The organism is Pseudomonas sp. Y24-6, assembly GCF_020295325.1.
In the GTDB taxonomy this organism is placed as follows: Bacteria; Pseudomonadota; Gammaproteobacteria; order Pseudomonadales; family Pseudomonadaceae; genus Aquipseudomonas; species Aquipseudomonas gregormendelii.
In genome coordinates this window covers 172,279-262,990 of sequence record NZ_JACBXG010000011.1, presented here as the reverse complement: position 1 = coordinate 262,990, position 90,712 = coordinate 172,279, and the positions used below count along the sequence as shown (strand labels likewise).

The following is a 90,712-nucleotide window of genomic DNA, read 5'->3' as shown; positions in this document are numbered from 1 at the left end:
GAAAAACTTAACGTCGTGTCCGGGATTAGTTGACCACTACAGGTGCACTCTTGCCACTGGTTTTGAACATCTGAATCCCTATCCAAAGTAGATAGGCTGCTCCTGCATATTTGACGATATCAAAAGTCCAAGGTAGCACCTTAAACATTGTTGCCAATCCCATAGCGGTCAGAGCCACATGGCAGGCACGCGCCAACGCGAGCCCGAGCGCAGTCGCCAGCGCTGCGGTTCTACCTTGTTTCGCACCCGTTTGAAGTAGCAGGATCATGTCCGGACCGGGCATTAGAAAAATCATCGCGAGCGCGAGGAGGTACAGCGCTTTGTCTTCCATATTCGTGTGGCTCGGTAGGAGATGAGGGAGACAATTTTAGAGGGAAGGGGTAGGGCAGGTGGTTGCGTATTGAACTCCCAAATCTACGTTTTTTGGCAGAATCTGCGCTTTGATAATTAGAACAGGTGCCTGTATGCCAACTGATCGTTTTCCGCAAATCAGGTTTGGGCGGCTGGGCTCTTGCCAGGCTTATGCCAGGAAGGGACCGCCAGGGCGTGCCGCTACTTCCCTTTATCAGTTTCCATGGCGCTGAAGTGATCACTCAGCGTGCCTTGGAAATGTTCAATCAGGAAGTTTACGAAGACGCGTGTTTTAGCTGGCAGTTCTTTTCTGGCCGAGTAGTAGACGGAGATTGAGCCCAGATCGACATACCATTGCGGTAATAGCCGAATCAGCTCACCCCGCTGTAACCAGGGCCATGCTCGCTCCAGTGGCACCAATGCCACGCCCAGCCCCATCAGGGCGCACATGCACAAGGCTTGCGGATCATTCATGATGGCTGTTGGTTTCAGGCTCAGATCAAAGGTTTCGTCAGCCGAACTGCGCAACGTCCAGGTGCGTAATCGGTTAGTGTCGGTCGATCGCACGACAATGCCATCCTGGCCCTGCAAGTCCGCTGGCACAACGGGCAATGGCTTGCCTTGGAGCCACTCCGGAGCCGCTACAGCGACGAGGTGTAGCTTGGCCAGCTCGCGTGCCACGACGCCCGGGCTTAATTCCAGGCCGCCGCCAATCGCAACGTCAAAACCTTCACCTATCAAATCAACGCGTCGGATTTCGAGGTGCCAATCGGGCACAACGCAGGGATATCGTTGCTTGAACGTTTTCAGCAGAGGGAGCACATAGTCGTAGGCGAAGGACGGAGACATGTTGACCCGCAGCCGACCGGCGGGCACATCGCGTGAGTCGCCGAGTTGAGCCATTGCGCCTTGAATCGTTTCGACACTACCCGCCACCTGTTCATATAGCGCCTCACCGGCTTCGGTAAGGGACAGACTTCGCGTGCTGCGTTGAAACAGTCGGGTGCCTAATTTTGTTTCCAGGCGGGCAATGTTTTTGCTCACTGCCGCGGCGGAAATGCCCATCCGCCGAGCCGCTTCGGAAAAACTGCGAGCTTCGGCGGCTCTTACAAATGATTCCAGGTTGCCCAAACTGTCCACGCTTATCTCCAACTTTTGGTTGAAGCTGATTCTACTGATTGATGACTAATTTGGTGGTGAATATGAGCCCATAGTGGTGGCCGACTGAATTTCACACTCAAAACAGGTGGAGCGTAATGGGCAAAATGTTAATCACCGGCGCGACCGGTAAGCTGGGTAGCGCAGTAGTGCGCTCACTGGTCCGGAAGGTGCCTGCGTCGGATGTCGTCGCCTTGGTTCGAGAGGGGAGCAAAGCGCAGTGGTTGTCGGACCTGGGCGTCGAAGTGCGGCTGGGCGATTACACTGACGTCGAATCCCTGGTCAATGCCTTCGCCGGGGTGGAAAAAATCTACCTGGTGTCAGCCGTTGCTTTCAGCGATCGGGTGGGGCAACACAGGAACGTCATTCATGCGGCACGTATGGCGGGTGTTCGACATGTGTTCTACACCAGCATTCAGCGCGTTAGCGATGACTATTGTCCTATTGAGGGTGTCACTGCCAGCGACCTCGAAACAGAGGCGATGCTTAAATCATCCGGGCTGGATTACACCATCGTCCGGCATCCGCTGTATGCCGACGTGCTTGCGATGTACATCGGCAAAGATGCTCCGCAGAAGGGCTTCAGCGCACCCGCCGGTCAGGGGCGGGTGGCCCTGACGAACATTGATGAACTAGCTGAAGGCGGGGCAACCCTGCTCAGTCAGCCGGGTCACGAGCATCGAGCTTATCTGCTCAATAGCGGACAAACCTGGTCGTTCGCAGACATCGCCGCCGCGCTCTCGCGCATAACCGGTAAAGCCGTCCATTATCAGCCAATCTCGACCGGAACCTTCATCGCCGCCCGCGAAGCCGAAGGTTGGCCACCTCATGTCGCGACCTTCATTGGCGATTGGTATCGCGCTATCGAGAAAGGCGCATTTGATCAAACCAGTCGTACCCTTGAAGAACTGCTAGGTCGAAAGCCCAAAGATCTTGAGGACATCGTTAGAGATGCCTTCAAGTTCTGACGGTTCAGTTGGCTATCCTGCAGCGCGAACAAGTCGAGCATTGCGCTTGCATGAAAGAAGTATTACGTCATGCCAAGAGAGGCAGATGCAGAAGCGCTCCCGGTCTGAGCGTAAAAGCTCAGACTTTCTTTTTAGCGATCGAATCCGCCGACACAAGCTCACGGACGACGTTGACGAAAGCCCGCAGTCCCGCCGGCATATGGCGATTCGCAGGATAGTAAAGGCGCAGTCCCGGGTACGAAGGTGTCCAGTCCTCCAGCACTCGAATGAGCTTTCCGGACGCAATATGAGCAGAAGCAGCGAAATCATTAGTCCAGGCTATGCCGGCGCCTTGCAAAGCAGCCTCTAGCATCAAGTGGTGGCTGTCGAGCGTCAACGACCCGCTGACATCTATTGATTGCTGTTCACCGCGCTTCTCGAATTCCCATTTGTAGATTGAACCACTGGGAAAGCGCACGCGTATGCAGTTGTGTGCGAGCAGGTCTATCGGAACCTTTGGTTTTTTGCATTTCGCGAAGTACTGGGGGGAAGCGACCACCGCGAAACGGAGCGGGGGAGTGATCGCAATGGCGATCATGTCCTGCGGAACGCTTTCCGCCAACCGTATGCCGGCGTCGAATCCACCAGCAACGATGTCAACCAGACTTCTATCGGTAACGATGTCTACCCGCATGTCGGGATAACGCCTTAGGTACTCCAATACCACTGGCGTCAGCACCATTTGCGCAGCACCTTCGGAGGTGTTCAGGCGTAGGGTTCCGGCCGGTGTATCGCGGAACTCGCTTACCGCCTCCATGGCCGCGGATATATCACGCAGAGCGGGCTGCACACGAACCAGAAATTGCTCCCCGGCTTCAGACAGAGAAACGCTTCGCGTGGTTCTGTGGAACAACCTCACGCCAAGGCGTTTCTCCAGTGCAGCGATCGCATGGCTGAGTGCTGATGGCGACATTCCCAATTCCACGGCCGCGCGACGAAAGCTGCGGTGAGTAGAAACGGCGACTACGGCGTTCAGTTCGAGAAGGCCGGATTTCTGCATTGTGCTAATTCCTGCATCAGTTCATCCGATATTAGCCTGATTGTTTGCGACAGTGCTGAGGCTTATCTTGGTCCACAACAACTTTACGCAGGTCGGGCTTCATAGCGTGGACTGTGGCATCCCGGTCATCCGGTGATCCGGCAAGTCAGTTCGACTCAGCGGTCATTAAACATGTGAGGAATAATTCATGACGCGTATCACGACACCGTTCGGGTTTCATTCAACCGCACAAGAGGTCATGGAAGGGGTTGACCTCGCTGGTAAACGTGCAATCGTAACGGGCGGGGCCTCCGGTATCGGTATCGAGACAGCGCGCGCATTGGTCAATGCCGGCGCAAACGTGACGCTTGCAGTACGGCGTCCGGAGGCGGCGGCATCGGTAGCCGCCGAACTGCGCTCTGGGGGCAGGGGTACCATTGATATCCGCTCAATCGATTCGGCAGATCTGTCCTCTGTGAAATCGTTTGCTGAGTCGTGGTCAGAGCCACTTGATATCCTGGTCAATAACGCAGGGATCATGGCCGTTCCCCAGCGGGAGCTGACATCGCAGGGTTGGGAGATGCAGTTTGCAACCAACTTTCTTGGCCATTTTGCGCTTGTGCTTGGGTTGCAGGACGCCCTGATCAAAGCCGAAGGCGCCCGAATTGTTTCGTTGAGCTCAAACGCTAATCTTCTAGGGCCAGTCGTTTTCGACGACATCAATTTTGACTTCCGCACATACGATGCGTACGCATCATATGCCCAGGCAAAGTCAGCATGCGCGCTCATCGCCGTAGAGATCACCCGTCGCTGGGCGAAGCTAGGCATTTTCGCTAACGCTTTGAACCCTGGGGCAATCGCGACCAACCTTCAGAAACATACCGGTGGGCTTAAGACCCCAATTGAACGTCAGAAGAACGTGCAACAAGGTGCTGCGACATCGGTACTGCTTGCGGCGTCTCCGTTGTTGGAAGGCATTGGTGGTCGTTATTTCGAGGACTGTAATGAGGCCCTGATAGTCACCAAACGGCCTGCCGATTACATGGGCGTTGCAGCTTATGCCGTTGACCCTGATAACGCGCAGCGGTTGTGGGAAGTTGCCACGCGGATGACCGTCGGATTGTTCTATAGGTGAGACGATCAATCGCATTGTTGCTGACTAATCGGCTATTGGTTTCACCTGTAGGATTTACTCCATCAGATCGCCGGCTGGCGATCCTCACCTTGGAGATCCCTTATGAAACTGTTGCATATCGATTCGAGCATTCTGGGTGACAACTCGGCCTCCCGTCAGCTGAGCAGCGAAGTGGTCAAGGCCTGGCAGGGCGCTGAAGCAGGCACCGTGGTGACCTACCGTGACCTGGCCGCCGATGCCATCAGCCATTTTTCCGCCACCACCCTCGTTGCGGCCGGCACCACCGCCGAGTTGCGCAATGCCGCGCAACAGCACGAGGCCGACCTGAGCGCCACTACCCTGGCTGAATTCCTCGCGGCCGATGCGGTGGCGATTGCCGCGCCGATGTACAACTTCACGATTCCAACCCAGCTCAAGGCCTGGATCGACCGCATCGCGGTAGCTGGCCAGACCTTCCGCTATACCGAAGCCGGCCCTGAAGGCCTGTGCGGCGGCAAGAAAGTGGTGATCGTGTCGACCTCCGGCGGCCTGCATGCCGGCCAGGCCAGCGGCGTAGCCCATGAAGAGTACTTGAAGCTGCTGCTGGGTTTCCTCGGTATCACCGACATCGAGTTCGTGCGTGCCGAAGGCCTGGCCTACGGTGACGAAGTGCGTACCAAAGCCATGAATGACGCACACGTGCGCATCAGTGAGCAGTTGTTCGCCGCTGCGTAAGGCTTGCGTAAAGAGCTCAAACAGCTCAGGCAATCGCTAAAAAACTCTGTATTCTGGAAGCGCAAGCGCCAGGTACGGAGTTTTTTGTTTCTGGCTGTGTCACAAGTTGGCCCAGCTCGTGCAGTCAAGGGTCATCGTCGCCGCAAGCCAACAGGTAGGGCGTTCCATGGTACGTCTTTGTGCAGCATTACTCTTGGTCCTGCTCGGCAGCCTTAATTGGGTGCAGGCAGCACCTGCACTGCACCCGCGCTGGAGCGTCGGCTACCACGAGATGAGTTTTCTCGACCCTCTGGACTTGCAGCCGATGCGTGCCATCGCGTTCTACCCCTCAAGCGACAAGGAGCATTCCAGCCGCCTGGAGGGTTATACGGTCGAAGCGGGTGAGGATACCCGGGTGGCCATCGGGCGTTACCCGATGCTGATGCTGTCCCATGGCAACACTGGCACGCCGATGGCCTTGCACGACCTGATGACTTCGCTGGCGCGCAAGGGCTTTGTGGTGGTGGCGGTTATCCATCCGGGTGACAACTCAACCGACCACAGTCGTCTGGGTACCCTGAGCAATCTGTACGGCCGGCCGCTGCAGATTTCCGAAGCCATTACCGCAACCTTGGGCGATCCGATGCTGGCGCCATTCGTGAATGCCGGGCAGGTCGGGGTGATCGGCTATTCGGCGGGCGGTGAAACGGCCTTGATACTCTCCGGTGCAACCCCTGATCTGGATCGCCTGCGCCGTTATTGCCAGGAGCGCCCGGATGATCGTGACGCCTGCAATACCCAGGGCGAGCTGATCGTCGATCGCGATGACCTGCAACCGGTGGCCGACCCAAGAGTACACGCCTTGCTCCTGATGGCGCCGTTGAGCCTCAAGTTCGGCCGGCACACCCTGGCTGACGTGCATGTGCCAGTGCTGCTCTACAGCGGTGACGGAGACAAGCTGGTGGCCTTTGACAAAAATGCCGCCGCCCTGGCACGCAAACTGCCAATCGCACCGGATTTCAAGTTGCTGGCTGGCGCCGGGCATTTCGTGTTCATGGCCCCGTGCAACGATGAGCAGATTGCCGCCATGCCAGCACTGTGCACTGATGCAGATGGCGTTAACCGCGAGGACATTCATCGCAACCTGATTGGCGAGGCTGGCCGGTTCTTTTCCCGCACGCTGTCCAAGCCGAATCGGGCGGGTATGCAAACCGCTGATCAATGATACCTGCGCGATATAAGGCTTAAGCCATTGCCCGACGTTTGAGCAGCAGAGTGAGTCCCAGTCCTGTCGCTGACAGCAGGGCTGCGCAGAAGAAGATCCACGAATACCCCAGGTTCAATGCGATGGCACCCATCAATGGCCCGGCTATCGCCAGAGCGAGGTCGAAGAACACCGCGTAGGCACTCAAGCCCGCGCCGCGACTGGAGTTTGGTACCTGCTTGATCGCCTCCACCCCCAGCGCCGGGTACACCAGGGACAGGCCGAACCCCGTCAGCCCTGCGCCGAGCAAGGCATAGCCAGTGGAGGGCGCGAACCAGAGCAATACCAGCCCCACAACCTCAATGCACATGCAGGCGATAGCTGAATTGAAGCCGCCAAAACGGCTGATGCTGGAAATGAACAGCACCCGGGCCAGGATGAAGCACACGCCGAACACCGTCAGGCAATACGCCGCACCTGTCCAGCCACGGTTCACGTAGTACAGGGTGATGAAGGTGGTCAGCGTGCCATAGCCGATCGACGCCAGGCTCAGGCTGGCCCCGAACGGTGCAATCCGCCCGAACACCGCCCAGAATGGCAGGCGCTCGCCGCGGATCACTGGTACTGAAGGTTTGTTGCGAATCAGCAACAGCGCGCCCCCCGCCAGCAATGACAGGGCGATTCCCAGGCTGGCGAAACCCAGCTGGCCGACCATCACCACGCCCAGGGGCGCACCGATGGCGATTGCGCCATAGGAAGCGATGCCGTTCCAGGAAATGGAGCGCGCAGTGTGTTCAGCGCCCACCTGGCCCATGCACCAGCTGATGGTGCCGACGCCGATCAGGCCCTGGGCGATCCCCAGCAATAAACGCCCGGCAATCAGGATTAGCAGGCTCAGCAGCGGCGTGCTTTGCAGGAGTGTCGACAGCCAGGTCAGCAGGCCACTCAGGACAATGCCCGACAACCCGTAGACGATCGCCCGCTTGGTACCGACAGTGTCCGACATGCGCCCGGCCATCGGCCGGCTGAGCAGGGTAGCCAGGTACTGGCAGCCAATGGTAAGGCCCGCGACTATGGCGCTGAACCCCAGCTGGTCATGGACGTAGCCCGGCAGCACGGCGATCGGCAGGCCGATGCACAGGAAAGCGACGAAGGTGTAAAAGACGATGGAGACGATCTGCAGGGTGATCGCCATGGAGCTTTGCGGTGGCAGTTGCTGCACAGACATGAGGGCTCGTTCGCGGGCGGCGGAGGGAGAGATGCATCATGGCGCGGGCGAGAAATAAAAGGAAGCAGGCTAACGATCAGGATCAAAAGATCGCAGCCTCCGGCAGCTCCTACAGAGGGCGCATTCCAAGGTAGGAGCTGCCGAAGGCTGCGATCTTTTGATCTTCAAACAATAAAAAGCCCCGTCACCAGGACAGGGCTTTTACTTGCAACTTGCAGCTTGAAACTAATAGCTGCTCTTAAAACACCACGCCCTGACTGCGCAGGTAATCGTCATAGGTGCCGCTGAAGTCGATCACGCCGCTCGGGCTCAGCTCGATGATGCGGGTTGCCAGGGACGATACGAACTCGCGGTCGTGGCTGACGAAAATCAGCGTGCCCGGGTAGTTCTCCAGCGCCAGGTTCAGCGCCTCGATGGATTCCATGTCCAAGTGGTTGGTGGGTTCGTCCATGATCAGCACGTTCGGCTTTTGCAGGATCAGCTTGCCGAACAGCATGCGACCTTGCTCACCACCTGAGATCACCTTGACCGACTTGAGGATCTCGTCGTTGGAGAACAGCATGCGGCCGAGGGTGCCGCGAACGATTTGCTCGCCGCCCTGGGTCCACTGGCCCATCCAGTCGAACAGGTTGCAGTCGTCCTCGAAGTCGTGTGCGTGGTCCTGGGCGTAGTAGCCCAGTTCCGCGGCGTCGGTCCACTTCACGGTACCGGCATCCGGCGTCAGCTCGTTGACCAGGGTGCGCAGCAGGGTGGTTTTGCCGATGCCGTTCGGGCCGATAATCGCTACGCGCTCGCCGGCTTCAACCTGGAAGCTGAAGTCCTTGAACAGCGGCTTGCCGTCGAAGCCTTTGGCCATGCGCTCGACAATGACGGCCTGACGGTGCAGCTTCTTGGTTTGTTCGAAACGGATGAACGGGCTCACGCGGCTCGATGGCTTGACCTCGGCCAGCTGGATCTTGTCGATCGCCTTGGCGCGGGAAGTGGCCTGCTTGGCTTTCGAGGCGTTGGCCGAGAAGCGGCTGACGAACGACTGCAGTTCCGAAATTTGCGCTTTCTTCTTGGCGTTGTCCGACAGCAGCTGCTCGCGGGACTGGGTCGCCACGGTCATGTACTCGTCGTAGTTGCCCGGGAACAGGCGCAGCTCGCCGTAATCCAGGTCAGCCATGTGAGTACACACGCTGTTCAGGAAGTGACGGTCGTGAGAGATGATGATCATCAGGCTGGAGCGCTGGGTCAGCACGTTTTCCAGCCAGCGGATGGTGTTGATATCCAGGTGGTTGGTCGGTTCGTCGAGCAGCAGCACTTCAGGATCGGAGAACAGCGCCTGGGCGAGCAACACCCGCAGTTTCCAGCCCGGGGACACTTCACTCATCGGGCCGAAGTGCTGCTCGATACCGATACCCAGGCCCAGCAGCAGTTCACCGGCACGGGATTCGGCGGTGTAGCCGTCCATTTCCGCGAATTCGGTTTCCAGCTCAGCCACGGCCATGCCGTCTTCTTCGGTCATTTCCGGCAGCGAGTAGATGCGGTCGCGCTCGGCCTTGACCTTCCACAGCTCTTCGTGACCCATGATCACGGTGTCGATCACGGTGAATTCTTCGTAGGCGAACTGGTCCTGGCGCAATTTACCCAGGCGCACGTTCGGTTCCAGCATGACCTGGCCACCGGACGGTTCGAGGTCGCCACCGAGGATTTTCATGAACGTCGACTTGCCGCAGCCGTTGGCGCCGATCAGGCCGTAGCGGTTGCCCGCGCCGAACTTGACCGAAACGTTTTCGAATAGCGGCTTGGCGCCGAACTGCATCGTGATGTTAGCTGTAGAGATCAAAGGTTTTTCCTGCGAAGCATTCAGAGTAGCTAGGGTTGCGGCAGTACCGATTCAGTACCCGTTTCCGGTATTCAAACCACGGAAATGCATCCCGGTCAGAAGCGGAAGGTCCATCTGGCAATAAGTGGACAGCAGCATATGGAGCGCTTGGCCCGAGTCGAAGTGCGCTGAAACGGGGGGTATTCCCGTCATCAACCAAGGGGGGCGCGTAATGTTTGGCGGCGATTGTACTGGTCTGGCACCTTAAACGATAGGGCATTAAGGCCGCGCGGGTGCTTTGGCGGCGTCAGCGGACGGTTTTTCGCATTTGCAGGTTCACCAAGGGGCAGCAACTGTGGCTAAAATGCCACCTACTTGATGCCGACAGGCATGGATGCAGTTTGTTCACTCCTGACATGTGACGATTTCCGTGAAACTCATCATTGCCGCCGTTTATATAGTCTCGATCGCTTACGTCCACCTGCGCGGCCGCGTGCGCCATAAACCAGGCCGGCAACTGAGCGACCACTCGACGTTCCTCGCGCCCCTGAACTGTCTGCTGTACCTGTTCTCGAAATTGCCCAACAAGCCTTACCTCGATCCGGCAGACTTTCCGGACCTGCGGCCACTGCAGGAACACTGGCAGGAGATTCGCGCAGAAGGACAGAACCTGATTCGCGCTGGTGAAATCAAGCGTTCCAGCCAGTTTGACGATGTCGGCTTCAACTCCTTCTTCAAGACTGGCTGGAAACGTTTCTACCTCAAGTGGTATGGCGACAGCCATCCCTCGGCCATGAAGTTGTGCCCCCGCACCACCGAACTGGTACAGGGCATCGGCTCGATCAAAGCGGCGATGTTCGCCGAGTTGCCGCCGGGGGCCAGACTGGTGCGCCATCGTGATCCCTATGCCGGGTCCTACCGTTACCACCTTGGCCTGGAAACGCCCAATGATGCGGGCTGCTATATCAACGTCGACGGCGAGAATTACCACTGGCGCGACGGTGAAGCCGTAATGTTCGATGAGACCTTCATCCATTACGCGGAAAACACCACGAGTCACAATCGCATCATTCTGTTTTGCGATATCGAGCGGCCCATGAAGTATCGCTGGGCGGCAGCATTCAACGGCTGGTTCAGCCGCCATGTGATGTCCGCTGCCGGCGCACCGAACGATGCGGGCGACAAGACGGGCGGGATCAACCGGCTGTTTGGCAAGATCTACAAGATCCGCTTGCGCGGCAAGGCGCTGAAGAAGCGCAATCGCAAGCTTTATTACCTGGAAAAGTGGGCAATATTGGGCGGGTTGCTGACGGTTTTTGTGCTGATCTGATCAATGCCATCGTGAGCAGGCTCGCCCCCACGCGGGCATTGTGAACAACACAAAACCGCTGTGGGAGCGAGCCTGCTCGCGATCAGGACTGCACCTTAACAATCAATCATCCCGCCGAGCGCTTGGTCGCCTTTTTCGCCGGTGCAGCCTTCGCCGCCGACTTGGTTTTCGCCGCCGGCTTGGTAGCAGCTTTCCCTCCCAGGCTGCGCTTGAGCAACTCGGTCAAGTCAATGACATCCGCGGTCTTGCGCTCTTCCTCGCCGGTCGCCGTTTCCACATCTTCGATCTTGCCTTCATGGGCTTTCTTCTCGACCAGCGCCATGATCTTGTCCTCGAAACTGTCGCGATAGTCTTCAGGCGACCAGTCGCCGCTCATGTCCTGCACCAGGCGCTTGGCCATATCCAGCTCGCCCTTGGCCAATTTGGGCTCGGTCACTTCGCTGCCCAGTTCCAGGGTGTCGAGACTGCGAACCTCTTCCGGCCAGCGCAGCATCACCAGGACCATCGCCGACTCCAACGGCATCAGCGCTGCCAGGTGCTGGCGGGTATGCAGCACCACGTGGCACAGGGCGACTTTGTTGGTTTTGCTCAGGGTTTCACGCAGCAGCGCATAGACTTTGCCGCCGCGTTTATCCGGGGCCAGGTAATAAGGCGTATCGATGTTCTGCAGCGGAATCTGCTCGCTGTCGACAAAGGAAAAGATGTCGATTGTCTGGGTGGAGAGCGGGTGGGCTGATTTGATTTCCTCTTCACTGAGCACCACGTAGCGACCCTTTTCGTACTGCACACCCTTGACGATGTGTTCCTTGGTCACCTCCTTGCCGGTTACCTTGTTCACCCGTTTATACCCGACCGGATCCATGCTGCGACTGTCCAGCCAGTCAAAGTCCACGCCTTGGGAAGACGTCGCCGAAACCAGCGCTACAGGGATATGCACCAGCCCGAAACTGATTGCGCCTTTCCAGATTGCCCGTGCCATGGTCGACTACTCGCGAGTGATGATCAGGTGACCCGCATCCCCTGGCAAAAGTTTCAGCCGATTATGCCCCGGCCCGCCGGGGCGCGGGGCAGCCCTGGTCAACTGGTGTTACATCTTCGGCGCGAGGTTTTGATTAACAAAACAGAACCCCCGGCGTAGCGTGGTATCGAAGGCCCTATCCACGCCCACGTCGAGAGGTTCACCGATGAACAGGTTCGTGCTGGTCTGCACCGCACTGGCATGGGGTGCCGTGCTGAGCCATCAGGCCCACGCGGCAGCGGCCCCTGAGTCGATGCTGTTGGCGCAAAGCCCTACGGGTAGTACCAGCAATCCCTACAACAGCCCCATTCGCCGGGCCAACCCCAATAGCATGCAAGGCACACAACCCAGTGCGCCGGCCATACGCGGGCCCAATACCGTACCAGTGCCCCGGCCACCCACCCTGGACAACGGCGGCATTGGCAATCGTGCACCGCAGACTCGCCCTGTGCCCGACAGCCCACCCAGGTTCATCCCCAACCCACCCCCTAGAGACGGCGATAGCAACAATCGCTGACAGCCTGGCTGACTATTTTGACGACATAAGGAACTGTGCATGTTGAGAAAATCCCTCCTGGCCACCTTCTGCGCCAGTGTCATGTTCACCACTGCACCCGCCGCCGTTGCGGCATCTGTCCAGGAATTGAAGAGCGAGCAGGGCACGCTTGAAGTCACCACCCTCACTCAAGGTCTGGAGCATCCCTGGGCCCTGGCATTTCTGCCCGACCGCCAGGGCATGCTGGTAACCGAGCGCCCGGGCAACCTGCGGCTGGTCTCCCTCGACGGCAAGCTTTCGGCCCCTATCAGCGGCGTGCCAGACGTGTGGGCCAAAGGCCAGGGTGGCTTGCTGGATGTTGTGCTGTCCCCTGACTTCAAGCAGGACCGCACGGTGTACCTGTCGTACGCCGAGGGTGGCGGCAAGGGGGACAAGGCCGGTACCGCCGTAGGTCGCGGGCAACTGTCGGCAGATTTGAAGACTCTGGAGAACTTCAAGGTGATCTTCCGGCAGGAGCCCAAGCTTTCGGTCAGCAATCACTTCGGCTCGCGGCTGGTGTTCGACCGCGACGGCTATCTGTTCATCACCCTGGGTGAAAACAACGACCGGCCAACGGCCCAGGACCTCGACAAGTTGCAGGGCAAGGTGGTCAGGATCTATCCCGATGGCCGGGTACCGGATGACAACCCCTTTGTCGGGCAGAACGGTGTGCGCCCGGAAATCTGGTCTTACGGTCAGCGTAACCCCCAAGGCGCGGCGCTCAACCCCTGGACGGGCGTCCTCTGGGAAACCGAGCATGGCCCCCGCGGTGGCGATGAACTGAATGTGATCGAGCGCGGCAAGAACTACGGTTGGCCGCTGGCTACCCATGGCATCAATTATTCAGGCCAGTCCATTCCCGAAGCCACCGGCAAGACCGCCGAGGGCACGGTAGGGCCGCACCATGTCTGGGAGAAATCCCCGGGGCTGAGCGGTATGGCGTTCTACGATGCCGACCGGTTCAAGGTGTGGCAGCACAACGTGTTCATGGGGGCACTGGTCAGCCAGGAATTGATCCGCCTGCAGTTCAACGGGGACAAAGTGGTCCACGAGGAGCGCTTGATGGGCGAGCTCAACAAGCGCATTCGCGAGGTGCGGCAGGGGCCCGACGGTTATTTGTACGTGCTGACGGATGAGAGCGATGGAGTTTTGTACAAGGTTGGGTTGAAGTAACTGCATCCACCTTCCTTGGGTTGAGCGGCGAGTCTGCAGGGGTCGATTGTAATTGACCATTGACTTGCCATTAGCCGCCGGCTAGTTTCGACCCATGACTTCCAACGTATCGCGCTGCCAGCCAAGCATTATTACCGCCATTCCTTATTTGGCGGGTTAGCTCACGACTGCAGCACCCAACCCGCCCTCGAGGCGGGTTTTTACTTTCTGTCTCCTGGGTTAAAGCCGCTGAGGGACCGGCGTAGAAGCTGTTCGAAGGTCGCGATCTTGTCGCTATTGCAGAGCAAAAGATCGCAGCCTTCGGCAGCTCCTGCGTGGGTAATAAAGGAGACCGAGATGACCTACACCGCCAACCAGCAAGCCCTGCTTGCCCAATACGTAAAGAAAATACTCGCGGCGCCGGTTTACGAACTGGCCGTACGTACGCCATTGCAACCTGCACCCGCGTTGTCGGAAGCCCTGGGTAACCAGATCCTGCTGAAACGCGAGGACCTGCAGCCGACGTTTTCCTTCAAGATCCGCGGTGCTTATAACAAGCTGGTGCAACTGAGTGATGAGCAAAAAGCACGCGGAGTGATCACCGCGTCGGCCGGCAACCACGCACAAGGTGTGGCGTTGGCAGCGCGGGAACTGGGAATTGCTGCGACCATCGTCATGCCCGCCACGACGCCGGAACTGAAGGTGCTGGGGGTGCGAAGCCGTGGCGCCGAGGCCGTGCTGCACGGTGAAAGCTTTCCGTTTGCCCTGGCATACGCCCTGGACCTGGCCGCGCGCACAGGCCGTACCTTTGTTTCGCCATTCGACGACCCGGAGGTGATCGCGGGGCAGGGCACTGTCGCCATGGAGATCCTGCGTCAGCACCCCGCAGGCCTCGACGCGATCTTTGTGCCGGTGGGGGGGGGTGGACTGATCGCAGGCATCGCCGCATACGTCAAATACCTGCGACCGCAAGTGCGCATCATCGGTGTGGAGTCCGAACACTCAGCTTGCCTGGGCGCAGCGCTGCAAGCCGATGAGCGCGTGGTGCTGCCGTACGTCGGCACCTTTGCCGACGGCGTTGCGGTGGCGCAAATAGGCGCCTATGGGTTTGAAGTATGTCGATTCTGCGTGGACGAAATGCTGACCGTGAGCAATGACGAGTTGTGCGCCGCGATCAAGAATATCTACGACGATACCCGTTCGATCACCGAACCTTCCGGTGCACTGGCCGTGGCCGGTATCAAAAAGTATGTCGCCCGCACCCAAGCCCGTGGCCAGACCCTGGTGGCCATCGACTCGGGCGCCAACATCAACTTCGACAGCCTGCGCCACGTGGCTGAACGTGCCGCCTCATGCGCCGCGCCGGCCTGAGACTGGACACATTGCCGCATTCTTGCCGCCGTGTCCGGTTCGTGCAACCGGCCGGGGCAGGATTGCATTTTGCAGTGGCCCAGGCGCGGCTTCTTGCAGTTTGCATGATCACTTGCTCGCTCACCTTCGCTAACCTATTGATTTCCCGATGAGCTGCACAGCGAAATCAGAGGCATGATTTATGCTGTAGATGTCCTTAAGCTGACCGCGAATTTCTTGAGTCAGCGCCTGTTTATCGTTGGCAATCTGACAATAAGGAGAGGGTCGCCATGTTTCTTTCTGCCTTGGAACTTCGCAACATCATTGAAAGCAGTTTCCTGCCTAAACGCTGTTTATGTACGTTATCGCCTGACCTTTCCATGACCGTCAAAGTGTTTTCCGACGGCGTGACGGATCAGGTTGACCTGGTTAAATCCGGTATAGACGCCAGTCATCTTAACGGCAGGCGAGAGATCAACGAGCTCATTTCGGGGCTACGCTCCGATATCGATCTCCATGCACACAAGCAAACGCTGCACCCGGACCGCAAGGCGCTTTAAGATCTGACGATAACCGCCGGCGATCTGACTATTACTCAAGGGTCTGGCCTGACAACAGGCCAGACCCTTTGTCGTCAGTTCTGCAAGCTGCAAGCATCCGACAATTTGCGATAGCTGATTTGCGCAGGTTGCCCGGCGTTGTCGATGTATTTCATTTCAGCCGTCACCACTTTGCAGTCCATGGTCGAAGGCTCCGTCAGGGCCACCACCTTGGCGACGTGCAGGGGCATCCCGTAATGGTAGGGCACCGCTTGGCTGGTACCTGCGTCATTGGCATGGGCGATGCCGCCCCAGGAAATACTGGCAAGGGTGGTGGCGAGCAATATCGTTTGCATTTTCATGAGCGTACTCCAGCGCAGACAAAGGTCAGCTCGACCATCAGGATCGAGCGGTCCGCACTGGGCTGTCAGGCAAGCTGCAGGCGTGCGGTCCAGTCAATTATTGGACCGCACAGTTAAGCGATGGTTAACCTCGCCGTATGCCACCTGTCGGCTGGAGGCTGCTATTACAGGTTTATTGCAGCTGATGGCGATACGGCAAGTCCGGCCCGGTCCTGGTGCACGTCAGCGCCGCTGCGCTCACCGCAAACCTGAGCATTGCATCAGTCTGCTCGCGTTCTAATTGCTGCAAACCCTGCACCGAATCCAGTTGCCGCTCCGTCAGCCAGGCGATCAACGCCGCCTGGAAGGTATCGCCGGCCCCGACGGTGTCGGCAATCTCCACGGCGCAGGCCGGTACCGACCAGGCGCCGTGTCGACGACTGAACACCGTCGCACCTTCGCCACCGCGAGTCAGGAACACCAGCTGACAGCGATGCTCCAGCCAGCCCTCGATCACCCGCTGCGGGTCCTGTTCGGGATATAACAGGCTCAGGTCCTCGTCGCTGACCTTGATCAGGTCGGCATGCTCGACCAGCATCGCCACTCGCGAGCGCCACAATTCGATGTTCGGCTCTGGATTGAGCCGCACATTCGGATCCAGGCTGATCAAGCGCTTACCGCTTTCCCTGCGCACCAATGCCAGGAGGGTATCGGCAACCGGCTGTACCACCAGCGAGTAGGAACCGACATGCAGGCCGCGTATGTCGGCTGGCAGCAGCGGAAGATGGTCGAGGCGCAGCTGCCGGTCAGCGCAACCTTCGCCCCGAAAGCTGTAATGCGGCGAGCCATTGGCGCCCACGGCGACCATCGCCAGGGTAGTGGGCGCCGCGAATTCCACCACGAAGTCGGTAGCCACACCTTCGTCCTGCAACACCTGCTGCAAACGCTTGCCCAGGTAATCGCTGGACAGCCCGGCAAACAGCGCGGCCTTTACGCCCAGCCGGCGCAAACCCACGGCCACATTGAACGGCGAACCACCAGCAATGGCCTTGAAATTTACTTTGGACGCCAGGCCACTGACGTCTTCTTCACTGAAAAAATCGAACAGCGCTTCGCCACACACCAGATACATGATTATTCACTCTTCAAAGGGTTGCGACATGCTGTCGGTAACGTTTGTACAGCGGCTCATACGCGGCGACATTGGCGGCGACCGGCAGGGTTTCGCTGCTCGGGTCGAGTTGCACGCAGCGCTCGCACAAGACTTTGAGGCTGACGGCTGCTCCATCTGCCAGTGACACGCACCAGGCCGCCTGAATCGCCGCGCCCAGTGCTGCCGCCTCGCTCTGATGGGTGCAGATCACGGGGGTGTCCATGATGTCTGCCACCATCTGCCTCCACACCGGGCTTTTCGAGCCACCACCCGTCAGGCAGATGCGCAGGCTTTGTAAGCCATCGTGGCGCAGCAGGTCCAGTCCGAAGCGCAATCCGAACGTCGTGCCCTCGACCACTGCGCGGCAGACATTGGCTTGTGTCAGGTTGGTCAGGCTCAACCCCAGCAGGCTGCCTGTGGCATGGGGCAGGGCGGGCACCCGCTCGCCGTTGAAGAAAGGCAGCAGGCACACGCCTTCGGCCCCTATTGGTGCCTGCGCCACCCGTTGGTTGAAACACGAGACATCCAGTTCGAACAGTTCGCGTATTGCCGAGGTGGCGTTGGTCAGGTTCATGGTGCAGATCAGTGGCAACCAGCCACCGCTGGACGAACAGAAAGTGGCCACCGACCCATCGAAGCTGACCCGTGGCTGGTCGGCATAGGCATACACCGTTCCCGACGAGCCCAGGCTCATGGTGATGGCGCCGGGCTGAATGTTGCCAGTGCCAATCGCACCCATCATGTTGTCACCGCCGCCGCTGGCAACGCGTGCCTGCGGGTTGACCCCCAGGAGTGCCGCGATGTCCGGCCTGATGGTGCCGACTGGCTGGTCGGCGCCGACCAGTTCGGGCAGCGCCGCTTCCAGCCTCCCGGAGGGATCGACCTCGCGCAGCAACTGCGTATCCCACTGGCGCGTGCGAACATCGAAGTAACCCGTGCCGGAGGCATCGCCATATTCACTGCAGCAACGGCCTGTGAGCCAATAATTGAGGTAATCGTGGGGCAACAGGATATGGGCGATGCGGGCAAACACTTGCGGGTGATGTTCCCGAGTCCAGAGCAGTTTGGACAGGGTATAGCCTGGGGCGATTACCACGCCCAGTCGCTCCAGAGAACCCTTTTCCCCGCCCAGCAACGCCAGCAGGCGATCGTTCTGCGGGGTGGACTCGGTGTCGCACCATAACTTGGCCGGGCGCAGTACCTGACCCTGGTGGTCCAGCAGCACCAGGCCATGTTGCTGCCCGGAGACGGCGATACCCCGGATGCCCTGACCGTCGACATTAGCCGCCAGCAATGCGCGGCGTGTCGCCAGGGCAAATGCATCGAGCCACTGACGGGTGTCTTGCTCGCGTCGGCCGTTGGCCCCACTGATCAGGCTGTGCTCCGCGGCGCCCTGACCCAGCACCTGACCGCTGTGGGCGTCGAGGATCAGGGCCTTGGTGCCCTGGGTGCCACAGTCGATGCCCAGGTATAGCTGTTGATGTGCCATGGTTGATCCTTGGTGTTTCATCTGAACCTCGGTGAGGCTGATCGCGAGCAGGCTCGCTCCCACAGAGCTGAGGCTACGCCAGGACCCGCTCCAACGTGCGTGTCACCCCCACCTCGCGCAAGCTGTTGCAGCACCATTCGAACGCCGCGACAAACTCGGGCGACTGCGCGATGGCCGTACCGAAAATCTCCTCAACCCCCAGCAAGCGCTGAGTCACCAGCGCATCATCGGCCACCAATGCCTGGCAGAACATCGCCCGCGGATCTGGGATCGTGTAGGTATCGCCATTTTCGTCGACCCCTTTCAAGTAAAGGGCCCACGCCGCCACCACCAACGCGGCCCGCCGGGTGTCGCGGCCATCGGCAATGAGGCGGTTGATGGTCGGCACGGTGAATTTGGGAAACTTCGACGACCCGTCCGAACACACCCGCTCCAGTTGATCGGCTATCGCCTGATTGGAGAAGCGCGCCACCAGCGTGTCCTGGTAATCCGCCAGGTCGATGCCTGGTACGGGCGCCAGTTGCGGGGTGACGTCCAACTGCATGTAGGCGCGCATGTAACGCACGAACAACGGATCGTTCATCGTCTCGTGGACGTAGCGATAACCTTTGAGGAAGCCCAGATACGTCAACGCCAGGTGGCTGCCGTTGAGCAATTTGATCTTCATCTCTTCGTAGGGCGTCACGTCGTCGGTGAACTGCACGCCCACCTTTTCCCAGGCCGGGCGTCCGTTGACGAAATTGTCCTCCAGGACCCATTGCACAAACGGCTCGCAGACCACCGGCCAGGCATCGTCCACGCCATGCCGGTCGGCCAGTTGCAGGCGATGGGCGGTGCTGGTCATGGGCGTGATGCGGTCGACCATGGCGTTAGGGAAACTTACGTTGGCGGCGATCCACTCGCCCAGGTCAGCGTCGTGCAGGGCGGCAAAGGCCAGCAGGGCCTTGCGGGTGACGGCGCCGTTGTGGGGCAGGTTATCGCAGGACATCAAGGTGAACGCCGCAATACCCGCTGCGCGGCGGCGGGCCAGCGCTGCGCAGAGGAAACCGAACACGGTCTGCGGCGCCTGCGGGTGCGCCAGGTCGTGCTGGATCTGTGGCAACTGCGCCATGAACTCGCCGCTGCTGTCATCTATGCAGTAGCCGCCTTCGGTGATGGTCAGCGAGACGATGCGAATCTGCGGGTCCGCCAGCCGGTCGATCAAGGCTTGCGCACCGTCCTCGGCCAGCAGCATGTCGCGGATGGCACCGACAACCCGGATTTCGGTGTCGTCGGTATCGCCCAGTTCGTACAGGGTGAACAGGTAATCCTGGCCCTTGAGGTCATCCCGGGCGCGGCGGTCTTCGCCGCGCAGGCCGACGCCGCAAATGGCCCAGTCCAGGTCAATGCCCAGGTTCATCAGCGCATCGGTGTAATACGCCTGGTGCGCCCGGTGGAAACCGCCGACGCCAATGTGCGCGATACCCTGGCGGGTGTCGCTTAAGGTGTAGGCCGGCAGGCGCACTTCGGCAGCAAGGTGAGGCAAATTCTGTTTGTTGAGTTTCATCACTGGCTCTCGCAAATCAGGCGGCGGCGGCGCGCAGCGGGCGGGTCAGCGCCACGCCGTCGGCATCGAATAAATGGCAGTGCTCGGCATCCAGGTGCAGGCTCAGGGCCTCACCGTAACGGCTGGCCAGATCGCCGCGAACCCGCATGGTCAGTGCCTCACCGGATGTGGTCAGCACGTGGCAGAACGTATCGCTGCCAAGGCGCTCGCTGACATCGGCAGTGACCTGCAAGGTGCAATCGCCGGTGCGCGCCAGGTTCAGGTGCTCGGGGCGGATGCCCAATGTCACCGCGCCGCCGACGCTCAGGCTGGCGCCGCTCAGCGGCAGGCTGATGCGAGTGCCGGCTTCCAGCAGCACTTCGCAGCTTTGGCTGTCGACCCGGGTGACCTTGCCCTTGAGGAAGCCCATTTTGGGCGTGCCGAGAAAACCGGCGACAAACAGATTGGCCGGCTGGTGATACAGGTCCAGAGGCGAGCCGACCTGTTCGATCTTGCCGCCATTGAGCACCACGACCTTATCGGCCATGGTCATGGCTTCGACCTGGTCGTGGGTCACATAGATCATCGTGGCTTGCAGATCCTTGTGCAGGCGCAACAGCTCCAGGCGCATTTGCACCCGCAGCGCGGCGTCGAGGTTGGACAAGGGTTCGTCGAACAGGAAGATCTTCGGGTTGCGCACGATCGCCCGGCCGATAGCCACCCTTTGACGCTGGCCGCCGGACAGTTGCTTGGGCTTGCGCTCCAGCATCGGTCCGAGCTCGAGAATGCGCGCCGCTTCGCCGACTTTTTTCTCGACCTCGGCTTTGGGAACGCCGGCCAGGTCGAGGGCGAAGGACATGTTCTTGCGCACGCTCATGTGCGGGTACAGGGCGTAGGTCTGGAACACCATGGCCAGGTCACGCTTGGCCGGGCTGACTTCGGTAATGTCGCGGCCATCGAGCTCGATGGTGCCGCCGCTGACTTCTTCCAGCCCGGCAATCAGGCGCAGCAGGGTGGATTTGCCACAGCCCGAGGGGCCGACGAAGACCACGAATTCCTTGTCGTTCACTTCCAGGTCGATGCCCTTGATGATGGAGAAGCCTTCGAAACCCTTTTGCAGATTCTTGATTCTAAGGTTGGCCATGATGATGGGCCTCCACGTGTTTTATGCGTTAACCCGGACTGTTCCGCAGGAGCGAGCTTGCGCGCGAAAAACGTCCGGACAATGAGTGCTTTGAGGCAGCGCGCGTTATCGTTCACGTCCATCGCGAGCAAGCTCGCTCCTACAGGGGAACGCGTGGTGGGCGATCGTCATTTCACCGCACCAAATGACAGGCCGCGCACCAGCTGTTTCTGGCTGATCCAGCCAAAAATCAGGATCGGCGCGCAGGCCAGGGTCGAGACTGCCGACAACTTGGCCCAAAACAGTCCCTCGGGGCTGGAGTACGAAGCGATCAAGGCGGTCAGCGGCGCGGCTTTCGACGAGGTCAGGTTCAGCGACCAGAACGCTTCGTTCCAGCACAGGATCAGCGACAGCAGCACGGTAGAAGCCAGGCCACCCTTGGCGATAGGCAGCAGCACGCGCACCATCTCCTGCCACAGCGTTGCGCCGTCCAGGCGCGCCGCTTCGAGGATGTCCTTGGGAATGTCCTTGAAGTAGGTGTAAATCATCCAGACCACGATCGGCAGGTTGATCAGCGTGTAGATCACAATCAGAGCGATGCGCGTATCGAGCAGGCCGAAGCTCTTGGCCAGCAGGTAGATCGGCATCAGTACGCCCACCGGTGGCAGCATCTTGGTCGACAGCATCCACAGCAGCGTGCCTTTGGTGCGCGGGGTTTCATAGAACGCCATCGAGTAGGCCGCCGGTACCGCGATCAGCAGGCTCAAGGCGGTGGCGCTGAAGGAAATCACCACCGAATTCCAGGCGAAGCTGAAGTAATCGCTGCGCTCATTGATGTGCAGGTAATTCTCCAGGGTGGGGCTGAAAATGAACTGCGGCGGCGTGGCGAACGCATCGATCTCAGTCTTGAAGCTGGTCAGCACCATCCAGAAAATCGGAAAGAAGATCAGGATCGCGATAGCCCAGGCCAGGGTGCCAAGCAGCAGGCTTTGCAGGCGACGGGATTGTTGAAGGGTCATGGCGCAGGCCTCAGGCTTTGTCTGTCAGGTTTTTGCCGATCATGCGCACCAGCACGATGGCGGCGATGTTGGCGATCACCACCGCAATCAAGCCACCGGCGGACGCCATGCCGACGTCGAACTGCACCAGCGCCTGGTTGTAGATCAGGTAGGCGAGGTTGGTCGAGGCATAACCGGGGCCGCCATTGGTGGTGGTGAATATTTCGGCAAACACCGAGAGCAGGAAGATGGTTTCGATCATCACCACGACGGCAATGGGACGTGCCAGGTGCGGCAGTGTCAGGTGCCAGAAAATCGCGACCGGCCCGGCACCGTCCAGGCGAGCTGCTTCTTTCTGTTCCTGGTCGAGGGACTGCATGGCGGTCATCAGGATCAGAATCGCGAAGGGCAGCCATTGCCACGAGACAATGATGATGATCGACAGCAGCGGGTAGTGCGCCAGCCAGTCCACCGGTTGCGCGCCGAACAGTTTCCACACGTAGGCAAGAATCCCCGACACCGGGTGGAAAATCAGGTTCTTCCAGATCAGCGCACCGACGGTGGGCATGATGAAGAATGGCGAGATCAGCATCACCCGCACGATGCCGCGCCCGAGAAACTCACTGGCCTCGAGCAAGGCACTGATCAGCACCCCAAGCACTACGCTGATCAGCAGCACGCTGCCGACCAGCAACAGCGTGTTGGTGGCGCCCGGCATGAACCCGGAGTCCGTCAGGAAGTAGGTAAAGTTTTCCAGCCCGATAAATTCGTTTTCACCCGGGTTAAGCAGGTTGTAGCGAATCATCGAAAAGTAAACCGTCATGCCCAGGGGTACGATCATCCACAGCAGCAACAACGCCACCGAGGGGCTGACCAGAAACCAGCCAGGGTTGGCCAACCGGCTCTTACGCACCGGTTGGGGAATATCCATGTGAGCTTTGGCAGTTGAAGTATTCATGGCGATAGAACCGATTAGGAACAGGCAGATAAAGATCTGTAGGCGCGAGCTTGCTCGTGATGGTGGGTCAGATAAATGGGTGTCGCCTGACACACCATCGCGAGCCGGCTCGCTCCTACAAGGGGACGCGGGTTACTTCGGATAACCCGCGCGCTTCATCTCTCGCTCGGTGGTTTGCTGCGCCGCCGTCAGCGCCTGGTCGACCGAGGTCTGGCCAATCAGCGCCGCCGAGAACGATTTGCCGACCTGGGTGCCAATGCCCTGGAACTCGGGAATGGTCACCAACTGGATGCCGATGTAGGGCACCGGCTTGAGGGTCGGTTTGCTCGGGTCCGCAGCCTTGAGGGATTCAAGCGTGACCTTGGCGAATGGCGCGGCGCTCATGTAAGCGTCGCTGTAAGTCGAGACCCGGGTGCCAGGTGGTACGTTGGCAATGCCATCTTTTTCGGCAACCAGTACGCCGTATTCCCTGGAAGTGGCCCAGGCGCTGAAGGTTTTCGCCGCCTCCTTGGCCTTGGAGCTGGTGGGTATCGCCAGTGCCCAGGAGTACAGCCAGGCCGAACCCTTGTCGGTGACCTCATGCGGCGCGAAGGTAAAGCCCACGTGCTCGCTCACTTTGCTCTGGGTCTTGTCCGTGACGAACGAGCCAGCCACGCTGGCATCGACCCAGATCGCACATTTGCCGCTGTTGAACAGTGCCAGGTTTTCGTTGAAGCCGTTGCTGGAGGCGCCCGGTGGCCCGGACTTTTTCATGGTGTCGACGTAGAAATTCAGCGCATTTTTCCACTCCGGCCCGCTAAATTCAGGCCGCCATTGCTCATCGAACCAGCGAGCACCGTAGGCATTGGCGAGGGTGGTGACCAGCGCCATGTTTTCCCCCCAGCCGGCTTTGCCGCGCAGGCAGATGCCGTACTGCTCTTTATCCTTGTTGGTGAGTTTGCTGGCGAATTCACCAATTTGCGTCCAGGTAGGGCGCTCGGGCATGGTCAGCCCGGCTTCCTTGAACAAATCGGTGCGGTAATAGGTGATCGAGCTTTCCGCGTAAAACGGCAGGGCATAGAGCGACCCTTTGACCGACAGGCCTTCACGGACCGAAGGAAAGACGTCTTCCAGGGCATAGTTGGCCGGCAGATCCTTCATTGGCTCCAGCCAACCCTTGGCGCCCCAGAGTGCGGCTTCGTACATGCCAATGGTCAGAACGTCGAACTGACCGCCCTGGGTGGCGATGTCCGTTGTCAGCCTTTGACGCAGGACATTTTCTTCCAGTACCACCCAATTGAGCTTGATCTCCGGATGCTCGGCCTCGAACGTTTTCGAGAGTTTTTGCATGCGGATCATGTCGCTGTTGTTGACGGTGGCGATGGTCAGGGTCTGGGCAGCCAGGCTGACGCTACTGAGGGTCATGCAGGTGAGGGCAAGCAGAGCTTTTACAGAAGGTTGCATCGTGCACTCCTTTTCTGCAGCCAGAGGACGGCAGACGGATGGTTATTGTTTTTGTGTCTTCCGGTGCTGGGAAGACTGTGCACTGATTACAGCCTTCTATCGATGGCGTGACAAATCATCCATCGCACTTGCATCGATACTATTTTGCACTGGCGCTCAACCAGAATTCTGCTCGGTCAGGCGCTGCACCGCCAACCGCCGGTAATGCGAGGGGGTCATGCCCTTGAGTTGCTGGAAGCGCCGATTGAAATTGGAGATGTTGTTGAACCCGGACTCGAAGCACACATCGGTCACCGGCTTGTCGCCATCGGCCAGCAGCTCGCAGGACTTACTGATGCGCAGGCGGTTGACGAATTCGATGAAGCAGCGCCCCGTGGATTGCTTGAACACTCGACTGAAGTACGTCGGCTTCATGCCCAGATGCTCGGCAACCTCCTCCAGCGGAAGCTCCCGGGCGTAGTGCGCAAAAATGTAATCAACCGCGCGGTTAGTGCGGTCGACGTTGTGCTCGTCGGCCAACTGCGGCGAGGTGGCGCCGGACAGCAACTGAAAGTCGTCAGAGGCTGCCAGCAACTCCAGCAGAATGAAAAAGTGCCCCAGGCGCGTGACGCCGCGGGTATCGGCAATGCGTTGCATCAGGCCCATGGCCTGGCGGATGGTGCGCTTGCAGCGAAATTCAATACCGTATTGCGCACGCTCCAGCAGCGGCGCCAGGGTCTTGAGTTCGGCGAACACCAGGTGGCCACTGTCGAACAGCTCGTCCGTGAAGTTGACCAGCATGTCGCGCTTGGGCACCACTTCGTCCTCGGCCACCTGGCTGATCCAGTTATGGGGCAGGTTGGGGCCGGTGAGGAACAGGCTTTGCGGGTAGAAGTTGCCAATGTAATCGCCGATGAACACTTTGCCGGAGCTGGCGACGATCAGGTGCAGTTCGTATTCCTTGTGGAAATGCCAACGTACCAGAGGGCAGGGGAAGCCGTGCTGGCGATAGATGATGGACAATCCGTTATGGTCGTCCATCAACTCGTAGGAAGGGTCGGTGACTCTGGCTGCTCGGGTCATGTCAGGGCACTTTCAGAATATTCGCCTGCCGATCATGCCTCTTTCCGAGCCGGAGGCGCCACCCGCAGTCTCACAGGGTTACTGAGGCTGACGGTTTTTCGCTTCGATCCACTGCGACATGTACTGAGTGCTCTTGTGCTGGTGATGGCGCAGCATGCTGCCGGTAAAGTTGTCGCGCCGGATTGAACCCAGGTTTCGACGGCATTCTTCAATTCGGCTGATCAGCGCCGGGCCATGCTCCGCCTGGCGATAGCGCAGCCCGAGCAATTGCAGGCCTTTGGCCTGTGCGTCCAGCCAGCAGGTGCGGTCGTTGTGCAGTTGTACCGCGCTGTCGGCAAACGCCTGGGCCGTGCGGGTAATTGCACCTGGCCAGGGTTCCAGGCCGTGCATGCCTTCTGCGCCAACCGGCGTTGTGACATTCGGCGTGCCGCACAGCATCGCATCCACCAGCTTGCCCTTGATACCCGCGCCAAAGCGCAAGGGAGCCAGGCACACCCTGGCCGCGGACATGACTTGCAAGGCATCCTCGGCCCAGTTCATTACATGAAAACCCTGGGCGGCGTTGTGCAGCGCGGTTGCCTTGGGCGGTGTGTAAGCCCCATAGATGTGGAGCTGGGCAGCGGGCAATTGCTGGCGAATCAACGGCCAGATCGTCGTCTTGAGCCACAGCACTGCATCCCAGTTCGGCGCATGCCGGAAGTTACCGATGCTGAGAAAATGCGCGCGGTCTTCGAAGCGAGTCGCTGGCCGGGTGGGCACATCGATCATCAGCGGACACCAGTGCAACAATTCACGGGGCACCTTGAATTGCTGCACCAGCAAATCGATCTCCACCTCGGAGATCATCAGCGTCAGGTCGCAACGATAAATGGCGGCAAGCTCACGCTTGGCCAGGTCGGCATCGGCCATGAGTTCGAATTCCTGCCGTAACGCGGGGGCAAACAATTCGTTGAAGTCTTCGAGGTCAGCGCTGGCCTTCAGGCGCTCCTTGAGGCGTTGGTGCCTGGCGTGACGCAGGCTCTGCAGGTCTGAAGTTTCCAGCACTCGCAGTGCATTGGGGCAGTGCTTTTCTACCCGCCAGCCGAATTGTTCTTCCATCATGAACTGGTCGAACAGCACAACATCCGGGGCCAGCTCACTGACAAACGCGTCGAAACTGCTGTTGTTGAGCTCGATCGGTACCTGGCGAATGCCCAGGGCGGTGAGGTCAGCCGGGTGCTCGCCAGCACCTGCCGGGCTGCCGAACGTAATGTCCCAGCCCTGGTGCAGGAAGGTTTCGAGGATTTGCATCACATGGCCGCTGGCCGCCGAGGAGCGGGGCTCGGGCCAAACGTAACCGATCACCAGGACTTTGGCTGCGCGGGGCTGACTCATTGAGGGTGGTTCCTTGAAGCGGGCAGGGAGTGTCATGCGGAAAAAAGCGCGCAATTAAAGCACAGTCCGCAGCGATCCTGGCGCTATGAGGGTTTAGCTGGCGGCCTGCAGGATGCCCTTGACCTTGTCCCGCAGCGCATCGATCGAGAACGGCTTGCCAATCAGGTGCATGCCCTCAGGCACATCAATGTTTTCGGCGTAACCGCTGGCGAACAGGATCGGCAAGCGGGCACGCAGCTGACGCGCCTTGTCGGCCAGCTCACGCCCGTCCATGCCCGGCAGGCCGACATCAGTCATCATCAGATCGATGGTTTGCCCGGCGTTGGCCAGGAACGCCAGCGCCTGCTCGCCGCCATCAGCCTCCAGCACCTCGAATTCCAGTTCCTCCAGTACATCGACGATCAACATGCGCACGATGTCGTCGTCTTCGACTACCAGGATGATGGACGCGGCGGAAGACATAATAGGGTTCCCAAAGATTGAAATGGTGTTGGCCGGTCGATCAGATTCGCCGGAGTCTTGCTTGAGTAAACGGCGGGGCCCGACAAGTTCCCCTCGTGCTGAAAAAAGAATAGCTGCTCAAGCGCGGGAAGGATAACCGCTCCTTGGTTCTGGAACAGCTGAATGTAGAATTTTGCGGAAATACCCGTCAGAAAATTGGATCAATATGCCCGTTATGGGGCAAACTCCCTGTTTTTTAACAGTTCGACAAGGCTCCCACATGACCTCTGCGTCTTCGGTAGATGAGCAACGATTCCGTAAACTCCTGAGCCGCAACGTCAGCCTGCCATTGGGTGTGGGCGTTGTCAGTGCGGTGTTCTTCGTGTCCCTGATCCTCTATCTGTTGTCAACCATCCAGTGGGTGGAACATACCGATCGGGTGATCAATAACGCCAACGAAGCGGTGAAACTGACCGTCGATCTGGAAACCGGGATGCGCGGCTATCTGCTCAGCGGTGACGAGAAGTTTCTCGAACCCTATGAAACCGCGCGCCCGCGGATCAAGGTTGCTCTCAACACCTTGCTGGAACTGACCAGTGACAACCCGGTACAGACCGATCGTCTGCGTCGCCTCGAAGCGCTGCAGGGCGAATGGGCCAGCTATGCGCAATCGATGATCGACTTGCAACGTTCCAGTGGCGACTACCGTGGTGCGGTCAAGGCCGGGCGCGGCAAACGCCTGACCGATGAAATACGCAAGCAGTTCGAAGACGTGATCGAGATGGAGCAGCAGTTGCGCGCCTCGCGCAATGAAGACGTGCGCCGCACCACCATCTGGAGCATCGCCCTGTACCTGCTGTTCGTCGCCGGGATCAGTGCGCTGCTGGCCTATATAGGCCGCCGCGACCTGCTCAACCTGTCGCAGAACTACGCCGCCAACCTGGCCGCGCAGCAGTCCAGCGCCAATCGTCTGGAGCAGCAGGCCTGGCTGCGCAATGGCCAGACTGAACTCGCCGAACAGGTTCTGGGGCAGCTTTCGCTGAACGTGCTGGGGCGCAATATCCTGCAGTTCTGCGCGCAGTACCTCGGTTCAGCGGTCGCGGCTATCTATGTGCGCGAAGAGCACGGTGGCCTCAAGCGCATTGCGTCCTACGGGTTTTCCCGGGAACAGGAAGAGCGTGAGCACTACATTTATAGCGATGAAGGGATTGTCGGGCAGGTGGCGCAACGGGCCCAGCTGATTCGCCTGGACAAGGTGCCCAGTGATTACTTCAAGGTCAGCTCTGCCCTGGGCGAAGGGCTGCCGCACAGTGTGTTGGTGGTCCCGACCAGCGACGACGAGCGGGTCAATGGCGTAATCGAGCTGGGCTTTCTGCGCCCCCTCAGTGACCGTGACGTCGAGTTGCTGGAGCTGATTGCCGGCAACATTGGCACCTCGATCGAGGCCGCGCGTTATCGCCAGCGCCTGCAAGAGGTGCTGGCCGAAACCCAGCAACTCAATGAAGAGCTGCAGGTTCAGCAGGAAGAACTCAAGACCGCCAACGAAGAGCTCGAAGAGCAGTCGCGTATCCTCAAGGAATCCCAGGCGCACCTGGAAACCCAGCAGGTGGAGCTGGAGCAGACCAATGAACAGCTGGCCGAGCAGGCGCAGATCCTCGCCGATCAGCGCGACGCCATGGACCAGAAGAACACTGAGCTCAATCTGGCTCAAACGCAGCTGGAAGAGCGTGCCGAGGAGTTGCAGCGTTCGAGCAAGTACAAGTCCGAATTCCTCGCCAACATGTCCCATGAGCTGCGCACGCCGCTGAACAGCTCGCTGATCCTGGCCAAACTGCTGGCGGAAAATCCCCAGGACAATCTCAGCGCCGAGCAGGTCAAGTTTGCCGAGTCGATCTATTCGGCAGGCAACGATCTGCTGCATCTGATCAACGACATCCTCGACATTTCCAAGGTCGAGGCCGGCAAGCTCGAGATGCTCCCCGAGAACACCAGCGTCGCGCGCCTGGTGGACGGCTTGCGCGGTATGTTCCAGCCGCTGGCGACGCAAAAGAAGCTGGATTTCCAGGTCGAGCTGCAAGACGGTTCGCCGCTGATGATCTACACCGACCGCCAGCGCCTGGAGCAGGTGATCAAGAACCTGCTGTCCAACGCCGTGAAGTTCACCGAGAGCGGCACGGTCAGCCTCACCGTTACCAGCATGCCGGATGATGGCATTGCGTTCGTCGTGCGCGATTCCGGGATTGGCATTGCCGCCGATCAGCAGGAAAGCATCTTCGAAGCCTTCCGCCAGGCCGACGGCACCACCAACCGGCGCTACGGCGGCACCGGCCTGGGGCTGTCGATTTCCCGGGATCTGGCCGCATTGCTCGGCGGTTCCATCAGTGTCACCAGTGAACCGGGGAAGGGCAGCGTGTTCACCCTGGTGCTGCCGCAGCAATATGTCGAGCCGGGTGAAAGCCCGGTTGCGCCGGTAGTTCCGGCGCCCGTGGCCGTCTCGCACAAAGTCGCCGCACCGCCTGCCCTGGCACCGCTGATTGCGCCGGTCGACATCCCCCGCTTCAACGATGACCGCAGCAAGGCGCCGTTTGCCACGCGCTGCATCCTGGTGGTGGAGGACGAGCCGAATTTCGCACACATTCTCTACGACCTGGCGCATGAACTGGGCTACCAGTGCCTGGTTGCCCATGGCGCCGACGAAGGTTACAACCTGGCCAGGGAGTACATTCCGGACGCGATCCTGCTGGACATGCGTCTGCCGGACCATTCCGGCCTGACCGTGCTGCAGCGCCTCAAGGAACACGCAGACACGCGGCATATCCCGGTGCACGTGATTTCGGTCGAGGACCGAGTGGAAGCGGCCATGCACATGGGCGCCATCGGTTACGCCGTCAAACCGACCACCCGCGAAGAGCTCAAGGATGTGTTCGCCCGCCTGGAAGCGAAGCTGACCCAGAAGGTCAAGCGCGTGCTGCTGGTGGAAGATGACGACCTGCAGCGCGACAGCATCGCCCGCCTGATTGGCGACGAGGACATCGAGATCACCGCGGTTGGCTATGCCCAGGAAGCGCTGGAGCTGCTGCGCACCACCATCTACGACTGCATGATCATCGACCTGAAGCTGCCGGACATGCTGGGCAATGAACTGCTCAAGCGCATGTCCACCGAGGACATCTGTTCCTTCCCGCCTGTGATCGTCTACACCGGCCGCAACCTCACCCGGGATGAAGAGGCCGAGCTGCGCAAGTACTCGCGCTCGATCATCATCAAGGGCGCGCGTTCACCGGAGCGATTGCTCGACGAGGTGACACTCTTTCTGCACAAAGTCGAATCCCAGCTGTCCCATGAACGGCAGAAGATGCTCAAGACCGCCCGTAGCCGCGACAAGGTCTTCGAGGGTCGCAAAGTGCTGTTGGTAGACGACGACGTGCGCAATATTTTCGCCCTCACCAGCGCGCTCGAGCAAAAAGGCGCTGTAGTGGTCATTGGCCGTAACGGTCGTGAAGCGATTGAAAGGTTGAATGAAGTTGAGGACATCGATCTGGTGTTGATGGACGTAATGATGCCGGAGATGGACGGCTTTGAAGCCACCATCGAGATTCGCAAGGACCCGCGCTGGCGCAAGCTGCCGATCATTGCGGTGACGGCCAAGGCCATGAAGGATGATCAGGAACGCTGCCTGCAGGCCGGCTCCAATGATTACCTGGCCAAGCCCATTGACCTGGATCGCCTGTTCTCGTTGATTCGAGTGTGGTTACCGAAGATGGAACGCATTTAGTGCAAGCCAATACCGAAATCGAATTGCGGCTGCTGATCGAGGCCATTTACCTCAAGTACAGCTATGACTTTCGCGACTACTCCGGCGCTTCGATCAAGCGCCGGGTGCAGCACGCGTTGGGCCAGTTCGAATGTGCGACCATTTCGGCGCTGCAGGAGAAGGTCCTGCACGACCCGACGGCGTTCATGCAATTGCTGCAGCTGCTGACCATCCCGGTCAGCGAGATGTTTCGCGACCCCTCGCACTTCCTGGCCATTCGTCAGGAAGTGGTGCCGTTGCTCAAGACCTACCCCTCGATCAAAATCTGGATCGCCGGCTGCAGCACTGGGGAAGAAGTCTATTCGATGGCGATCCTGCTGCGCGAAGAAGGCTTGCTGGACCGCACCATCATCTACGCCACCGACATCAACCCGCGTTCTCTGGCTAAAGCCAAGCAAGGCATCTTTTCCATGGAAAACGTGCGGGCCTACACAGCCAACTACCAGAAAGCCGGTGGCCAGCGTTCTTTCTCCGAGTACTACACGGCCGCTTACGGCTACGCGATTTTCGACAAGTCGCTGTGCGAGAACGTGACCTTCGCCGATCACAGCCTGGCCACCGACAGTGTGTTTTCAGAAACTCAGTTAATTTCCTGCCGTAACGTCATGATTTATTTCAATAAAAAACTTCAGGACAGGGCCTTTGGCTTGTTTCATGAGTCACTGTGCCATCGCGGCTTCCTGGTACTGGGCAGTAAGGAAACACCGGAGTTTTCAGCCTTCGGCAAGCAATTCGAACCCTTGGTCAAACAAGAACGGATCTACCGCAAATCATGAGCCATTCTTCGATTGAAGCCATCGTGATCGGCGCCTCGGCAGGCGGGGTCGAAGCCTTGCTGAACATCCTCAGCCCGCTGCGTGAGGGCTTCAAGCTGCCGATCATCGTCGTCCTGCACCTGCCCGATGCGCGCCGCAGTCATCTGACCGAAGTGTTCGCCCGTCGGGTCTCGATGCCGGTGATGGAGGCCAGTGACAAGACGCCGGTCGCGCCGGGCACGCTGTATTTCGCGGCGCCCGGTTATCACCTCTCGGTGGAACAGGACCGGACCTTCTCCCTGAGCCTGGAAGATCGCGTGCACCACTCGCGCCCGGCCATCGATTACCTGTTCGAATCCGCGGCCGATGCCTATGGCGTCAACCTCGCGGCGGTGCTGTTGACCGGCGCCAACCGCGACGGTGCCGGCGGCCTGGCACAGGTCAAGGACCGGGGCGGCCTGACCATCGTCCAGGATCCGCAAGAGGCGCAGGTGGCCACCATGCCGTTGGCGGCATTGGCCACCCACCAGCCCGATCACATACTTCCCATTCACGGCATCGGCCGTCTGCTAGTCGAGCTGGAACGAATCGCATGCTAAGTAATATTCAAGCCAAACTGCTGATCGTCGACGATCTGCCGGAGAACCTGCTGGCGCTCGAAGCGCTGATCAAGCGCGAAGACCGCATGGTGTATAAGGCCTTGTCCGCCGACGAAGCCCTGTCCCTGCTGCTGCAGCACGAGTTCGCCATGGCCATTCTCGACGTGCAGATGCCCGGCATGAACGGCTTTGAACTCGCCGAGTTGATGCGCGGCACGGAAAAGACCCGGAACATTCCGATCGTATTCGTCAGCGCCGCCGGTCGCGAGCTCAATTACGCGTTCAAGGGCTACGAAAGCGGGGCGGTGGACTTCCTGCACAAGCCGCTGGATATCCATGCGGTCAAGAGCAAGGTCAATGTGTTCGTCGACCTGTATCGCCAGAGCAAGGCGATGAAACAGCAGGTCGAAGCGCTTGAGCAAAGCCGTCGCGAGCAGGAGGCGCTGCTGCAGCGATTACAAAGTACCCAGCTGGAACTGGAGCAGGCGGTGCGCATGCGCGATGACTTCATGTCGATCGTCGCCCACGAAGTGCGCACTCCGCTCAATGGCCTGATCCTGGAAACCCAGCTGCGCAAGATGCACCTGGCCCGGGAAAACGCCGCCGCTTTCACCCTGGACAAGATGCACGCCATGGTCGATCGCGACGAACGGCAGATAAAAAGCCTGATCCGCCTGATCGAAGACATGTTGGATGTTTCGCGGATTCGTACCGGGAAACTGTCGATCCGCCCAAGCCGCTTCGATCTCTCGGCGCTGGTGCGTGGTTTGCTGCAAAACTTCGCCCCGCAAATCGACGCGGCCGAGTCCTCGGTTTCCCTGGATGCCGATGAACCGATAGAGGGCAATTGGGATGAATTTCGTATCGAACAAGTGATCTCAAACTTGTTGACCAACGCTTTACGGTACGGCGCCAAAAGCCCGATCACCGTGAAGGTGTACAGTGAGAACGGTCAGGCGCGGGTAGAAGTGCAGGATCAAGGGATCGGCATCGGGGAAGAAAACCAGAAACGGATCTTCCAGCAGTTCGAGCGCGTCACGGCCAAGCACGCCGTCGCCGGCCTGGGCCTGGGCCTGTTTATTTCAGAACAGATTGTAACGGCCCACGGCGGTACCATTACGGTCGAAAGCCGGATTGGCGAAGGTGCCCTGTTTCGCGTTTGTCTGCCGCTGTAGGAAATCAGCCAGATAAACGCAACCTCTGGTCGACCCCACGGTCGTATCAGCAGCTATTGACCGAACAAAGGCTTCCCATGAGTGAAGATGCGCAAGATGTAGTACTTGTCGTCGAGGATGACCCCTCGATATTGATGGTGTTGTCCGCTTATTTATCGGGCGAGGGCTACCGCGTGCTGCAGGCTGAGAACGGCGAGGAGGCCTTCGCTATCCTCGCCAGCAAACCGCACCTGGACATGATGATCACCGACTTCCGCCTGCCGGGTGGCATTTCCGGCGTGCAGATCGCCGAGCCCGCAGTAAAGCTGCGACCGGAACTGAAGGTGATATTCATCAGCGGCTACCCGCAGGAAATCCGCGAGACCGACAGCCCGATTACCCGCAAGGCACCCATCCTGGGCAAACCATTCGATCTGGATGTGTTGCAGGAATTGATGCGGGACATGCTGTCGTAGAAGCTGCGAAGACACCCGCAGGAGCTGCGTACGACCTGCGTAGGAGCTGCGTAGGANGCACCCATCCTGGGCAAACCATTCGATCTGGATGTGTTGCAGGAATTGATGCGGGACATGCTGTCGTAGAAGCTGCGAAGACACCCGCAGGAGCTGCGTACGACCTGCGTAGGAGCTGCGTAGGACCTGCGTAGGAGCTGTCGAGTGAAACGAGGCTGCGATCTTTTGATCTGAAGTAATCCAGCGCGATCTCCCGATCCCGAAATCAAAATCAAAATCAAAAGATCGCAGCCTTCGGCAGCTCCTACCGGTCCAAAATCGGCCAAATCGGCCAAATCGGCCAAAACCGGTCAAGCCAGGCCAAAACCGGCCAAAAAAGCCTGCAGGCTCAAATACGGATCATCTCCCGCACCTTCGCCGTCAACAGGTCGAAGGTGAAGGGCTTGGTGATCATCTGCATCCCAGGGTCAAGAAACCCTCCACGCACCGCCGCATGTTCTGCGTAACCGGTAATGAACAACACCTTGAGATCCGGCCGGAACTGGCGCCCGATCTCCGCCAGCTGCCGCCCGTTCATGCCAGGCAGCCCGACGTCACTGATCATCAGGTCGATGCGTTGCGTCGAATCAAGGATCGGTACTGCGCTGTCTGCGTCGCCGGCTTCCACATAGGCGTAGCCGAGATCGCTCAGGACCGTGCTGACCAGCACTCGCACGGCCGGATCATCTTCAACGATCAACACCGTCTCGCCGTTTCGCGCGAAGGGCGCATGAGGTGCATCCACCGGCAGGTACTGTGGCACATCACCGCCAAAACGCGGCAGGTACAGGCTCACGGTAGTGCCCGCACCCACTTCACTGCTGATGGCCACATGACCCCGCGACTGCTTGCTGAAACCATAGATCATCGACAGGCCCAGTCCCGTGCCTTGGCCGATGGGCTTGGTAGTGAAGAAGGGGTCAAAGGCCCGGGTGATGGTGCTTTGTGGCATGCCGCAGCCGTTGTCCGTGACGCTGAGCATCACGTAGTCGCCCGGCTCCAGATTGGCATGGGCATCGGTAAAGGTCGCATCCAGGTGTTCGTTGCGAGTCTTGACCACCAGTTTGCCGCCGTTGGGCATGGCGTCCCGGGCATTGATGACGAGGTTCAGCAGGGCGCTTTCCAGCTGATTGGGATCGGCCTCGGCCACCCACAGTTGCTGATCCAGCTGCATATCCAGCTGAATGCTTTCGTCAATGCTGCGCTGCAACAGCTCGCCCATGGAGACCACCAGGGCGTTCATCTCCACGGGTTTGGAATCCAGTGACTGGCGGCGTGAAAACGCCAGCAGCCGGTGGGTCAGGCCAGCGGCGCGATTGGCCGAAGTCACACCCAGGTCGATCAAGCCGTCCAGGTCGTCCGTGCGACCACGGGCCAGACGCCGGCGTAACAGCTCCAGGCTGCCAATGATCCCGGTCAACATGTTGTTGAAGTCGTGAGCAATGCCACCCGTGAGCTGGCCCACGGCTTCCATTTTTTGCGACTGGCGCAGGACTTCTTCGTTATGGCGCAACTGCGCGGTGCGTTCCTCAACCTGCTGTTCCAGGGTTTCGAGGGTATTCTGCAGGCGCAGCTCGCTTTGACTCAGGTCGATCAGCCGGTCCCTGGCTTCGTACTGTCGTCGGCGCCCGCGCAAGGCCGTGGTGACCAGGCTGATCAAGGTCACCGGATGAAAAGGGCGCTCGAGGAAGGTCACGTTGCCCAGTTGCGGGCTGAAACGCGAAGCGGGATTTTGCTCAGGGCCACCGTGATAGGTCATCAGCACGATGGGCAGATCCGACCATGCCGGCTGTTGCTCGATCAGCCCCACCAGGGGTTCGAGATCGCCGCCCAGCAAGGCCTCCGAAGAAATCAGCAACACTCCGGCACCAACCTCCAGCTCTCTGCACAAGGACGTCAGGTCGCGGGTGATGATCCCGGTAAACCCGGCTTCATTAAGCAACATCAAAGCGATCTGGCTGTCACGTCCCAGCGGTGCGAGGATGATCGCGCGCTCGGACGTTGCTACTTGAGCCGTCACGGGGCTTCGTCCCCGAGTAACGGCTTGCTGGCGCCCATGTAGGTAGGCACGCCGCGCAGCACACCCTGAAAGGCATCGAGCGGCTCGCCGATGGTCATGCCCTTGCCGCTGATACGGTATTCGCGGATGGTGGATTCGTGGCTGCCCGTACGCTTCTTGATGATGGAGATCGCGCGGCGAACCTTGCCCAGCGCTTCGAAATAGCGCAGCAAGATCACCGTGTCGGCCAGGTAGGTAATATCGACGGGGGCCTGCATGTCGCCTACCAGGCCGTGCTGGGCAACGGTCATGAACGTCGCTGCGCCCCGACGGTTGAGGTACAGCAACAACTCGTGCATGTGCAGGACCAGGGCATTTTCTTCGGGCATGGCGGCCTGATAGCCGTTGATGCTGTCGATCACCACTGTCTTGATTCCGCGTTCATCCACGCAACGGCGCACCCGGTGGGAAAATTCGCCGGGGGACAGCTCGGCCGCGTCGACCTGCTCGATCATCAGGTTGCCGGTGTCCTGCAGGGCCTTGAGGTCAATGCCCATGTTATTCATGCGCTCGAACAGCAGCCCCAATTCTTCGTCGAAGATAAACAACGCGGCCTTTTCCCCGCGCAGCACTGCCGCTGCCGCAAAGATCATCGAAATCAGCGATTTTCCCGTACCGGCGGGGCCAAGGATGAGGGTGCTGGAGCCGGTTTCGATGCCGCCGCCGAGCAGGGCATCAAGCTCTTTGATGCTGCTGGTCAATTGCGTGCGGATGTATTTGCCGCGGTGTTCGGCGGCCACCAGGCGGGGGAAGACATGCACGCCGTCGCCCATGATGGTGAAGTCATGGTAACCACCGCGGTACTTCTGGCCGCGGTATTTCACCACGCGGATACGCCGACGTTCGGCGCCGTAGTTGGGCGTCAACTCTTCCAGGCGAATGACCCCGTGCGCGACGCTGTGCACGGTCTTGTCCAGGGATTCGGTAGTCAGGTCATCCAGCAGCACAACGGTGGCGTCGTAGCGCACGAAGTAATGCTTGATGGCGAGGATCTGCCGACGATAGCGCAGCGAGCTCTGGGCCAGCAGACGGATCTCAGAGAGGCTGTCCAGTACAACGCGGGTCGGCTTGACGCGCTCGACCACTTCAAAAATCTGCCGGGTCGCTTCGCCAAGCTCCAGGTCGGAGGAATACAGCAGGCTTTGCTGATGTTCGGCGTTGAGCAGGCTTTCCGGAGGTGTCAGCTCGAAGATATGGATGTTTTCGTCCAGTTCCCAACCGTGGGACAACGCGCCCTGACGCAACTCTCGTTCGGTTTCCGAAAGCGTGATGTACAACGAGCGCTCGCCGGCTCGAGCGCCCGCCATCAAAAAATGCAAGGCAATGGTGGTTTTGCCGGTACCGGGCTCACCCTCCAGCAAAAAAACGTGTCCGCGGGACAAGCCACCGGCCAGGATGTCATCCAGACCCTCGATACCGGTAGCGGCCTTTGCGCTGAACAACTCGTTAGATGTAGACAAAAAAAGCCCTCTCATGACTAGGGGAAGCGAGGCCGCAGGCCTGAAGTGCCTGCTCGGACTGCCTGATCACTTGACCTTGTGCCATCACGGCGGTTCCACACTATTTGCCGTTTTGGCGTATTTTGGGCTTTACCGAGTTGTGAGTTATTCAGGATTGAGGGCTTTGGCAAGTTGCTGGGTATGCAGGATTGTGGAAGCAAAGCAGTAGTTGCTTCTACTGGATCCAACTTGCCTCAAAGCCCCTGCTGCAACGCCGGGTCATCCGGGTTCATCTGCTCAAGCTGAGCCAGCAGAATCTGCACATTCTGCAACTGCCCGCTTTCCTTCCAGTAATTGATCAACAACACCCGGGCCCGACGATCGGCGGGATGGCGCTGGACTATTTCCTGCAACTGCTTCTGCGCCGCTTCCAGTTCCTGCTCATCGTGCAATGTAGTAGCCAGGTCGTAGCGGTAGTCCTTGTTATCCGGTTCCAGCTCTACCGCCTTGGCCAAACCCAGGACGGCATATTCACTCTGCCCGTGATGCAGCAACCACATTCCTAGGGCATGTTGCAGGTAAGCCGAATCCGGCTGGGCTTTCAACTGTTTGGCCAACAGCAGCCGGGCGGCGTCGCTCTGGCCTTGCCTGTCCAGTACGTCGATTTGCATCACCAGCGCCGGCAAATTGGTGGGGGCCAGTTGCAGGGTTTTCTCCAGCGCCTGCTGCGCCTCCTTCAGGTCGCCGTTGTGCAGATGCAGCCGAGCCAGCTGGTAATAATTGTCAGCGCTGGGCGGCTGCGTCTTCAGGTCCTTTTCCCAGGCATCGATCGCCTGTTCCAGCGGGCCAAAATACAAGCCAAGCTCATCCGGGGACAGGCCGAGCAAGGCATTTACCGCGGCATAACGCACCTGCTGTTCGCCGTCATCGAGCAATGGCCCGATCAACAGGCTGCGCTGGCCATTGGGCACCAAGGCGCTGATGCTCTTGATGGCCGCCACGCGCACCTGGGGCGATTCGCGTTGCAAGTCGGCATCCGCCAGTTTGAGGGCGACCGAGCTTGGGTAGTTAGGCAGTTCGGCGTGCAGCCAGATTCGTCGTTTATCGGAGATGTCGGGGCGCGCCAGTTGTTGATAGAGCACCCGCGCAGCGCCGGGCTTTCCGGCGCGGGCCTGCTCCAGCGCTTCGCTGTAACCCCGCTTGATCGCAGGCGGGACGTCGGGGGTGGTGCTGCGCAGGAAAAACCAGGCCAGCACAACGGCGAACAGCGCGCAGAGGCTGATGATCAGGTAGCGGCGAGACTGGGGCATGCAGGAATCCATTGCTGACAAGCTTGTGCAAAGCCGTCAGCTTCGGTCAGGCAGGGCCTGGAGTCAAACCCTGACGCGTGCCAATGAAATGCGTCGACAGACTGCCCCCAGTGACTACGCTTGCAGGGACAAGACTGGTCGAGCGCTTCCATGCAACCACTGCTTCAATATTTCAAGGCAATGCTAAACCCCGGACCAGGGGTGTTGTTGTTCGCCTTGAGAACCATTGTCGCGGGCCTGTTGACGCTGTACCTGGCGTTCCTGTTCGACCTGGACCAGCCAAAATGGTCGATCATGGCAGTGGTCATCGTCAGTCAACCCCTGGGCGGCATGACCCTGGCGCGCAGTTTCGGCCAGGTCATCGGTACCACCCTGGGTGCGGTGGTCGCCGTGCTGATCATGGCGATTTTCCCCCAGGCGCCGCTGCCATTCATTCTGACCCTGGCCTTATGGCTGGCCCTGTGCACAGCAGGGGGGACGCTGCTGCGCTACACCAGTTCCCAGGCCTTTGTGCTCAGCGGTTATACAGCGGTGGTGGTGGCGTTGCTCGCCGTGCCCGAGCCGGATGGCATCTTCCTGCTGGCGGTAACCCGTGTCACTGAGACCTTGCTGGCAGTGGCCTGTGTCTGCGTGGTGAGCCTGCTCACGGCGCGCCCGGAGTCAGTCGCCCGGGACTACTTCACCCGGATCGACCAGGTCATCAAACTGCTCGCCACCCACGCCGCCGCCGTGATCCGCACCGAGGAAAGCGAGGACAATTTCCATCGTCGGCAAATGCAGCTGTTGGGCGAAATCAGTGCCCTGGAAGGCGTGCGGCGTCATCTGTATTTCGACGCGCCGCGGCTGCGCAGTGCCAACGCTCTGGTACAACTGCTGGGTAACCAACTGGTGCTGCTGACGTCACGCCTGACTGCTTTGCGGCACCAGCGGCTACTGCTGACCGAACGTTGGGAGGGCGAACTGCCGGAAGAAATACTGCAGATTCGCGCCGAAGAGCTGAAATTCCTCGACGAACTGGCTTACCAGGGCCGGTCGCTCTCGGCCGAGTCTCGCCAGCATTTCATCTTGCTGCAGCACCGCTTCGATGAGCTTGCCTATCGCGCCGAGCAACTGACCGAGGCCATGCCGGCGACATTGCGTTCGCTGGCCTGGTCGCTGCGCTGGGAACAGGCACGCCTGCTTGAGCAGCTGGGGCAGATTCTGGAGCTCAGCGATGCGATTCAGGAGGAGCGCCGCGCCAGCTCGGTGTTCCGCGGGCAGAATAATCCGTTGCACCTGGATTTCACCCTGGCGACCATGAACGCGGTGCGGGCCTTTACGGCGTTGGTGGTGGCCGGTCTGATCTGGATCGAGACGGGTTGGGACGGCGCCCGTGGAGGGATGGTGCTGGTGGGCATTCTCTGCTCATTGATGGCGACATTCCCGCGACCGCTGCTGGCCGCGCAGAGTTATGCCCGAGGGTTGGGACTGGCACTGGTGGTGTCAGCGCTGTATCAGTTCATGCTGGTGCCGATGATCAGTGACTTCGAAATGCTCGCGCTGTTGCTGGTGCCCTTGCTGTATGCCGTGGCGGTGGGTTTGGCCAGCCCGCCCACTACCGGGACCGGGATCGGCCTGGGGTTATCCACCTTCCTGCTGCTGGGGCCGCAGAACGCGGAGATCGGCCAGAATACGGCAATCCAGTGGTTCGAATTTGCTGGCGCGTACATGTGCGCCACGGCGCTGGCATTGAGTGTCTATGCGCTGATTTTCCCATTCCGGCCAGCCTTGCGCATCCGCCGGCTGTACTTCGAGAATCGGGCGCAGGTGTATGCCTTGTTGAAGGCCGCCGCCAGCGACGAACAGCAATTCGCCTTCGAGAGCCGCATGGTCGACAGGGTCACGATGATGCTGGGGCTGCTGCCCGCGGCGAGCGACAAAGACTCCAGGGCATTTTTCGAGTTCAGCCTGGGCTGCATGGCGTTAGGCGTGGCATTGAACCAGCTGCGACAGCAGGGGCAGGGCAACAGCTTGCTGGACGACGAAGTGCAAAGTCGCTTGCTGGCCACCGTGCGCGAGACCGGGCGGCTGATCGCCGGGCGCCAGGGTATTGAACTGACTGCCGTGCTCGGTCGCCTGCACCAACTCGGTGATTACCTGGACACTCTGCATTCGGGCGCCCATGAACATTTGTGGAGCGTGTTCCGTATGCGCGTTGCGCTGTTGATTGTGGTGTCGTTCCTGGAGCGCCACTCGGCGCATTTTCAAACGGTGGACGTGGAAGGAGTAGCTGATTTTGCCCATTGATCTGGAAGTGGGCGGCGTCTATCTGCCGCCGATCGCCCAGGCCCTGCTGCTGGCCCTGCCGGTTTTCCTTGCCCTGGACTGGGCCCTGCGGCGCATGGGGGTGCTGCGCTTTGTCTGGCACGAGGCGCTGTTCGAAGGCGCATTGTACGTGTGCGTGTGTGCCGCCCTGATACTGGTGATGGGAGCCTGACACCTTGAAAAAATTACTGCCCCGTCTAACCACCCTCGCCGTAGTGCTGCTGGCCGTCTTACTCGGCTGGTTTGCCTGGAATCACTACACGCGTGCGCCCTGGACCCGGGACGCGCGGGTGCGTGCCGACGTGGTCACCTTGTCGGCCGACGTAGCGGGGCGCATCGCCAGTCTCGGCGTGCAGGACAATCAACATGTTGCCAAGGGCCAGCTGCTGCTGGAGATCGACCCGGCGCGATACACCTTGGCCGTTGAACATGCCAGGCGTGCGGTAGAAGTATCCAAGGCCACCCTGGGGCAATCCGAGGCGGCGATCGTGTCCAGCGAGGCATTGCTCAAGCAGCGTGAGAGTGAGGAAAAACGCCGGCGCAAGCTCAAGGAAGGGTTCGCGATCTCGGGTGAGGAGTGGGAGAAATCCAGTACCGAGGTGGCGGTGGCCAAGGCCGAGCTGCTGCGCAACCAGGCTAACCTGGGCTTGGCCCAAGCCAATGTGCAACTGGCAATCGCGGCGCTGACCCAGGCCGAACTCGACCTGCAACGCACCCGCGTGGTGGCTCCGGTGAGTGGCTATGTGACCAACCTGCTGACCCGCGAGGGTGACTATGCCCCGGCGGGCGGCGCGTTACTGGCGCTGGTGGACAGTGATTCCTTTTATGTCGCGGGTTATTTCGAGGAAACCAAATTACCGCGCATCCAGGAGGGCGACCCCGTGAAGATCGAATTGATGAGCGGCGAGACCTTCGCTGGCACGGTGCAAAGCATCGCCTTCGCCATCGCCGACCGGGAAAACCTGCCAGGTGGGCGTCTGCTGGCCAACATCAACCCAAGTTACACCTGGGTAAAACTGGCACAGCGGGTGCCGGTGCGCATAGGGATTGATCCTGGCTATGCGGCAAAAAACCGCCTCCGGGCGGGGACCACCGCGACCGTGACTGTGCTGGAGAATACCCGACAACAGGCGCGATAAAAGCTTGCGCAATTGATGGGTGGGCGGCCTTGAGTGTGCCACCCAGCTACCTGCCAAACACGCAAAAAAAAACCCCACGACCGGATGAGGCGTGGGGTTAAAAAATGGGTGGGTCGCGGCCAACCAAAGAGGCTCTTGAAGCGGTTACTGACTGGCGACCGTCTCCGGTGCCCAACCGCCGCCGAGGGCCTTGTAGATGGCGACGATGCCGCGATACAGATCGACCTCGGCCTGGGCCTGGGTGTCTTCGGCCGCCAGGCGCTCACGCTGCGCGTCGAGCAGCACGAGGAAGTCGGCCGTGCCTTCGCGGTAACGGATTTGCGCCAGGTCGGCGGCCGCACGGCTTGATTCACTCTGACGAATCAACGAAATCAGGCGCTGTTGGCGTTTGCCATAGTCGCTGAATGCATTTTCCGATTCTTCCAGGGCCAGCAGCACCTGCTGTTCATAGGTCGCCAGCGCGCCTTCGGCATCAGCATCGGCACCGCGCAAACGGGCGCGCACGCTGCCCAGGTCGAAGCCCGCCCAGGTAATACTCGGGCCCAGCGCCCAGGCGTTGGCCGCTGCCGAGCCGATCTGCGAACCACGCCCGGCGGTAAAGCCAAGGAAGCCGCTCAGACTGACCCGGGGGAACAGATCGGCCTTGGCCACGCCAATCCGCGCAGTGGCCGACGCCAGCCGGCGCTCGGCACTCAGGATGTCGGGACGGCGTTGCAACAGCTCTCCCGGATCACCGATCGGCAGCGCCTTGGCGATGGCGGGCAGATCTTTGGGGCCGAGGTCGACACTCAATTTGTCCGGGCGCTCACCGAGGAGAGTGGCAATGCGGTTTTTCTGCCGCACCTGCTCGGCTTGCAACTGCGGCACGCTGGCTTCAACCGATGCCAGGCGTGCATCGGCCCTCTCGACATCAAGCTGATCACCGACGCCGGCATCACGCAGGCTGATGGTGATCTTGCGCGACTCCTGCTGATTGTTCAGGTTGGCCAGGGCGATTTTTTCTCGCAGCTGTGCGCCGCGCAGCTGACCGTAGGAATCGACCAGCTCGGCAATCATGGTGACTTGCAGCTGGTACAGATCGGCCTCGATCCCTTGCTGTTCAGCATCGGCCGACTCCAGGTTGCGCTGGATGCGGCCAAACAGATCAATCTCCCAGGCCATGTCCAGGCCCAGGTCGTAACGTTCGCTGTTGACCCGGCGGGTGGTCTGGCCTGGAATCTGCCCCTTGCCAAGGTCGCTGCTGGCGCGGCTGGTGATGGTGGGCATGGCGTCATTGCTGACATCGTCACGAATCGCCCGGGCGGCTTTCCAGCGCGCAAAAGCCACTCGCAAGTCGCGGTTGCCTTGCAGCGACTGGACCACCAACTGATTGAGGGTCGGATCTTCGAACTGCTGCCACCAGATGCCTTCGAAACGCGAGCGGTCGAAGTTTTTCTGGCCGCCAGCATCATCGGTCGCGGCCGTGATATGTGCCGGCTGCGTCGCCGGCGTCTGGTAGTCCGGGCCCACGGCGCAGGAACTCAGCGCCAGCACCAGCAGGCTCGGCAGGAAGGCTTTCAGGCTCATTGTTGCGCCTCCAGTTTCAGGGCCTTGGCCGCTTTGCGTTGTTCGCCGCGCTCCACGAAATTACGAATCAGCACATAGAACACTGGCGTCAGCAACAGGCCGAAGAAGGTCACCCCAAGCATCCCGGAGAACACCGCGACACCCATGGCGTGACGCATTTCGGCGCCAGCGCCACTGGAGAACACCAGGGGTACCACACCCATGATGAACGCAAAGGAGGTCATCAGGATCGGCCGCAGACGCAGGCGGCAGGCTTCGAGCACCGCCGCCAGCGGACTCATGCCTTCCTCCTGTTTATCCTTGGCAAACTCGACGATCAGAATCGCGTTCTTACAGGCAAGCCCCACCAACACTATCAAGCCGATCTGGGTAAAGATGTTGTTGTCGCCGCCGGAAGCAATCACACCGACAATCGCCGACAGCAGGGTCATTGGCACGATCAGAATCACCGCCAGAGGCAGGCTCCAGCTTTCGTACTGCGCCGCCAGTACCAGGAACGCCAGCAGTACGCACAGCGGGAACACGAACAGCGCGGTGTTGCCGGACAAAATCTGCTGGTAGGTCAGGTCGGTCCATTCGTACGTCATGCCGTTCGGAAGTTCTTCCTTGAGCAGTTTTTCGATGGCTTTTTCCGCTTGTCCGGAGCTGTAGCCCGGGGCTGCCGCACCGTTGATCTCAGCGGTAATGAAGCCGTTGTAGTGCATGACGCGGTCCGGGCCCGAGGTGTCGCTGACCTTGATGAAGGTCGCCAGCGGGATCATTTCACCCTTGTTGTTACGCACCTTGAGCTGGCCGATCTGGTCCGGTTCGAGGCGGAACTGCTGTTCGGCCTGCACATTGACCTGATAAGTGCGACCAAAGCGATTGAAGTCGTTGGCATACAACGAACCCAGGTAGATCTGCAGGGTGTCGAAGATGTCACTGACCGCCACGCCGTGGGTCTTGGCTTTTTCCCGGTCGATGGCTGCATCGACTTGCGGCACGTTCACGGTATAGCTGGTGAACAGGCCGGCCAGTTCCGGCACGTTGTGGCTCTTGTTGATGATGTTCATGGTTTCCTTGTACAGCTCGTCGTAGCCCAGGTTGCCCCGGTCTTCGATTTGCAGGCGGAAACCGCCAATGGTGCCCAGGCCTTGTACCGGCGGCGGCGGGAAGATCGCCATGTAGGCTTCCTGGATCCCGGCGAATTGGCCGTTCAATGCACCGGCGATGGCACCGGCAGACATGCTTGGGTCCTTGCGCTCGTCGAACGGTTTGAGCGTGACGAACACAATGCCGGCGTTCGGGCTGTTGGTGAAACCATTGATCGACAGGCCAGGGAAGGCAACCGCACTGTCCACGCCAGGCTGTTTCAGGGCCAGATCGGACATGCGCTTGATCACGTCTTCAGTGCGATCCAGGCTCGCCGCATCCGGCAGTTGTGCAAATGCCACCAGGTACTGCTTGTCCTGGCCGGGTACGAAACCGGTCGGCGTGTTGGCGAAACCGAAGAACGTCAGCACCATCAGGCCGGCGTACAGGATCAGGGCAATACCGCTGCTGCGGATAACCCGCGCAACGGTGCCGACATACCCATGGCTGGCCTTGTCGAAGAAGCGGTTGAATGGACGGAACAACCAGCCACCGAACAACTTGTCGAGACCCCGGGAGAAGCGGTCTTTGGGTGCGTCATGGCTCTTGAGCAATACCGCCGCCAGCGCCGGCGACAGGGTCAGCGAGTTAAACGCCGAGATCACCGTCGAGATCGCAATGGTCAGGGCGAACTGTTTATAGAACTGCCCGGTGAGGCCGGAAATGAACGCCGCCGGAATAAACACCGCACACAACACCAGCGCCGTGGCGATGATCGGCCCGGTCACTTCGCGCATGGCACGCTTGGTGGCCTCGACGGGGGTCAGCCCCAGTCCGATATTTCGCTCGACGTTCTCCACCACCACGATGGCGTCGTCCACCACGATGCCAATGGCCAGCACCAGCCCGAACAACGACAGGGCGTTGAGCGAGAAGCCGAATAAATGCATGACCGCAAAGGTACCGATCAGCGATACCGGCACCGCCACCAACGGAATGATCGAGGCGCGCCAGGTTTGCAGGAACAGGATCACCACCAGTACGACCAGGATCAGTGCTTCGAACAGGGTGTGAACCACCGCCTCGATGGAGCCGCGCACGAAGATCGTCGGGTCATAGACGATGCTGAAGTCCATGCCTTCGGGGAAGTTTTTCTTCAGCTCCGCCATCTTGTCGCGGACCTGGTTGGAGATTTCGATGGCGTTGGAACCAGGACGCTGGAAAATCGGAATCGCTACTGCCGGTTGATTGTTCAGCAGTGAACGCAGGGCGTACTGGCTGGAACCCAGTTCAACCCGGGCGATGTCTTTGAGACGGGTGATCTCGCCGTTGTCCCCGGAGCGAATGATGATGTTCTCGAACTCTTCCTCGGACACCAGGCGACCCTGGGTGTTGACCGACAACTGGAACGCCGTGGCATTCGGTGCGGGCGGGGCGCCCAGGGCGCCGGCTGCGACCTGGCGGTTCTGCTCGCGAATGGCGGTGACCACATCGGTGGCCGTCAGGTTGCGCGAAGCCGTCTTGTTCGGATCGAGCCAGACCCGCAGGGAGTAGTCGCCCATGCCGAACAGCTGCACATCGCCCACACCACCCAGGCGCGCCAGTTCATCCTTGATGTTGAGCAGGGCATAGTTGGACAGGTACAGCATGTCGTAGCGTTTGTCCGGTGAGGTCAAGTGCACGACCATCGTCAGGTCGGGCGAAGCCTTGTCTACGGTGATACCGATGCGCGTCACTTCCTCGGGAAGTTTGGGCTCGGTACGGGTCACGCGGTTCTGCACCTGCACCTGCGCGTTATCCAGGTCGGTACCCAGGGCGAAGGTGATGGTCAGGGTGATCTTGCCATCGGCGGTCGACTGCGAGGACATGTACAGCATGTTCTCGACGCCGGTGATGGCTTGCTCCAAAGGAGCCGCCACGGTCTCGCCGATGACTTTGGGGTTGGCACCGGGGAAGTTGGCGCGCACCACGACGGTCGGCGGTACCACTTCCGGGTATTCGCTGATGGGCAACTGGAACAGCGAGATCGCACCGGCAATCAGGATCAGCAGCGACAAAACCGCTGCGAAGATCGGCCGGGATATGAAGAATTGGGAAAAATTCATCGGAGTTGTCGTCCCTTAACCGCGTGGAGTCGCGGCAGCCACTTTCACAACCGACCCTGGCGCGACCTTGGCAGGTGCGACTTGTGGCAGGTTGCTGGCTTCCAGCGCTTGTCGTTGTTGGGCGAGTGCCGCGAGGGTTTGCTCACTGGCCATCGGAATCACTTCAGGGGTGACCGGTGAGCCGGGACGCACACGTTGCAGGCCCTTGACGATCACCGTGTCATCTTTGCTCAGGCCGCTGCGCACGATGCGCAACCCTTCGATCTTCGGCCCCAGCTCGACTGCGCGGTAAGCGGTGTTGTTGTCGCCATCCATCACCAGCACGAACTTCTTGCCCAGGTCAGTACCGACCGCTTCATCGTTGATCAACACGGCGGAGTAGGTGCCGCTGCCGACCAGTTTCAGCCGCGCATAAAGGCCCGGGGTGTAGGCGCCGTCAGTGTTGTCGAATACCGCGCGACCACGGATGGTGCCGGTTTTCGGGTTGACCTGGTTGTCGACAAAGTTCATTACACCCTGATGCGGGTTGCCGTCTTCGTTGGACAGGCCCAGGTACACCGGAGTGGTTGCACCGCGTTTGCCCTGGCGCGCCAGCTGGGTGTACTTGAGGAACACGCGCTCGTCGGCGTCGAAGTAGGCATAGACCTTGTCGGTGGAAACCACACTGGTCAGCGCCGTGGTGTCGGCTGTCACCAGGTTGCCGGCGGTGATTTCCGCACGACTGACGCGACCGCTGATGGGGGCGGTGACTCGGGTGAAGCTCAGGTTCAGTTTCGCCAGGTCGAGTTGCGCTTGCAGGGCGCCGACGGCTGCGCGGGCTTCTTGGGAAGCACTGGTGCGCGAATCGGCCAGCTCGGCGGAAATCGCATTGCTGCTGCGCAGGCGTTCACCGCGCTGGGCTTCGTTTTCACTGCGGGTGGCGTTGGCACGTGATTGCGCGACCAGGGCTTCGAGGCGGCGGACCTCTGCCTGGAACGGACGCGGGTCGATCTGGAACAGCAGGTCACCTTTCTTGACCAGCGCGCCTTCAGTGAAGGCCACTTCATCGATCTGCCCGGAAACCCGCGGACGAATTTCCACGGTCTCCGGCGCTTCGAGGCGCCCGGTGAATTCGTCCCATTCGTTGACTGGCTGTTCCAGCACCTTGGCCACGCTGACCTTGGCAGCTGGCATGGCGGCCGCTGTCTCCGGCGTCTTGCCGCAGGCGCTCATCACCAGTACGGCCAGAAGGGCCAACGGGAAGCGCAAATGTTTGAGTGACTGTTCCATGGATGCATCCGCCAATGTATTGAGAATGGACGGATGATGATTGGCGGGGTTGTATCGCACGAATCGAATGAAGCGAAGGTAACTATCATTCGGAATGATATAAGAATCAATTCAGCCCTCTAGCATGCGCCTTTCGTTAGGGGGCTATCAATATGCTTGATGGTAATTGTTTGTTGCGGGACGTGTAAGGGTTATGCATCGAGCTGCACGGGTCGCAATGGCTGCATTAGGACCGCATGTGGCGCGCGCTTGCCGGCCCATTAACTCCATTATAAGTCTTTTTAAATCAGTTTTTGATACATAAGCCACAAGATAACAGTGTTATCCTGAGCTTGAACGTTTAAACAGATAACTCCTTTTTGCTGGGGGTTAAACGACAATCAGGTGCGGAACGCCCACTATGCTGGATTTAAGCTTCAGTACCCCTCAAGAGATCGTGAAGCGGCTCTGCGCACGCCTTCGCACTGAGCGGCTGGCCCGCCAGATGACACAAGCCGAAGTGGCCGGGCGCGCGGGGGTCGGCACTAACACCGTGTCCAACCTGGAAGCTGGCCGCAATGTGGGGTTCGAAAGCCTGGTCCGCGTCGCCATGGTTCTCGGGCGAAGCAAAGACCTTGAAGGATTGTTCCTGCCCAAGCTGGACAGCCTCGATGACATCCGCCGTTATGAAGACAGTGCCAAGCGTTCCCGTATCAAAAGGAAAGCTGACAATGCTTGAGCAAGTCGATGTGTATTACACCGGCTGGGGTGAGCGCTGGTTGTGGGGATCGCTTGTTTCCACCGCCACCCTTATCGGTCGCCCGCAGATAGTGTTCGAGTACAGCGATCAAGCCAGGGCACGAGGCCTGGAGCTGTCCGCTTATACGCTGCCATTGCTGGGTGACAAGCTGCGCAGGGGCTTCCCAGTCCATCAATTGGGCTTGCCAGGGCCCGTTTATGACGCTCTGCCTGATGGCTGGGGCATGCTGTTGATGGACCGCTTGTTCAGGCGTCGGCGACTCAACCCGGCACGAATAGGCCCTCTGGAACGCCTGTCCTACATTGGCGATCATGGCATGGGGGCCATGTCGTTCGAGCCAGTCGTACCAGAGTGGGACGGTACTCAAAATCCAGTATCCCTCGACCTGCTGGCAGCTGAGGTGCAGGAAGTTCTGCACGGTGAAGGAGGGGAGTTCCTGCATAAATTGCTGCAGGTCGGTGGCTCTCCTCAAGGCGCGAGGCCCAAGGCACTGCTCTATCGCGATCCGCGGACCGGTGTGTTTACTACCGCCGCGATACCGGGCCTGGAAGCCTGGCTGATCAAGTTCCCGGCCAAAGGCGAACACCCCGAGGTGTGTGCAATTGAAATGGTGTACGCCGAGTGCCTGCGCATGTGCGGTATACCGACCCCGGACACCCAGTATTTCAATCTGCCCAATGGACTGGCGGCCTTCGCGACCAGGCGCTTTGATCGACAAGATGGCCTGCGGATTCCGATGCAGAGCCTGGCGGCTTTTACCGGAGCCGACTTTCAGTCGCCGGGAGTGCTGGACTATGTGAACTTCCTGCGCGCGACCCAGCTGTGCACCAACGATGTGCGAGAGAAAGCCTGCGCATTTGAGCGAGCAGTGTTCAACGTCGCATTTAACAATCGGGACGATCACCCCAAGAATTTTGCTTATGTCATGTTGCCAACCGGCGAATGGAAGCTGGCACCTGCCTACGACGTGACCTTCTGCGAAGGACCCGGCGGGTATCACCAGATGGATGTGATGGGCGAGGCCTTGGCGGTCAATCGGGAGGCGATGCTCAGTCTTGCTCGCGAAGCAGAAGTCTCACAACAAACAGCAGCCGACATCATTGACCGGGTTTGCGAGGTCGCCATCAAATTCGCTGCCATTGCCGAAAGCGGTAACCCCAAAGCGATTAGCCTGAACACCCTGGAAATCATTCAAGACCGCATAAACCAGAATATCGGCCTGCTTCGCTGAGGATCACTCGCTGTTGGGGGCTAACGGCTTGAAGCCCATTTGTCTGGACCGGCAAATCCCCGGTCAGGCAAGACTGTCCGGATCCCCGAAGAACATCTGGATCCGCGAGCGCAACCAGCGTTCTCCAGGATCGTTGTCCTGCGAGCCACGCCAGGCCATGTGCAGTTCGAAACTGCGCACTGGCAAAGGCGGGTCCTCGGCGCGCACGCCGCCGGCGGCAGTCAGAGCATCGGCGGTGTAATCGGGCACTGTAGCGACAATATCCGTACCGGACAGCAACGTGCTCAAGCCGTTGAACTGCGGTACCGCGAGCACGACATGGCGCTTGCGCCCGAGTTTTTCCAGCTCTTCATCGATAAACCCGCTCAGGTCGCCGGCGAACGACACCAGCGCATGGGGGCGGGCGCAGAAGTCGTCCAGGCTCAGGGGGCCCGGCACCGTATCGGCACGCAGCAGTTTGGGCATGCTGCGGCGCAGCACCTTGCGTTTGGCGTTGGCCGGCAGGTCGGCGGTGTAGCTGACGCCGATGGAGATCTCGCCTGAAGCCAGCAAGGCCGGCATCAGGATGTAGTTGGCGCGGCGCACTACCAGCACGATCCCCGGGGATTCGGCGCGCAGGCGCTTGAGCAGCATCGGCAGCAGGGCGAACTCGACGTCGTCCGACAGCCCTATGCGAAATACCGCCGTGCTGGTGGCTGGGTCAAATTCTGCAGCGCGGCTGACGGCCGTGGAAATCGAATCCAGTGCCGGGGAGAGCAGGGCGAAGATCTCCACCGCCCGTGCGGAAGGCTCCATGCTACGGCCGGTGCGCACGAACAACGGATCATCGAACAGCCCACGCAGGCGCGAGAGTGCGGCGCTGATCGCGGGCTGGCCAAGGAACAATTTCTCCGCAGCGCGGGTCACACTGCGCTCGTGCATGAGTGTTTCGAATACGATCAACAGGTTCAGGTCGACACGACGCAGGTCATTACGATTCATCTGGAGTCCTGGCAGAGTCAAGGCTTGACGGGGGCGGTCATATGAGAACAATGACCGGCATGAATCTTACGGGGAAAGGCTGGTACTCTGCACCGAATAATTCATTTTTACCGATGCCGTTCGCCCATGTCCTGGCCAACCGTTGATCCTTTCGAGGGTGCGGAATCAATGACAGGCATGTCGACTATTAATAGCCACTGATAGTCTTGGCTACAAAGCCCATATAGAGTTCGGGGCATTAGAGGTTTCTTTGACGAGGTTTGCGATGTCACGCACGATCCGTTTTCACAAGTTTGGTCCGGCCGAGGTGCTCAAATGCGAAGAGCATGCGGCTGCTTTGCCCGCGCCGGGCGAAGTGCAGGTGCGCGTCGAGGCGATTGGCATCAGCTGGTACGACATTCTCTGGCGCCAGAACCTGGCGCCCTCCCATGCTCGACTGCCTTCGGGCCTGGGGCATGAAATGTCTGGCGTGGTCACGGCGCTCGGAGAGGGCGTCGACGATCTGGAAGTGGGCGACAAGGTGGCCAGCTTCCCGGCGCAGAGCCCGAATGATTACCCGGTGTACGGTGAACAGATTGTACTGCCACGCACTGCGCTGACCCGTTACCCGGATGTACTCAGCCCGGTTGAAGCCAGCGTGCACTACACGCCGCTGTTGATCGCCTATTTTGCTTATGTCGACCTGGCACGGGTCAAACCCGGCCAGTTCGCCCTGGTCACTGACGCCAGCCACTGTGCCGGTCCGTCTTTTGTGCAACTGGGCAAGGCGTTGGGCGTAAGGGTTATCGCGGCGACGAAGAGTGCCGAAGAGCGGGAGAACCTGCTGTCCCTCGGAGCGGAAAAAGTCATCGTCACCGAGGAACAGGATCTGCTGATGCAGATCAACAAGATCACCGATAACCGTGGCGTTGACGTGGTGTTCGATGGCTTGGGTGGCCCGCAGATGTCACTGCTCGGCGATGTCCTCGCACCCCGTGGCAGCCTGGTGCTGTACGGTCTGCAAGGGGGCAACCAGACACCATTCCCGGCCTGTGCAGCGTTCCAGAAGAACATTCAGTTCTTCGTCCACTGCATCGGTAACTTCACCGGCAAGCCGGAACTGGGCATCGTCCAGGACCAGGTGTCGCTGCAGCGTGCCCTGCGCGATATCAACCAGCTGACGGCGGACCGCGTGCTGCTGCCACTCAAGACTCGGGTGTTCCCGTTTGCCGAGTTCGTCGAAGCCCACCGCTACATGGACGAATGCCCATGCCGCGAACGGGTCGCGCTTCAAGTCGAACCGGCCTGACGTCCCCCCCCCCTGAAAAAGTCCGTGACCCACACGGACTTTTTTGTTTTCGGGTTTTAAACAAATCTCTGTTTCCCTTCCGGGCAGCCTGTTCAGCAACTGAACTGGTTTTTCCCCACCATCTGTATCTTCTAATCAGCCAGTAAGCCTTGATAATTGAACGATTGCTTCATCTCAAGGAATGCGTCATGACTGAGTGTCAAGTTGTTACTTTTCAGTACAGTCCGTTGATGTGCGCCAAACAATCTGTTGATCGTCTTTCCGTGATCAAAAACGCACTTGTAGCTTCATTCCTAAATTCTCGTAGTAATTATCTGTCAGACATTGTGGGATATTTCCTAGGACGCAGAGCAAGCCCTCTAACTCAATGCTTTGAGCGGTTTCTTTGAAACTATCGACGATGAAACCTTGGTCCCGGCTTATTTATTTCAAATAATGTCTTGCCCCTTTAAGTGCTAGCATTTGGTAATAAATCTCCGTCGTCAGAATGTAACGGGCAAAGCGCTGCGCAAAAATTATTTGCGTGGTTCGTGATATCGATTTTCCAGCACCAGGTATATAAATATGACCAGCATCCATGATCAAGCCATGAACCATGTCTACCAACAGATATTGCAACGGTTACTGGGTTTTTTCTCTCGCGCCGAACGCACGGCGTTACAGCTGTTAATTCAGCGCCTGGTAGTTGCCGCAGGCGGCATGGAGCGCCTTGCCGATTACAAGGTACTGGCGATTCAGACCGGGTCCCGGGACAGTTGTTACACCCTGGCGCTGTTGCGTGCAGCACAGTTGAGCATCGCCGGCCGGGCACCGGCCACCTTCCAGCTGCGTGTCGCGTCATTGCAGCAGAGCGGCGTCAGCGCCACGGCGCTGGACAACATCCACAACAGTTACAGCGCTTTGTTTCTTTATGACGACCCGCGGGTCGACGTGCTGAGGGTCGACAATCGCGAGGTGCTGCCGTTCACTCAGCCAGCGCCGATATCCGATGCCGGCCGCGAGGTCAGCCGCCTGAACCTGCTGATGGTCGGACATCGCCGCGACAGCGATGATGCGCTTGATCTCTGGGACAACGGATTTCTCGCCACGGGAGAGTTCTATGGCCAGATCGCGCGGTGGGATGGTGGGGTAGACGCCTTGGTCAGTAGCGAGACACCACGCCAGCAGAAGCAATTTTTGTACGGCTTCAAGCGGGCGACCGCCAAGGCCGGCCTCTTGCCGTCGCGGTACACTGAACACGGCTACGAAGATCTGTTCACGCTGCTCGATGAGGTCGGCCCGGAGTACTATCGGGGGTTTGAGCCCGAGCTCATGCAGCCGCACTGGCGTCCCTCTGAACTGTTCGAAACTTGCCGGCGCGCGACCTTCATCGACATACACGACATGCTGGTCAGCAATCTTGAGCAGCGCTGGCCGCTGCTGACCGAATTCCTGGGCTTCCAGCCCGACGGACTGATGGCCTACGCGAGCGATAATGAGCTCGTCAGCCTTGAACTAAGCGCTCATGTACGCGGGTTGCAGGCCTGTTTCGTGCACGGCGACAGCTATGAATCCGGGGTCGCCGAGTTCTTCCAGCGAACACTGGTCATGATGCGCCGCAAGCAGCTATCGGATGGCTTGTGCCAGCAGGCTGCGCAAGTGTTTGGCCAAATCACCACGGATGCCGAACAGCGAGCCCTGGGCACTGCATATGCCCATAAGAATCTTGGCCTGAGCGAAGCGCAGCTGGTGTGCCTGCTGTTCGCGCCTTTCGTCGACAAGGGCGCGAGGCTGGAGGGTTTCCTGCGCCGGTGCCATCCCGGGATGCTGATTGCCGTGCCGGATTTGCACCGAGCCATGCAAGGCCACGCTGTGCCCGAGCAGATCCTGCAATGGATGGTGGATGTAAGCGGCTTGCCGCTCGCGTTGATTGGCAAGCTTTATCGCATGGAGCGGGCAGTTGAAGGTGCACCTGGCGCGTCAGCGATCACCTGCGATACGGACAACACCCAAGCGAGTGACGGGTCAACGGGGCGTTGAATGGCGTGCGAGAAACCGGCTTTGCCTACCAGGCGGTTTACCGCTACCTGACCCAACTGATCAACGAGTCGGCCAGGGACGCCCGGGTGCGCCTCCCTTCCTTGCGCCAATTGGCCGACCGCTTGAGCGTCTCGATCTCGACCATCCAGTATGCCTACTCGCTACTGGAGAAAGAGGGGCGGGTTTACTCCTTGGCCAAGTCGGGCTACTACGCAGTACCGATGTCGTCCATCGACACCCTGGGCGATGGTCACGATCTGCTGGAAACCGTTTACGTCAACGCCCGAAACCCGTCAATGCTGGTGCTCAGCGCCGACGAACCCACCCTGTTGCAGCCCCTCGACAGCCCTTTGCTGCTGCTGGAGAGGGAATTGCTACGCCAGTACCCGCGGCAGCCGCAATCGTCAGCGCAACCCTGCGGTGAACTGGAACTGCGGGCTGCACTGGCGGCGCGATATACCACCTCGCCACTGCGCTGCTGGCACGCCGAGGACGTGTATATCGGCGCGGATCTGCGTGGCGTGCTGGAGATTCTGATCGGGGTGCTGAGCCTCAGGCATTCCACGGTCGTGGTCGAATCGCCTTGCGACTGGCCCGTGCTGCGCCTGTTCGAGTCGGCCAACGTCAAGGTCATTGAATTGGCCGTACAAGCCGACGGCGAGCTGGATATCGACACGCTTGAACGGACGCTGCAGCTCAATCCGGTGCAACTGGTGCTGTTGTCTTCGCGGTTGAATATGCCCCGCGCCAGTCTGGCGTCCGAGGACAACCGGCGGGCCATTGCGCGACTGCTGGAGCGGCATGCCTGCTGGGTCCTGGAAAACGACTGTCACGGCGAACTTGGCTTCGATCCGGACGGCCTGCGCTTTCGCGACCTGTTGGACCCTGATCGGCTGCTGGTCTATTCGACGTTTGAAAAAATCATCGGGCCTGAGGCGCCCTTTGGCTATGTGCTTTCGCGGCACCTGCGCATGCAACTGCAACGGCAATTTCTGTTGCGCTCGTTCCGATTGTCGCCGATTCGCCAGAAAGCCATCGCACGCCTGTACATCAATGGGCGGATTGATCAGCACCTTCAAGTGTTGCGTCGCCTGCTCAAGGATCGCTCGGTACAGATGAGCCAGTTGCTGAACGAACGCCTGGGCGATGCCCTGAGCTTTGTCGAGCCCCAGGGCGGCGCAACGATCTGGGTACGCTCATTGCGCCAGGTGGATGTGCGCCGGGTGTTCCAGCGCTTACTGCAACGCCAGGTATTGATTGCCCCCGGCGAGTTGTTCAGTTTGCAGGGACTGCATGCGCAGCACATGCGTCTGAGCCATACCTTCGGCGGCGATCATGACCTGTCGGCCGCCATCGGCTTGCTCGGTGACGCGTTGCGCCTGGAGTCGCTGAATTAAGCAAAGCAGCCGGTGTCGTGCACATGGGGGATCGATCTGATCGCGTTGTGGTCAAACTGCCAGTAAACTGCGATCCAATTCCCGAACCAATAGATTCCAGAGGTTTTGCATGACACTCAATCCTTTTGCGGGCAAACCGGCACCGGCAGAACTGTTGGTCGATATCCCGCGACTGGTAACGGCCTACTACACCGGCCAGCCCGACGCCGCCATCTCCACCCAGCGCGTTGCGTTCGGCACCTCCGGGCACCGCGGCAGCTCGTTCGATTTGAGTTTCAACGAATGGCACGTCCTGGCGATCAGCCAGGCTATTTGCTTGTATCGCCAGGCGCAGGGCATCGACGGCCCGCTGTTTGTCGGGATCGATACCCACGCTTTGTCCACTCCGGCGGGCGCCAGCGCCCTGGAAGTACTCGCCGCCAATGGCGTCACCGTGATGATTGCCGAGGGTGACGAATACACCCCGACCCCGGCCATCTCCCACGCCATCCTGTGCTACAACCGTGGCCGTACCTCGGGCCTGGCCGACGGCATCGTCATTACGCCGTCGCACAACCCGCCACAAAGCGGTGGCTACAAATACAACCCTACCAACGGCGGCCCGGCCGACACCCACATCACCAAGTGGATCGAAGCCAAGGCCAACGAGCTGCTCGGCAACAAGCTCGCCGGGGTCAAGCGCATCAGTTACGAGCAAGCCCTGAAGGCCGAGACCACCCATCGCCACGACTACCTCAATACCTATGTCGCCGACCTGATCAACGTGATCGATTTCGATGCCATTCGCGCTGCCAAGCTGCGCCTGGGTGTTGATCCGCTGGGTGGAGCAGGGGTGCGCTACTGGTCAGCGATCGCCGATCACTACCAACTCGACCTCGAAGTGGTCAACAAACAAGTGGATCCGACCTTCCGCTTCATGACAGTCGACTGGGATGGCCAGATTCGCATGGACCCCTCGTCCAGCCATGCCATGCAAGGCCTGATCGGCCTCAAGGAACGCTTCGATGTGGCATTCGCTTGCGATCCGGACCACGATCGTCACGGCATCGTCACGCCGTCGGGTGGCCTGTTGGCGCCCAACAGCTACCTTGCTGTGTCGATCGATTACCTGTTCCAGAACCGCCCCCTTTGGCGCGCCGACGCGGCCGTGGGCAAGACCGTGGTCAGCAGTGGCCTGATCGACCGAGTGGCCAAGCGCCTGGGTCGCCGACTGTATGAAGTGCCGGTGGGCTTCAAATGGTTTGCGGACGGCCTGTTTGACGGTTCCCTGGGCTTTGGCGGCGAAGAAAGCGCCGGTGCCTCGTTCCTGCGCAAGGACGGTGGCGTCTGGAGCACCGACAAGGACGGTCTGATCCCGGCATTGCTGGCTGCAGAAATGACCGCCCGTACCGGTCGTGATCCAAGCCAGGCTTATAGCGCCCTGACCGATGAGCTGGGCGAACCGTTCTCGGTGCGGGTCGACGCCAAGGCCAACCCGGAACAGAAAGCCTTGCTGAGCAAATTGTCGCCTGACCAGGTGACATCGACCCAACTGGCCGGGGAAGCGATCCAGAGCATCCTCAGCCATGCACCGGGTAACGACCAGGCCATCGGCGGACTGAAAGTCATGACCGAAAACGGCTGGTTCGCCGCGCGCCCGTCCGGCACCGAAGACATCTACAAGATCTACGCCGAGAGTTTCGTCAGTGACGAGCACCTCAAGCTGCTGGTTGCAGAAGCGCAGACACTGGTGGACGGCGCTATTTCCTCGAAGTAATCAGGATAGGGTCACGCAACAGCAAAAGGGGCGACCGTTGAGGTTCGCCCCTTTTTTTGCCTTCATGGCTTTGCCGTTCAAGCCAGGTCTACCAGCACCACTTCACTGTCTTCGATGGCAGTCACTCGCAGCACCTGCTCGTCTGCAATCGCCACACCGTCTCGAGCTTGTGCCTGCAAGCCATTGACTTCAATACGGCCTGTAGCCGGAACCAGGTAGGCGCGGCGGCCGCTGTCGAGGCGATATTCAGCTGTTTCCCCAGCCTTGAGGTTGGCCGCTACCAGGCGGGCATCCGCACGAATCCGCAGGCTTTCATCATCTCCCGCCTTGCCGCTGGCCAGAGTTACAAAACCTTCGCGTTGCCCCTTGGGGAATGGCTTGGCGCCCCAGGAAGGCGCCGATCCAGCTTCATTGGGAATGATCCAGATCTGGAAAATCCGCGTCTCGGTCGCTTCCAGGTTGTACTCGCTGTGGGCAATCCCGGTGCCGGCGCTCATGACCTGAACGTCTCCGGCTTCGGTGCGACCCTTGTTGCCAAGGTTGTCTTCGTGAGTAATCGCGCCTTCACGGACATAAGTGATGATCTCCATGTCCCGGTGCGGGTGTTTAGGGAAACCGGTGCCCGAGGCAATCACGTCATCATTCCAGACCCGCAGATTGCCCCAGTTCATGCGCTTGGGGTCATGGTACTCGGCAAATGAAAAATGGTGATGTGCATCCAGCCAGCCATGATGAGCGCCGCCAAGGGAGGTAAAGGGTCTGAGTTCAAGCATGATCGTCTCCTGCCAAAAGGTGATTTATGGCGACCATCATCCATCAGCCAAACATCGATAAAAAGCGTAAATAATGCCTTAATATAATCGAATTGCTCGATGTGTTGATGGCGGGATTTCTTCCTCTCGGCTGGCGCTATTCAGCGATGATCCAGACTCGGTACGGCATTGTGCGAAAGCTTGCTGGGCTGAGCGTGGCGCGCAATCTCGACGAAACCATAGTTCCTAACTTCTGTAACCCGCTCGACAAGCACGAGTTGTCGTCCGGGATTGCGGAAGCGATCAATGGCTACTCGGGTGGGCATGCCCGGCGGATTCATTAGAATTCTGAAGAACTATGAAGTGGGTATCCAGCGCGCGTTGAATCCGTTGTTCTGCTACTTGGCGCGTTTAATTTCTGTCTGATTTATCCTACATTCTCTAAGTAACAACGACATCAATTTATTTCCGGTATTGACTTCCCAAAACAATACTGAAAATATCGCTCCCGGCCAATATTCTATTCGCTGGAATACATAGTTTTATAAGCTCGAAAATTTATCATCTTTAAATTCTAGTTGTGCTCACACATCGGCGCATTGTTTTGCACTTCCGAAACGGGTGTAGGATTTTACTTACGCCAAAAATAGAAATGGAAACATCGAATAACTAATACCCATCGCACCTCAACCTGCGCCGGTTTCAAGCTGACTCTCATGAAAACTGCAGAAATTCTGAAGACGATCCTATGGTTTCGGACGCCGGAGCCTGAACGAAATCGAGGTGCGCGGGCGGTCCATGCTGCCCGCTGGCAAGGATGGTGCAAGGCAGTCATCCATGATGCGCGAGTAGGTGGGAAAGGGCGGCTTCATATCAGAATCTTTGTAGCCCTCAAACGGGATATCACGTTGGCGCTGGTGGCGATCGGGTTGCATACTGCGGCGGCTTTTGGCGCCGCAATCACTCTTAAGTCACTGCTGGCGCAACTCATTGAGGGTACCTCGCCAGTCCTCTCGAACATCACGCAGGGCGCCATCTGCCTTGCGCTGACTTACTGCGCCTGGCTGGCACTCAACCATACGTTTTTTCTCGCTGAACTGGTCGGTGTGGGAAGTCGTTCTTATGTTGAACAACGGCTTTTACTCAAACGGGCTGCTGCACAGAGCGATGCTTTCCCACTCAGCCTGACCACGTTGTTTGACCGCGAGGCGGCACGTGTCGAATCGTCATGGTCAGGGTTGGTCACGATCACCCTGGCGCTAGCAACTGTCATCTTCACGTCCACGTTTTTCTTTTTTGCTCTGGGTATTAGTGCAGTGGCCGCCTTGGCCGTCATTGCCGGCAGTTCACTGCTCGTGTTTTGGCTTGCCCAACAACTTGGAGCGACCTATCAACTGCTGTCGGTGAACTCCACTCAGCGCCTGGAGATAGGGGGGTTCGCGACAAAGAATCGGTGCCAGGTATGGCTTAAAAACTGGAATGCCGAATTGATTCGCGACTATGCCGCCAAACGAAACCTTGAAGAAGCCTCCCTGAAAAAAGCTGCCCGTCTGGTAGCAGCCATCAGCCTGATCTCGACCATGACGCCCATCGCCGCGCTGTTGAGTTCGGCCTTGTTGCAACTGATCTACCTGGGCCACATCGATATGCCTGGTGTGCTTGCAGCCATCGCATTGATCGGCGGACTGAGATCGGTCGCCAATAATATTCCGGACATTGTTCAGAGCATCTCCCAAGGGTTTGTCGGTCATCAGCATATAGAGCAATACCTCGATGGCCGTGAGCCCGGTACTCCCACTGCCGCAACGATGGAGATGCCTTCTACGACGGCGAAACATATCGCTATTGTCGGTGCCACAGGCAGTGGCAAGACGTCAGTGCTGAGAAAATGTGCGCAACGTTTTCCTGAGACTACCGGCCAGTCGATTTTCATTCCGGATGAGCCATGGATATTTGCCGGCGGTGTTGGCGAAAACCTGAGTCTCTATCGCCGAGATTGTTCAGGCGAAGAAGTGCGAAATGCCATTGCCCTTGCACGCTTGCCCGAGCAGTTCCACCTCGATTACATCAACGAGCGGAACTATGGCCCCAATACCCACTGGAACGTTTCCAGGGGGCAGGGAAAACGCGTCGAATTGGTTCGCGCTTTGTTGGCGGAGCCAGAGTGGATCTTCATTGATCAACCCACCTCGGGGCTGGACGGAGCGCTAGCCAAAGGATTGTTGACGTTACTGCTACGAGGTCCGTGGCGCGACACCAGGGTGATGTTTGTCACAGATAGCCCGGAAGAAAAAGACGCAGCGGAAGAAGTCTGGACTGTTTCAGACGGCATGGTCACTGACGTCCAAATCCAATACGCGGCCGCGCGCGCTCGACTCACCGCCGCACCAGTTGTACGTCCTGTTTCTGTCCCGTCGGCGCCAGAGGCAGATCGCTCGACGGTAAAAGACCCGGCAGAGCAGTCTCACGTCAGTTCCAGGTCAATGACCAGCAGCCTGATGAGCTTCGGCATCGGAATCATTACGCTGATTGCCTTCACCCTTCTGGCGCTCAAAGAAGTGTTCACCATTGCCGGGGACTACCTGATCGCCAGCGGATATCTTGGTACTCACCTACATGCATCCTTGATCGGACTGGCCGGCGTTTTGCTAGTGAGTGCTTTACTGTCGATTTCCGGAGCGTTGATGACGGTCAAGAAAAGCGTTGAGGCAGCGTCGGCACATTGCATCCGCTACTTCTCCCATTTGATGGACCCTGGCCTGGATGAGCGCCTGTCCCGGGAAGTCAATCGCGACAGCCAAAACAAGATGACATGGGACCAGCGGCGCGTCGATGAAGTATTGCCCGTCCTGTTGCTGGAAACCGTCAGCGCGGCAACTTTGCTGTCCGTTACCACGGGCTACATCGTCCTGAACAACATCTACGTACTGTTTCCGTTCATTCTTATGGGCCTGTGTTACTGGCGGAGGGCAAGGCGCTCCGGCGAACTGTTGCAGAGGTCCAATACCCGGGAAATCGACGCGACTGCCGTGTTGTTTTCACGCGTTCAAGCGCTGAACTGGGATGGCGGCCGATTTAACGGCACCGCAAACAACGCAAGCATCCTGGACTGGTTGAGCGCCAGCCTGGCCACCAGGGCTTTCGCTTCTCTGGATAACGCCGCGACGCGTCGCTGGTACAGCTACAAACTGGACTTGATGGGCTTTTTTTTCCTGTCCGGTATCGTGGCTTCAACGATTTACTTCCACGCCACCGGCACAGCCACCATGGCTAACGTGCTGGCGCTGAGCCTCTCCTACAGCCTGATTGCGATTTTTGCCCGTTTGGGCAGATGCACTGTGGAACTACGGCAAGTCCTCGATAGCGCAGATCGACTGGTGGTGACTGGTACCTTCCCGGCGACAGCGCCAAGACGCCAACAGGCTCGCGACAATGCGCCACTGGTGTCGTTTTCAAATGTCACATTTGTTAACCAGCGCAGCGGAACAACCGTACTTGAACAATTCGACCAGGCGTTTCACGAGAGTGATGTGGTGGTGATCATGGGAGCCAGCGGTGTTGGCAAATCTACCTTTACCAATCTGGTGGTCGGCAGCTTGTTACCCAGTCTGGGACAGATCTCGATACTGGGTGGTACTGATGGGTATCTGGCAAGACAACATGCCGAAGAAGTGCGGTTGCTGACCTCCAGTCCGATCTTCAAACCGGGCTTGCTTGTCGATCACTTCAATAGTCCCTCACGGGAAGAGCTCTACCAACGAGCAGCTTATCTTGGACTTTCGGGCGTTATCGACCGCTTGCCGGATGGATTTAATCAACAGGTTCCCTGGAGTGGTGAAATGAACCTGAGCAAGTCAGAACTTCAACGGCTCGCATTGCTTGACCTGACTGTGAATACGCCAGCCGTTGCCATCCTTGACGAGGCCACCTCAGAGCTCAGCAGTGCCGAAGAAACGCAGCTCATCAAGAAAGTAATTACTGCGCTCCCGCACACGTTATTTTTCATCATCACGCACAACCCTGAGCTTTCCACGCTTGGAAACAGAAATTTCAACTTCAACCATGCAAAGCGCCTGGTTGAAAAAACAGCATAAAAACATCCTCTCAAGCCGTTCTACAAGCATTGTCAACATGGGTTGCACGCGCAGCGGGCTGCGTTTATTGCGTCGCTAACCCGCAACTTCCCTTGAGCGGGATTGCCCGCAGGCTCATGCAGGCAGCTATTCTGATCCACCGTTCCTTTAAGCGCTGCTTTTCAAAGGTTTAGTATTTCTTGCCATTCAAGCTTCAATTCATCGCCTAACCCAATGACTCGCAAGCATTTCGCTAGAACTCCAGGCCAAATAAAGACACCATAGCGCCCAACAGCCTCACAGCCTGGAGTCCATCCGCGTGCCGCAACACACCCCCGACCTTCCTCCTGAACTTCGTCCGTTGGCAGAAATGCCATTGCTCAAACGCCTGGCCGCCCGGTTCTTTGGCCACGGCCTGACGCGCCTGCGTGCCCAGCACCGGGCATCGTGGTTGCACGGGCAGGCGGATGGGTTTCGCAGCGGGCACAGTGCGGGGGTGGATTACGGGTATAAGGAAGGCAAGCTCGAAGGGCTTGAAGAGGGGCGGCAGGTTCTGTTGATTCGCGACTCGCGCAGCACCGAGCATCGCCCGCCCAACGTCGACGATTACCTGTTCGACGACTGGCGCCTGCCATTGACCGCCGAACTGAAAAAACGCATGAAGGCCGATGTCGGCCGGTTACTGCCAGCCCATGCCCAGCCAAGTGCTGCGCAGTGGAAGATGATCTTCAGCGACACGCCGTCGACCTCGGTGATCGCTGGTGCCGGAGCAGGGAAGTCGACGACCCTGGTGCTGCGTATCCTGCTGTTGACCCACTATCTGGGCTTCGAACTCGACTCCATGACCGTCGTGACTTTTACCCGGGAGTCGCGCAAGGACTTCATCAACAAGCTGATCGAGATGTGTGCACTGTGGGGGCGGGCGCTGAGTTTGAAGGAGGCGCGCGACCTGGTGCGCACTTTTCACTCACGAATCCTGCCCCTGGTGCGCAGCTTGCCAGGGTTCGAACGCCTGCAAGCCTTCGAGAACCTCAGCCTGCGCGCAACCAGCCAGGACGATGATGCCGACAGCAATCCGTTCGACCTGCGCATCAATGACGCCCAGCGCCAGCAGCTCAACGCCTGCTACCACAGCCTGCATACTGGCGATGCGCGCTTTCGCGAACTGATCACGCCGCTGTCCCGGCATGCCCTGCAACTCAAGGAGCTGGAGCGCGATCACCCTGACGTGCAGAAACGCGTGGCGGTGACCCAACTGGCTGCCAATCGTGATGAAGAACTGTGCGATACCATCGAAGACCTGTGGTTTCGCGCCGGGGCGTGGCCGATCAAGGGCATCGAACCCAAGCGCCAGACGTTCGACATCAATGGCTCGACCTTCCATTGTCACGGCTACATCCCGACCCTGGATGCCTGGGTGGTGCTGGGTTTTGATCCGCAGGAAAACCCACAGGTTAGCCGTCCGGGGTCAAAATTGTCGGTACGGGCGGAATGGGCGGTAAAGCGCACGTTGTTTCAAGCTTTCTGTCGTAAGCCATTGATATGGTTGGACACCTATCAATCTTCCAAACGAGTGCTGGCGTCGCTTGCCGGTGATGCCAGTGCCGGTCCTGGCTTCGATTACAAGGTCAAGGGTGAGTTGGCTTCCGCGCCGTTGCTTGACTGTTTTGTCGCCGCCGCCGGGTTCATCGAGAACCTTGGCCTGGATGTACCGACGGCCGTGGGTCAGATGAGCTTTGCAAAAGACGACCCCGACCGGTTCTTCTTCGAGGCGTTGAGCCGGTACTGGAGAGCACTGGAAGATCATCTGCTGGACCAGAAACCACCGATCATGACTTATAACCGCATGTTCGCGCTGTTCAGCGAGCATTCTCCGGAAAACCTCAAGCTGCTGAGCAACGACCTGCTGCGCCCGCTGGCGCATTTGATGATCGATGAATTCCAGGACGTTTCCCCGCAGATAGTCTCCTGGATTCGCGCCAGCCTGGCCGAAATCCGCAGTCGCGGTCCCGCCATGCACGTCGGCCGAGGTGCACAGCGTTCATCATTGTTGTGCGTGGGCGATGATTGGCAATCGATCTACGGCTGGCGGGGCAGTTCGCCCAGCTATTTCATGGATTTCAACAAGGAGTTTGCGTCGCCGAGCACCACCAAGGTCATGCTCAGCGACAATTATCGCAGCCATCAGCACATCATTGATGCTGCCGAACACATCGTGCGGGCTGCGCCAGCCATTGCCGGCAAGAAAGCCAAGGCTAGCGGCGCATCGAAGGCGCTGTTACCGGTGAATGTGCTCGATCGGGACGATCAGGGCATGGCCAACCGGCTGATGGAACACTACCGTCAAGGCCATTCGATCTTAATGTTGTATCGAAAAAGCAGCGATAAGCTGTTGATTGAGCAGTATATTCAGCCAGTACTTAATGTTGATTCTAGCTTGCCGTATGAGGCGCGCCGGTTGAAACAACTGACCTATCACAGCGCCAAGGGCCTCCAGGCCGACGCCGTGTTCTTGTTGGGTGATTGCCAGCATCTCACCAGCTCTCCCTACAAGAACCAGGTGTACCGTATGGCGGGACTAGGTAAGGCGGGTGACAACGAGGCCTACGATAATGCGCAAAAGGACGAGATCCTGCGTTTGGCCTACGTCGGCATTACCCGGGCGGTAAGCCACTGCTACTGGTATGTCGATGCCCAGGACACCCAGGCAGCCAACTTGCCCAAGGCGTCTGATCATGTCGACAAGGGCAAGGCGTTCTTCGCCGATCACCGGGAAGGCAAGGCACAGTCTGAAAAGGCATGAGCCTGTAGCGAGGCGCTTGATGTGGCGAGAGAGCTCGCTTGCGCTGGGCCGCGACGCGGCCCCGCTGTTTGACCTACAAGGATTTCAGGCATAGCTCCTGAACGAAACCGGCGGAACAAACGCTTCAAGCTCGTCCTCCACCGCTTCAATAATGCGCTCCACATCCGCAGCGTTCATCACCGTCGCGCACGGAATACCGGCAATGGCGATCATGGTCTCGCCACTGACCCGATCAAACAGGCGGGCAATCATGCTCCCAGGCGCGTCCATGCTCGCCTCGAAGCCCATGGGATGAAAATGCCAGCGCATCAGCTGGCAGGCGTTTGGGAACGTGACCTTGCTAAAACCTTTATTCATGTATTGCCCGCCTTCTTCATCGAGCGCTTCCGTTAGCTCATGTTAGGAGGGAAGAGCCTTCAATGGCTCAACCGGTGACTGCCATTAAAAGTAGCATCCGGATGTGAAAATCCTGTGGCTTTTTCAAACCGTTTGGCGATTGGCTGGCATTTTTTTGATGCAGATCACGCTTGGGCGCAATAGCCGACAGCGATTCGCACTCATAGCACCTTCCCTGACCATTGAAGCGCAGGCAGAACTTGGGCAAGCTCGGGTTTTTTCATTGAGCCGTTTATGCACACCGACGATGACGGACCGCAACAGACACTTGCCACCAGCGAAACGGTCATGCGTTACCACTTGCGCTGGAAGCACCGGGACCTGGACGGGGTGATGGCCCTTTACCACCCGCAGGTGCAGTACAGCGATTTCTTCCAGAACCGGGTAATGGGGCTGGCCCAATTGCGCGAATACGTGCGCAGCAGCATGCCCCGCGACCCCGACGAAGCGTTGGAACACAGCGACAGGATCCGCATCGACGGCGATACCGCTTTTATCCAGTACCGCATTACCCTGCGCGGCGGCGAGGGTCTGGTGTCATTCCGCGCCAGCGAGGCGATAACGGTGCGCGATGGCTTGATATGGCGGGTCAACGAGTACGCTTCACTGGTGCACGAACAATCCGGCAACAAGCCAACCGGTAACCGCCCAGCCGTCAGTCGGCTCGGCCTGTCACCCAGGCAGTTGAGCTTCATGGCCGAAGACTTGCAGCAGTATTTCCAGCGTCAGCAACCTTACCTCGATCCAGAACTCGACCTGCAGCGGGTGGCTGACGAGTGCGGGTACAGCCGGAACCAGATTTCGTACCTGTTGAATCAGGTACTCGGCCAAAGCTTCTATCGCTACGTCAATCAGGCGCGGTTGCAGCACCTGCTGACCGCGCTGGATTCGGCCACGCCACCACCGAGGGTCGATGAGCTGGCCTTTGCCGCCGGGTTCAACTCGCTGTCGGCCTTCTACAGCAGCTTCCGCCGGCACACCGGGCAGTCGCCGAAGGCCTACGTCAAACAAATTTCTTTGCGTGCACGCGCGCAAGACAACCACTGAGAGCACGCACTAGGATCACGTCATTGAAGTTCAGTGGCGGAGTCCAGCATGCCAGCATGGCGCACTATCAGTTTATGGATGGATCAGCTCGATGATCCTTTGACAGCGCGTGCGGCGCTGGAACAAGACCTGGATGTCGACGTGGCCATCATTGGCGCCGGCTACACCGGACTCTGGACAGCGTATTACCTCAAGCGCCTGGCACCGGGCTTGAACATTGCCATCCTCGAGGCGCAAACCGCAGGTTTCGGTGCATCCGGGCGCAACGGTGGCTGGTTGATGGGCAATCTGCTTGGTGAAGACCGGCTGCTGGCGAAGCTGTCGCCCGAAGATCGCCGCGCCTCCTTCGACTTGCTGCACGCTATCCCTGACGAAGTGGAGATTGTCCTCGAACGCGAGGCTATCGACTGTGATTACCGCAAAGGTGGCGCCCTGTATTGCGCGGCCCGCTACCCCGAACAGGAGACCAGCCTGCGACGGTATCTGGACAGCCTGTATCGACAAGGGCTGACTGAAAAAGATTACCGCTGGCTCAGCCCCGAGCAACTGGCGCAGCAGATTCGCCTCGCCAAGCCATACGGCGGCATTTACGCACCTCATGTGGCCACCATCCACCCTGCCAAACTGGTTCGCGGCCTGGCCCGCACGGTCGAGCGCATGGGCGTGCGGATCTACGAGAACAGCCCGGTCACCCATTGGCAGTCCGGGTCGTTGCGTACGGACAAGGTACAAGTGCGCAGTCGCTGGATCGTACCGGCCGTAGAAGGATACTCCGTCACCTTGCCGCCGCTGGGGCGATATCAATTGCCCGTGCAGAGCTTGCTGGTTGCAACCGAACCATTATCCGCCGCCACCTGGGATGAAATTGGCCTCAGTCGCGGCCAGGCATTCAGCGAAAGCAGCCGCCAGGTTACTTATGGCCAGCGCACTGCTGACAATCGCCTGGTGTTTGGCGCCCGGGGTGGCTACCAGTTCGCCGGCAAGCTGCGCCACAACTTTGACCTGACGACGAATGAAGTGGAGTTGCGCCGGTATCTGTTTGGGGAGCTGTTCCCCCAACTCAAGAACGTGCGGATTACCCACGGCTGGGGAGGCAATCTGGGCATGTCCCGACGTTTCAAGCCCCACATGCTGTGCGATCGATCCAGCTGCATTGCCTTGTCCGGTGGTTATGGCGGGGAGGGCGTGGGTGCCAGCAATTTGGGCGGGCGCACCTTGGCCGACCTGATCCTGGAGCGCGACACCGAACTGGTTCGCCAGCCCTGGGTCATTCCCCACGCCGGCCTGGCCGCGCTACGGGCCTGGGAGCCAGAGCCCTGCCGGTGGCTGGGCTACAACGCGATCATCCGCAGCTTCGTCCACGAAGACCAGACTCTGGCTAACCCGACCAGCGCGCCCTGGCGGCGCAAACTGGCGAGTGGCGTGGCGGGTTTCATGGAAGGTTTCATGCACTAAACAGCGTTTTCAACGACAGGTACTCCCCATGAGCATCACCCAATTCAAGAACACTGCCACCCTGGCACTGGAAGAATCCAACCCGGTCGCCGTGCCCCTCGGCACGCCAGTGGCTGTAGCCTCAACCACCAGTGTCGAGCGCGACGACGGGGTGGAAACCGGCGTCTGGGAATGCACGCCGGGGCGCTGGCGCCGGCAGATCGTGGCCCAGGAATTCTGTCACTTCATCCAGGGCCGCTGCACCTTCACCCCGGACGACGGCGAAACCCTGCACATAGAAGCCGGCGATGCGTTGATGTTGCCCGCGAACAGCCTCGGCACCTGGGATATCCAGGAGACCGTGCGCAAGACTTACGTCCTGATTTTCTGATCCTTTGATTGCCTGCCAAAACAACAACCCAAACAGGAATCGACTCATGCTGCGAAAGACCCTGACCCTGGCCCCCCTTGCACTGGTCGCGAGCCTCAGCCAGGCGGCCGAGACTGTGAAGATCTACAACTGGTCGGACTACATTGCGCCCGACACCACGAAGAACTTCCAGAAAGAAACCGGCATCGGTTTCAGCTACGACGTGTATGACAGCAACGAAACCCTGGATGGCAAGTTGATGACCGGCAAATCCGGTTACGACGTGGTGTTTCCGTCCAACCACTTCATGGCTCGGCAAATCCAGGGCGGGGCGCTGAAGAAGCTCGACAAGAACCAGCTGCCCAACTGGAAGAATCTCAACCCGGTGCTGCTCAAGGCGTTGCAGACCAACGATCCTGGCAACGAGCATGGTTTTCCGTACCTGTGGGGCAGTACCGGCATCGGCTACAACGTGGCCAAGGTCAGGGAAGTGCTGGGGGACAACGCGCCGGTGGATTCCTGGGACCTGATCTTCAAGCCCGAGAACATGCAAAAACTGCAGAAATGTGGCGTTGCGATACTCGACAACGGCCCGGAACTGTTGCCGGCCGCCCTGAACTATCTGGGCCTGCCACACCACAGTAAAAACCCCGAAGACTACAAAAAGGCTGAAGCGCTGCTGATCAAGGTTCGGCCCTATGTCAGCTATTTCCATTCATCCAAATACACCAGCGACCTGGCCAATGGCGATATCTGTGTGGCGGTCGGTTTCTCCGGGGACATCCTGCAAGCAGAGACCCGCGCCAAGGAAGCCAACAATGGCATCGAAATCGGCTACGCCATTCCCAAGGAAGGCGCGGCGATATGGTTCGACATGGTAGCCATGCCCGCCGATGCCCCCGACGAAAAGGCCGGATACGCCTTCATGAACTACCTGCTGCGTCCGGACATCATGGCCAGCATTACCAACCATGTGCACTACGCCAATGGTAACGAGCAGGCGGACGGCCTGGTTGACCCTGCGATCAAGAACGACACCAAGGTTTACCCGAGCGAAGAGATGATGGGCAAGCTGTTTGCGCTGGAAGCCATGCCGCTGAACATCGACAGGATTCGTACGCGGGTGTGGAACAAGATTCGCACGGGGAGTTAAGCGCGAATCGATTACCTGAGGGGTTTATCGTCCCACCCCACACAAACGGCCTGTCATTCCAGACAGGTTTTTTGTGTGCGTGTCCCTGGTTAATCAATACTCCAAAGCCAGCACAAGCCACTGCAATCAAGCGACTCGACAGAGAGCAAACATCGGCCTCAATCACCATATTTGCTCTTTGCTCTTGTTTAATCTTCCTCGCGGACCGTGGCCACTTCCGCCGCGCGGACTTTAACCTTCGACCCGGAAATATCTTCAAACTCGTAAAAACCATCCTTTGTTTCGGTTTTCGGCATGTCCTTGGTCAGGTACTGAGTGCCGTTCTGCAGGGTCACCACCGTGGCGGCGGAGCAACCTGCCAGCGCCAGAAGGGTCGCAACGGCCAGTGGCAGGCCCAGGGTCTTGATGTTCATACTCACCTCTCGAAATGCAAAAAAGCGTATCCCTATCGGCGTTGGTGCAGTGGAACGCTGAAAAGTTCGCCAGCCGCTTATCTTTTTCCATTTGCGCCTAACCGCCCAGAGCTGTTATCTGTACGCATAACCAGTACTTGTATTGCCATGGCGCCTGATTCTGTGACTGCTAACCCCCTCGACGATCCGTTCTATTACCTTAACAACTTCATGCAAGTGCTTGATTGGCTTGAGCATCGTTATGCGGACGTGTTGAGTGACGAGGAGCAGCGCTTCATTGGCGAATTCAACCAGCTGCCCCGTGAATCCCGGGCACTGCTGGTGCGGCTGATCATGCGCAAGGGCATTCATTTTCGCGCCAGCAAGTTGCAGTACGTCGAAATAGGCGACATTGCCCAGGCAGCCGCGCGGCTGATCACGCTGGGCTGGATCGACGAGCACAGTGCGCTGCCCATCGAAACCCTGTTCCCGGTGTTGCTCAAGACCGAAGTGCTGCAGTGTTTTGCAAGCGCGATCACTCAGCCCAGGGGCAAGAAGAACGACTGGTTGCCGACCCTGATCGAGCAGTACCCCGAGGCCCAGAGCTTCAGCCAATGGTGCGCGCCCCTCGGGGATCGCCTGTTCACCTTGACCATCATGGGCCTGTGCGATCGCCTGCGCCTGATGTTTTTCGGCAATCTTTACCAGGACTGGTCCGAATTCGTGCTGGCCGACCTGGGCATCTTCACCTACGAGAAAATCGAAATCGGCGCCGACTCGCGCGGGTTGTGCAGTCGCGAGGACGTGGATGCCTGTCTTTACCTGCACGACTGCCAGATGCGCTTCGAAGCGGGTGAAGCGCTGTCGGAGATCGTCGAACAGATCAACAGTCTCACGCTCACCAACCCCTGGCTGTCCAGGCGCCGCGGCAAGTTGATGTTCCAGATGGGCCAGCACTGCGAACGCATTGCAGACTTCGTCAACGCCGTGACCCTTTATCGCCATTGCACTTACCCCGGTGCGCGAGTCCGGCTGATCCGCGTGCTGGAGCGCTGCGCCGAGTATCAACTGGCCCTGGACCTGGCCCTGCATGCGCAACAAATACCGCAGAGCGCTGCGGAGCAGCAGCATGTGCTCAGGATACTGCCCAGGCTGCGCCGCAAGCTGGGTGGACCGCCCATGAAACGGGCGTCGCCGCGACAAATGCTGCGCCTTGACCTGCAGTTGCCCAGGTTTGATCCCGCAGTATCGGCGGATGAGCTGTCGGTGGAACGCTGCGTTCAAGTGCATCTGGCAGAGGCGACAGCACCCGTGCACTACGTGGAAAACAGCCTGATCAATTCGCTGTTCGGCTTGCTGTGCTGGCCGGCGATTTTTGCGCCTTTGCCTGGCGCGTTCTTCCATCCGTTTCAGCGCGGTCCGGCGGACTTGCTCTACGAAGACTTTCATTCCCGGCGCGCCGAGTTGTTCGCCGCGTGCCTGGCCGAACTGGAAGACGGTCGCTATCTGCAGACCATACGCGAGCGTTACTCCAGCAAATGGGGCGTGCAGTCGCCTTTCGTGTTCTGGGGCGCGTTGAGCGAGGAGTTGCTCGACCAGGCGCTGGCGTGCCTGCCCGCCGAGCACCTGCGGCACTGGTTCAATCGCCTGCTGCTGGATATCAAGGCCAACCGTACCGGCATGCCGGACCTGATCCAGTTCTGGCCGCAGGACAAGACCTACCGCATGATCGAAGTCAAAGGCCCCGGCGACCGCCTGCAGGACAATCAACTGCGCTGGCTGGAGTTTTGTCATGAGCACCAGATGCCTATTGCCGTCTGTTACGTGCAGTGGGCGGAGCAGGGCGCTTGAGCTATAGCATCGCAGTGCGGGCGTTGTGCGAGTTTACCGCCAAGGTCGGTGACCTCGACCTGCGTTTTACGCCGTCGCCCACTGCCCTGGAAGGCATCGTCGGGCACCGCACGGTTGCATCGCGTCGCAGCGAGGGCTATCAGACCGAGGTTGCGCTGGAGGGCCATTACCGGACCTTGCGCGTCAAGGGCAGGGCGGATGGCTACGATCCCGCGCAAAACTGCCTGGAAGAGGTGAAGACTTACCGCGGCGACCTGGGCAAGCAACCCGCCAATCACCGGCAGCTGCACTGGGCCCAGGCGAAGATCTATGGCTGGTTGATGTGCCAGAAAGCCGGCCTGGAGCAGATCAACCTGGCCCTGGTGTACTTCGACATCGTCAGCGAAAAGGAAACCTGCCTGGTCGAGGCGTTCAGTGCTGCACTGCTGGAGCAGTTTTTCGAGCACCATTGCCAGCTGTTCCTGCATTGGGCGCAGCAGGAAATGGCCCATCGCGAGGCACGCAACCTCGCCGCGCAGGCGTTGACGTTTCCCCACGCCGGTTTTCGGCCCGGGCAACGCCACCTCGCCGAGTCGGTGTTCAAGGCGGTCAGTACCGGGCGCTGCCTGATGGCCCAGGCGCCCACCGGCATCGGCAAGACCGTCGGCACACTGTTCCCGTTGCTCAAGGCACTGGCGCCTCAGCAACTGGACAAGATTTTCTTCCTGACGGCCAAGACCCCGGGGCGCAAACTGGCACTGGACGCGGCGCAGGTGATCATCGACAGCGCCGACGCACCGCCGTTGCGCGTGCTGGAGATGATCGCCCGGGACAAGGCTTGCGAGCATCCCGACAAAGCCTGCCACGGTGAGTCCTGCCCATTGGCGCAAGGCTTTTATGATCGCCTGCCGGCCGCGCGCCAGGCTGCCAGCGAGCTGACCCTGCTGAATCAGGCCGTCTTGCGCGAGGTGGCGCTGGAACACGACGTCTGCCCTTATTACCTGAGCCAGGAAATGGCGCGTTGGGCCGATGTGGTGGTTGCCGACTACAACTATTACTTTGACTTCAGCGCACTGTTGTTCGGCCTGGCCCAGGCCAATAACTGGCGAGTCGCGACCTTGGTGGATGAAGCGCATAACCTGGTCGAACGGGGCCGCCAGATGTATAGCGCCAGCCTCGACCAATCGGCCCTGAACGCGGTGCGCAAAACCGCGCCCGAGGCATTGAAGAAGTCGCTGCAGCGAGTCCATCGTGAATGGAATGCCCTGCATAATCAGCAACTGGGCGGCTATCAGGCTTATGACCGGGCTCCGGAAAAACTCCTGCAGGCGCTGTTTTCCTGCAGCGCGAGCATTGGCGACTACCTCAACGATCATCCCCAAGGGGTCGACAGTGGCCTGCAGAACTTCTATTTCGACATGCTGCAATTTGGCCGAGTGGCCGAACTGTTCGATGAGCAGTATCTGTTCGATATCAGCAAGCGCGACCTTGAGCGCAAGCGCAACCTCTCGACCCTGTGCCTGCGCAATGTGGTGCCTGCCGGATTCATTCGCCCACGCCTGACCGCCTCGCGCACCACCGTGCTGTTTTCCGCGACCCTCAGCCCCCGTCACTATTACGCCGACCTGCTGGGCACGCCGCCCGACACCGTGTGGATCGATGTCGAATCGCCGTTTCACGCCGATCAGTTGCAGGTCCATATCGTCAGCCAGATCTCCACGCGGTTTGTCCATCGTCAGGCGTCCCTGGGGCCGATCGTCGAGTTGATGGCCCGGCAATTCACAGAGCGTCCCGGCAACTACCTGGCATTTTTCAGCAGCTTTGACTACCTGCAGCAAGTCGCGCAACGGCTGGCCGAGGCCCATCCGCACATCAACCTATGGTCGCAATCGCGAGGCATGGGGGAAGGGCAGCGCCAGACGTTTCTCGACCAGTTCACCGCCGACAGCCAGGGCATCGGCTTCGCGGTGCTCGGCGGCGCGTTTGGCGAGGGCATTGACCTGCCTGGATCGCGCTTGATCGGAGCGTTCATTGCCACCCTGGGCCTGGCACAGTTGAACCCGATCAACGAACAACTCAAACACCGAATGGCAGCGATTTTCGGCGCCGGTTATGACTACACCTACCTGTATCCCGGTGTGCAGAAAGTGGTTCAGGCGGCCGGACGGGTGATCCGTACCCAGCAGGATCAGGGCGTCGTCATGCTGATCGATGACCGTTTCGCGCAGGGCAAGGTCATGCAATTGCTGCCACGCTGGTGGGCGCCAGGTCTGGTCGCTGGTAGCGCAGGCGGGTAAAGACAATTGATTGCCTGTGATTGCAGCTTTTCAATTTCGCCGGATGTCCCATACTCTCGAAAACGAAATTCACGTGAGGGTTGCATGAGCGAGGATCGGAGGAAAGCCGGTGCCATCGAAGAGAAGCGCTTTCGCTTGTTGATCGATGCCGTGGTCGATTATGCGATCTACATGATCGATCCCGATGGCACAATCGCCAGTTGGAACTCCGGGGCCAAGCGTTTCAAGGGGTATGAAGAGGCGGAGATCCTGGGTCAGCATTTTTCACGGTTTTACACCGAGGATGACCGTCGCGCCGGCCTGCCCCAACGAGCGTTGGATACTGCGATCCGCGACGGCCGTTTCGAAGGCGAGGGCTGGCGCGTGCGCAAGGATGGCTCGCACTTCTGGTGCCATGTAGTGATCGACCCGATTCGTGACGCCGATGGTCGATTGCTCGGTTTTGCCAAGATCACCCGCGACCTCACCGATCGCAAGATGGCCGAGGAAACGCTCAAGCAAAGCGAGCAACAGTTCCGCCTGCTGGTTCAGTCAGTCACTGACTACGCCATCTATATGCTCGACCCGCAAGGGCGCCTGACCAACTGGAACCCGGGGGCTCAACGAATCAAGGGCTATGCCCCTGAAGAGGTGGTGGGCCAGCATTTTTCGATGTTCTACACCCCTGAAGATCGCGTTGCCGGCGAACCGCAACGGGCGCTGGATACGGCGGTGCGCGAAGGCCGGTTCGAGAACAAGGCCTGGCGTATGCGCAAGGACGGTACGCGGTTCATGGCGCATGTGGTGGTCGACCCCATCTGGGGTGAAACCGGAACCTTGCTGGGTTTTGCCAAGATTACGCGCGATATCACCGAGGCCACCACGGCACAGCGCACTCTGGAACAGACCCGCGAAGCGCTGTTCCAGGCGCAGAAAATGCAGGCGATCGGTCAACTCAGTGGCGGGATCGCCCACGACTTCAACAATTTGCTGACGGTCATCCTGGGTAACCTGGAGATCATTCGCAAACGCGCAGTCAACGAACCAAAAATCACCCGTCTGGTGGACAACGCGACCCAAGGTGCCTTGCGCGGGGTCTCCCTCACCCAGCGTATGCTGGCTTTTGCCCGACGCCAGGAGCTCAAGACCGAACCGGTCCAGGTTGCGGAAATGGTGCAGGGCATTACCGGACTGTTACGCAGTGCGCTGGGGCCGTCCGTGCGTTTGGTAACCCATTTCCCGCCAGGACTCGAGCCGGCCCTCGCCGACATGAACCAGCTTGAATTGACCGTGATGAACCTGGTAACCAATGCCCGCGACGCCATGCCCCAGGGCGGCGAAATTCTGGTCAGTGCCCAGGCCGTGGAGATCCATGCGCAATCGACTCTGTCTCTGGCGGCCGGGCAATATATCTGCCTGAGCGTTAGCGATAACGGCGAAGGCATGGACGACGCCACGCTCGCCTCGGCAATGGACCCGTTCTTCACCACCAAAGGGCTTGGAAAGGGCACCGGCCTGGGCTTGTCGATGGTGCACGGGTTTATCGAACAGCTGGGTGGCCGTTTCATCCTCAAGAGCCAGAAGGATAAAGGCACCACGGCCGAGTTGTGGTTGCCGGTGGCTGGTGCCAGCAGCGCAACCCGACTACAGGCCGAAACCGAGCCGTCTGCACCTGTGTCACGAATAAGCGTACTGGTGGTGGACGATGACAGCCTGGTCCTGACCAGCACCTGCCTCCTGCTGGAGGACCTGGGCCATAAGGTCACAGCAGCGAACTCCGGCGCGAAAGCGCTGCAATTGTTCAGCGCCGACCAGCCATTCGACCTGGTGATCACCGACATGGCCATGCCGCACATGAGTGGCGCGCAACTGGCGCATGCCATTCAGGAGATCGCCCCGGGCATCCCCATCATCATCGCCACCGGCTTCGCCGAGCGACTGGAAGGTTTCGCTGCCAATCTGCCGCGGCTGTCCAAGCCATTCAACCAGCTCAACCTGGTAGAAATCATTGCCTCGACCTTGAAGTAAGTGCGTGCAGGCCAGGGAATGAAATCCGGCTGAACTAGTTTCAAGCCGGATCTTCTAATTCTTTTTCAGACCTGACAGAACCCCCGTGCCCAGAATATTGACCGAAGCCACGGCTGAAGAAGCCCTGACCGAACACAATGCCAAAATGTTTGGCTCACCGAAGGAGCGCCTGGATTTCTACCGCAGGGAAATCCAGTATGAGACCAGCATCCTGGCCAACCGCACGGATGCCTACCTGGCCGCGCAGTCGTTCCTGGTCATTGCGTTCGCATCCTGTATGGCAAACCTCAACCCCGAGTGGGGCAAGCTGTTCACCTTGGTCGTACCGCCATTCCTGGCGCTGCTGGGGTTGCTGAGTTCCCTGAATGCCTGGCCCGGCATCAGGGCGGCGTACGACATCATCGATCACTGGCATTTCAAACAGAGCGAACTGTTGAGCAGTGAACCCCTGATGGGCCTGGCGTACGATGAATCACCTTTATTCAGCGAGATGGAGTCTTCGCACAAGGGGTACCGCAAGTCGCTACTGTTTTCAGTACGAACCCCGTGGATTTTTGCGACGTTTTGGGTATTGCTGGGCACTTATGCGGTATTTATTCAGGTGACCAATCCTGGTGGTTGATCAGCCTTTGGGCTGTGGCGGGGGGCTTGCCCTCGCCACGCCCTGGCATTGGCTATCAAGCCGCCAGATTAGCGGCGCTCATCTCTTTCTTGTACTGCGCTTTCAAACTCTCCATCTGCGCCCCAAGCTCTTCAAGCTCAGCCTTGCCCAGCAGCTTCCTGGCTTCAGGGAACATCTCCTGTTCTTCCTCTTCGATGTGGTGCTCCAGCAGCTCCTTGACTACCTTCACCCGCCCGGAAAACTCGGGGGTCGATGGGTCGGTTGCTTTCAGGTCTGGCAGCACCAGGGAATCGACCGTGCGGTGTTCTTCCTTGGCTTCGTAATACATGATTTCCTGCTCCTTGCCCCCGGCTTTCTTGTAGGCGGGGTACAACACTTCTTCCTCGAGCCGGGTATGGATGGTGATTTCCATTTCCAGCTTGGCAAGCAGCTCCGTGCGTTTCTTGACTCCACGCTCGGTGGATTCGCTCAACTGGGTCAGGATGCTCTTCACGCGTTCATGGTCGGCTTTCAACAGGTCGATGGCGTTCATGGTCGGGTTCTCTCGAATAGTCACGGGTAGAGCGCTAACGGTCTCGATGCCGCAGGTCGCTTACAGTGAGGGAGCATTTCCCGTGCCGGATCCGATCAGCGGCTAATTCTCTTATAAATCAATTAATTAACTCTGCTTTTAAACTGGGACTACCATGCAGCCTGCATGAGTGTAAGAAGGCGGGCATTGCACTTCGCATTGGGCTGGCACGACGCGGGATTTTTACTTGAAGAGGCAAAAACCGCCGATCAGAATCGCCTCGCATTCAACTGAACTCGCCGCTTCAGCCATCGCCCTTAACTACAGACTATCCAGTCTTTATTGACCAGCGAGATTGACCAGCGAGGATGCAGCCATGCGAGCAATGACTTACCACGGTGCCCACGACGTCAGGGTCGAAACCGTACCTGATCCCGTCATCGAGGCCCCTGATGACATTATCCTCAGGGTGACCGCGACCGCCATTTGCGGGTCGGACCTGCACCTGTATCGAGGCAAGATTCCCACGGTGGAACATGGCGACATCTTCGGCCATGAGTTCATGGGCATTGTCGAGGAAACCGGTTCGGCGGTGACTGCGGTACAGCGCGGTGATCGGGTAGTGATCCCTTTCGTGATCGCCTGTGGCGACTGCTTTTTCTGCCAGCAAGAGCTGTTCGCGTGCTGCGAAACCACCAACTCCGGGCGCGGAGCCATCGTCAACAAAAAGGCAATCCCTCCACCGGCCGCGTTGTTCGGCTTCAGCCGTTTATATGGAGGCATTCCCGGCGGGCAGGCCGAGTTAGTGCGTGTCCCCAAGGCCAACACCGGGCCCTTCAAGGTTCCGGGTATGCTGGCAGACGAGAAAGTACTGTTTCTTTCGGACATCCTGCCTACCGCCTGGCAAGCCGTACTTAACGCTGGCATTGGCCAGGGTTCCAGCCTGGCGATCTACGGTGCAGGCCCAGTGGGGCTCCTCACCGCTGCCTGCGCACGGATGCTGGGCGCCGAGCAAATTTTCATGGTCGATCATCATCCGTATCGACTGGCTTACGCGCAGAGTGCCTATGGAGTGATCCCGATAAACTTCGATGAAGATGACGACCCGGCGGACACCATCATTCGCCAGACCGTTGGCAGTCGCGGGGTGGACGCGGTCATTGACGCGGTAGGCTTCGAGGCCAAGGGCAGCACCACCGAGACGGTGCTGGCGACGTTGAAGCTGGAGGGCAGCAGTGGCAAGGCGCTTCGCCAGAGTATCGCTGCCGTTCGCCGAGGCGGCGTGGTCAGCGTGCCTGGGGTTTACTCCGGCTTTATCCATGGTTTCCTGTTCGGTGACGCGTTCGATAAAGGCCTGACATTCAAAATGGGGCAGACCCATGTCCAGCGCTATTTGCCGCAGCTGCTGGGGTATATCGAAACCGGACGCTTGCAACCCGAGGCAATCGTCACCCACCGCATGTCGCTGGAGCAGGCCGCCGAAGGGTACAAGCTGTTTGATAAAAAGCAGGAGGATTGTCGCAAAGTGATCCTGACTCCGGGTAGCCCTGAGGAGCCCTTGGCTGAAACCTTCGAGGCCCAGGCAATCCCGGTGACCTGATGCAGAGCCGAAAAAGGGGCGAAGCACACTTGCAGGAGCGTCAGGCCGGCTCCTGCAAGTGACAGGCAGTGCCAGCTACATCACGCTCTGGATTCGTGCGCGGGTTTGGGATTGGCAACCGCCATCGGCATCGAAGGGAAGTCCTCGTTCAACAGGCGCAAATGCTCGATGGCTTCTTCGAATTTCAAGTCGGCTTTTCTGCGCATTGCCTGGTAGCGGTCGAACTGCTCGCCATCCAGCTCGCTGCCTTCGAGGAGGGCGAAGGCGGCTTGATTCAGCGTCTCGGCTTCTTCAAATAGCTGGCGGTTGCGTTCCAGGGCGAACTCGCGGCAGGCTGAAATTTCATCACGGGTGGAGTAGTGGATCATGGCCGGCACCTTTGTTCGGTATGTTAATGATTAATAGGCAGCGGCACCGGCGAAGGATTTCAAATTTATGAGCGTTAAATTTCGATTATTCCGACGATAAAACCCTGAGCAAAAAATCAGTTTTTTCGTTTTTTACGCTGTTCGTATCGAGCAAGGATGGGTTGGGTGCTGACCCCGTGCACGAGGATGCTCAACGCCACCACCGACAACGTCAGGTTGGTGCACAAGGCCGCGACTGACGGGTCCAGCCCGTGGTTCAGGGCGTAGAACAGGTAATACAGGCTGCCGATCCCGCGGATCCCGAACCAGCCGATCAACAGGCGCTGGCGACTTTCGAGCAGACTGCCCCAGGGCATGGCCAGGACGCTCAGCGGTCTGATCAGCAGGAACAATGCGCCACCTATCGGCAGCGCGCGCCAGTCCCAGTGCGCAATCAGCACCACGCCGAGCAAGGTCACCAGGAATACTTCCATGGCGCGCTCCACCAGACCGCCAAATGCCAGCATGTCGCCCATCATGATGCCGGCGGCCACTTGGGAATCTTCAAGATTCTCGGTGTCGCCATGCACCGCTTGCTGGGGGTCGACGTTCTGGTGACCGACCACTGGCTGGACCAGATGCTCGGCCGGCACCGGGGCATCGCCCGTTGACTTGACCTCTTCCTGACGCAACCCCAGGCCAGCGGCGAATACAGACAGGAACCCGTAGGCGTGAACCCACTCGGCGCCGACATAGGCCAATGCGATGAGGGCCAGGGCCAGATAGTCGTTGGGGGAGAGGGTGCTGTCTTCATTGGCAATGCGCAGGGATAAGGTCAACCGGCCGATTCCACGGCCCATCCAGTACCCGATCAACAGCCCCGCCGGCACTGCCCAGAGCACTCTGCCGAGCGCCCAATCTCCCAGCCAGCCGGGGTTGCCGTCTTGTTGCAGCAGGAGCAATCCAAGAATCACGAACGGGAAGGCGACCCCGTCATTCAGGCCAGCCTCGCCGGACAGGCCGAACCGCACACTGTCGTCGTCGCGGGCATCGTTAACCTGCACCAGAGACGCGAGCACAGGGTCGGTCGGCGCCAGGATCGAGCCAACCAGTACGCTGACCCCCCAAGGCAACTGGAACGCGAAGTGCAGCAGCAGACAAACCCCGGCAATGCTCAGCATCATAACCGGGCCCGCCAGGCCCAGTGCCACTCGCCAGTTCTTTTGCCTGAAGGGAGCGCGCAGCTTCAAACCGCAAACGAACAGGGAAAACAACACCGCCACCTCGGTCAGGTGTTCCATCCACACTGATGCATCGTCCACATCCAGTTTCAATACGCCCAGGCCGGCGGGGCCGATGCCGACGCCCAGCGCCAGGCATACCGCCGAGGTGGTAACGGGCTTCCAGCGCAGATAGGACGACGTCAATGCCAGGGTCAGTAACACGGCACCGAGAACGGCCACCCAAATGGTAAAACTCATACTTGCGTCCTGCGCGAGGGTGGCCGTGATACAGCGTGGAGTAAGCTCAACCGACAGTCGCGCGCAGGTATTCGGGCGTCAGCACGTTGAACCACAGCAAGATCATTTCCACCAGGATAGTGACCAGCACTAGCAAGCCCACGCCCCAGACGCAGGCGGCATTCAATACTCCCTGTTCCTTGCGTTCATGCATAAACGTGGGCAAGCCTACGAACAGCAAAAATGTCGAGTAGATGCCTGCAGCGCCCAGCACCGCGATGGCCAGCCAACGGCTGGGATAAAGGCCTGCCAGCCCAGCCAGGAAGAACGGGGTGGCGGTGTAAGCCGCAAATCCGATGCATTGGTTGATGGTTGGCCGGGCGTCGAAGGTGCGCGACATCCAGCGTATGAACAGGCCCATTACTGCTACGCCCAGCAGAATAGTCACGTAGAGCATCACGCACAGCTGCAAGGCGCTAGTGGTACTGAGCTTGACTGTCTCATTCTGCGCCAAACTCCAACCCACGTAGGTGGTCCCGATGAACAGGCACACTGCGGGGATCAGGGCGAGCAGGAGCAGATGCGCAAGGTAGTGGCGCGGATGCGCTTCCTCTTCCTTGCGAATATCCGTCCAGGCGTAGTTGGGTTGAGTGAATAGCTTGACGATAGGTGCGGACATGACGACCTCCTCGAACGGCCCGTGGTGGAGGGCTATAAACGTATTGAGCAAGGGCATTTACCGACGGTTCATTTTTTTGTCGCACAGGCCAGCCAGTCTTGGCGTGCAGCCCCAAGACTGACTGCGCGACAGTTACAGCATCGGTTTGCCACCGGTTACGCCGTAGCGCTGACCTGTGATGTAGCTGGCTTCATCCGAGGCCAGCAGCACATAGATTGGCGCGACTTCCACAGGCTGCCCGGGACGCCCCAACGGGGTCTGGGCGCCGAAGTTCTGCACTTCTTCGTCGGGCATGGTCGAGACGATCAGTGGCGTCCAGATGGGCCCGGGTGCGACGCTATTGACCCGGATGTTCTTCGGCCCGAGCATCTGCGCCAAGCCGCCGGTAAAGTTGGCGATAGCTCCCTTGGTAGTAGCGTAGGCGAGCAGGGTAGGCTTGGGCATGTCCGAGTTGATGGAGCTGGTATTGATGATCGAGCTGCCGGGCTTCATGTGTTTCAACGCCGCCTGGCAGATGCGAAAGATCGCGGTGATGTTGACGTCGAATGTCATCACCCATTCCTCGTCCGGAATGTCTTCGAAATTCTCGTGGGTCATCTGGAACGCGGCGTTGTTGACCAGCACGTCAATGCGACCGAAGCGTTCGACGGTCTTGTCGACCACCGCCTGGCATTGGGCTTTTTGCGCCAGGTCGCCTGGCACCAGCAGGCACTGGCGGCCGGCCTGTTCGACCCAGCGTGCGGTTTCCTGGGCGTCTTCATGTTCGTTGAGGTAGGCAATGACCACGTCCGCGCCTTCGCGGGCGAAGGCAATCGCCACGGCGCGGCCGATGCCGCTGTCGGCGCCGGTAATCAGGGCAATCTTGCCTTCCAGCCGGCCGGAGCCTTTGTAGCTTTGCTCACCGCAGTCCGGGTAGGGATCCATTTTTTTCTGGGAGCCGGGGACGGGTTGTGCCTGTTTGGGGAAGGGCGGTTTTGGATAGTCATTCATCGTGAATCTCCAATCTCAAGGCGAAAGAGTCAGAGGGTGGACCCTGGGCTTTTGGCGTGGGTTCGGTTGGATTTTCGGTGAAAGGGTTGAACGGTCAACACGCTGTGCCAGGCGCGACGCCATGGTGTAAGCTCTGCGACTCTTCGGATTCGACCCTTTGCGAGCCCTATGCCGTCGCTTTTCAAACGCTCCCTGCTGCCAAAACTGCGCAGCTTCCCGCTGACCGCCGAGGCCGTCACCATCCTCTCGGGTGCCGCCGAGTTTCGTCGCTGCCTGCTGGAAAAGATCGCCAGTGCAACCCGACGCATCTACATCGTCGCGCTGTACCTGCAACAGGATGAAGCCGGCCAGGAGATCCTCGATGCCCTGCATGCCGCCAAACTGGCGCGCCCGGAACTGGATGTTGTGGTGGTCGTCGACTGGCTGCGCGCCCAGCGTGGCCTGATCGGTGCTGGCAAGCAGCCGGGCAACTCGGCGTGGTACCAGGAAACCACCCGCACCCATGCCAGCGAAGTGCCGGTGTACGGCGTGCCGGTGCAGAGCCGTGAGCTGTTCGGCGTGCTGCACTTGAAGGGTTTTGTAATTGATGACTGCGTGATCTACAGCGGCGCCAGTCTGAACAACGTTTACCTGCACAAGTTCGACAAGTACCGTTACGACCGTTATCACCTGTTGCACAACCGCGACCTGGCGGACTCGATGCAGCACCTGGTGCAGCACGGCCTGATCGCCTCCAAGGCGGTCAATCGCCTGGATTTGCCCAATCTGCCGACCACCCGCAGCCTGCGCAACGATATCGGTGACCTGCGCAGCCGCCTCAAGCACGCGACGTATGACACCACCAATGGGACTACGGACAAAGGCGGGCTGTCGGTCAGCCCGCTGCTCGGCGTGGGCAAGAACAATCCGCTGAGCCGGGTGATTGGCGAGTTGATCGCCAGCACCCAGCAGCAGCTGACCATCTGCACGCCGTATTTCAACCTGCCGCTGGCCGTGACCCGGGAAATCAATCGGGCACTGGCACGGGGCGTGAAGATCGACATCGTGGTCGGGGACAAGACAGCCAACGATTTCTACATCCCACCCAGCGAGCCGTTCAAGGTGATCGCGGCGTTGCCATACCTGTACGAAATCAGCCTGCGCCGTTTCGCCAAGCGTCATCAGCGTTATATCGACAGCGGCCAGTTGAACCTGCACCTGTGGAAGGACGGCGACAACACCTACCACCTCAAGGGCATGTGGGTCGACCAGCGTTATACCTTGCTCACCGGTAATAACCTGAACCCGCGGGCGTTCCGTCTCGACCTGGAAAACGCCTTGCTGATCGATGATCCCAAAGGTGAGCTGCTGGCGCCGCGCAGGGAAGAGCTTGGGCAGATTTTCCAGCACACCACGCGCATTGGCCGATACCAGGACCTGGAAACGCTGGTGGAATACCCGGCAGCGGTGGCCAAGTTCCTCAAGCGCGTCAGCCGCGTGCGGATCGAGAGGTTGCTGTACCGGATCCTGTAACTTGCAGGAGCCAGCTCGCTCGCGAAAAACCAGAGGCCGCCTCGGGGCATCAGGCACCCCGCGTCATCGTTAAAGACCATCGCCAGCAAGCTGCCTCCTGCATGTAAGATGGCGATATTCGAATAACAACCTGGCCTGCCTGATTTAATGTCGGAAAAAGACACTATCTCCATCCAACTGGTGCGCGAAGCCCTGTTGCAAAGTTGTGCGCCCGGCGTGGCAACCGCCGAAATACTGGAAAAGGTCGGCATTGCCCCGGCGTTACTGGGTACCGCGAATGCCCGGGTGCCGGCGACGGCCTATGCACGGCTGTGGCGCCTGCTGGCCCGACGGGGCGACGATGAGTTTTTTGGCATGGATCCGCGCCCGCTGCGCTCCGGAAGTTTCGAATTCCTCTGCCGCAGCGCCATGGCCCAGCCCAGCCTGATGGCCGGCCTTACCTGCGGCCTGGACTTTCTCTCGCTGATGTTCCGGCACCTGCCAGCGCACCTGGTGCGTCAGCAGAGCCTGGCGGAAATCGTGCTGATCGAGGATGAGCAACCCGCCAAGCGCGCGTTCACCTACTTTACCTACTGGATGATCGTGCACGGCGTCGCCTGCTGGTTGGCCGGGCGGCGAATACCGATCCTGGCGATTGAACTGCGCTGCCCGGCACCGGATTTTCTGGACGACTACCAGGTAATGTTTTCCGAGAACCTGCGCTTCGATCGACCCCGCACTCGCATGATATTTGCCGCCGATTGCCTGGACATGCCGATCCGCCGCAGTCCCGAGGAGCTCAAGCGCTTCCTGGCCCATGCCCCGGCCAATATCCTGGTGAAATACCGCGATCCACAGAGCCTGGCCAGCCGGATCAAGCACGATTTGCGGCAGATCACCGCCCAGGACTGGCCGGAGACCGAGGCACTGGCGCAACAATTGTGCATGTCGGCCTCGACCTTGCGCCGCCGCTTGGCGGAGGAGGGGCAGACTTACCAGGGGCTCAAGGACAGCGTGCGCAAGGAGCTGGCGATCGTCTGGCTGGCGGACCCGGTGATCAGCTTTGCCGAAATCGCCACGCGCCTGGGGTTTGCCGATGCGAGCTCGTTCTACAAGGCGTTTCGCAAGTGGTCGGGGTCCAATCCCGGGCATTACCGCAGTCTTATACTCAATGAGCCGAACTGAGCGTCATTGTGTAGTGGCCTGACTGGCCACATCGCGAGCAAGCTCGCTCCTGCAGTTTTAGCGTCAGCACACAGATCCTGTGGGAGCGAGCGTGCCCGCGACGAGGCCATGGCAGCCGCTGCGCCTCTCGAACCTTGGCCAAACCAGTCAAACAACTTGATAGCTTTGACCATTGTCCCGCCGGGCGCACAGAGCGACTATTTCTCCTGTTGATTACGGTTCCCCCAACCTAATAAAAATACAGAGGGATTCTGGCAATGCGCGACTACCTGACTGCCACTTCACAGTTCGATTATCAGCACACCGTCGATGCCGCACTGGCCGGCGACCTCACTGCGCTCAATGCCTGCGTCGAGTGTTGCGACCGGCACGCACTGCCCGGGCGCATTGCGCTGTTCTGGGAGGGGCGCGACGGTTCGAGCGCAACTTATACGTTTAGCGACTTGCAGGACAAAGCCGCGCGTTTCGCCAATTTCCTGCTGGAGCAGGGCGTGCGCAAAGGCGATAAGGTTGCCGGCTTGCTCCCTCGCAACATCGAACTGCTGGTCACGGTGTTCGCGACCTGGCGCATCGGTGCGGTGTATCAACCGCTGTTCACCGCCTTCGGCCCCAAGGCGATCGAGCACCGTCTGGGCAGTTCCGGTGCCAAGGTGGTGGTGACCGATGCGGGCAATCGCAGCAAGCTCGCCGAGGTCGAGAGCTGCCCGACCATCGTTACCGTCGCAGGACCAAAAGGCCAGGGCATTGTCCGTGGCGATTTCAGCTTCTGGGCTGAGCTGGCCAATTACCCTGCTGTCTGCGAACCGGTGCTGCTCACTGGTGAAGACCCTTTCCTGCTGATGTTCACCTCTGGCACCACCGGCCCGTCGAAAGCCCTGTCCGTACCCCTGAAGGCCATCGTGGCGTTCCAGAGTTACACCCGCGATGCGGTCGACTTGCGCCCCGAAGATGCATTCTGGAACGTCGCCGATCCCGGCTGGGCCTACGGCATTTATTTCGGCGTAACCGGGCCACTGGCGATGGGGCATCCGATTACCTTTTACGACGGCCCGTTCACCCTGGAAAGTACCTGCCGGGTCATCAATAAATATGGAATCACCAACCTCACGGGCTCGCCCACGGCCTACCGACTGCTGATCGCCGGCGGCGACGAGGTCGCCCGGTCCATCAAAGGCAGGTTGCGCATTGTCAGCAGTGCCGGTGAACCGCTGAACCCGGAAGTGATCCGCTGGTTCGCCGACAACCTGAACGTGGTCATCCACGACCATTATGGCCAGACCGAACTGGGCATGGTGCTGTGTAATCACCACGGCCTGGAACACCCGATTCACATGGGCGCCGCCGGCTTTGCCTCGCCCGGCCACCGCATTGTGGTGCTGGATGAGGCCTGCCAGGAACTGAGCGTCGGTCAGCCGGGCATCCTGGCCATCGATCGCAGCCAGTCACCGATGTGCTGGTTCGCCGGTTACGAAGGCGGCCCCACCAAAGCGTTCGTCGGCCACTACTACCTGAGCGGCGACACCGTCGAGTGGAACCCCGATGGCAGCATCAGCTTCGTCGGGCGCAGTGACGACGTGATCACCACCTCCGGCTACCGGGTCGGCCCGTTCGACGTGGAAAGCGCGCTGATCGAGCACCCGGCCGTGGTCGAGGCGGCAGTGGTCGGCAAGCCTGATCCGGAGCGCACCGAGCTGGTCAAAGCCTTCGTTGTACTCAGTGCGCAATACCGCGCCGATCCGGCGCTCGCCGAAGAACTGCGCCAACACGTGCGCAAGCGCCTGGCCGCGCATTCGTACCCCCGTGAAATCGAATTTGTCAGCGAATTGCCGAAAACCCCAAGCGGCAAATTGCAGCGCTTTATCTTGCGCAACCAGGAAATCGCCAAGGCTCAAGAGGCCGCCGCGAAGAACGTTTCAGCTTGAATCCAAGGAAACTGTGATGCAGATCGAAAACAAGGTTTTTCTCGTCACCGGCGGTGCGTCCGGGCTCGGTGCCGCCACCGCTGAAATGCTGGTGGCCGCCGGTGCCAGCGTGATGCTGGTAGACATGAACGCCGACGCCGTCGCCGCTCAGGCCCAGCGTCTGGGCGCGCAAAGTGTGGTTGCCGACATCAGTGATGAGGCCGCCGCTGAAGCCGCAGTGCAAGCCACGGTGAAAGCCTTCGGCGGCCTCAATGGCCTGGTCAACTGCGCCGGTATCGTGCGCGGCGAAAAAATCCTCGGCAAGAGCGGCCCGCATACGCTGGCCAGCTTCAGCCAAGTGATCAACGTCAACCTGATCGGCAGCTTCAATATGCTGCGCCTGGCGGCAGCGGCGATTGCCGAAACTGAAGCGGATAGCGACGGCGAGCGCGGGGTGATCATCAATACTGCGTCGGCCGCTGCCTATGACGGCCAGATCGGCCAGGCGGCTTACGCGGCGTCCAAGGGCGCTATCGTCAGCCTGACCTTGCCCGCCGCTCGCGAGCTGGCGCGCTTTGGCATCCGCGTGATGACCATTGCCCCGGGCATTTTCGAGACGCCGATGATGGCCGGCATGACGCCTGAAGTACGCGCGTCGCTGGCGGCTGGCGTGCCGTTTCCACCCAGGCTCGGGAAACCGGACGAGTATGCCGCGCTGGTAAGGCATATCATTGAAAACAGCATGCTCAATGGCGAGGTGATCCGTCTCGACGGTGCCTTGCGCATGGCCGCCAGGTAGGAGAATTCGTCATGACTATTGCCAACGATCCGATTGTTATTGTCAGCGCCGTGCGCACCCCCATGGGCGGGTTCCAGGGCGAACTGAAAAGTCTCACCGCACCGCAGCTGGGTGCCGCCGCGATCAGCGCCGCCGTCGAACGCGCCGGTATCGTCCCTGCTCTGGTCGAGGAAGTGCTGTTTGGCTGCGTCCTCTCCGCAGGCCTTGGCCAGGCCCCGGCGCGCCAGGCCGCGCTGGGTGCAGGGTTGGACAAATCAACCCGCTGCACCACGTTGAACAAAATGTGCGGCTCGGGTATGGAAGCGACGATGCTGGCCCACGACATGCTCGTCGCCGGCAGTGCCGAGGTGGTCGTCGCCGGAGGCATGGAGAGCATGTCCAACGCGCCGTACCTGCTGGACCGCGCACGCAGCGGTTACCGCATGGGTCACGGTCGGGTGATGGACCACATGTTTCTCGACGGGCTTGAAGACGCCTACGACAAGGGACGCCTGATGGGCACCTTCGCCGAAGACTGCGCCGAGACCCACGGCTTCAGCCGCGAAGCCCAGGATGCCTTTGCCATTGCCTCGACCACCCGTGCACAGCAGGCGATCAAGGACGGCAGTTTCAAGGACGAGATCGTCCCGCTTACCGTTACCGTCGGCAAGGAACAGGTGCTGATCAGTAACGACGAACAGCCGCCGAAAGCCAAACTCGACAAGATTGCTGCACTCAAGCCGGCGTTCCGCGACGGTGGCACCGTCACTGCGGCCAACTCCAGCTCGATCTCCGACGGCGCTGCGGCCCTGGTGTTGATGCGCCGCTCCGCTGCCGAAAAACAGGGGCTCAAGCCGCTGGCAGTGATTCACGGGCATGCTGCCTTTGCCGATACCCCGGGGCTGTTCCCGGTGGCCCCGGTGGGCGCAATCCGCAAGCTGATGAAAAAGACGGGCTGGTCCCTGGACCAGGTCGATCTGTTTGAAGTCAACGAAGCGTTTGCGGTGGTCAGCCTGGTGACCATGGCCAAGCTGGAAATCCCCCATGAGAAAGTCAACGTGCACGGCGGGGCTTGCGCACTGGGCCATCCCATTGGCGCATCCGGCGCGCGGATCCTGGTGACCCTGCTCTCGGCGCTGCGCCAGAAAGGCTTGAAGCGCGGCGTTGCAGCCATCTGCATCGGCGGCGGTGAAGCCACGGCCATGGCTGTGGAATGCCTGTACTAAAACCCGCACACCCCCTGTAGGAGCCGCCGCAGGCTGCGATCTTTTGACCTTGAAGATCATCATTAAAAGATCGCAGCCTGCGGCAGCTCCTACACGGGGTATTTCATATTCAAGGATTTGGCATGATTCCCAATGACGAACAATCCCAGATCAGCGACGCGGCACGGCAGTTTGCCCAGGAACGGCTGAAACCGTTCGCCGCCGAGTGGGACCGCCTGCATCGTTTTCCCACCGAAGCCATCGGCGAAATGGCCGAACTGGGCTTCTTCGGCATGCTCGTGCCGGAGCAATGGGGCGGCTGCGACACCGGGTACCTGGCCTACGCCATGGCCCTGGAAGAGATCGCGGCCGGTGACGGCGCGTGCTCGACCATCATGAGCGTGCACAACTCGGTGGGCTGCGTGCCGATCCTCAATTACGGCACCGATGAGCAGAAAGAACGCTTTCTCAAACCCTTGGCCAGGGGCGACATGCTCGGCGCTTTTGCCCTCACCGAACCCCAGGCCGGTTCCGATGCCAGTGGCCTGAAAACACGTGCCCGCCTGGAAGGCGACCACTACGTGCTCAATGGCTGCAAACAGTTCATCACCTCCGGGCAGAATGCCGGCGTAGTGATCGTGTTTGCCGTGACGGACCCGAGCGCAGGCAAGCGCGGAATCACCGCCCTGATCGTTCCCACCGATTCACCGGGCTACAAAGTCGCGCGGGTCGAAGACAAGCTCGGCCAGCACGCCTCCGACACCTGCCAGATTCTCTTCGAAGACGTGAAGGTGCCAGTGGCCAACCGTTTGGGCGAGGAGGGTGAAGGCTACGAAATCGCCCTGGCCAACCTTGAAGGCGGTCGTGTCGGCATTGCTTCGCAATCGGTGGGCATGGCCCGAGCCGCGTTCGAAGCAGCCCGGGACTACGCAAGGGAGCGGGAAAGTTTCGGCAAGCCGATCATCGAACATCAGGCCGTCGCGTTCCGCCTCGCCGACATGGCCACCCAGATAGCCGTGGCCCGGCAGATGGTGCATTACGCAGCGGCTTTGCGTGACAGCGGCAAGCCCGCCCTGGTCGAAGCCTCGATGGCCAAGTTGTTTGCCTCGGAAATGGCTGAAAAAGTCTGTTCTGCGGCCTTGCAAACCCTGGGCGGCTACGGTTACCTGAACGACTTCCCGCTGGAGCGCATCTACCGCGACGTGCGGGTGTGCCAGATCTACGAAGGCACCAGCGACATTCAACGCATGGTTATCTCGCGCAACCTTTGAACAGGAGTCCATTTGTGAACTACGAAACGATTTTGCTGGAAATCCACGGTCGTGTTGGCCTGATCACCCTGAACCGGCCCCAGGCGTTAAACGCATTGAATGCGCAGATCGTCAGCGAACTGAACCAGGCGCTCGATGGCCTGGAAGCTGACTCGAACATCGGCTGCATCGTGCTCACCGGTTCGAAAAAGGCTTTCGCGGCCGGCGCCGACATCAAG

General features: G+C 59.5%; 71 protein-coding genes and 2 pseudogenes (1 of these 73 cut by a window edge). 41 read left to right on the top strand and 32 right to left on the bottom strand.

What is annotated here, in order from left to right:
• Window positions 1–55 precede the first annotated feature (55 nt).
• Both HYI44_RS21440 and HYI44_RS21435 read right to left on the bottom strand, forming a co-directional pair.
• Window positions 56–331: pseudogene (locus tag HYI44_RS21440) on the bottom strand (LysE family translocator); the annotation flags it as partial.
• A 221-nt stretch (window positions 332–552) separates the two neighbouring features.
• Entirely contained in the window at window positions 553–1,491 is a 939-nt protein-coding gene (locus tag HYI44_RS21435) for a LysR family transcriptional regulator (RefSeq protein ID WP_122840517.1), read from the bottom strand.
• A gap of 116 nt (window positions 1,492–1,607) precedes the next feature.
• On the opposite strand from HYI44_RS21435, the gene HYI44_RS21430 reads away from it, so the two are divergent.
• Window positions 1,608–2,477, top strand: coding sequence for an SDR family oxidoreductase (locus HYI44_RS21430; protein ID WP_225570456.1), 870 nt, complete (start codon window positions 1,608–1,610; stop codon window positions 2,475–2,477).
• Window positions 2,478–2,595: 118 nt separating this feature from the next.
• Here the strand turns inward: HYI44_RS21430 and HYI44_RS21425 are convergent, their stop codons facing one another.
• A complete protein-coding gene (locus HYI44_RS21425; protein WP_225570455.1) occupies window positions 2,596–3,516 on the bottom strand; it encodes a LysR family transcriptional regulator in 921 nt (306 codons plus the stop codon).
• 187 nt (window positions 3,517–3,703) lie between these two features.
• Here HYI44_RS21425 and HYI44_RS21420 point away from each other — a divergent pair, with 187 nt between their 5' ends.
• The 3 genes from HYI44_RS21420 (at window position 3,704) to HYI44_RS21410 (ending at window position 6,548) form a co-directional block, all read left to right on the top strand.
• On the top strand, window positions 3,704–4,630 hold the full coding sequence (locus HYI44_RS21420) for an SDR family NAD(P)-dependent oxidoreductase (RefSeq protein ID WP_225570454.1): 927 nt from the start codon (window positions 3,704–3,706) through the stop codon (window positions 4,628–4,630).
• 102 nt (window positions 4,631–4,732) lie between these two features.
• The gene (locus HYI44_RS21415; protein ID WP_225570453.1) at window positions 4,733–5,344 is read left to right on the top strand and encodes an FMN-dependent NADH-azoreductase; all 612 of its coding nucleotides are present in this window, start codon (window positions 4,733–4,735) and stop codon (window positions 5,342–5,344) included.
• A 166-nt stretch (window positions 5,345–5,510) separates the two neighbouring features.
• Window positions 5,511–6,548: an alpha/beta hydrolase family protein gene (locus tag HYI44_RS21410; RefSeq protein WP_122840512.1), complete on the top strand. Its 1,038-nt coding sequence runs from the start codon at window positions 5,511–5,513 to the stop codon at window positions 6,546–6,548.
• A 19-nt stretch (window positions 6,549–6,567) separates the two neighbouring features.
• Here the strand turns inward: HYI44_RS21410 and HYI44_RS21405 are convergent, their stop codons facing one another.
• Both HYI44_RS21405 and HYI44_RS21400 read right to left on the bottom strand, forming a co-directional pair.
• Window positions 6,568–7,755 carry an MFS transporter gene (locus tag HYI44_RS21405; protein WP_225570452.1) on the bottom strand — a complete coding sequence of 396 codons (1,188 nt, stop codon included), beginning with the start codon at window positions 7,753–7,755 and terminating at the stop codon, window positions 6,568–6,570.
• Between the two features lie 238 nt (window positions 7,756–7,993).
• Complete coding sequence (locus tag HYI44_RS21400; protein ID WP_122840511.1) at window positions 7,994–9,583, bottom strand: ABC-F family ATPase; 1,590 nt, start codon at window positions 9,581–9,583, stop codon at window positions 7,994–7,996.
• Window positions 9,584–9,992: 409 nt separating this feature from the next.
• Here HYI44_RS21400 and lpxO point away from each other — a divergent pair, with 409 nt between their 5' ends.
• A complete protein-coding gene (gene lpxO, locus HYI44_RS21395) occupies window positions 9,993–10,892 on the top strand; it encodes a lipid A hydroxylase LpxO (protein ID WP_122840510.1) in 900 nt (299 codons plus the stop codon).
• A 106-nt stretch (window positions 10,893–10,998) separates the two neighbouring features.
• On the opposite strand, the gene HYI44_RS21390 is transcribed toward lpxO, so the two are convergent.
• Entirely contained in the window at window positions 10,999–11,871 is an 873-nt protein-coding gene (locus HYI44_RS21390; RefSeq protein ID WP_225570451.1) for a Ku protein, read from the bottom strand.
• Window positions 11,872–12,076: 205 nt separating this feature from the next.
• Between HYI44_RS21390 and HYI44_RS21385 the strand changes: the two genes are divergently transcribed.
• The 4 genes and pseudogenes from HYI44_RS21385 (at window position 12,077) to HYI44_RS21370 (ending at window position 15,507) form a co-directional block, all read left to right on the top strand.
• A complete protein-coding gene (locus tag HYI44_RS21385) occupies window positions 12,077–12,427 on the top strand; it encodes a hypothetical protein (RefSeq protein ID WP_122840508.1) in 351 nt (116 codons plus the stop codon).
• A 39-nt stretch (window positions 12,428–12,466) separates the two neighbouring features.
• A complete protein-coding gene (locus tag HYI44_RS21380) occupies window positions 12,467–13,618 on the top strand; it encodes a PQQ-dependent sugar dehydrogenase (RefSeq protein ID WP_225570450.1) in 1,152 nt (383 codons plus the stop codon).
• A 336-nt stretch (window positions 13,619–13,954) separates the two neighbouring features.
• Window positions 13,955–14,944, top strand: a pseudogene (gene ilvA, locus HYI44_RS21375) (threonine ammonia-lyase, biosynthetic); the annotation flags it as partial.
• Window positions 14,945–15,237: 293 nt separating this feature from the next.
• Complete coding sequence (locus HYI44_RS21370) at window positions 15,238–15,507, top strand: DUF1652 domain-containing protein (RefSeq protein WP_225570449.1); 270 nt, start codon at window positions 15,238–15,240, stop codon at window positions 15,505–15,507.
• Between the two features lie 74 nt (window positions 15,508–15,581).
• Here the strand turns inward: HYI44_RS21370 and HYI44_RS21365 are convergent, their stop codons facing one another.
• The 11 genes from HYI44_RS21365 to HYI44_RS21315 form a co-directional block, all read right to left on the bottom strand.
• Window positions 15,582–15,848: a DUF2790 domain-containing protein gene (locus HYI44_RS21365; RefSeq protein ID WP_122840504.1), complete on the bottom strand. Its 267-nt coding sequence runs from the start codon at window positions 15,846–15,848 to the stop codon at window positions 15,582–15,584.
• A gap of 172 nt (window positions 15,849–16,020) precedes the next feature.
• Window positions 16,021–16,959, bottom strand: a complete 939-nt coding sequence (locus HYI44_RS21360; protein ID WP_225570448.1) for a carbohydrate kinase family protein — start codon at window positions 16,957–16,959, stop codon at window positions 16,021–16,023.
• 13 nt (window positions 16,960–16,972) lie between these two features.
• Window positions 16,973–18,469: a xylulokinase gene (xylB, locus tag HYI44_RS21355; RefSeq protein WP_225570447.1), complete on the bottom strand. Its 1,497-nt coding sequence runs from the start codon at window positions 18,467–18,469 to the stop codon at window positions 16,973–16,975.
• 73 nt (window positions 18,470–18,542) lie between these two features.
• A complete protein-coding gene (locus tag HYI44_RS21350) occupies window positions 18,543–20,015 on the bottom strand; it encodes a mannitol dehydrogenase family protein (RefSeq protein WP_225570446.1) in 1,473 nt (490 codons plus the stop codon).
• 16 nt (window positions 20,016–20,031) lie between these two features.
• Complete coding sequence (locus HYI44_RS21345) at window positions 20,032–21,138, bottom strand: ABC transporter ATP-binding protein (RefSeq protein ID WP_225570445.1); 1,107 nt, start codon at window positions 21,136–21,138, stop codon at window positions 20,032–20,034.
• Between the two features lie 167 nt (window positions 21,139–21,305).
• Window positions 21,306–22,136 carry a carbohydrate ABC transporter permease gene (locus HYI44_RS21340; protein ID WP_122840498.1) on the bottom strand — a complete coding sequence of 277 codons (831 nt, stop codon included), beginning with the start codon at window positions 22,134–22,136 and terminating at the stop codon, window positions 21,306–21,308.
• 10 nt (window positions 22,137–22,146) lie between these two features.
• On the bottom strand, window positions 22,147–23,073 hold the full coding sequence (locus HYI44_RS21335; RefSeq protein ID WP_122840497.1) for a carbohydrate ABC transporter permease: 927 nt from the start codon (window positions 23,071–23,073) through the stop codon (window positions 22,147–22,149).
• 132 nt (window positions 23,074–23,205) lie between these two features.
• Window positions 23,206–24,516: an ABC transporter substrate-binding protein gene (locus HYI44_RS21330; protein WP_225570444.1), complete on the bottom strand. Its 1,311-nt coding sequence runs from the start codon at window positions 24,514–24,516 to the stop codon at window positions 23,206–23,208.
• Window positions 24,517–24,672: 156 nt separating this feature from the next.
• A complete protein-coding gene (locus tag HYI44_RS21325; protein ID WP_122840495.1) occupies window positions 24,673–25,578 on the bottom strand; it encodes an AraC family transcriptional regulator in 906 nt (301 codons plus the stop codon).
• Window positions 25,579–25,656: 78 nt separating this feature from the next.
• Window positions 25,657–26,952: a glycosyltransferase gene (locus tag HYI44_RS21320; RefSeq protein WP_225570443.1), complete on the bottom strand. Its 1,296-nt coding sequence runs from the start codon at window positions 26,950–26,952 to the stop codon at window positions 25,657–25,659.
• Between the two features lie 93 nt (window positions 26,953–27,045).
• On the bottom strand, window positions 27,046–27,414 hold the full coding sequence (locus HYI44_RS21315; RefSeq protein WP_045061169.1) for a response regulator: 369 nt from the start codon (window positions 27,412–27,414) through the stop codon (window positions 27,046–27,048).
• A gap of 259 nt (window positions 27,415–27,673) precedes the next feature.
• Here HYI44_RS21315 and HYI44_RS21310 point away from each other — a divergent pair, with 259 nt between their 5' ends.
• The 5 genes from HYI44_RS21310 (at window position 27,674) to HYI44_RS21290 (ending at window position 34,191) form a co-directional block, all read left to right on the top strand.
• Window positions 27,674–31,168: a response regulator gene (locus tag HYI44_RS21310; RefSeq protein ID WP_225570442.1), complete on the top strand. Its 3,495-nt coding sequence runs from the start codon at window positions 27,674–27,676 to the stop codon at window positions 31,166–31,168.
• Complete coding sequence (locus tag HYI44_RS21305) at window positions 31,168–31,983, top strand: CheR family methyltransferase (protein WP_225570441.1); 816 nt, start codon at window positions 31,168–31,170, stop codon at window positions 31,981–31,983. The genes HYI44_RS21310 and HYI44_RS21305 overlap by 1 nt, the downstream gene beginning before the upstream one ends.
• Window positions 31,980–32,561: a chemotaxis protein CheB gene (locus HYI44_RS21300; RefSeq protein ID WP_122840491.1), complete on the top strand. Its 582-nt coding sequence runs from the start codon at window positions 31,980–31,982 to the stop codon at window positions 32,559–32,561. Before HYI44_RS21305 ends, HYI44_RS21300 begins: the two co-directional genes overlap by 4 nt.
• Window positions 32,555–33,736: a hybrid sensor histidine kinase/response regulator gene (locus HYI44_RS21295; protein ID WP_225570440.1), complete on the top strand. Its 1,182-nt coding sequence runs from the start codon at window positions 32,555–32,557 to the stop codon at window positions 33,734–33,736. Before HYI44_RS21300 ends, HYI44_RS21295 begins: the two co-directional genes overlap by 7 nt.
• A 77-nt stretch (window positions 33,737–33,813) precedes the next feature.
• Complete coding sequence (locus tag HYI44_RS21290; protein WP_045058360.1) at window positions 33,814–34,191, top strand: response regulator; 378 nt, start codon at window positions 33,814–33,816, stop codon at window positions 34,189–34,191.
• Between the two features lie 385 nt (window positions 34,192–34,576).
• Here the strand turns inward: HYI44_RS21290 and HYI44_RS21285 are convergent, their stop codons facing one another.
• The 3 genes from HYI44_RS21285 to HYI44_RS21275 form a co-directional block, all read right to left on the bottom strand.
• A complete protein-coding gene (locus HYI44_RS21285) occupies window positions 34,577–36,247 on the bottom strand; it encodes a response regulator (RefSeq protein WP_225570439.1) in 1,671 nt (556 codons plus the stop codon).
• Window positions 36,244–37,746: an ATPase domain-containing protein gene (locus HYI44_RS21280; protein WP_122840488.1), complete on the bottom strand. Its 1,503-nt coding sequence runs from the start codon at window positions 37,744–37,746 to the stop codon at window positions 36,244–36,246. The genes HYI44_RS21285 and HYI44_RS21280 overlap by 4 nt, the downstream gene beginning before the upstream one ends.
• Before the next feature lie 233 nt (window positions 37,747–37,979).
• A complete protein-coding gene (locus HYI44_RS21275; protein WP_225570438.1) occupies window positions 37,980–39,035 on the bottom strand; it encodes a tetratricopeptide repeat protein in 1,056 nt (351 codons plus the stop codon).
• A gap of 150 nt (window positions 39,036–39,185) precedes the next feature.
• On the opposite strand from HYI44_RS21275, the gene HYI44_RS21270 reads away from it, so the two are divergent.
• Genes HYI44_RS21270 through HYI44_RS21260 form a run of 3 tightly spaced genes read left to right on the top strand, consistent with a single transcriptional unit; the run spans window position 39,186 to window position 42,478 of the window.
• Window positions 39,186–41,321, top strand: a complete 2,136-nt coding sequence (locus HYI44_RS21270; protein ID WP_122840486.1) for an FUSC family protein — start codon at window positions 39,186–39,188, stop codon at window positions 41,319–41,321.
• Window positions 41,311–41,511 (top strand): DUF1656 domain-containing protein, encoded by a 201-nt coding sequence (locus tag HYI44_RS21265; protein ID WP_045058365.1) that lies wholly within the window; start codon window positions 41,311–41,313, stop codon window positions 41,509–41,511. Before HYI44_RS21270 ends, HYI44_RS21265 begins: the two co-directional genes overlap by 11 nt.
• A 4-nt stretch (window positions 41,512–41,515) precedes the next feature.
• Complete coding sequence (locus tag HYI44_RS21260; RefSeq protein WP_225570437.1) at window positions 41,516–42,478, top strand: HlyD family secretion protein; 963 nt, start codon at window positions 41,516–41,518, stop codon at window positions 42,476–42,478.
• Window positions 42,479–42,622: 144 nt separating this feature from the next.
• Here the strand turns inward: HYI44_RS21260 and HYI44_RS21255 are convergent, their stop codons facing one another.
• Genes HYI44_RS21255 through mexE form a run of 3 tightly spaced genes read right to left on the bottom strand, consistent with a single transcriptional unit; the run spans window position 42,623 to window position 48,489 of the window.
• Window positions 42,623–44,044 (bottom strand): efflux transporter outer membrane subunit, encoded by a 1,422-nt coding sequence (locus tag HYI44_RS21255; RefSeq protein ID WP_225570436.1) that lies wholly within the window; start codon window positions 44,042–44,044, stop codon window positions 42,623–42,625.
• Window positions 44,041–47,220 (bottom strand): efflux RND transporter permease subunit, encoded by a 3,180-nt coding sequence (locus HYI44_RS21250; protein WP_205892591.1) that lies wholly within the window; start codon window positions 47,218–47,220, stop codon window positions 44,041–44,043. Before HYI44_RS21250 ends, HYI44_RS21255 begins: the two co-directional genes overlap by 4 nt.
• A gap of 15 nt (window positions 47,221–47,235) precedes the next feature.
• Window positions 47,236–48,489 (bottom strand): multidrug efflux RND transporter periplasmic adaptor subunit MexE, encoded by a 1,254-nt coding sequence (mexE, locus tag HYI44_RS21245; protein ID WP_122840482.1) that lies wholly within the window; start codon window positions 48,487–48,489, stop codon window positions 47,236–47,238.
• A gap of 400 nt (window positions 48,490–48,889) precedes the next feature.
• Here mexE and HYI44_RS21240 point away from each other — a divergent pair, with 400 nt between their 5' ends.
• Both HYI44_RS21240 and HYI44_RS21235 read left to right on the top strand, forming a co-directional pair.
• Window positions 48,890–49,207, top strand: a complete 318-nt coding sequence (locus tag HYI44_RS21240) for a helix-turn-helix domain-containing protein (RefSeq protein ID WP_225570435.1) — start codon at window positions 48,890–48,892, stop codon at window positions 49,205–49,207.
• A complete protein-coding gene (locus tag HYI44_RS21235; RefSeq protein WP_225570434.1) occupies window positions 49,200–50,459 on the top strand; it encodes a type II toxin-antitoxin system HipA family toxin in 1,260 nt (419 codons plus the stop codon). The genes HYI44_RS21240 and HYI44_RS21235 overlap by 8 nt, the downstream gene beginning before the upstream one ends.
• Window positions 50,460–50,522: 63 nt before the next feature.
• On the opposite strand, the gene HYI44_RS21230 is transcribed toward HYI44_RS21235, so the two are convergent.
• Window positions 50,523–51,440 (bottom strand): LysR family transcriptional regulator, encoded by a 918-nt coding sequence (locus HYI44_RS21230; RefSeq protein ID WP_225570433.1) that lies wholly within the window; start codon window positions 51,438–51,440, stop codon window positions 50,523–50,525.
• Window positions 51,441–51,705: 265 nt separating this feature from the next.
• Between HYI44_RS21230 and HYI44_RS21225 the strand changes: the two genes are divergently transcribed.
• The 4 genes from HYI44_RS21225 (at window position 51,706) to pgm (ending at window position 57,900) form a co-directional block, all read left to right on the top strand.
• Window positions 51,706–52,728, top strand: a complete 1,023-nt coding sequence (locus tag HYI44_RS21225) for a zinc-dependent alcohol dehydrogenase family protein (RefSeq protein WP_225570432.1) — start codon at window positions 51,706–51,708, stop codon at window positions 52,726–52,728.
• Window positions 52,729–53,292: 564 nt separating this feature from the next.
• Window positions 53,293–54,747, top strand: coding sequence for a hypothetical protein (locus HYI44_RS21220; RefSeq protein WP_225570431.1), 1,455 nt, complete (start codon window positions 53,293–53,295; stop codon window positions 54,745–54,747).
• A complete protein-coding gene (locus tag HYI44_RS21215; protein WP_225570430.1) occupies window positions 54,744–56,144 on the top strand; it encodes a PLP-dependent aminotransferase family protein in 1,401 nt (466 codons plus the stop codon). The genes HYI44_RS21220 and HYI44_RS21215 overlap by 4 nt, the downstream gene beginning before the upstream one ends.
• Before the next feature lie 109 nt (window positions 56,145–56,253).
• Complete coding sequence (gene pgm, locus HYI44_RS21210) at window positions 56,254–57,900, top strand: phosphoglucomutase (alpha-D-glucose-1,6-bisphosphate-dependent) (protein ID WP_225570429.1); 1,647 nt, start codon at window positions 56,254–56,256, stop codon at window positions 57,898–57,900.
• A 77-nt stretch (window positions 57,901–57,977) separates the two neighbouring features.
• Here pgm and HYI44_RS21205 read toward each other — a convergent pair whose 3' ends face one another.
• Window positions 57,978–58,673, bottom strand: a complete 696-nt coding sequence (locus tag HYI44_RS21205) for a pirin family protein (RefSeq protein WP_122840478.1) — start codon at window positions 58,671–58,673, stop codon at window positions 57,978–57,980.
• Between the two features lie 695 nt (window positions 58,674–59,368).
• On the opposite strand from HYI44_RS21205, the gene HYI44_RS21200 reads away from it, so the two are divergent.
• Both HYI44_RS21200 and HYI44_RS21195 read left to right on the top strand, forming a co-directional pair.
• Window positions 59,369–62,746 carry an ATP-binding cassette domain-containing protein gene (locus tag HYI44_RS21200; protein ID WP_225570428.1) on the top strand — a complete coding sequence of 1,126 codons (3,378 nt, stop codon included), beginning with the start codon at window positions 59,369–59,371 and terminating at the stop codon, window positions 62,744–62,746.
• Window positions 62,747–63,044: 298 nt separating this feature from the next.
• Window positions 63,045–65,528: a UvrD-helicase domain-containing protein gene (locus HYI44_RS21195; protein ID WP_225570427.1), complete on the top strand. Its 2,484-nt coding sequence runs from the start codon at window positions 63,045–63,047 to the stop codon at window positions 65,526–65,528.
• An 84-nt stretch (window positions 65,529–65,612) separates the two neighbouring features.
• Here HYI44_RS21195 and HYI44_RS21190 read toward each other — a convergent pair whose 3' ends face one another.
• Window positions 65,613–65,885: a DUF1652 domain-containing protein gene (locus tag HYI44_RS21190; RefSeq protein ID WP_045058376.1), complete on the bottom strand. Its 273-nt coding sequence runs from the start codon at window positions 65,883–65,885 to the stop codon at window positions 65,613–65,615.
• A 273-nt stretch (window positions 65,886–66,158) separates the two neighbouring features.
• Here HYI44_RS21190 and HYI44_RS21185 point away from each other — a divergent pair, with 273 nt between their 5' ends.
• The 4 genes from HYI44_RS21185 to HYI44_RS21170 are packed head-to-tail and all read left to right on the top strand — an operon-like array spanning window position 66,159 to window position 69,928.
• Window positions 66,159–66,971, top strand: coding sequence for an AraC family transcriptional regulator (locus HYI44_RS21185; RefSeq protein WP_225570426.1), 813 nt, complete (start codon window positions 66,159–66,161; stop codon window positions 66,969–66,971).
• A 48-nt stretch (window positions 66,972–67,019) separates the two neighbouring features.
• Window positions 67,020–68,426: an NAD(P)/FAD-dependent oxidoreductase gene (locus HYI44_RS21180; protein ID WP_225570425.1), complete on the top strand. Its 1,407-nt coding sequence runs from the start codon at window positions 67,020–67,022 to the stop codon at window positions 68,424–68,426.
• 28 nt (window positions 68,427–68,454) lie between these two features.
• Window positions 68,455–68,796, top strand: a complete 342-nt coding sequence (locus HYI44_RS21175) for a cupin domain-containing protein (protein WP_122840473.1) — start codon at window positions 68,455–68,457, stop codon at window positions 68,794–68,796.
• A gap of 46 nt (window positions 68,797–68,842) precedes the next feature.
• Window positions 68,843–69,928, top strand: a complete 1,086-nt coding sequence (locus HYI44_RS21170; protein WP_225570424.1) for a polyamine ABC transporter substrate-binding protein — start codon at window positions 68,843–68,845, stop codon at window positions 69,926–69,928.
• A gap of 188 nt (window positions 69,929–70,116) precedes the next feature.
• Here HYI44_RS21170 and HYI44_RS21165 read toward each other — a convergent pair whose 3' ends face one another.
• Window positions 70,117–70,341 (bottom strand): YgdI/YgdR family lipoprotein, encoded by a 225-nt coding sequence (locus HYI44_RS21165; RefSeq protein WP_225570423.1) that lies wholly within the window; start codon window positions 70,339–70,341, stop codon window positions 70,117–70,119.
• Window positions 70,342–70,488: 147 nt separating this feature from the next.
• Between HYI44_RS21165 and HYI44_RS21160 the strand changes: the two genes are divergently transcribed.
• The 4 genes from HYI44_RS21160 (at window position 70,489) to HYI44_RS21145 (ending at window position 77,076) form a co-directional block, all read left to right on the top strand.
• Window positions 70,489–72,171: a VRR-NUC domain-containing protein gene (locus HYI44_RS21160; RefSeq protein WP_225570422.1), complete on the top strand. Its 1,683-nt coding sequence runs from the start codon at window positions 70,489–70,491 to the stop codon at window positions 72,169–72,171.
• Window positions 72,168–74,447: an ATP-dependent DNA helicase gene (locus tag HYI44_RS21155; RefSeq protein WP_225570421.1), complete on the top strand. Its 2,280-nt coding sequence runs from the start codon at window positions 72,168–72,170 to the stop codon at window positions 74,445–74,447. Before HYI44_RS21160 ends, HYI44_RS21155 begins: the two co-directional genes overlap by 4 nt.
• A gap of 84 nt (window positions 74,448–74,531) precedes the next feature.
• Entirely contained in the window at window positions 74,532–76,454 is a 1,923-nt protein-coding gene (locus HYI44_RS21150) for a PAS domain-containing sensor histidine kinase (protein ID WP_225570420.1), read from the top strand.
• Between the two features lie 85 nt (window positions 76,455–76,539).
• Window positions 76,540–77,076: a hypothetical protein gene (locus HYI44_RS21145; protein WP_201146835.1), complete on the top strand. Its 537-nt coding sequence runs from the start codon at window positions 76,540–76,542 to the stop codon at window positions 77,074–77,076.
• Window positions 77,077–77,131: 55 nt separating this feature from the next.
• On the opposite strand, the gene HYI44_RS21140 is transcribed toward HYI44_RS21145, so the two are convergent.
• Window positions 77,132–77,608 carry a hemerythrin domain-containing protein gene (locus HYI44_RS21140; RefSeq protein WP_122840466.1) on the bottom strand — a complete coding sequence of 159 codons (477 nt, stop codon included), beginning with the start codon at window positions 77,606–77,608 and terminating at the stop codon, window positions 77,132–77,134.
• Window positions 77,609–77,963: 355 nt separating this feature from the next.
• Here HYI44_RS21140 and HYI44_RS21135 point away from each other — a divergent pair, with 355 nt between their 5' ends.
• Window positions 77,964–79,187 (top strand): zinc-dependent alcohol dehydrogenase, encoded by a 1,224-nt coding sequence (locus HYI44_RS21135; protein WP_225570419.1) that lies wholly within the window; start codon window positions 77,964–77,966, stop codon window positions 79,185–79,187.
• Between the two features lie 80 nt (window positions 79,188–79,267).
• Here HYI44_RS21135 and HYI44_RS21130 read toward each other — a convergent pair whose 3' ends face one another.
• From HYI44_RS21130 to HYI44_RS21115, 4 genes are all read right to left on the bottom strand, one after another.
• Window positions 79,268–79,555, bottom strand: a complete 288-nt coding sequence (locus tag HYI44_RS21130) for a hypothetical protein (protein ID WP_122840464.1) — start codon at window positions 79,553–79,555, stop codon at window positions 79,268–79,270.
• A gap of 116 nt (window positions 79,556–79,671) precedes the next feature.
• The gene (locus tag HYI44_RS21125; protein ID WP_225570418.1) at window positions 79,672–81,015 is read right to left on the bottom strand and encodes a cation:proton antiporter; all 1,344 of its coding nucleotides are present in this window, start codon (window positions 81,013–81,015) and stop codon (window positions 79,672–79,674) included.
• A 46-nt stretch (window positions 81,016–81,061) separates the two neighbouring features.
• Window positions 81,062–81,673: a Yip1 family protein gene (locus tag HYI44_RS21120; protein ID WP_122840462.1), complete on the bottom strand. Its 612-nt coding sequence runs from the start codon at window positions 81,671–81,673 to the stop codon at window positions 81,062–81,064.
• Between the two features lie 132 nt (window positions 81,674–81,805).
• Window positions 81,806–82,663, bottom strand: coding sequence for an SDR family oxidoreductase (locus tag HYI44_RS21115; RefSeq protein WP_122840461.1), 858 nt, complete (start codon window positions 82,661–82,663; stop codon window positions 81,806–81,808).
• A gap of 168 nt (window positions 82,664–82,831) precedes the next feature.
• On the opposite strand from HYI44_RS21115, the gene pssA reads away from it, so the two are divergent.
• From pssA to HYI44_RS21080, 7 genes are all read left to right on the top strand, one after another.
• Window positions 82,832–84,175, top strand: a complete 1,344-nt coding sequence (gene pssA, locus HYI44_RS21110) for a CDP-diacylglycerol--serine O-phosphatidyltransferase (protein ID WP_122840460.1) — start codon at window positions 82,832–82,834, stop codon at window positions 84,173–84,175.
• Window positions 84,176–84,322: 147 nt separating this feature from the next.
• Window positions 84,323–85,339, top strand: coding sequence for an AraC family transcriptional regulator (locus HYI44_RS21105; protein WP_225570417.1), 1,017 nt, complete (start codon window positions 84,323–84,325; stop codon window positions 85,337–85,339).
• A gap of 257 nt (window positions 85,340–85,596) precedes the next feature.
• Window positions 85,597–87,261 (top strand): AMP-binding protein, encoded by a 1,665-nt coding sequence (locus HYI44_RS21100; RefSeq protein ID WP_225570416.1) that lies wholly within the window; start codon window positions 85,597–85,599, stop codon window positions 87,259–87,261.
• A gap of 16 nt (window positions 87,262–87,277) precedes the next feature.
• Window positions 87,278–88,039, top strand: coding sequence for an SDR family NAD(P)-dependent oxidoreductase (locus tag HYI44_RS21095; protein ID WP_225570415.1), 762 nt, complete (start codon window positions 87,278–87,280; stop codon window positions 88,037–88,039).
• Between the two features lie 11 nt (window positions 88,040–88,050).
• Window positions 88,051–89,244, top strand: coding sequence for an acetyl-CoA C-acyltransferase (locus tag HYI44_RS21090; protein WP_201146830.1), 1,194 nt, complete (start codon window positions 88,051–88,053; stop codon window positions 89,242–89,244).
• A 122-nt stretch (window positions 89,245–89,366) separates the two neighbouring features.
• Window positions 89,367–90,494 carry an acyl-CoA dehydrogenase gene (locus HYI44_RS21085; protein WP_225570414.1) on the top strand — a complete coding sequence of 376 codons (1,128 nt, stop codon included), beginning with the start codon at window positions 89,367–89,369 and terminating at the stop codon, window positions 90,492–90,494.
• Between the two features lie 14 nt (window positions 90,495–90,508).
• Window positions 90,509–90,712: the 5' portion of an enoyl-CoA hydratase gene (locus tag HYI44_RS21080; protein WP_122840454.1), read on the top strand. 570 nt of this gene lie beyond the right edge of the window; the window shows 204 of its 774 coding nt (coding positions 1–204); its start codon is at window positions 90,509–90,511; the stop codon falls past the right edge of the window.

Coding starts and splice junctions, on each gene's coding strand:
- HYI44_RS21205 (WP_122840478.1), bottom strand. CDS start 58,673: ATGCTTGAACTCAGACCCTTTACCTCCCTTGGCGGCGCTCATCATGGC.
- HYI44_RS21105 (WP_225570417.1), top strand. CDS start 84,323: ATGTCGGAAAAAGACACTATCTCCATCCAACTGGTGCGCGAAGCCCTG.
- HYI44_RS21295 (WP_225570440.1), top strand. CDS start 32,555: ATGCTAAGTAATATTCAAGCCAAACTGCTGATCGTCGACGATCTGCCG.
- HYI44_RS21200 (WP_225570428.1), top strand. CDS start 59,369: ATGAAAACTGCAGAAATTCTGAAGACGATCCTATGGTTTCGGACGCCG.
- HYI44_RS21410 (WP_122840512.1), top strand. CDS start 5,511: ATGGTACGTCTTTGTGCAGCATTACTCTTGGTCCTGCTCGGCAGCCTT.
- HYI44_RS21250 (WP_205892591.1), bottom strand. CDS start 47,220: ATGAATTTTTCCCAATTCTTCATATCCCGGCCGATCTTCGCAGCGGTT.
- HYI44_RS21220 (WP_225570431.1), top strand. CDS start 53,293: ATGACCAGCATCCATGATCAAGCCATGAACCATGTCTACCAACAGATA.
- HYI44_RS21345 (WP_225570445.1), bottom strand. CDS start 21,138: ATGGCCAACCTTAGAATCAAGAATCTGCAAAAGGGTTTCGAAGGCTTC.
- HYI44_RS21360 (WP_225570448.1), bottom strand. CDS start 16,959: ATGTATCTGGTGTGTGGCGAAGCGCTGTTCGATTTTTTCAGTGAAGAA.
- HYI44_RS21290 (WP_045058360.1), top strand. CDS start 33,814: ATGAGTGAAGATGCGCAAGATGTAGTACTTGTCGTCGAGGATGACCCC.
- HYI44_RS21335 (WP_122840497.1), bottom strand. CDS start 23,073: ATGAATACTTCAACTGCCAAAGCTCACATGGATATTCCCCAACCGGTG.
- HYI44_RS21135 (WP_225570419.1), top strand. CDS start 77,964: ATGCGAGCAATGACTTACCACGGTGCCCACGACGTCAGGGTCGAAACC.
- HYI44_RS21235 (WP_225570434.1), top strand. CDS start 49,200: ATGCTTGAGCAAGTCGATGTGTATTACACCGGCTGGGGTGAGCGCTGG.
- HYI44_RS21315 (WP_045061169.1), bottom strand. CDS start 27,414: ATGTCTTCCGCCGCGTCCATCATCCTGGTAGTCGAAGACGACGACATC.
- HYI44_RS21415 (WP_225570453.1), top strand. CDS start 4,733: ATGAAACTGTTGCATATCGATTCGAGCATTCTGGGTGACAACTCGGCC.
- HYI44_RS21370 (WP_225570449.1), top strand. CDS start 15,238: ATGTTTCTTTCTGCCTTGGAACTTCGCAACATCATTGAAAGCAGTTTC.
- HYI44_RS21160 (WP_225570422.1), top strand. CDS start 70,489: ATGGCGCCTGATTCTGTGACTGCTAACCCCCTCGACGATCCGTTCTAT.
- HYI44_RS21300 (WP_122840491.1), top strand. CDS start 31,980: ATGAGCCATTCTTCGATTGAAGCCATCGTGATCGGCGCCTCGGCAGGC.
- HYI44_RS21120 (WP_122840462.1), bottom strand. CDS start 81,673: ATGTCCGCACCTATCGTCAAGCTATTCACTCAACCCAACTACGCCTGG.
- mexE (WP_122840482.1), bottom strand. CDS start 48,489: ATGGAACAGTCACTCAAACATTTGCGCTTCCCGTTGGCCCTTCTGGCC.
- HYI44_RS21230 (WP_225570433.1), bottom strand. CDS start 51,440: ATGAATCGTAATGACCTGCGTCGTGTCGACCTGAACCTGTTGATCGTA.
- HYI44_RS21275 (WP_225570438.1), bottom strand. CDS start 39,035: ATGCCCCAGTCTCGCCGCTACCTGATCATCAGCCTCTGCGCGCTGTTC.
- HYI44_RS21310 (WP_225570442.1), top strand. CDS start 27,674: ATGACCTCTGCGTCTTCGGTAGATGAGCAACGATTCCGTAAACTCCTG.
- HYI44_RS21095 (WP_225570415.1), top strand. CDS start 87,278: ATGCAGATCGAAAACAAGGTTTTTCTCGTCACCGGCGGTGCGTCCGGG.
- HYI44_RS21255 (WP_225570436.1), bottom strand. CDS start 44,044: ATGAGCCTGAAAGCCTTCCTGCCGAGCCTGCTGGTGCTGGCGCTGAGT.
- HYI44_RS21350 (WP_225570446.1), bottom strand. CDS start 20,015: ATGAAACTCAACAAACAGAATTTGCCTCACCTTGCTGCCGAAGTGCGC.
- HYI44_RS21140 (WP_122840466.1), bottom strand. CDS start 77,608: ATGAACGCCATCGACCTGTTGAAAGCCGACCATGAACGCGTGAAGAGC.
- HYI44_RS21150 (WP_225570420.1), top strand. CDS start 74,532: ATGAGCGAGGATCGGAGGAAAGCCGGTGCCATCGAAGAGAAGCGCTTT.
- HYI44_RS21225 (WP_225570432.1), top strand. CDS start 51,706: ATGTCACGCACGATCCGTTTTCACAAGTTTGGTCCGGCCGAGGTGCTC.
- HYI44_RS21130 (WP_122840464.1), bottom strand. CDS start 79,555: ATGATCCACTACTCCACCCGTGATGAAATTTCAGCCTGCCGCGAGTTC.
- HYI44_RS21365 (WP_122840504.1), bottom strand. CDS start 15,848: ATGAAAATGCAAACGATATTGCTCGCCACCACCCTTGCCAGTATTTCC.
- HYI44_RS21100 (WP_225570416.1), top strand. CDS start 85,597: ATGCGCGACTACCTGACTGCCACTTCACAGTTCGATTATCAGCACACC.
- HYI44_RS21125 (WP_225570418.1), bottom strand. CDS start 81,015: ATGAGTTTTACCATTTGGGTGGCCGTTCTCGGTGCCGTGTTACTGACC.
- HYI44_RS21180 (WP_225570425.1), top strand. CDS start 67,020: ATGCCAGCATGGCGCACTATCAGTTTATGGATGGATCAGCTCGATGAT.
- HYI44_RS21430 (WP_225570456.1), top strand. CDS start 1,608: ATGGGCAAAATGTTAATCACCGGCGCGACCGGTAAGCTGGGTAGCGCA.
- HYI44_RS21170 (WP_225570424.1), top strand. CDS start 68,843: ATGCTGCGAAAGACCCTGACCCTGGCCCCCCTTGCACTGGTCGCGAGC.
- HYI44_RS21420 (WP_225570454.1), top strand. CDS start 3,704: ATGACGCGTATCACGACACCGTTCGGGTTTCATTCAACCGCACAAGAG.
- pgm (WP_225570429.1), top strand. CDS start 56,254: ATGACACTCAATCCTTTTGCGGGCAAACCGGCACCGGCAGAACTGTTG.
- HYI44_RS21405 (WP_225570452.1), bottom strand. CDS start 7,755: ATGTCTGTGCAGCAACTGCCACCGCAAAGCTCCATGGCGATCACCCTG.
- HYI44_RS21340 (WP_122840498.1), bottom strand. CDS start 22,136: ATGACCCTTCAACAATCCCGTCGCCTGCAAAGCCTGCTGCTTGGCACC.
- HYI44_RS21325 (WP_122840495.1), bottom strand. CDS start 25,578: ATGACCCGAGCAGCCAGAGTCACCGACCCTTCCTACGAGTTGATGGAC.
- xylB (WP_225570447.1), bottom strand. CDS start 18,469: ATGGCACATCAACAGCTATACCTGGGCATCGACTGTGGCACCCAGGGC.
- HYI44_RS21085 (WP_225570414.1), top strand. CDS start 89,367: ATGATTCCCAATGACGAACAATCCCAGATCAGCGACGCGGCACGGCAG.
- HYI44_RS21185 (WP_225570426.1), top strand. CDS start 66,159: ATGCACACCGACGATGACGGACCGCAACAGACACTTGCCACCAGCGAA.
- HYI44_RS21190 (WP_045058376.1), bottom strand. CDS start 65,885: ATGAATAAAGGTTTTAGCAAGGTCACGTTCCCAAACGCCTGCCAGCTG.
- HYI44_RS21175 (WP_122840473.1), top strand. CDS start 68,455: ATGAGCATCACCCAATTCAAGAACACTGCCACCCTGGCACTGGAAGAA.
- HYI44_RS21425 (WP_225570455.1), bottom strand. CDS start 3,516: ATGCAGAAATCCGGCCTTCTCGAACTGAACGCCGTAGTCGCCGTTTCT.
- HYI44_RS21380 (WP_225570450.1), top strand. CDS start 12,467: ATGTTGAGAAAATCCCTCCTGGCCACCTTCTGCGCCAGTGTCATGTTC.
- HYI44_RS21390 (WP_225570451.1), bottom strand. CDS start 11,871: ATGGCACGGGCAATCTGGAAAGGCGCAATCAGTTTCGGGCTGGTGCAT.
- pssA (WP_122840460.1), top strand. CDS start 82,832: ATGCCGTCGCTTTTCAAACGCTCCCTGCTGCCAAAACTGCGCAGCTTC.
- HYI44_RS21165 (WP_225570423.1), bottom strand. CDS start 70,341: ATGAACATCAAGACCCTGGGCCTGCCACTGGCCGTTGCGACCCTTCTG.
- HYI44_RS21330 (WP_225570444.1), bottom strand. CDS start 24,516: ATGCAACCTTCTGTAAAAGCTCTGCTTGCCCTCACCTGCATGACCCTC.
- HYI44_RS21115 (WP_122840461.1), bottom strand. CDS start 82,663: ATGAATGACTATCCAAAACCGCCCTTCCCCAAACAGGCACAACCCGTC.
- HYI44_RS21090 (WP_201146830.1), top strand. CDS start 88,051: ATGACTATTGCCAACGATCCGATTGTTATTGTCAGCGCCGTGCGCACC.
- HYI44_RS21270 (WP_122840486.1), top strand. CDS start 39,186: ATGCAACCACTGCTTCAATATTTCAAGGCAATGCTAAACCCCGGACCA.
- HYI44_RS21240 (WP_225570435.1), top strand. CDS start 48,890: ATGCTGGATTTAAGCTTCAGTACCCCTCAAGAGATCGTGAAGCGGCTC.
- HYI44_RS21320 (WP_225570443.1), bottom strand. CDS start 26,952: ATGAGTCAGCCCCGCGCAGCCAAAGTCCTGGTGATCGGTTACGTTTGG.
- HYI44_RS21385 (WP_122840508.1), top strand. CDS start 12,077: ATGAACAGGTTCGTGCTGGTCTGCACCGCACTGGCATGGGGTGCCGTG.